The sequence below is a fragment of the Veillonella sp. 3627 genome, from assembly GCF_003992195.1.
GTDB lineage: Bacteria > Bacillota > Negativicutes > Veillonellales > Veillonellaceae > F0422.
Genome location: NZ_RQVG01000001.1, coordinates 57,672 through 173,014, shown reverse-complemented (window position 1 = coordinate 173,014; position 115,343 = coordinate 57,672). Strand labels below are relative to the sequence as shown.

The 115,343-nt window shown below is 37.5% G+C and carries 114 protein-coding genes, 1 other RNA gene and 1 riboswitch (2 of these 116 cut by a window edge); of the genes, 72 read left to right on the top strand and 43 right to left on the bottom strand.

Features of this window, described 5'->3' with window-relative positions; genetic code table 11:
* The 30 genes from EO114_RS00785 to EO114_RS00645 form a co-directional block, all read left to right on the top strand.
* Nucleotides 1-213 carry the 3' portion of a hypothetical protein gene (locus EO114_RS00785; RefSeq protein WP_127060932.1) on the top strand. Its footprint begins 411 nt before the window's first position, so 213 of the gene's 624 nt are visible here — the last part of the coding sequence; the start codon falls outside the window, past its left edge; the stop codon is at nt 211-213.
* A 14-nt stretch (nt 214-227) separates the two neighbouring features.
* On the top strand, nt 228-1,250 hold the full coding sequence (locus EO114_RS00780; protein WP_127060930.1) for a major capsid protein: 1,023 nt from the start codon (nt 228-230) through the stop codon (nt 1,248-1,250).
* 17 nt (nt 1,251-1,267) lie between these two features.
* Entirely contained in the window at nt 1,268-1,690 is a 423-nt protein-coding gene (locus tag EO114_RS00775; RefSeq protein ID WP_127060928.1) for a hypothetical protein, read from the top strand.
* Nucleotides 1,691-1,747: 57 nt separating this feature from the next.
* A complete protein-coding gene (locus EO114_RS00770; RefSeq protein WP_127060926.1) occupies nt 1,748-2,371 on the top strand; it encodes a hypothetical protein in 624 nt (207 codons plus the stop codon).
* Nucleotides 2,368-4,722 carry a hypothetical protein gene (locus EO114_RS00765; RefSeq protein WP_127060924.1) on the top strand — a complete coding sequence of 785 codons (2,355 nt, stop codon included), beginning with the start codon at nt 2,368-2,370 and terminating at the stop codon, nt 4,720-4,722. The genes EO114_RS00770 and EO114_RS00765 overlap by 4 nt, the downstream gene beginning before the upstream one ends.
* A complete protein-coding gene (locus tag EO114_RS00760; protein ID WP_127060922.1) occupies nt 4,691-5,194 on the top strand; it encodes a hypothetical protein in 504 nt (167 codons plus the stop codon). Before EO114_RS00765 ends, EO114_RS00760 begins: the two co-directional genes overlap by 32 nt.
* A gap of 7 nt (nt 5,195-5,201) precedes the next feature.
* Nucleotides 5,202-5,912, top strand: coding sequence for a hypothetical protein (locus EO114_RS00755; protein WP_127060920.1), 711 nt, complete (start codon nt 5,202-5,204; stop codon nt 5,910-5,912).
* A 2-nt stretch (nt 5,913-5,914) separates the two neighbouring features.
* A complete protein-coding gene (locus tag EO114_RS00750) occupies nt 5,915-8,047 on the top strand; it encodes a lytic transglycosylase domain-containing protein (RefSeq protein ID WP_127060918.1) in 2,133 nt (710 codons plus the stop codon).
* Between the two features lie 29 nt (nt 8,048-8,076).
* Nucleotides 8,077-16,017 carry a RapH N-terminal domain-containing protein gene (locus EO114_RS00745; RefSeq protein WP_127060916.1) on the top strand — a complete coding sequence of 2,647 codons (7,941 nt, stop codon included), beginning with the start codon at nt 8,077-8,079 and terminating at the stop codon, nt 16,015-16,017.
* Between the two features lie 67 nt (nt 16,018-16,084).
* On the top strand, nt 16,085-18,364 hold the full coding sequence (locus tag EO114_RS00740) for a pyocin knob domain-containing protein (RefSeq protein WP_127060914.1): 2,280 nt from the start codon (nt 16,085-16,087) through the stop codon (nt 18,362-18,364).
* Nucleotides 18,365-18,375: 11 nt separating this feature from the next.
* On the top strand, nt 18,376-18,774 hold the full coding sequence (locus EO114_RS00735; RefSeq protein WP_127060912.1) for a hypothetical protein: 399 nt from the start codon (nt 18,376-18,378) through the stop codon (nt 18,772-18,774).
* A complete protein-coding gene (locus EO114_RS07825; protein ID WP_164723729.1) occupies nt 18,775-18,921 on the top strand; it encodes a hypothetical protein in 147 nt (48 codons plus the stop codon). It begins immediately after the preceding gene.
* 95 nt (nt 18,922-19,016) lie between these two features.
* Nucleotides 19,017-19,553 carry a hypothetical protein gene (locus EO114_RS00730; RefSeq protein WP_240629043.1) on the top strand — a complete coding sequence of 179 codons (537 nt, stop codon included), beginning with the start codon at nt 19,017-19,019 and terminating at the stop codon, nt 19,551-19,553.
* Nucleotides 19,554-19,563: 10 nt separating this feature from the next.
* Nucleotides 19,564-19,947: a D-Ala-D-Ala carboxypeptidase family metallohydrolase gene (locus EO114_RS00725; protein WP_127010610.1), complete on the top strand. Its 384-nt coding sequence runs from the start codon at nt 19,564-19,566 to the stop codon at nt 19,945-19,947.
* Between the two features lie 9 nt (nt 19,948-19,956).
* Entirely contained in the window at nt 19,957-20,376 is a 420-nt protein-coding gene (locus EO114_RS00720; protein WP_127060910.1) for a hypothetical protein, read from the top strand.
* Nucleotides 20,377-20,652: 276 nt separating this feature from the next.
* Nucleotides 20,653-20,761: riboswitch (TPP riboswitch) on the top strand.
* A gap of 77 nt (nt 20,762-20,838) precedes the next feature.
* Complete coding sequence (gene thiC / locus EO114_RS00715) at nt 20,839-22,143, top strand: phosphomethylpyrimidine synthase ThiC (RefSeq protein WP_127060908.1); 1,305 nt, start codon at nt 20,839-20,841, stop codon at nt 22,141-22,143.
* 176 nt (nt 22,144-22,319) lie between these two features.
* The gene (locus EO114_RS00710; protein ID WP_164723728.1) at nt 22,320-23,027 is read left to right on the top strand and encodes a hypothetical protein; all 708 of its coding nucleotides are present in this window, start codon (nt 22,320-22,322) and stop codon (nt 23,025-23,027) included.
* A 4-nt stretch (nt 23,028-23,031) separates the two neighbouring features.
* Nucleotides 23,032-23,724: a hypothetical protein gene (locus tag EO114_RS00705; protein ID WP_127060905.1), complete on the top strand. Its 693-nt coding sequence runs from the start codon at nt 23,032-23,034 to the stop codon at nt 23,722-23,724.
* 120 nt (nt 23,725-23,844) lie between these two features.
* On the top strand, nt 23,845-24,432 hold the full coding sequence (locus EO114_RS00700; RefSeq protein ID WP_127060903.1) for a hypothetical protein: 588 nt from the start codon (nt 23,845-23,847) through the stop codon (nt 24,430-24,432).
* Nucleotides 24,433-24,639: 207 nt separating this feature from the next.
* Nucleotides 24,640-25,365, top strand: a complete 726-nt coding sequence (gene rpsB, locus EO114_RS00695; RefSeq protein ID WP_062402636.1) for a 30S ribosomal protein S2 — start codon at nt 24,640-24,642, stop codon at nt 25,363-25,365.
* Nucleotides 25,366-25,486: 121 nt separating this feature from the next.
* Nucleotides 25,487-26,170: a translation elongation factor Ts gene (gene tsf / locus EO114_RS00690; RefSeq protein WP_009352758.1), complete on the top strand. Its 684-nt coding sequence runs from the start codon at nt 25,487-25,489 to the stop codon at nt 26,168-26,170.
* Between the two features lie 76 nt (nt 26,171-26,246).
* Entirely contained in the window at nt 26,247-26,966 is a 720-nt protein-coding gene (gene pyrH / locus EO114_RS00685; RefSeq protein WP_127010600.1) for a UMP kinase, read from the top strand.
* Nucleotides 26,967-26,978: 12 nt separating this feature from the next.
* Entirely contained in the window at nt 26,979-27,539 is a 561-nt protein-coding gene (gene frr / locus EO114_RS00680; protein WP_009352764.1) for a ribosome recycling factor, read from the top strand.
* Nucleotides 27,539-27,796, top strand: coding sequence for a hypothetical protein (locus EO114_RS00675; RefSeq protein ID WP_009352768.1), 258 nt, complete (start codon nt 27,539-27,541; stop codon nt 27,794-27,796). Before frr ends, EO114_RS00675 begins: the two co-directional genes overlap by 1 nt.
* Nucleotides 27,768-28,535: an isoprenyl transferase gene (locus EO114_RS00670; RefSeq protein ID WP_126940338.1), complete on the top strand. Its 768-nt coding sequence runs from the start codon at nt 27,768-27,770 to the stop codon at nt 28,533-28,535. Before EO114_RS00675 ends, EO114_RS00670 begins: the two co-directional genes overlap by 29 nt.
* Before the next feature lies 1 nt (nt 28,536).
* Nucleotides 28,537-29,355, top strand: coding sequence for a phosphatidate cytidylyltransferase (locus EO114_RS00665; RefSeq protein WP_127060901.1), 819 nt, complete (start codon nt 28,537-28,539; stop codon nt 29,353-29,355).
* Nucleotides 29,356-29,379: 24 nt separating this feature from the next.
* Nucleotides 29,380-30,540 (top strand): 1-deoxy-D-xylulose-5-phosphate reductoisomerase, encoded by a 1,161-nt coding sequence (locus EO114_RS00660; protein ID WP_126940336.1) that lies wholly within the window; start codon nt 29,380-29,382, stop codon nt 30,538-30,540.
* A complete protein-coding gene (gene rseP, locus EO114_RS00655; RefSeq protein ID WP_127060899.1) occupies nt 30,534-31,553 on the top strand; it encodes an RIP metalloprotease RseP in 1,020 nt (339 codons plus the stop codon). The genes EO114_RS00660 and rseP overlap by 7 nt, the downstream gene beginning before the upstream one ends.
* Before the next feature lie 9 nt (nt 31,554-31,562).
* Nucleotides 31,563-32,639, top strand: coding sequence for a flavodoxin-dependent (E)-4-hydroxy-3-methylbut-2-enyl-diphosphate synthase (gene ispG, locus EO114_RS00650; RefSeq protein ID WP_127060897.1), 1,077 nt, complete (start codon nt 31,563-31,565; stop codon nt 32,637-32,639).
* A gap of 35 nt (nt 32,640-32,674) precedes the next feature.
* Entirely contained in the window at nt 32,675-34,411 is a 1,737-nt protein-coding gene (locus tag EO114_RS00645; RefSeq protein ID WP_127060895.1) for a proline--tRNA ligase, read from the top strand.
* 148 nt (nt 34,412-34,559) lie between these two features.
* Here EO114_RS00645 and ssrA read toward each other — a convergent pair.
* Nucleotides 34,560-34,901: a transfer-messenger RNA gene (gene ssrA / locus EO114_RS00640) on the bottom strand.
* A gap of 128 nt (nt 34,902-35,029) precedes the next feature.
* Here ssrA and sigH point away from each other — a divergent pair.
* The 16 genes from sigH to EO114_RS00570 all read left to right on the top strand — a co-directional run bounded on the left by sigH (nt 35,030) and on the right by EO114_RS00570 (nt 51,126).
* Nucleotides 35,030-35,674: an RNA polymerase sporulation sigma factor SigH gene (sigH, locus tag EO114_RS00635; RefSeq protein WP_062402655.1), complete on the top strand. Its 645-nt coding sequence runs from the start codon at nt 35,030-35,032 to the stop codon at nt 35,672-35,674.
* Nucleotides 35,675-35,693: 19 nt separating this feature from the next.
* Nucleotides 35,694-35,930 carry a preprotein translocase subunit SecG gene (gene secG / locus EO114_RS00630; protein WP_038144301.1) on the top strand — a complete coding sequence of 79 codons (237 nt, stop codon included), beginning with the start codon at nt 35,694-35,696 and terminating at the stop codon, nt 35,928-35,930.
* Between the two features lie 55 nt (nt 35,931-35,985).
* On the top strand, nt 35,986-38,358 hold the full coding sequence (gene rnr, locus EO114_RS00625) for a ribonuclease R (RefSeq protein WP_127060893.1): 2,373 nt from the start codon (nt 35,986-35,988) through the stop codon (nt 38,356-38,358).
* Nucleotides 38,358-38,822 (top strand): SsrA-binding protein SmpB, encoded by a 465-nt coding sequence (gene smpB / locus EO114_RS00620; protein WP_009352740.1) that lies wholly within the window; start codon nt 38,358-38,360, stop codon nt 38,820-38,822. The genes rnr and smpB overlap by 1 nt, the downstream gene beginning before the upstream one ends.
* Before the next feature lie 13 nt (nt 38,823-38,835).
* Nucleotides 38,836-39,663, top strand: coding sequence for a PHP domain-containing protein (locus tag EO114_RS00615; RefSeq protein ID WP_127060891.1), 828 nt, complete (start codon nt 38,836-38,838; stop codon nt 39,661-39,663).
* A 9-nt stretch (nt 39,664-39,672) separates the two neighbouring features.
* The gene (locus tag EO114_RS00610; protein ID WP_127060888.1) at nt 39,673-40,530 is read left to right on the top strand and encodes a hypothetical protein; all 858 of its coding nucleotides are present in this window, start codon (nt 39,673-39,675) and stop codon (nt 40,528-40,530) included.
* 1 nt (nt 40,531) lies between these two features.
* Entirely contained in the window at nt 40,532-41,842 is a 1,311-nt protein-coding gene (miaB, locus tag EO114_RS00605) for a tRNA (N6-isopentenyl adenosine(37)-C2)-methylthiotransferase MiaB (RefSeq protein ID WP_127060886.1), read from the top strand.
* Between the two features lie 15 nt (nt 41,843-41,857).
* Nucleotides 41,858-44,458 (top strand): DNA mismatch repair protein MutS, encoded by a 2,601-nt coding sequence (gene mutS / locus EO114_RS00600; RefSeq protein ID WP_127060883.1) that lies wholly within the window; start codon nt 41,858-41,860, stop codon nt 44,456-44,458.
* Nucleotides 44,458-46,476: a DNA mismatch repair endonuclease MutL gene (mutL, locus tag EO114_RS00595; protein ID WP_127060881.1), complete on the top strand. Its 2,019-nt coding sequence runs from the start codon at nt 44,458-44,460 to the stop codon at nt 46,474-46,476. The genes mutS and mutL overlap by 1 nt, the downstream gene beginning before the upstream one ends.
* A 1-nt stretch (nt 46,477) precedes the next feature.
* Nucleotides 46,478-47,257 (top strand): class I SAM-dependent methyltransferase, encoded by a 780-nt coding sequence (locus EO114_RS00590; protein WP_127060879.1) that lies wholly within the window; start codon nt 46,478-46,480, stop codon nt 47,255-47,257.
* A gap of 1 nt (nt 47,258) precedes the next feature.
* Nucleotides 47,259-48,206 carry a tRNA (adenosine(37)-N6)-dimethylallyltransferase MiaA gene (gene miaA, locus EO114_RS00585; RefSeq protein ID WP_127060877.1) on the top strand — a complete coding sequence of 316 codons (948 nt, stop codon included), beginning with the start codon at nt 47,259-47,261 and terminating at the stop codon, nt 48,204-48,206.
* Nucleotide 48,207: 1 nt separating this feature from the next.
* Nucleotides 48,208-49,449, top strand: a complete 1,242-nt coding sequence (locus EO114_RS00580; RefSeq protein WP_127060875.1) for a methionine gamma-lyase family protein — start codon at nt 48,208-48,210, stop codon at nt 49,447-49,449.
* A 141-nt stretch (nt 49,450-49,590) separates the two neighbouring features.
* Nucleotides 49,591-49,737 (top strand): hypothetical protein, encoded by a 147-nt coding sequence (locus EO114_RS07820; RefSeq protein WP_164723726.1) that lies wholly within the window; start codon nt 49,591-49,593, stop codon nt 49,735-49,737.
* Nucleotides 49,730-49,885 (top strand): hypothetical protein, encoded by a 156-nt coding sequence (locus EO114_RS07815; protein WP_164723725.1) that lies wholly within the window; start codon nt 49,730-49,732, stop codon nt 49,883-49,885. The genes EO114_RS07820 and EO114_RS07815 overlap by 8 nt, the downstream gene beginning before the upstream one ends.
* A 120-nt stretch (nt 49,886-50,005) precedes the next feature.
* Nucleotides 50,006-50,554 (top strand): ECF transporter S component, encoded by a 549-nt coding sequence (locus EO114_RS00575; RefSeq protein WP_127060873.1) that lies wholly within the window; start codon nt 50,006-50,008, stop codon nt 50,552-50,554.
* Nucleotides 50,551-51,126, top strand: a complete 576-nt coding sequence (locus tag EO114_RS00570; protein ID WP_206168639.1) for a shikimate kinase — start codon at nt 50,551-50,553, stop codon at nt 51,124-51,126. Before EO114_RS00575 ends, EO114_RS00570 begins: the two co-directional genes overlap by 4 nt.
* A gap of 202 nt (nt 51,127-51,328) precedes the next feature.
* On the opposite strand, the gene EO114_RS08035 is transcribed toward EO114_RS00570, so the two are convergent.
* The 3 genes from EO114_RS08035 to EO114_RS00555 form a co-directional block, all read right to left on the bottom strand.
* On the bottom strand, nt 51,329-51,646 hold the full coding sequence (locus EO114_RS08035; protein WP_370447298.1) for a transposase: 318 nt from the start codon (nt 51,644-51,646) through the stop codon (nt 51,329-51,331).
* A 336-nt stretch (nt 51,647-51,982) separates the two neighbouring features.
* On the bottom strand, nt 51,983-52,711 hold the full coding sequence (locus EO114_RS07955) for a transposase (protein WP_240629042.1): 729 nt from the start codon (nt 52,709-52,711) through the stop codon (nt 51,983-51,985).
* Nucleotides 52,712-52,785: 74 nt separating this feature from the next.
* A complete protein-coding gene (locus tag EO114_RS00555) occupies nt 52,786-54,543 on the bottom strand; it encodes an IS1634 family transposase (protein ID WP_127060867.1) in 1,758 nt (585 codons plus the stop codon).
* A gap of 351 nt (nt 54,544-54,894) precedes the next feature.
* On the opposite strand from EO114_RS00555, the gene EO114_RS00550 reads away from it, so the two are divergent.
* The 6 genes from EO114_RS00550 to EO114_RS00525 all read left to right on the top strand — a co-directional run bounded on the left by EO114_RS00550 (nt 54,895) and on the right by EO114_RS00525 (nt 60,447).
* Nucleotides 54,895-55,917 (top strand): iron ABC transporter permease, encoded by a 1,023-nt coding sequence (locus EO114_RS00550; protein WP_127060865.1) that lies wholly within the window; start codon nt 54,895-54,897, stop codon nt 55,915-55,917.
* A complete protein-coding gene (locus EO114_RS00545) occupies nt 55,914-56,708 on the top strand; it encodes an ABC transporter ATP-binding protein (protein ID WP_127060862.1) in 795 nt (264 codons plus the stop codon). Before EO114_RS00550 ends, EO114_RS00545 begins: the two co-directional genes overlap by 4 nt.
* A 15-nt stretch (nt 56,709-56,723) precedes the next feature.
* Nucleotides 56,724-57,671, top strand: a complete 948-nt coding sequence (locus EO114_RS00540; RefSeq protein WP_127060859.1) for an aldo/keto reductase — start codon at nt 56,724-56,726, stop codon at nt 57,669-57,671.
* Between the two features lie 17 nt (nt 57,672-57,688).
* Nucleotides 57,689-58,756, top strand: coding sequence for an ABC transporter substrate-binding protein (locus EO114_RS00535; protein ID WP_127060856.1), 1,068 nt, complete (start codon nt 57,689-57,691; stop codon nt 58,754-58,756).
* Nucleotides 58,757-58,774: 18 nt separating this feature from the next.
* A complete protein-coding gene (locus EO114_RS00530) occupies nt 58,775-59,287 on the top strand; it encodes a hypothetical protein (protein WP_127060854.1) in 513 nt (170 codons plus the stop codon).
* Nucleotides 59,288-59,481: 194 nt separating this feature from the next.
* Complete coding sequence (locus EO114_RS00525; protein WP_127060852.1) at nt 59,482-60,447, top strand: ISL3 family transposase; 966 nt, start codon at nt 59,482-59,484, stop codon at nt 60,445-60,447.
* Nucleotides 60,448-60,678: 231 nt separating this feature from the next.
* On the opposite strand, the gene EO114_RS00520 is transcribed toward EO114_RS00525, so the two are convergent.
* Entirely contained in the window at nt 60,679-61,326 is a 648-nt protein-coding gene (locus EO114_RS00520; RefSeq protein WP_127060849.1) for a DNA-binding transcriptional regulator, read from the bottom strand.
* A gap of 381 nt (nt 61,327-61,707) precedes the next feature.
* Between EO114_RS00520 and EO114_RS00515 the strand changes: the two genes are divergently transcribed.
* The 6 genes from EO114_RS00515 (at nt 61,708) to EO114_RS00495 (ending at nt 67,258) form a co-directional block, all read left to right on the top strand.
* Nucleotides 61,708-61,908: a hypothetical protein gene (locus tag EO114_RS00515; RefSeq protein WP_127060847.1), complete on the top strand. Its 201-nt coding sequence runs from the start codon at nt 61,708-61,710 to the stop codon at nt 61,906-61,908.
* 318 nt (nt 61,909-62,226) lie between these two features.
* The gene (locus EO114_RS07810) at nt 62,227-62,400 is read left to right on the top strand and encodes a hypothetical protein (protein ID WP_164723724.1); all 174 of its coding nucleotides are present in this window, start codon (nt 62,227-62,229) and stop codon (nt 62,398-62,400) included.
* A gap of 194 nt (nt 62,401-62,594) precedes the next feature.
* The gene (mnmA, locus tag EO114_RS00510; RefSeq protein ID WP_127060844.1) at nt 62,595-63,656 is read left to right on the top strand and encodes a tRNA 2-thiouridine(34) synthase MnmA; all 1,062 of its coding nucleotides are present in this window, start codon (nt 62,595-62,597) and stop codon (nt 63,654-63,656) included.
* A gap of 11 nt (nt 63,657-63,667) precedes the next feature.
* Nucleotides 63,668-65,467: a translation elongation factor 4 gene (lepA, locus tag EO114_RS00505; protein WP_062403449.1), complete on the top strand. Its 1,800-nt coding sequence runs from the start codon at nt 63,668-63,670 to the stop codon at nt 65,465-65,467.
* Nucleotides 65,467-66,627 carry a radical SAM family heme chaperone HemW gene (gene hemW, locus EO114_RS00500; RefSeq protein ID WP_164723723.1) on the top strand — a complete coding sequence of 387 codons (1,161 nt, stop codon included), beginning with the start codon at nt 65,467-65,469 and terminating at the stop codon, nt 66,625-66,627. The genes lepA and hemW overlap by 1 nt, the downstream gene beginning before the upstream one ends.
* A 40-nt stretch (nt 66,628-66,667) precedes the next feature.
* Nucleotides 66,668-67,258 (top strand): nitrite reductase, encoded by a 591-nt coding sequence (locus EO114_RS00495; protein WP_126940323.1) that lies wholly within the window; start codon nt 66,668-66,670, stop codon nt 67,256-67,258.
* A 415-nt stretch (nt 67,259-67,673) separates the two neighbouring features.
* On the opposite strand, the gene EO114_RS00490 is transcribed toward EO114_RS00495, so the two are convergent.
* Nucleotides 67,674-68,033, bottom strand: coding sequence for a hypothetical protein (locus EO114_RS00490; protein ID WP_127060842.1), 360 nt, complete (start codon nt 68,031-68,033; stop codon nt 67,674-67,676).
* A gap of 582 nt (nt 68,034-68,615) precedes the next feature.
* On the opposite strand from EO114_RS00490, the gene hrcA reads away from it, so the two are divergent.
* The 10 genes from hrcA (at nt 68,616) to EO114_RS00440 (ending at nt 79,369) form a co-directional block, all read left to right on the top strand.
* Nucleotides 68,616-69,629: a heat-inducible transcriptional repressor HrcA gene (gene hrcA, locus EO114_RS00485; RefSeq protein WP_127060839.1), complete on the top strand. Its 1,014-nt coding sequence runs from the start codon at nt 68,616-68,618 to the stop codon at nt 69,627-69,629.
* Between the two features lie 11 nt (nt 69,630-69,640).
* The gene (gene grpE, locus EO114_RS00480) at nt 69,641-70,144 is read left to right on the top strand and encodes a nucleotide exchange factor GrpE (RefSeq protein ID WP_126940320.1); all 504 of its coding nucleotides are present in this window, start codon (nt 69,641-69,643) and stop codon (nt 70,142-70,144) included.
* A 50-nt stretch (nt 70,145-70,194) separates the two neighbouring features.
* Nucleotides 70,195-72,021, top strand: a complete 1,827-nt coding sequence (gene dnaK / locus EO114_RS00475) for a molecular chaperone DnaK (RefSeq protein WP_127060836.1) — start codon at nt 70,195-70,197, stop codon at nt 72,019-72,021.
* A gap of 18 nt (nt 72,022-72,039) precedes the next feature.
* A complete protein-coding gene (gene dnaJ / locus EO114_RS00470; protein ID WP_127060833.1) occupies nt 72,040-73,227 on the top strand; it encodes a molecular chaperone DnaJ in 1,188 nt (395 codons plus the stop codon).
* 24 nt (nt 73,228-73,251) lie between these two features.
* Entirely contained in the window at nt 73,252-74,133 is an 882-nt protein-coding gene (locus EO114_RS00465; protein ID WP_127060831.1) for a 50S ribosomal protein L11 methyltransferase, read from the top strand.
* 12 nt (nt 74,134-74,145) lie between these two features.
* Nucleotides 74,146-74,886, top strand: coding sequence for a 16S rRNA (uracil(1498)-N(3))-methyltransferase (locus tag EO114_RS00460; protein WP_127060828.1), 741 nt, complete (start codon nt 74,146-74,148; stop codon nt 74,884-74,886).
* A 7-nt stretch (nt 74,887-74,893) separates the two neighbouring features.
* Nucleotides 74,894-76,195 carry a tRNA (N(6)-L-threonylcarbamoyladenosine(37)-C(2))-methylthiotransferase MtaB gene (gene mtaB, locus EO114_RS00455; RefSeq protein ID WP_127060826.1) on the top strand — a complete coding sequence of 434 codons (1,302 nt, stop codon included), beginning with the start codon at nt 74,894-74,896 and terminating at the stop codon, nt 76,193-76,195.
* A gap of 168 nt (nt 76,196-76,363) precedes the next feature.
* Nucleotides 76,364-76,714 (top strand): histidine triad nucleotide-binding protein, encoded by a 351-nt coding sequence (locus EO114_RS00450; protein WP_009352788.1) that lies wholly within the window; start codon nt 76,364-76,366, stop codon nt 76,712-76,714.
* A 14-nt stretch (nt 76,715-76,728) separates the two neighbouring features.
* Nucleotides 76,729-78,240 carry a beta-Ala-His dipeptidase gene (gene pepD, locus EO114_RS00445; protein WP_127060823.1) on the top strand — a complete coding sequence of 504 codons (1,512 nt, stop codon included), beginning with the start codon at nt 76,729-76,731 and terminating at the stop codon, nt 78,238-78,240.
* A 133-nt stretch (nt 78,241-78,373) separates the two neighbouring features.
* Nucleotides 78,374-79,369, top strand: a complete 996-nt coding sequence (locus EO114_RS00440; RefSeq protein WP_127060820.1) for a site-specific integrase — start codon at nt 78,374-78,376, stop codon at nt 79,367-79,369.
* 237 nt (nt 79,370-79,606) lie between these two features.
* Here the strand turns inward: EO114_RS00440 and EO114_RS00435 are convergent, their stop codons facing one another.
* A complete protein-coding gene (locus EO114_RS00435; protein ID WP_062402758.1) occupies nt 79,607-79,924 on the bottom strand; it encodes a LysM peptidoglycan-binding domain-containing protein in 318 nt (105 codons plus the stop codon).
* Nucleotides 79,925-80,121: 197 nt separating this feature from the next.
* Between EO114_RS00435 and lexA the strand changes: the two genes are divergently transcribed.
* Nucleotides 80,122-80,802, top strand: a complete 681-nt coding sequence (gene lexA / locus EO114_RS00430) for a transcriptional repressor LexA (protein WP_127060817.1) — start codon at nt 80,122-80,124, stop codon at nt 80,800-80,802.
* Between the two features lie 61 nt (nt 80,803-80,863).
* Here lexA and dapA read toward each other — a convergent pair whose 3' ends face one another.
* The 25 genes from dapA to cobU form a co-directional block, all read right to left on the bottom strand.
* Nucleotides 80,864-81,748 (bottom strand): 4-hydroxy-tetrahydrodipicolinate synthase, encoded by an 885-nt coding sequence (dapA, locus tag EO114_RS00425; protein ID WP_127060815.1) that lies wholly within the window; start codon nt 81,746-81,748, stop codon nt 80,864-80,866.
* Between the two features lie 26 nt (nt 81,749-81,774).
* Nucleotides 81,775-82,806 (bottom strand): aspartate-semialdehyde dehydrogenase, encoded by a 1,032-nt coding sequence (locus EO114_RS00420; protein WP_127060812.1) that lies wholly within the window; start codon nt 82,804-82,806, stop codon nt 81,775-81,777.
* A 91-nt stretch (nt 82,807-82,897) separates the two neighbouring features.
* Nucleotides 82,898-83,692, bottom strand: a complete 795-nt coding sequence (gene dapB, locus EO114_RS00415) for a 4-hydroxy-tetrahydrodipicolinate reductase (RefSeq protein WP_127060810.1) — start codon at nt 83,690-83,692, stop codon at nt 82,898-82,900.
* A gap of 8 nt (nt 83,693-83,700) precedes the next feature.
* On the bottom strand, nt 83,701-85,377 hold the full coding sequence (recN, locus tag EO114_RS00410; RefSeq protein ID WP_127060808.1) for a DNA repair protein RecN: 1,677 nt from the start codon (nt 85,375-85,377) through the stop codon (nt 83,701-83,703).
* Between the two features lies 1 nt (nt 85,378).
* A complete protein-coding gene (argR, locus tag EO114_RS00405; protein WP_009353250.1) occupies nt 85,379-85,834 on the bottom strand; it encodes an arginine repressor in 456 nt (151 codons plus the stop codon).
* Nucleotides 85,834-86,409, bottom strand: a complete 576-nt coding sequence (locus tag EO114_RS00400; RefSeq protein WP_127060806.1) for a class I SAM-dependent methyltransferase — start codon at nt 86,407-86,409, stop codon at nt 85,834-85,836. The genes argR and EO114_RS00400 overlap by 1 nt, the downstream gene beginning before the upstream one ends.
* The gene (locus EO114_RS00395) at nt 86,406-87,284 is read right to left on the bottom strand and encodes an NAD(+)/NADH kinase (protein WP_127060804.1); all 879 of its coding nucleotides are present in this window, start codon (nt 87,282-87,284) and stop codon (nt 86,406-86,408) included. The genes EO114_RS00400 and EO114_RS00395 overlap by 4 nt, the downstream gene beginning before the upstream one ends.
* An 8-nt stretch (nt 87,285-87,292) precedes the next feature.
* A complete protein-coding gene (locus EO114_RS00390) occupies nt 87,293-88,096 on the bottom strand; it encodes a TlyA family RNA methyltransferase (RefSeq protein ID WP_126940301.1) in 804 nt (267 codons plus the stop codon).
* A 9-nt stretch (nt 88,097-88,105) separates the two neighbouring features.
* Entirely contained in the window at nt 88,106-88,984 is an 879-nt protein-coding gene (locus EO114_RS00385) for a polyprenyl synthetase family protein (protein ID WP_127060802.1), read from the bottom strand.
* An 82-nt stretch (nt 88,985-89,066) separates the two neighbouring features.
* Entirely contained in the window at nt 89,067-89,276 is a 210-nt protein-coding gene (gene xseB / locus EO114_RS00380) for an exodeoxyribonuclease VII small subunit (RefSeq protein WP_062402788.1), read from the bottom strand.
* Nucleotides 89,269-90,474 (bottom strand): exodeoxyribonuclease VII large subunit, encoded by a 1,206-nt coding sequence (xseA, locus tag EO114_RS00375; RefSeq protein WP_127060800.1) that lies wholly within the window; start codon nt 90,472-90,474, stop codon nt 89,269-89,271. The genes xseB and xseA overlap by 8 nt, the downstream gene beginning before the upstream one ends.
* 1 nt (nt 90,475) lies before the next feature.
* Complete coding sequence (locus EO114_RS00370) at nt 90,476-91,468, bottom strand: metallohydrolase (RefSeq protein ID WP_127060797.1); 993 nt, start codon at nt 91,466-91,468, stop codon at nt 90,476-90,478.
* A gap of 1 nt (nt 91,469) precedes the next feature.
* Nucleotides 91,470-91,868, bottom strand: a complete 399-nt coding sequence (gene nusB, locus EO114_RS00365) for a transcription antitermination factor NusB (protein ID WP_126940296.1) — start codon at nt 91,866-91,868, stop codon at nt 91,470-91,472.
* On the bottom strand, nt 91,855-92,235 hold the full coding sequence (locus tag EO114_RS00360; protein ID WP_127060795.1) for an Asp23/Gls24 family envelope stress response protein: 381 nt from the start codon (nt 92,233-92,235) through the stop codon (nt 91,855-91,857). Before EO114_RS00360 ends, nusB begins: the two co-directional genes overlap by 14 nt.
* Before the next feature lie 9 nt (nt 92,236-92,244).
* Nucleotides 92,245-92,607 (bottom strand): Asp23/Gls24 family envelope stress response protein, encoded by a 363-nt coding sequence (locus tag EO114_RS00355; RefSeq protein ID WP_126940294.1) that lies wholly within the window; start codon nt 92,605-92,607, stop codon nt 92,245-92,247.
* A gap of 95 nt (nt 92,608-92,702) precedes the next feature.
* Nucleotides 92,703-93,260, bottom strand: a complete 558-nt coding sequence (efp, locus tag EO114_RS00350) for an elongation factor P (RefSeq protein ID WP_127060792.1) — start codon at nt 93,258-93,260, stop codon at nt 92,703-92,705.
* A gap of 14 nt (nt 93,261-93,274) precedes the next feature.
* Nucleotides 93,275-94,345 (bottom strand): Xaa-Pro peptidase family protein, encoded by a 1,071-nt coding sequence (locus EO114_RS00345; protein WP_127061091.1) that lies wholly within the window; start codon nt 94,343-94,345, stop codon nt 93,275-93,277.
* Between the two features lie 74 nt (nt 94,346-94,419).
* On the bottom strand, nt 94,420-95,145 hold the full coding sequence (locus EO114_RS00340; RefSeq protein ID WP_127060789.1) for a pseudouridine synthase: 726 nt from the start codon (nt 95,143-95,145) through the stop codon (nt 94,420-94,422).
* On the bottom strand, nt 95,135-95,779 hold the full coding sequence (locus tag EO114_RS00335) for a histidine phosphatase family protein (RefSeq protein ID WP_126940291.1): 645 nt from the start codon (nt 95,777-95,779) through the stop codon (nt 95,135-95,137). The genes EO114_RS00340 and EO114_RS00335 overlap by 11 nt, the downstream gene beginning before the upstream one ends.
* Before the next feature lie 11 nt (nt 95,780-95,790).
* The gene (gene cobD / locus EO114_RS00330) at nt 95,791-96,888 is read right to left on the bottom strand and encodes a threonine-phosphate decarboxylase CobD (RefSeq protein WP_127060787.1); all 1,098 of its coding nucleotides are present in this window, start codon (nt 96,886-96,888) and stop codon (nt 95,791-95,793) included.
* A gap of 8 nt (nt 96,889-96,896) precedes the next feature.
* Nucleotides 96,897-97,775 carry a GHMP kinase gene (locus EO114_RS00325; RefSeq protein ID WP_127060785.1) on the bottom strand — a complete coding sequence of 293 codons (879 nt, stop codon included), beginning with the start codon at nt 97,773-97,775 and terminating at the stop codon, nt 96,897-96,899.
* A 19-nt stretch (nt 97,776-97,794) separates the two neighbouring features.
* Nucleotides 97,795-98,532 (bottom strand): adenosylcobinamide-GDP ribazoletransferase, encoded by a 738-nt coding sequence (cobS, locus tag EO114_RS00320; protein WP_127060783.1) that lies wholly within the window; start codon nt 98,530-98,532, stop codon nt 97,795-97,797.
* A 9-nt stretch (nt 98,533-98,541) separates the two neighbouring features.
* A complete protein-coding gene (gene cbiB / locus EO114_RS00315; RefSeq protein ID WP_126940288.1) occupies nt 98,542-99,519 on the bottom strand; it encodes an adenosylcobinamide-phosphate synthase CbiB in 978 nt (325 codons plus the stop codon).
* A complete protein-coding gene (locus tag EO114_RS00310) occupies nt 99,519-101,039 on the bottom strand; it encodes a cobyric acid synthase (RefSeq protein WP_127010426.1) in 1,521 nt (506 codons plus the stop codon). Before EO114_RS00310 ends, cbiB begins: the two co-directional genes overlap by 1 nt.
* Complete coding sequence (gene cobU / locus EO114_RS00305; protein ID WP_009353781.1) at nt 101,032-101,619, bottom strand: bifunctional adenosylcobinamide kinase/adenosylcobinamide-phosphate guanylyltransferase; 588 nt, start codon at nt 101,617-101,619, stop codon at nt 101,032-101,034. Before cobU ends, EO114_RS00310 begins: the two co-directional genes overlap by 8 nt.
* 71 nt (nt 101,620-101,690) lie before the next feature.
* Here cobU and EO114_RS00300 point away from each other — a divergent pair, with 71 nt between their 5' ends.
* Nucleotides 101,691-102,041: a hypothetical protein gene (locus EO114_RS00300; protein ID WP_009353780.1), complete on the top strand. Its 351-nt coding sequence runs from the start codon at nt 101,691-101,693 to the stop codon at nt 102,039-102,041.
* Nucleotides 102,042-102,155: 114 nt separating this feature from the next.
* Here EO114_RS00300 and EO114_RS00295 read toward each other — a convergent pair whose 3' ends face one another.
* From EO114_RS00295 to EO114_RS00250, 10 genes are all read right to left on the bottom strand, one after another.
* A complete protein-coding gene (locus EO114_RS00295; RefSeq protein ID WP_009353784.1) occupies nt 102,156-102,659 on the bottom strand; it encodes a cob(I)yrinic acid a,c-diamide adenosyltransferase in 504 nt (167 codons plus the stop codon).
* 64 nt (nt 102,660-102,723) lie between these two features.
* Entirely contained in the window at nt 102,724-103,587 is an 864-nt protein-coding gene (gene htpX / locus EO114_RS00290) for a zinc metalloprotease HtpX (protein ID WP_127060781.1), read from the bottom strand.
* A 78-nt stretch (nt 103,588-103,665) separates the two neighbouring features.
* The gene (gene thrB / locus EO114_RS00285) at nt 103,666-104,595 is read right to left on the bottom strand and encodes a homoserine kinase (RefSeq protein ID WP_127060779.1); all 930 of its coding nucleotides are present in this window, start codon (nt 104,593-104,595) and stop codon (nt 103,666-103,668) included.
* 10 nt (nt 104,596-104,605) lie between these two features.
* Entirely contained in the window at nt 104,606-105,898 is a 1,293-nt protein-coding gene (locus tag EO114_RS00280; RefSeq protein WP_009353786.1) for a homoserine dehydrogenase, read from the bottom strand.
* A gap of 18 nt (nt 105,899-105,916) precedes the next feature.
* Nucleotides 105,917-106,369, bottom strand: a complete 453-nt coding sequence (locus EO114_RS00275; protein WP_062402832.1) for an ACT domain-containing protein — start codon at nt 106,367-106,369, stop codon at nt 105,917-105,919.
* 2 nt (nt 106,370-106,371) lie between these two features.
* Entirely contained in the window at nt 106,372-107,370 is a 999-nt protein-coding gene (locus EO114_RS00270) for a flippase-like domain-containing protein (RefSeq protein ID WP_127060777.1), read from the bottom strand.
* Complete coding sequence (locus tag EO114_RS00265) at nt 107,367-108,233, bottom strand: ChbG/HpnK family deacetylase (RefSeq protein ID WP_127060774.1); 867 nt, start codon at nt 108,231-108,233, stop codon at nt 107,367-107,369. The genes EO114_RS00270 and EO114_RS00265 overlap by 4 nt, the downstream gene beginning before the upstream one ends.
* A gap of 59 nt (nt 108,234-108,292) precedes the next feature.
* On the bottom strand, nt 108,293-109,099 hold the full coding sequence (locus EO114_RS00260) for an RNA methyltransferase (protein ID WP_127060771.1): 807 nt from the start codon (nt 109,097-109,099) through the stop codon (nt 108,293-108,295).
* Nucleotides 109,100-109,111: 12 nt separating this feature from the next.
* Nucleotides 109,112-110,845 (bottom strand): ABC transporter ATP-binding protein, encoded by a 1,734-nt coding sequence (locus EO114_RS00255; protein WP_127060769.1) that lies wholly within the window; start codon nt 110,843-110,845, stop codon nt 109,112-109,114.
* Nucleotides 110,835-112,571 carry an ABC transporter ATP-binding protein gene (locus tag EO114_RS00250; RefSeq protein WP_127060766.1) on the bottom strand — a complete coding sequence of 579 codons (1,737 nt, stop codon included), beginning with the start codon at nt 112,569-112,571 and terminating at the stop codon, nt 110,835-110,837. The genes EO114_RS00255 and EO114_RS00250 overlap by 11 nt, the downstream gene beginning before the upstream one ends.
* 124 nt (nt 112,572-112,695) lie before the next feature.
* Between EO114_RS00250 and tpx the strand changes: the two genes are divergently transcribed.
* Together tpx and EO114_RS00240 are read left to right on the top strand one after the other, a co-directional pair.
* Entirely contained in the window at nt 112,696-113,211 is a 516-nt protein-coding gene (tpx, locus tag EO114_RS00245) for a thiol peroxidase (RefSeq protein ID WP_126940278.1), read from the top strand.
* A 69-nt stretch (nt 113,212-113,280) separates the two neighbouring features.
* Nucleotides 113,281-113,700: a phosphate-starvation-inducible protein PsiE gene (locus EO114_RS00240; protein ID WP_038144480.1), complete on the top strand. Its 420-nt coding sequence runs from the start codon at nt 113,281-113,283 to the stop codon at nt 113,698-113,700.
* A 63-nt stretch (nt 113,701-113,763) separates the two neighbouring features.
* Here the strand turns inward: EO114_RS00240 and EO114_RS00235 are convergent, their stop codons facing one another.
* A protein-coding gene (locus tag EO114_RS00235) for a glutamine synthetase (RefSeq protein ID WP_126940277.1) crosses the window boundary here: on the bottom strand, nt 113,764-115,343 show its 3' portion. The gene runs 316 nt beyond the window's last position; 1,580 of the gene's 1,896 nt are visible here — the last part of the coding sequence; its start codon lies beyond the right edge, outside the window; it ends in the stop codon at nt 113,764-113,766.

The window sequence follows — 115,343 nt, the reverse complement described above, 5'->3', positions numbered from 1 at the left end:
GGAGCGGGTATTGAATACCTAGAAAAGGATATTCCCAATCTGCGAGAGGTGCTCATGGTGAATGGCATTGGGAATAATGTGGCCCTTGTAAAGGCATTTGCCATGATTGGCGATCTAGTAGCAGAAGATACAGGCCGTTTAAGTGGACAAGGAAGCGGATCTGGAGTTAATTTTTACGATAATACAAACTTTGATGTATATCGAATGAAGTAAAGGAGTGATGAAATATGCCAACATTTGGTACAGAAGCATTGACGTTAATGGATTTACATAAACGGTATAAAGGTTCTAAAGATGGAATTGATAGCATTATTGAGGTGTTAAACCAAGCTAATCCTATCATGCAAGATTTACGTTTCAAAGAGGGTAACTTACCTACTGGTAACTTAACAACACAACGCACAGCATTGCCAAACCCTCACGTACGTGCGATTAACCGTGGTGTGCCAAATACCAAATCTAGCACTAGACAAGTAACAGATACGGCCGCAATGCTTGAAGACCGTTCTAGTGTAGATGTAAAGTTGCTTATGTTATCTAATGATCCAATGCGTTTTCGACAAACAGAAGATGCAGCACATATTGAAGGCTTTGGTCAAACCGTGGCAAGTATGTTGTTCTACGGCGATACAGATATCAATGTGGGCGAGTTTAATGGGTTAGCTAAACGATATAATGTGTTATCTACAGATAAGACACACTATGGATACCAAAATGTTAATATGGGTGGTACTGTAGCTGGTAAGTGTGGCTCCGTTTGGATTGTATGTCATGGTGATGATGGTGTCATGGGGATTTATCCTAGAGGATCTAAAGCAGGATTAACTAAAAAAGATTTAGGTGAAACTGATGCGGTTGATTTTGAAGGAAATAAATTCCGAGTAGTAGAAACGTTATTTAGTTGGGATGTAGGGCTTACGGTAGCAGACCCACGCCGTGTAGCTGCTATTCGTAATATTGATGTTAGCCAATTGGCTAGTGCCACAGCATCTCAACGTCAAAAATTTATTGAATCCTTTATTTATGCGAAGGGTCGTCTTCGTAATTTAGATAGTGGACGTATTAAACCAGTGGCATATGTACCACAGGAGATTAAAACAGCATTAGAAATAGCATTAACGGATAAAAACAATATTCATGTAACACGTCAAGAGGTTATGGGTGAAATGCCAAAACTTTATGTAGCAGGTATTGAAGTAAAAGCTTGTGATGTACTTCGTACAGATGAAGACCCAATCGCCAATGTATAGGTCAAGGAGGTATTACAATGATTACAGATTTTGAAAATACATTTTTCCCTGGTGAAGAAAGCTATAATTCAACGGGAACAACCATTTATTCTGATGTAGTAGATACTGTGAAAACAGGTGATGCCTATAATCAGTTATATTTGGCAATGAATAATTTAAAAGGTACCTCTGGGCAATTGACGGTTGAATTACAAACGAGTGATTCTGCATCATCTACGTTGTTGAAGAAACGTGTGGCAGGTCAACAGCCGCCGAATGTAACGATTACAAGCCCAACAGTATTAGGAACGTATAAATTAGATGCTAAAAAGGGTTCTAAGTTGACGGTCTTATTGCCATATGGCTTGAAGCGGTATGTACAGTTGAAAGTAACGTCTAGTTCAACGATTAACTCTAATGTATTGTTTGCTACCTTAACACCAGATATTGATTTACGATAAGATAAACTACAGGGCTACCTTCGGGTAGTCCTTTTCATATATAGAAAGAGGTACAATATGACGGAAACAGACCTCTGTAATATGGCTCTTTCACATATAGGAGAGGGACTTATTACGAGTTTAGATGATGACAATGAAACGGCACGTATCTGCAATCAATACTATCATCATGCTAGAAGATTAGTGTTATCTCAATATATGTGGGGATTTGCAAGACGTGTGGAGCCATTGGCAAACATACAGGTTGAAACCTATACAGGTGGATATAGACACACATATTTATATCCAGAGCACGCTTTACGAATCTATCGAATTATACAAGATACTGAAATACGGAATGGACTGTATACGAGTTACAGTGTAAAAGATATACCTAACTACGAAGTGTTTAACCTAGACACCAGTACAAAGGCGATTGGAACTAATATACAAAGAGCCTATGTAGATTATGTATTTGATGTAAGTGATCCTGATATATTCCCACCTATTTTCGTTGAAGCGCTTACAAGATTCCTGGCAGCAAGTTTAGCACAATCTCTAGTAGGGAATATGGAAATGTATCGAGCGCAGTTCCAAATTTATCAAGGAGCCTTACTAGAAGCTAAAAATATTGTTGCCTCTGAACGCCAATTTGATTTAGAACTGCCAGTAGGATACATCGAGTCAAGGAGAGCAACATGAGTACAGGTAATATGTATGTAGTACAGCACTCTTTTACAACCGGAGAAATATCACCAGAGATAGAAAACCGAAGTGATTTAGATAAATACAGAAGTGCTGTATTGATGGCAAAAAACTGCATCATACGTCCTTATGGGAGTATTTGCAAGCGGAATGGAACAAGGTTTATTGGAGAAACAAAGTATCCTAATCGCAAAGTGAGGCTCATACGATTTGTATATCCTGAACCTATCTTTTTAGAAGTAGGACACTTATATATTCGTATATGGAAAAACGATATTTATACAGGCATAGAACTAACAACACCTTTTGAAGAATCGCTATTGAATGAGTTGGATTTTAATCAGTCAGCAGATACATTCTTTATTTGCAGTGGTTTCCATCCTATTTATGTGTTGCAAAAAATTGGTAATCAATGGGAATTTAAGCTATTTAATTTAGTAGCACCACCATTTGACGATATGAATACAGATAGAACTCATAAAATAAAATATATACCTTCTAGTAACAAAGTGATATCTACTAAGGCCATGTTTACAGAGGGCATGGTAGGACAAGTCATTAAGATTAAGCATCGAATGCCAGCTGAAATAAAAAAGATGACAGGTAGAACTGAGTATGTTAGTGAACGGCGTCTCTGGCATAGACATGAGTATGAAGTACCCGGATATGAATCTATGGATATTGGAAGTTATGCAGACGATACAGATAAAGAGTGGAAAATAGTCACTCATGGTACCTGGTACGGAACTATTACGATACAAAAGAAGGATGGTACGGAGAATACAGAGTGGGAAAGCTATCGTCAATATAGTTCTAATGGTGATTATAATGTTACTGAAACGGGTAGCTTTAATAGAGGTACACAATTACGAATACTGAGCGAAATTACTAGCGGCAATGTATCTATTGATTTTACAATAAAACCCTATGACCAAGATGGCATGGTAGTTATTAGTCGATTCATTTCACCTACAGAAGTGGAGGTGAAAGTATTAAAACCTGTAGGGAAAGAAACGGAAACATCAGAATGGCAGCTTTCATCTTGGGGAAAAGAAGTAGGTTATCCTAGAATGAGTACATTTTTCCAAGATAGACTGGTATTAGGTGGATCAAAATCAAATCCTTATAAGTTGTGGTTTAGTCGTACAGGTGATTACCCTAATTTCGAAGTAGAAAAAGCAGATGGGAATGTTACGGATGATAGTGCTATTACATTAGGACTTATAAGTCGTGCTGCGTTTAATATTGTACATATGATATCAGCACAAGATTTAATTGTACTAACTGATGGTAACGAATGGATTATCAGTGGTTCAGAAGCCATCAAACCATCCAAGGTAGTACCACGTTCACAGACTCAACATGGGGCATCAAACTGTGACCCACAATATATAGGGAATCGACTAATTTATGTGCAAAAGAGGTCTTCTTCTGTACGTGATATGGGATATACTTATGAATCAGATAACTATAACGGAATTGATTTAACATTATTGGCCAAACATTTAGTAAATCAGCATAGTTTATTAGATAGTACGTTTGCACAACAACCAGATAGTATTTTGTATTATGTACGTGACGATGGAAAGCTAATTGCTTTGACAATCATTAGAGAGCAAGATGTTACTGGCTGGGCTCACCATGAAACGAAAGGTGGATTATTTGAAACGATTTGTTCTGTAGCAAATGGTAATGAAGATAGTGTGTATGCCGTAGTGAAGCGGACCGTATTAGGACAAGAAAAACGATACATTGAACGATTAGATAGTCCAGTAGATAGTAAGGATGTATCTAGCTATACTACGTTAGATTGCGCACTTGCCATTACAAATAATACTCAAACTAGTATACATGTAGAACACCTCAAAGGAATGGATGTAGTTCTATTACTCAATTATTCTGATGTACACCAGGTGCAAGTACGTCAAGATGGCACGGTGATACTGCCTTATGTGGCAAAAGATATCACTATCGGTATTCCTATTGAGTGTAAAATTGTACTACCACAAGTGTACATGGATATGAAAGATGGTACACTCCAATCTAGGACGGTACGAACTAATAGTATGATATTACGCCTTCGAAATAGTAGAGGAGGAAAAGTGGGTGTTACATTTAACCGAGGAATGGATTTAATTGGGGATGCCAGTCTTATACAAAATGGTAACACTATGTATACAGGGGATGTAAATATTAATATCCCAACACAGGGGAAAGGATTTGCCACAGATGCGAGTGTATGTATCTTACATGATGATCCATTTCCTTTTAACTTATTATCTGTTGTAAGGGATGTTTCTATCGGAGGAGGTACACTTGCAAGGTACAATAATAAAACGCAGTGGTAAGGCGAATGATAAGAGACTCTTAGGTGACTTAGTAGAATTAGCGAAACGTTTACGAACAATTGATGTTATAGAATGCATGGCTATGGGAGCAGATAATGCTACTCATGGACTTTTATTATCTACAGCATGCAGTGCGCAATGGTGGATAGAATACGAATGTATAGATGGAGTAGAGTCGCCTATATGGGCCTATGGAATAGGAGATGAGTACCATACAGGGTTAGGATACTGTATATGGTTTTTAGGAAGTCACCGATTACAGGAAAGTAAATATTGCCAACGTTATTTCCTAGAGGAAAGTAAACGAATTATTAATGAATGGCAACAGCAAGGATCCTTGTGGAATTGTATCTCCAAGGATAATACAGGCTCTATACGTTGGTTACGGTGGCTAGGAGCTACATTTATAGAGGGAGTTAATTTGCCAGAAGGATTCCTATTGTTTACATTGCCAAAGAAAGGAAGTGAATGATATGTGCATGCATCCATTAGCAATGCTGGGGATACAAGCGATTAGTGGCATGATGGGGGCTAAAGCAGAAACTAAAGCACAAGTAGCTATGTACGAAAATCAAGCTAAATTAGCAGAATACAATACAAAGATGAGTGAACGAAAAGCAGAACAAATTGCTGATAATGCAGGACGTGAGCAAAAGAAACTTACGGAGAAAATGCGATTAGCATTAGGTCAAAATAGAAATGAAGCGGGTGCCTCTAGTCTCATGTCTACGGGATCTGTAAAGGATGTGATGGATAGTAGCCATGATTCGTATGTAGCGGATAGTTTACAACTTTTACAGAACCAAAGAAACGATGTAGATTCACAAGCATTACAAACATGGAATTATAGGAATCAAGCTGCTAATGCGTATGCAGGAATACAAAGTGCAAAGCAAGCAGGAAGAATGAAAATGCTAGGCACCCTATTGAGTACAGCTGCCTCAGTACAATCGTATTTAGGCGATTATGGAAGGGTAGAAAACCCAATAAGTAGGTATTTGAGTCCTACAAGAACATTTAGCCCAGGGGCAAGTGGCAATGCTAATCCTTATGGTTTTACATCGGCTGATAGTATGTTTAGTAACTTTACTACACCGAAAGGAATTATAAGCAATAAGGCGGTAGGTATGGGAGCAGTTAAGCCTAACTACTTAGACCATATCTCAAGCGTTAAGAATTGGTGGAGATAACTATGAGATTAGAATCATATAATGAGCAAGTTAAACCGAATACAGGTCCTAGTGGTGGATTGCAAGGAAGCGGAAGTATAGAAGCTTATGGTGGGCAAATTGCTAGTGGTCTACAAGCCTTTCAAAAAGGTGTGAATGATCTGTATAATGTGCAGTTAAAAAATATAGATACTGAAATGAAACTGCAACAAATGAATGCGGAAACCGATTATAATAACCGCATTGCTGACCTTATGTACAACGACAAAACAGGACTTGCCTATACGACATTACAAGATGCCGCTAATTCTGCAGAGCGCTTTCGTCAAGAGGAAGCAAAGATACGTGAGGACATATCTTCAAAATTACAGTTTAAACGTTCACAGCAAGGGTTTTTACAACATGCAGACCAATCGTGGTTACAGAATAATACAAAAATGGAGAGTCATGAGCGTGAACAAGGTGATAAGTATAGAGATGTATCTGTAGCAAACTTTATTACAAGTTCAGCAAAAGTGGCACAGTTAGGATATACCAAGATGGATATTGTTAAAAGCCAATTAGATAACGTTTATAAAAAGATTGATGAGATGTATGGCTATGAAGGTGAAGAAGCAGTACGTGCTAGAAAGGATAAAGCTACAGAAGAGCTTTTACAAGGCGTATTACATGTAGCAGGCACTGAAAAGAACAATCAAGCAATCGATGGAATTATTGAAGTGGCAAAAGATGCAGGAATGATGCCGGAAAAGTATAAAAAGTTTGAAGAAGCGGCGAAAGAGTTTAAGGTTAATGCTGTACTAGAAGATGAAGTTCATCTAAGAGATGTTCTAGCAAAAAATAACAATGATCCAAAAAAAGCAGCTTCGTATATGCTGGAAAAAGAAAACCCATTGAGAACAGGTAATATGAGTTTAGATTCATTCTTAAATGCAGTACAAGGGCAAGAAAGTGGAGGAGATCCCACCGCAGTTAATAATAAATCAGGTGCATATGGTTTGTTCCAAATTATGCCAGAGAATTGGCCAGAATGGTCAAAACAAGCAGGAGTTGGAGACAAACCAATTACAGACCAAGATGCTTACATGAAAGTGGTACGTCATGTACTAGGTGGGTATTTTAATAAATATGGTGCGGAAGGCGCATTGGTGGCGTGGTTCGCAGGAGAACAAAATGCCATACGTTGGGTGAATGGAGAACCAGATGCCATCGATGGCAATGGAAATCACTACTCTTGGGATAAAGAGGATAATGGCGGAGGCACATCAATTCGAAATTATGTAAAATCTACAATAGCTAGAATTACAAATAGTCACACCATGACAGACGGCGAAAAGGCAGATTTTCTTGCAAAAGCAGAGCAAAGGTTTACACAAATACAAGCTAAAATAAAACGAGAACATGAAGAAGAGGTACGAAAGAAAGTTAAAGATTTAAGACTAATGGCGCATCAAATGGAACAAACTGGTTACTCACCAGGTGAGATAGCGAATATACTTGAGTCACAAACTAATGATTCACCTGATGTTAAGGTTGCATTGATAAGTACTATAGAAGGCTATAGTAATGAACAAAAAAGAAGAGATGCAGCTGCATTAAGGGCGGGACCAGCTAATGAAGCTATGATAATGGAGGCAATATATCAAGGTCAAAGCTCTCAAGAAGTCATGAATTTAATAAAAAACTCAGGGGTATCTTTTAGCAATGAATTTTATCATAAAGCGTATTCTGCATTAGAAGATCGTTCAAAAGGGACAGGAAGATTTAGTGCAGCCGTAGGGCAATATAAGTCCGTAGTTCAAGATAGGCTAGGGTATTCAAACAAAGATATGAATGCTTTATGGATAGGGGCTTCTGAAGTAGGAGCTGCATATAGAACTAAAGTTTATTCTGAAACTGGACATTATCCGTCAGATGAGGAAATGGTAGATACTTTAGTAGAGGCAGTTCGTAAGAGGACATTTACAATACAGAGAAATTGGTGGGTTAATACTACTGGAACAATATCACAAACACTGGCTAGACAATATGGAGGTGATAGCATAAATATTGGACCAGGTGATGATGGTGGACAATATGTAAGCATTATGAAAGATGGACAAATTATACGTTCCATTGATGTTGATACATGGAAACGAGAACATGATTTCAATTGAGAATCTAATAGCTATGAGGGAGAGGTATAATGACAGAAAACAAACGTATAACAGCTGAAGATGTCAGAAAAGGTGGTTTCATAATATATGATAACCCTAAATATGTAAAAGACTTTGTTCATGTAGATGATGAAAAAGAAAGGAATATGTCTTTTGGAGATCGTCTAGATAGTTTATTTGAAAACTCTAATAGCACATTATCCAAGGCATATAGAAAGATAGCCTATAATGATGCGGACTGGTCACAAGATGCCATAGAGATAGGTAAAACATTAGACATCTCACCTAATGTGCTTATTAATGGTGGACATGATGTCATTGAACGAGCTAGGGAAATGAGTATTAGAAAAAATACTTTAAATGATATGGAAGCTTTTAAAGCTGAGTATCCAGAGTTTTCTAATATTCAATACAGTAGTGAAGCAGAAGCTATAGAGCTATTAAAGAATACAGAAAATGTTCGTCAAACACGAGGCATATGGGATTCTATCCAACAAGGCATATGGAGTGGTAATGACCAATTATTACTAGCCAAACAAGGTAGAGATTTGGCTTACGAAACAGATCCTAACAAAATTGTGGAAATTAACCATGAGATTGAACGATTACAAAATAACCTTAGTCAATATAGAACAGAAGGAAGTAATTGGATAGAATCCATTGCAGGCGCCACAGCGCAACAAGGCGTAATTATGGGGCGACAAATTGCGTCTGCTGCCATGATAGAGGGGACAGCAGGGGCTACATTAGGGGCTACTGCAGGTGCTATGGCTGGTGGAGCAGGGGCTATTCCAGGGGCTATTAGTGGATTTGGTCTTGGGTTTAGGTTGGGACTGGGTAGCGAAATTCAAAAAATGTCATTTGGTCAGAAATATTTAGATTTAATGGATAAAAAAGATGCCAATGGTAATCAAATTTATAGTAATGAGGAAGCTAAGATTCGTGCATCGGTATTTTCTCTTCCTGATGCAGCGATTGAGATGGTAGGACTAGGATTGGCTGTAAAGTCAATCAAAGCAGTTAAGCCTGGTGTATCTGTATTGACTAAGATGATAGAAAACCAAAGTAAAACTGCCATTATGAAAGAGGGTGCTATTACCACTGCCAAAGAATCTTTCAAAGCTGGATTAAAATCTGGTGCTAGTGAGTTACTAGAAGAAGGCTTACAGGATATCAATGATAAGGTACAGACCAATCTGTGGGGCAAACAAGGGGATGTGCATTATAGTTTAGCAGATATCGGTATAGGATCTATTAATGCCATGATAGATGCAGTGCCAGCCGTTGTTGGTCTTGGTGTATTAGGTGGACTTGGTGGTACAGCACACACCATACATCAGTTTAGAGCCTTTCATAGGTTGAGTCCTGAGCAACAAGACATGGTGGTACAGTCTGATATCAATCAGAGAGGTAATCAAGTAGTCAGTGCGCTAATTAAAGAAAGTCAAGTGAACCCATTGGCAAAAAAGAACCCTGAGTTATTTGCTAAGACTATTCAAGCTACAGCAGATAAGCAAGGAATTGGTACTGTATATATTAATGCTCACGAGTTAGTAGATACCCAGCAGGGGCAAGAAGCGATTCAAAGTTTAATTAATTCTGGAATTGTGACACGAGAAGAAGCTACAAAAGCCATTGAACATGAAGCAGCTTTACCAGTACCTATTAGCCAATTTGCACAGCTTAACACAGAAATAACAGAGGATACAGTTAAAGCTTTGGAAAAGGCTACATTTTATACAGAAGGTGGCATGTCTGTAGCAAGTATAGAGCAAGCGGTCAAAGGGGCGAAAGCCTATCAAGAACATTTTGCAGGAGAGCATGCTAAAAAGATGGAAGCCGTAAAGGAAGATATCATGAAGGAGTTCTCAAATCATAGTGATAGAGAAAGAACCCTAGCTGAAATGGTTGTATCGAGTGATCCGTATCATATTAAACAGGCCTTTAATGATATGTATAACCAAATGGAAGAAACCTATCGAGAGACCTATCATGATGAGCACAAGGCATTGGAGTATGATAAGGAAGGTCCTAAACCTAAGTGGTATGATGACCATGTAGCTATGCACCATCGAGCACCCAGCTATAAGGACCGTAGACGGATTGCCTTTGAGCATGGTAAAAAACAACTATCCCAAGAGTATGCTGATGTCATAAGTGATAGTGCTATGGAAACCGCCATGAATCGTTATAAGGAAATGGAAGAAGCATTACAAGACCTAGAAGCTATGGATAGTATCAAAGATACTTTGTTCAAAATTGCAGATAGTGATGTCCATGTTCGCTCTAACTTATCTGACGAAGGATACCAAATCTATAAAGATTTAGTAGGAGAATTAAAAAAAGGCAACCCTGCTGTTGCTAGTCAAGCAAAAGAGGGTGCCTTAGTGATGGCAATGCATGCAGATGTCATGGCCAATATTATGAAGAAAGCTGGATACGGTCACTTTACAGCCAAAGATTATATGGAACGTATTCAAATAGAAGCTAATGCAAGAGAAGTGGCAGGAAGTGGATACGCACAACCTATAAATAATGATGTGGATGTAGACACTCCAATTAGAATTATCGACGTTACTCCACTCTTTAATAAGAATAATTTGAACCTCGATAAAAAGAGTATCATAGAGCAACTAAAGAATACGTTTAAAGAGGGAAAATTAAGTGCAGATAATAAAGCTGTATTAGGGATCCCTAATAGTCTCAAACGTCGCCATTTAGTGTGGAATCAAATTAAAGGAAATCAAATGAAAAAAGCATTTGATATAAGTCTACTTACACTTGATGAACTCGTTAAAAGTAGTGTTCTGATAGAATCTATTAAGAATCAGAAAAAGGATAAAAATATAGAAAAAGGTAAGGTAGAAAACTATCATTATTTTTATGTGCCTATGAGGGTTGGTAATTATGTATATACCATGAAAATTGTTGGGGAAGAACAACAAAATGAAATTACCCTTAATCCTACAAAGATAGATTTATATTCGATTATACCAACAAAAAAAGAGAGCACCCCTCACTTGCACGATGGCAAGATAAATGGAGCGAGCTCTCTTTTTAATACATTTACTATACGAGATATGCTGAAAGATGTCAAGGATTATGAGGGTAATAACTATATTGATGAGGAAGGTAATCCTAACTACTATGCACAAAAGGCAGATGATACTATGGGCGCTCTTAAGGATAGCCGACCTGAATGGGAAGTAAGACTAGAACAAGATAGTATTGCCTGGAACTCTGTAATGGATCACTATAAAGATGGGGAAATACAAAACAGAGACGTTAGACTCATGAGTACACCGATTGTGTTACAAATGTTAGGCTTTTCAGCGCATGATATAGAAATAACACCTTCTGTATTAGCGAAGGTGTTAAAGGGAAAACATGCAGATTCTATTGATACGGAAGTGTTAAAAGATTTACCTAGAGCCATTGCTAATCCTGTGGCAATATTTAGAAACTATGATGGAGAAAAACGAGAATACATTGACAATCAAGTTATTGTTGTAGTTGATATTGCGGATAAACAGGGGGAAATTATACAGATCCCTCTAGTATTTGATGTAGAGAAACGAAAAATAACAGTTAACCGAATCAAATCTATTTTTGGTAGAGGAACTTTAAGTTGGTATTCAAATAGTTTAAAATATCATTCATTGTTATATTATGGCAAAAAAAAGACCAACCTATCGGGCAACGGGGCAAGTTACGCCCCAACCAGGACAAGTTGGTCTATTTATGACTCAAGTATACAGCAGGATACAGAAAATAGCAAGGGAAATTTTGAAGAAGATGTACAAAAAAAGACCAACTTATCGGGCAACGGGGCAAGAAGGGCCCCAACCAGGACAAGTTGGTCTAACATAGCCCTTATTATAGAACAACATTTACAAAAAAGCAATGAAAAAGTGTTGACAAGTGAAGATTTAGATAAAGCACGTGCAGCGCAACAAAATAGATATTATCAAGCTGAGGAAAGTTCGAAATACAGAGGATTAACCACAGTATATCCAGAAGAACTTGGTAGTAAACGGCTCATACAATTATTCGATGCCGCTAATTTTTCTACCTTTATCCATGAAAGTGGTCATCTCTTTTTAGAAGACTTGCGTATGCTTGCCACAATGGATGATGCCCCTAAACAAGTGGTAGAGGATTGGAATACCATTAAAGAGTGGAGTGGATGGTCAGATACAGAAAGCGCTAATAATACGGCTGCACATGAGAAATTCGCTACAGGTTTTGAGGCCTATATTCGTGAAGGAAAAGCACCAACAAAAGTATTGGAACGTATATTCCGTCGTTTTAAAGAATGGCTCAGTGCTTTATATAAAAGTGTAACACTCCTAGGTGGATTACCACCTAAAGAGGTGCAAGATGTCATGGCACGTATGCTTGCAACAGAAGAGGATATCAATTCCTATATCACACAGCAGGGATTAGATAGCTTTGAAAGAACGGGGCTATATCAATCTTTTACAGAAGAAAAGCAAGTAGAATGGCAAGAAAAACTCGATCGCATTCGAGAAAAAGCAAAAGAAAAAGTGCTGACTACGTATATGAAAGAATTGTCCAATACAAAATTAGAAGAGTTTGAAGCATCTATTCCTGAGTTGGAAGAAATGTTACAGCGACAATTAGTAGAACAATATCCAGTGTATCAAGCAAGAGTACGTTTTGATGCCTTTGGTGTAGCTGGATTAGAAGGGACACCGTACCATAGCGAACAGGCTCTTATAGACGGGGAACTTAACGATGGTATAGGATCTATGAAGGAAGTGGTTGCTAAGGAGATACAATCTAAGCGTGAAGAAGTAGAGCGATTTACACATGATTATGAAGCGGTTAAAAAGATTGCAGAAGAGTATTTGCTTACCACAGAGGGAATGCAACGAATTACTGCATATGAAGCGGAAGCCATTCGTAAAGATACTAATAAAGCAGTAGCAAAACATTTTGAGCTTATTAGCGCTTTAGGAGATATCGATGTCAATGATCCATCCTCTATTGAACGTGTAGCATCTGCTATAAAGGATGATAAGGTACAAAAGAAAGTTTGGAAATTACAAGGAAGAGATTCAGCACAGCAAAGTCAAGAAATAAAAAAACTGCAAGAAGAATTACAAACAGGGATTAGTAATATGAGAGCCTTACGTGGGTTATCCTTATGGAGTACAGAAGATATGATGGAGAAAGCCCATAATGCCTTGCGAACTATGACAATCCCACAGGCTACTTCATTTAAAACGTACCAAAATAAAAGTGCTAGCTCTGCAAGAAAGGCAGATATTGCTATTTCAAAGGGGCAAATGGATGAAGCCTTTCATCATAAGCAACAGCAGTTATATTATCAAGCCATGGCACGTGCAGCCTATGATAATTTACGTGAGGTGGAAACGTTAGAAAGGGATTTAAAGAAAAAGTACCAAAGCATTTCACGACCTAAATCACCTAAACGGATTCACTCTTCTGCTAGATACTTTATTCAACATATGATGTATCAATTAAATTTAGTCAATCGTGATGGCATAGAACCATCTAAAGGGTTTAATATCGGAGACGTACTATTGTTGCTAGATCCTGATGCGGAGTTCCAGGATAAAGCGGAAACCAAGATGACGTTAGACCCATGGATTATGGAGCTACTAGAAAAGCCAAAATCATGGAAACAGTTAACGTTTGACCAATTACTAGATATGGGGCAATTACTAAAAGCAGTTTACACACAAGGTGCACAACAGTATGAAGGTGTAAGTATCCTAAATGAACAAGGCGAAAGTATCTCTTTTGAAGATGCAGGAGCAGAACTCATCATTGAAGGCAGTAAGCGATTACAATCAAATACTAAGGATTTACTAACGCAAGCCAATCAACAAGGATTCTTTGGACGGTTACAAGATACATTCTCTGGGTATATGTTAAGCCTGGTAAAAGTAGAAACTATACTTCGTCGCTACGATGATGATAAGGCTGGTGTATGGAATCGATATATCTACGAACCAATTAATAGAGCCACTGTAAAAGGCAAGGAGATGTTAGAAGATGCCACTCGTAATTTACAACAAGTAATGAAAGTATACGGGAAAAAAGAACTATTTCATATCAGAACAGAACGTATGTATAACATTGGTACTGTGTATAGCATGACTAAAGAGCAGGTATTAGCCTTGGCTTTAAACTGGGGAACAAAAAATAATCGGCAACGTGTTATTGAAACGGTAGGGTTAAGTGACCAGGAAGAAGCAGAAGTTCTAATAGATAAAGCATTTAGTGAGTTTCTAGATGCCAAGGATTGGGATTTTGTAGAGAAAACTTGGGAACTCATTAATTCTTATTATGCAGAACGTAGCGCCGTTCAAGAGCGATTATATGGTTCACCTATGCATAAAGAAAGAGGTGTGACTTTCACCATTAATGGACGTAAGATTCGTGGACAATATTATCCTATCGTATATGATCCGACTGTAGATGGCGCTGCTAAGGATTATGAAGTAGAAGATATTATAAAATCGCAAATGTCATCTAGCGCTGTATGGGGTATGGGTATGAGTGCCACCAAAAGTCGTGTACAGTTAGTGAAAGGGAAAAAGCTACTACTATCCTTTGATGTAATTCCTCGTGCTATTGATGAAGCGATTAACCATATTAGCATGCGTGAAGCGGCTACGGATGTGAATCGTTTATTAAATAATCGGGCACTCAGTGACTATATTGTTCGTACTACAGGTGTAGAAACATTACAAATGTTGAAGACTTGGGTACGAGATAATTGGCAGAGTGAGATTAGTAAATCTTCACGGTTAGATAGAGTATTGCAAGATTTAAGACGAAATACATCTATGGCTATTATGTCCTATAGGACGAGTACAGCCTTACTTAATGTATTGAACGTGATTCCGATGACAAAAGAAATTGGCTTACTAAATACAATCCGAGCTCTTACAGAGTTTATGGGATACCCATTGTCCGATAGGTATGTATCAAACCGAAAATTTGTTATGGAGCGAAGTATCTTTTTACGTGAGCGTATACATACGCTAGATCATGATTTACATGAAGGGTTAAGCATTGGCGGTAAAGGTATGACCTTCTTTCCTAATAGTGACATTGGGCGAAGAATATCTGAAACCAAGCACATGACAAAAGAGGTGCGAGATACGATTAGTCGGTATGGATATGTATTTATCACTGAAACAGATTTAATGTTGTCTATGCCGTTATGGAAGTTTGCGTATGAACAGAAAGTAGCAGAGTTATTGCCTAAGGGACTGGATCAAGAATATATTGAAGCGGAAGCTATTTCAGCTGCGGATAGACAGGTTCGTAGAGTGTTTGGTTCAGGGGATACGAAAGACTCTGTAGAGTTACAACGAAAGAAAAATAGCCTAGTAGCTCTTTTTACACCGTTTTATACGTATGCCAATACAGTTTTAAATGCATTGGTAGAAGGTGGTTATGCAGCTGTGGACAAACAAGACTATATGAAACTGTTTAACCATATCTTATTTTGGGTAGTATTACAGAATATGTCGGAGGCTTTGTTACGGTCTACCTGGTCTGGTGATGACGATGATGCAGAAAGCCTTTTAAAGAAAATGTTATCGTCTGTTGTGACTGGATCATTTGTAGGTTTTCCAATACTTAGAGATGGAGTTTCCTTGGCTATGGATATGGCTATGGGAAAACCGAGTATGAGCAAAGGAAATGAAACTGTTGCACTTAGTCTAATGCCAAAATTATTAGAGTTGTATAGAAATGTGAAAAGCAGTAAAAAATCTTGGATTGATGTGATGCGGTCAACAAGCCAGGTGAGCAATCGACTCACAGGGTTTAGTGATACCTTTACCGATGGTTTTTGGACACTGGCAAAATGGTCATTTTCTAATACAGAAGCTACACTAAGGGATTTAATCACTGCCATTGCATTTGATAAGAATCTTCGAAGTCGTGAGGAAAAAAGAAAATAGTAATTAGGAGCTATCTATCGTGGGTAGCTCCTTTTATATTCAAAGGTACAGTAGAAAGGAGACACATATGGTTAATGATGAAAGAGTGAGTATCATGTACGAAGGGGATGGTCAGAATAAGACCTTTGCATACCCGTACTCGTTCACAAGGAAAGAGGACATTGTAGGTTACGTAATTAGTAATGGGAAAACAAAACGAATTTCTACAAATTTTGAGTTTAATTCTACTACTAAGCAATATACATATCCAAAGAATGGTACTCCACTGGCAAGGAATGAAAGTGTATTGCTTACTAGGGAAACTCCACGGAATAATACATTACAGTTGCCTAATGAACCAATTTATACAGCATTACAAGGGCAATTAGATAAGATTGTTCGTATGATACAGGAATTAGGTAGTCATCATAAAGGTATTCCACTACAAGTGTTATCAGAACAGTTTGATACTGTAATTCCGACACAAATAGGAAACGCCTATTTACGTATCAACCGTGAAAGAAATGCAATTGAACTTGTAGAGAATCCATTTGATGGAGTGGAACGTATTACAAGTGAAGTCACATCTACTAAAGCTAATATTGATAGAATTAAAGAGCAAATAGATGGGATTCATAGAGAATCACTGACGATGCATGGGGAAATTAAAGAAAAACTTAGTCGTTTAGAAAGAGATACTGAAACACTAAAGGAGAGAGCAAAGCAAGAAATACGATCTACAGAGCAGACAGTGTTACAAAGCTTAGAACAAGTAGAAAGTGACATTACAAAGCGACTTAAAAATAGTGATATCTTACAAGGTGTAGGAGCTGTAGAAACTAAAGCACGAGAAATAAAGGGTTATGTCGGAACTATGGAAAACTCCATAGCAGAATTACGTAATATACAATCCTCTACTATAGCTACTAAAGAAGAGATTAATCAATTAAAAGCAAGTGTTATTGAAAAGGCAAGTGCTGCAGAAGGTCATGCACACAATTTAGAACAAGCTATAGAAGAAGTAAAGGGTATATCTAATGGGATTCAAAGCATGCAACAATCGATTCTGGATAAGAATAGAGAAGCTGAATCAATGAGAGATACTGTGAATCAGCTATTACAGGAATATAAAAGTTATGCTGCCACTATTGTAAGAGATATGCAAGGATATGTGTCTAGTGCTACATCAGAGGTGCAGAAAGCCAAGGAATGGGCCAACAAAGCTGGAGCCGCCAAAACTGGTAACTGGGTAACGCAAGAAGATCTACAAAGTAAAATTAATAATTGGGTAACAAAAGAAGAATTTCAAAGTAAAATTGGAAATTGTGTAACACAAACAGATCTACAAAGCAAAACAACTAACTGGGTGACAAAAGGTGAGCTACAAACGATTCAAACGAATATAAAAAATGATATAAATCGTGAATTGATTGCACCCTTAAAAGGAGCTATTAAAAACGATATTGGGCGTGAATTAATTTATCCATTACAAACATCTATTGAAGAGGAGAAGAGAAAGGTAAGTGATATAAATAATTCTATTGCCACTAAAATTAGTGAACATAATATAGACTCCACTGCACATAATCTTAACAAATACATGAGTATGAAGCCTATGCCTACGGGTATCAACGATTGGAATAATCTCACAGATACTGGTATGTATGAAGCAACCGCAAGCATGTGGGGGTGGAGAAATGCACCTAATGCTACACGGGTTTACTATTACGGTGTAGTACAGGTTATTAAAAGTGATACTAATAAGATTACGCAATTATTCTACTCCTATGGTGCGAATAACAAACCTTGTAATATCTGCTATCGAACGTTCTATAACGCATGGGGTGCATGGCATTATCATGGCGATTATGATGCAACCGTTACCGATATAACAAGACATAATGAAGGCTTAAATATTACAAAAGGCGATGTGACAACAGTTTTAAAGCTTTTAACAACAAATAAGGCAGATACAAATACAAGCCTTGCTCCTACACTAGCAGTGGTAAAAGAATTATTAAGTGATGTAGGTGGAAGCACAGGGCAAACGTTAAATGTACAAGTAAAATATACCGGAGATGATGAAGGATATATCTTAATTGGTCAAGGGGAAAATACAGTAATCATACAATTTGGATATATACGCATAACACATTCAACGGGAGAAGCACAATATACAGCAACCTTCCCAATTGCATTTAGAAAAAAATGTTTTGGAATATTTTACAGCCACATTAATCCACGTTCCGATAAGTGGCTAGCAAGTGTTCAAACAAAAAAGCTAGATATAACATCAGTCACAATTTCTGAAGTCATTGGAACACAAAATTCACGGCGTACTGTTATATATATGGCGATAGGTGTTTAAAGGAGGTTTATATGGAGAATAAATATATTTTTGTCTTAGATGAAAAAGGTCTCCGAGTAACTACCTACTTAGTAGGATTACATGGAGACACAGAAGAATCAGTATTAAATTTTGCTAAAATGCAATATCCGAACCATACATATCTAGTAGGTAATCAAGATATACAAAATGAATTTTATAACAATAAATGCTACATCAACAGTAACTTTATTGACTATGTACCCGAACCCGTAGTACCTACTAAAGCAGAACATATTGCAGAAATTAAAGCCTACTATGACAAACGTTTTGAAACATTAGAACAAACGCTAGCAAGACGTACATTAAGTGGTGCTAGTGTAGCTGATTTACAAGAGCAGTATAAAAAACTTACACAAGAAATGATTGCAAAGATTAAGGAGGTAAAGTAAATGGATAATTACGAAGTACACTCAGATATTCCCGTAATGCATTTTTGTGAATGGTGTTATGCTACACTCAATCAAGACGGTACTTGCCCTACTGAGGGATGCATTCACAACGATTTAATGAATATGGAAGACAAAAAAGAGGAATAATATTGTTCAAGAGAGATGGTAGGAGTGATTATGAACAGAGCTAGAGATAAACCAGATCTGATAAGTTTTATTGTTTAGGTGTATTAAAAGGTAAAATGGTATTCGATATGGGATTTTTAGAATCTCTACGAGATATTCTAGTAGAGTCGTGGATTATAAAGGTGGGACTATCCCTTATAGGTAGTGCCGCTATATGGCTAATGAATTTAAAGCACGTTCAAGTACTGGGCGTGTTTATTTTATTAGTTTTATTTGATTTGCTGACTAGATGGGGAGCGATTGCCTATCAGATGTTAGTAGAAGCGGGAGCAGACAAAGAAAGTATATCTGCTTGGGATAAGTATATAGCAATCATTCCTGCGTTTGAAAAGGGATTAATTTCATCTAAACATATGAGAAAACCCTTTGTGACAAAGGTAATGACATATGTATTTGCTACAGCCATAGGTTGGTGCTTTGATTTTATGGCAGGGAAAGAAGCCTTTGTAGTTAATTTAGTTTGGTTATATTTAGCCTCAGCAGAATTTTTGAGTGTACTAGAAAATATGCGTGATGGTGGAAATGTAATGATGGGAAAGTTTTTAGATACCATCAGAGACATGATTGAAAGTAAGTTCAAATTTAAGTTATAAGGAGACATATATGAAAATTGGAAATTATTTTGAGGATTATGAGTTTGCCTGCAAATGTCATCGACATAATGTAGTAGATGGGAAAAATGTGTTGGATCATATTATTGACAAACGTTTAGTAGATGTATTGGATAAAATCCGAGAACGTGTAGGACGACCAGTATATATCGAAAGTGGATACCGTTGTGAAGACCACAATCGTGAGGTAGGTGGAGTGCCTAACTCTCAACATGTATTAGGAACAGCTGCTGACATTACAGTGGACGATATTAGTGTTGATGAATTAGCAGATATTGCAAAAGAGTGTGGTGCAGATGGTGTTGGCAGATATTATGGACTACAATTTGTACACATTGATGTCCGAGGTTATGATGCGGAATGGGAGCAATATTAGGAGGTTGAAATGTATGGAACTATTCTTTCATGGATTAAGAAACACACGATTATGCTTGCTAGTGGCTTTGGTACTATTATCTGTGCCCTGCTATACATTTGCGGAACAGGGAGTGACATTAACACAAAGCGAATACAAGATGCTCAGCAAGAACTTAGACGAGCTCAATACAATCAACAAGAAGCAAGCAAACTCAATCGAGAGGTTAGAGATGCAGTTGAACGTAGCGAAGTTATCAACGAACGAATCGAAAGTAGCATTACTAGAAGCGAAGCAGCTACTAGAAGAACAGAGGGAGCAGTTGAGAGCATCCAAGGAGAAATTAAATCTACAAGAGCAGAAATTGACAGAGCAGCAAATCTCATTGGAGAAAGCCAATCTATACTTAGAAGAGCAGAAGGAAGAAATAAAGAAGTACAAGAAAAATAGTCAAAAGCACCGATTTATTGAGGTGCTTTTATTAGGTGGACTAGCCTATAAAATGTTTCGGTAACGTATAAAAAACAATTTATAACGTTATCAATAAAAACTGTTTTTGGGAACGGTTGCACAACCGTTGCACAACCTTTTTTACAAGAATGGCTTAATACCAAAGGTTTATAGCAATATATGCGTTATGTGTATCATAATGCCATCATGGATGAGGAAGAATAATTTTCTATAAAAATCCACCATTTCATGATATACTATAAGCAAGTAAATATTTTAGATTTGCAAGGGAGCCTATGTAATAGGCTGAGAAAGGACTATGAAGTACCTGACCTTTTGACCTGATCGGGATCATGCCCGCGTAGGAAGCACGCTGACATATGTGGGTATCGATGTAATGTCGATACCTTTTTGTGTATAGAGCACCCAAAATAGGCTCCTTTGTAATGAAAGGAGCTTTTTATGTTTTACACACAAATGCAAGCAGCCCAAAAAGGCATTGTTACCGACGCGATTAAAGTGGTAGCAGAAAAAGAAAACATGGATGTTGAAGTATTACGAGACTTAGTGGCAAAAGGACATGTAACAATTCCGTGCAACAAGCATCATACATCTTTACAACCAGAAGGAATCGGTCAGAAGTTACGCACAAAAATTAATGTAAACTTAGGCACATCCAAGGATTGTACAGACTACGAAGAAGAGATGAAAAAAGTCCATCATGCAGTGGCATTAGGGGCTGAATCGATTATGGACTTGTCTACACATGGTGATACAAAAGTATTCCGCCGTCTACTCACAAAAGAATGTCCCGTTATGATTGGTACCGTGCCTATCTATGATAGCGTTATCCATCACCAAAAAGATTTAGGCGAATTGACAGCTGAAGACTTTATTTCTACGATCCGTCTCCATGCAGAAGATGGGGTAGATTTTGTTACCTTACATTGTGGAATTACGCAACATACAGTGGAGCAAATTAAACGTCACAACCGAAAATTAAACATTGTGAGCCGTGGCGGTAGTTTAGTCTTTGCCTGGATGTCCATGACTGGTCAAGAGAATCCGTTCTATGAATACTATGATGAAATCTTGGATATTTGTGCAGAATATGACATGACAATTTCCCTTGGCGACGCCTGCCGTCCTGGTTGCTTGGCAGATGCTACAGATATCTGTCAAATCGAAGAACTTGTTCGACTTGGGGAGTTAACAAAACGAGCTCGCGAACGTGGTGTACAAGTGTTAGTGGAAGGTCCTGGTCATGTACCATTGAATCAAGTGCAAGCTAACATGGAAGTACAACAAACAATCTGCGATGGGGCGCCGTTCTATGTATTAGGACCATTAGTAACAGACATTGCACCAGGCTATGACCATATTACAGCTGCCATCGGTGGTGCAGTGGCAGCCATGCATGGGGCAGCCTTCCTTTGCTATGTAACACCAGCGGAACACTTAGCCTTACCTGACGAAAATGATGTGAAAGAAGGCATTATGGCTTTCAAAATCGCAGCTCATGCCGCAGACATTGCAAAAGGTATTCCGAATGCACGAGATCGCGATGACCGGATGGCAGAGGCACGCCAAAAACTCGATTGGGAAGCACAATATGCAGTAGCACTAGATCCTGAAAAAGCACGTCGCATCCGTGAAAGTCGTGCCCCAGAAGAAGGACATAAAGAAGCTTGCAGTATGTGCGGAAAATTCTGCGCCGTACGGAGCATCAATAAAGCCTTAGAGGGAGAGAAAATAGATATATTATAAATGAGAAACGAAACAGCCAACTCTTGGATAGGAGTTGGTTGTTTTGTTGTATAGATAAATTGATTATAGCAATACGATTGATGTATTATATAGATAGTAAATATGTTTTTGTGTAATGCAACTAGTGAATTTACATGAGAGTAACATTTGAGAAAATTGTTTTTTTGAGGTGCATGATGAAACAATGGAAACTATTGGCACTGGGATGCGCACTATTAGCGCTAACTGGTTGTGCAAGTATGGACTCTACTATACAAGTAGATAGTGACTTTAGCGGGAAATGGGAAGCGCAATTGCATACTCCTGAACCTTTAAGTAAAACGGATTTAGAAGCTGGGTTTGACGACAGTGTAAATAAAATTATTTATGACCGTAAGCATATAGGTGATGAAACATTTGAGGAAAAACAAAATAAGGAGAAAGAGACTTTAAAACAGTTTAGTGCAAAACATATTAATGTAGAGGCTGTTGATGAAGCTGGTAAGGCTTTGAATAATCAAACAGATGCTAAATCTGAATATTGGAAAATTACAGCTTCTTTTTCAGATGAAAGTGAATTAACTAACAGTTACAGAATTATTTATGGTGCCATAGATAAACCTGAAGCGCTACATGTTATCTATCCTTATGGTGAAGAAAATAATGCATATATGTTTTTTATGGGAAAATCCTATGGAACAACAACTATCACAGTAGATGGGGATATTAAAACTGATTTCAAAACAGATGGTGTAGTGAATGGTAACACAATAACTTTTGAAAAAGATCAAAATATCCGATTTGTGTTTCTAAAAGCATCTCATACTGTTAGAAATGTAATGATTGGTGTAGTAGTATTTGGTGTGGTAGTAGGCGCCTATATTCTGTGGCGAAAACGAGGTTAGTAGTATGAACATGAAGAAATATATGCTAATTATATTAGGTATAATCATGATGGGGCTGGATTTCACAGGATGCACATCTGATACATCAGTCGGTGATAATCCCGATTTGTCGGGTACATGGTATCATTACAACCCTCCTTATGAAGACAACGGCTATAATGGTGGGATTGTTTATAAAATAACATTTGAAAAGGTAAGTGACCATGTATATAAAATGACTGAATCTAAGTTTTATATGCGTAATGTATATGCGAAACATCAGTTGGTAAACGAAAAAGAATATGGTACTGATCATGCAAGAATTACGAAATTAGATATTGCGAAGGGACCAAATAAAAATGGAGTGGTACCTATCTATGACGACGCTTATGAATGGGTGCCTTATTATGATGAAATAAAAGAAGATACATTAATGACAGTCAGAGATGGTAAGGCTTATGATGCGGCGTTTGGTGCTACCCACACAATTAAGAAAGAAAATGGTAAGTTAATACTTGTCAGCGGTAAAGATGATAACTCTATTATGTATAAAACTGATGACTCTTTCTTTACATTTGCTAACGAACAAGAGGCAGCTAACATCAAAAAGAAAGTAGACATCGATAATGCTAATAGTCCCAATGAAGCATATCAAATACGCAATATCACTTTCACTGTGAAAGAAAGTGATAAAAAGGTCTATGCTCATTCTAATTAGAAGTACAATAAGTATGATATATCTATATGTTTAAATGTCTACAATGCTTGATATTGCATATATTTATGGAGTATGATAGTGGTGTCATTATAGTTATTTTTTATAAGTGTGAGGTGTGCTATGAGAAAAAGAACAGCAATCGCTCTTATCTTGGCCAGTGTATTTGCAGTTAATGCAGGGACTGCTACAGTAGAAGCTAGTTGGTTAAGTAAAACATTAAAGAAATTAGATAATGCTTTGGGGGTTCCTGATGGTGATACGCAGGTGACAAAACAGAGTGATGGATATTTACATTTACCACAAGTCGGGGAACGCTGGATTCCAGTAGCTGAAAATCAGTATTACAAAACATATTTAGACCGTAGAACGGCTATAGCAGGTGGTGAAGCACAAAATAGGTTTGTAGCAGGTAACTTTAAAAGAGAATTCACGCCTATAGGCTCGCATTGGCTTGGAGAGGTAAACAATGACATTAAGCCTGATGTTATTACGGTAGGATATAGCTACATGATATATAGTGTAGATGAGTATTCGGTTCGAAATGATCCTACTCCAGCGTATTATGATATACATGGGAACTTAATTTATAAAAGTAGAGCTATAAGGATGTTAGAATTAGATAGAACTTTTAGCGTTACTTATACACCTGAATCAGAACAAGAGCGTATTAAAGATAGAGTGTTCCACCTATTCGGCTGGGATTACTAATCGTATGTTATCGCAGTATTTTTGTATATAATCAACTAATATACGAACATATTGATATAAAGCAAGGTACCCCTTGCTTTCACCCAACAGTTTGTGCTATACTAACCAAGTATGAATACACACGCAACTAGACTATCAGTTCTGTGCGCAATTTCGCGTTTGCTGAGGGATGAGGGTTGCGGAGGTTTTTTAACAGGAGGTGCCAACATGGCAGTAGTATCACTTAAACAATTATTAGAAGCTGGTGTTCACTTTGGACATCAAACAAGAAGATGGAATCCTAAAATGGCTAAATTCATCTTCACTGAACGTAATGGTATTTATATCATTGACCTTCAAAAAACTGTAAAAAAAGTAGAAGAAGCGTATGATTTCTTACGTGAAGTAGCTCAAGAAGGCAAAACAATCCTTTTCGTAGGTACTAAAAAACAAGCTCAAGAAGCTGTAAAAGAAGAAGCTCTTCGTGCTAATATGTACTTCGTTAACGAACGTTGGTTAGGCGGTATGTTGACTAACTTCAAAACTATCGAAGCTCGTATTAAACGCTTAAAACAATTAGAAAAAATGGCTGAAGATGGAACATTCGAAGTTCTTCCAAAAAAAGAAGTAATTCGTCTTCGTCATGAATGGGAAAAATTGGAAAAATATCTTGGCGGCATCAAAGATATGCCAGAAATGCCAGGCGCACTTTTCGTAATTGACCCTAAAAAAGAAAAAATCGCTATCGCAGAAGCTAAAAAATTAGGTATTCCTGTAGTAGCTACTGTGGACACTAACTGTGATCCAGACGAAGTTGATTTCCCTATCCCAGCAAATGATGACGCTATTCGCGCAGTTAAATTATTAGCTGGTAAAATGGCTGACGCTATTTTAGAAGGTCGTCAAGGTGAACAAGACGCTTTCGGTACAGAAACTGCTTCCGAAGAAGCTTAAGAATCTGTAAGATTATTTAACAATATATACAGACATAGTCTTAATTGATAAATAAGTAATAACGATGTAAAATTAAGGTAAGGCTAAGGTCTTACCTTAATTATTTATAGGAGGAAAAATCATGGCTCAAATTACAGCAGCTTTAGTAAAAGAATTACGCGACATGACTGGCGCAGGTATGATGGATGCTAAAAAAGCATTGGTAGAAGTTGATGGCGATATCCAAAAAGCAGTTGACTTCCTTCGTGAAAAAGGCTTAGCAGCGGCAGCTAAAAAAGCTGGTCGTATTGCAGCTGAAGGTGTAGTAGCATCTTACATTCATGGTGGTGGACGTATCGGCGTACTAGTAGAAGTAAACTGTGAAACAGACTTCGTTGCTAAAACTGATGATTTCCAAGCTCTTTGTAAAGATGTAGCAATGCAAATTGCAGCAGCTAACCCAACATACTTAAAACGTGAAGATGTTCCAGCTAATATAATCGAACACGAAAAAGCTGTATTGATGGAACAAGCTAAAGTAGAAGCTGAAGAAGACGTTAAAGCTGGCCGTAAACCAAAACCAGAAGCAGTTCTTGAAAAAATGGTAGCTGGCCGCGTTGAAAAATTCTATAAAGAAAACTGCCTATTAGAACAAGTTTTCATTAAAGACGGTGAAAAAACTGTACAAGCTATGATCAATGAAGCAATCGCTAAAATCGGTGAAAACATTAACGTACGTCGTTATGTTCGCTATGCTTTAGGCGAAGGTATCGAAAAGAAACAAGACGATTTCGTTGCAGAAGTTATGGCTACTGTAGGTAAATAAGTACGGAGATAAGAGAACACCGCAAGTGTTCTCTTATTTTTGAATTATTTGTTAGAAACGTCATAAGGAGAAGGACATGAGTGAACGTAAATTTAAACGTATCGTATTAAAACTTAGCGGTGAAGCCTTAGCAGGTGATCAAGGATTTGGCATTAACCCACAAGTGGTAGAACCATTGGCACAAGAGATTGCATCACTTTCCAAAGAAAGTGGTATTGAAATTGCTATCGTTGTAGGTGGTGGAAATATTTGGCGTGGTCTATCCGGTAGTGCTAAAGGTATGGATCGTGCATCTGCTGATTATATGGGTATGATTGCAACAGTGATGAATGCTATTGCATTACAAGATGCTCTTGAAAATGCAGGCGTAGCAACTCGTGTTCAAACAGCGATTGAAATGCAAGAAGTAGCAGAACCATACATTCGTCGTCGTGCTATTCGTCACTTAGAAAAAGGTCGTATTGTTATCTTTGCAGCAGGTACGGGTAATCCATACTTCTCTACAGATACAACAGCTGCTTTGCGTGCTGCTGAAATCGAAGCAGATGCTATTTTAATGGCGAAAAAATTTGCTGATGGCGTATACGATTCCGACCCTAAAACAAATCCAAATGCTGTAAAATTCGATGAATTAACATACATGGATGTAATCAGCAAAGAATTGAAAGTAATGGATGCTACATCAACTACATTATGTAAAGATAATCATATTCCTATCGTTGTATTTAGCATGGATATTCCTGGTAACATCACACGTGCTGCTAAGGGAGAAGCCATCGGTACTATCGTAAAATAAAAGGTGAACACTATGGAAATTAAAGAAATTATTAGCCGCGAAGAAGCGCGCATGGATAAAACAATTGAATCCTTAAAACATGAATTTGCTAATGTTCGCACAGGTCGTGCGCATACATCTTTGTTGGATTCCGTTATGGTAGATTACTATGGTGCCCCAACACCTGTTAATCAAGTGGCAAACGTATCTGCTCCAGATCCTCGCATGATTTTAATCGCTCCATGGGATAAAACTATGATTGGTGCTATTGAAAAAGCTATTTTAACATCTGATTTAGGATTAAACCCTAATAATGATGGTGAGGCTATTCGTTTGGCTATCCCTCAATTGACAGAAGAACGTCGTAAAGAATTAGTAAAAGTAGTAAGCAAAAAAGCAGAAGATGCTAAAGTTGCAGTCCGTAACATTCGTCGTGATGCTAATGATGCAATCAAAAAAGAAGAAAAAGCGAAAACAATTACTGAAGATGTGTCAAAAGATGGACAAGAACAAGTTCAAAAATTGACTGACAAAAAAATTAAATTAATTGATGAACTTCGCGATATAAAAGAAAAGGATGTTATGTCTGTCTAATGGAACATACATCTATTTTGGGATTTCCATGGCAGCTTGCACAGTCTCTTTTGCAGGCTGCCTCTATCCCTTTTACTACAAAAATAGAAAAGAACTATAATCGGTTCTTTTCCATTTCTTCCGAAGAATGTTATGTAGGCCGTGTCATAGTAAAAGAAGGCGCATGGGAGATAGTTCTCTTTCATCCTATGGTAGCCAGTCATGTGGCGCAGTCGAATGAGGTACAGTATGCTAAAAAACTTATGGAAGAAAAGTAAACATCAAGAGAGACCGACTATAGATCCAACGAATATTCCAGAACATATTGCCATTATCATGGACGGTAACGGTAGATGGGCAAAGCGTAAAGGCATGCCACGGAGTATGGGTCATCGCGCAGGTGCGGAAGTATTAAAGGATATTGTGAAAGCAGCCCAAGGATTTGGTGTGAAAGCATTGACTGTCTATGGTTTTTCCACTGAAAACTGGAAACGACCAGAAGAAGAAGTCAGCCTGTTAATGGGTCTTATTAAAGAGTATTTACTTTCAAATGTAAAACGTATGCATGCGGAAGGTGTGCGCATTCGTTTTGTGGGAGATATAACCAAGTTATCTGAAGAGTTACAAGGAATCATCAAAGAATCTGAGGAATTAACAAAAGATAATAAGGGAATCACACTGCAATTAGCAATTAATTATGGGGGACGTGATGAACTCACAAGAGCTACAAAACGGATTGTCCAAGATGTGGCAAAGGGTGCTATCACTGAGGAAGATATTACAGAAACATTGATTTCTTCCTACTTAGATACAAAAGAATTTGACCGTGTGGATTTACTGATTCGACCAAGTAATGATGCACGAATTAGTAATTTCTTGTTATGGCAAATTGCTTATGCAGAGTTCTGGTTTACCCCTTTGCATTGGCCAGATTTTACACCGCAAGTGTTGGAAGAAGCCATCTTGGCATACCAACAACGTGAGCGTAGATTTGGTGGTTTAAAAGAGGAGAAATAATATGTTAAAAACCCGTCTCATCACAGCTTTGATTGGCGTTGTCTTGCTGGCGGTTGCCATCACCTATGGGGGCCTGTTTTTTAATCTTGTGATGTCCGTGTTAGCTGTCATCGGTTGGGTAGAATGTGTTAGCTTATTTCGTCATATGAAACGGCGTCTATTACCACTGTGGGGTCTAATTTATATTGCCCTTGTATGCGGTTCCTTACTATTTGGTAGCTACCCATTAGCTTTATTCTTAGGAATTTTGGTGATGTTAGCTATGGTCATTGAATACACCTTCTGTAACGGGAAAAGAACTCTTTCAACAGTGCAATCTACGATTAGTAGTTTGTTGTATGTTACCAGTGGGTTTATCGCATTGATGGTGTTGCGTGATAATAGTATCTATGAAAATACAACGTATTATGCTGGTCAAGAAGGCTTTGGTACGGCTGTCATTTGGCTTGTGTTGATAGCTATTTGGGCTAGTGATACATTTGCTTATTTTGTAGGCCGTTCTTTTGGAAAACGAAACATTGTACCAACTATTAGTCCTAATAAAACATTGGAAGGTTTTATTGGTGGTTTCATCGGCTGTATTTTAACAGGGTGGATTGGATCTCTTTCCTTAGGATTACCGCTGAATTTTGGCGTTGGTATAGGTGTCATTGTTGGGATATTAGCACCGCTAGGAGATTTATTTGAATCAAAATTAAAACGTGAGGCAAATAAAAAAGATTCTGGCACATTATTACCTGGCCACGGTGGCGTATTAGATCGTTTTGATAGTCTATTATTTGCTGCACCATTAGTGTTGGCATACATTCTTATGCTGTAATGATTTAATTGTAGGGAGACCTTTATGAAAGCTATAAGTATCTTAGGCTCCACGGGGTCTATAGGAACACAAACTTTAGATGTGATTCGTCAACATTCAGATCAATTCCAGGCAGTAGCGTTAGTAACACATAGAAATATTGATTTACTAGAGCAACAAATTACCGAATTTAAGCCAATTATGGCGGGTGTTGTAGATGAAAAGGCATATATACAATTAAGAGAACGCTATGATGGACCCACAGAAATTATTGGTGGTAAAGAAGCCTTATCAGTAGCGGCAACCTTGCCTGAAGCTACGATGGTTGTCACTGCCGTAGTTGGTGCTGCAGGCATTGAACCTACCATGGCTGCGATTCGTGCACAAAAAACGATTGGCCTTGCTAATAAAGAAACTTTAGTGGCTTGTGGATCTTTAATTACAAAAGCTGCCCAAGACAATGGTGTTTCAATTTTACCAATTGATAGTGAACATAGTGCTATCTTTCAATGTTTGGAAGGGCAAGATAGAAGTAACGTAGAAAAATTAATCATCACAGCTTCAGGTGGTGCCTTACGTCACTGGAAGTCAAACGATTTATATGGGGCAACAGCAAAAGATTGTTTAGCGCACCCAACATGGAATATGGGAAATAAAATTACTATTGATTCCGCCACTTTATTTAATAAAGGCCTAGAGGTTATTGAAGCCCATTGGCTTTTTGACTTTGATTACAATCATATTGATGTAGTGGTACATCCGCAAAGTATTGTACACTCTATGATTCAAATGAAAGATGGTGCTATTTTGGCACAATTAGGGAATCCAGATATGCGTGAGCCTATCCAATATGCGATGACCTATCCGAAACGATATCCATTACAAATGGAACATTTAGATTTTACCAAGGGATTAGATCTTCAGTTTATGGCACCTCGGTGGGATGATTTTCCTGCCTTACGACTAGCTTTCACAGTGGGAAAAGAAGGCGGTTATGCACCTGCTGTATTTAATGCAGCCAATGAAATGGCTGTGTATGCCTTACTGCATGAACGAATTACCTATGGACATATATATGAAGTAGTTTCTACCGTTCTTGAACGCATGATAAATGGCGTACCTACATCCATAGAAGAAGTACTTGCTATGGATGCCTGGGCTAGACAAGAAGCTACCAAAGAAATACAAAGGAGAAGTGCATGTTAATTACAATTTTAGGAGCTGTCTTCGTATTCGGCGTTATAGTTATGATTCACGAATTGGGGCACTTTCTAACTGCGAAAGCCTGTGGCATGCGTGTTGATGAATTTGCTATCGGTATTGGCCCTAATGTCGTTCAAAAGCAAAAAGGAGAAACACTATACTCCTTGCGTTTATTACCACTAGGTGGATTCAACAAAATTGCTGGTATGGATCCATCGGAAGATGCTGGCGAACGTGGTTTTAATAGTAAACCTGTATGGCAACGATTTATCGTTATCGCTGCAGGTGCTACATTTAACTTTTTATTGGCTATTGTGATATACTTTTTTGTATTTGCGTTCCATGGAACCACAATACCATCTCAGGAACCGATTATTGGAGATATATTAGCAGGAAATCCAGCGGCTACCGCTGGTATCCAAAAAGGAGACAAAATTGTATCCATTAATGGTCAATCCATTAAAGAATGGAAAGATATTACAGAGTCTTTAAAAGGTCATAGCAATCATGTAGTATCAGTTACCTTAGATAGAAATGGTGAGACTATATCTACGACAGTGATTCCTCGTGAATCTGGTGATAGAGCCGTTATCGGAATCAATCCAGTATTGGAAGTAAAAGAGTATAGTATTGGCGAATCTGCGGTGCATGCTGTATCCCACACTGGATCTACCCTTACTGATATGGTACAAGGATTGTGGAATATTGTAACAGGACATAGTAAAGGCGATGTAGCGGGTCCTATCGGTGTAGCACAAATGGCAGGGCAAGTAGCACAACATGGTTTTATCAGTTTGCTACTATTTACTGCATTATTGAGCTTAAACCTTGGAGTTATCAACCTATTGCCAATTCCCGTCCTAGATGGTGGCCACTTGGTGTTATTAATTCTAGAAGGAATTACAGGCCGTAAACTACCAGAGAAGGCATTACAATACATCCAAATGACTGGTGTAGGCCTATTATTATTAGTGTTTGTATATTCTACATTCCAAGATATTCTACGATTATTTTAGAGGTATCCTATGATAGAACGTAAACCGACAAAAGGTATTCAAGTGGGTACCGTCCATATTGGTGATAACGCACCTGTCAGTATCCAATCTATGATTACTACAAATCCTGTGAAAGTAGAACAATCTATTGAGGAAATCAATCGCCTAGCTACTGCTGGTTGTGAATTGGTTCGTTTAGCTGTTCCTGATATGGCTGCAGCAAAAGCAATTAAAGATATCAAAGAGCGTGCGATGATTCCATTAATTGCGGATATCCATTTTGACTATCGGTTAGCACTGCAAGCTATTGACAGTGGGATTGATGGGCTTCGCATTAATCCAGGAAATATAGGTAGTATCGATAATGTGATAAAAGTTGTGGAAAAAGCGAAACCAAAATTGATTCCTATTCGTATAGGTGTCAATGCTGGTTCTTTACCACAGCATGTATTAGATGCCCATGGTGGACATCCTACAGCGGATGGTATGGTGGATACTGCCTTAGAACATATTCGTATTTTAGAATCTTTAGAATATGACCAAATAAAAGTTTCTATTAAAGCTACAGATGTACCTTTAATGATTGAAGCATACCGCAAATTATCTAGTAAAATACCATATCCATTGCATTTAGGTGTAACGGAAGCAGGCACTATCAAACAAGGAACGATTAAATCGGCTATCGGTATTGGAACACTCTTAGCAGATGGTATCGGTGATACCATTCGTGTGTCCTTAACGGGCGATCCAATCCATGAGGTAGAAGTAGCAAAAACTATTTTAAGTTCTTTGGAACTTCGTACCTTTGGAGCGACTATGATTTCTTGTCCTACCTGTGGCAGATGTCAAGTCAATTTATTCAATATGGCAGACATTGTTGAAGAACGTTTGAAGGCTATAAAAGCCCCAATCCGTGTAGCTGTTATGGGATGTGTAGTAAATGGACCTGGAGAAGCACGAGAAGCTGATTTTGGTATTGCAGGAGGTAAAGGACAAGGTATTATTTTCCGTAAAGGAAAAGTATTAAAAACTGTACCAGAACAAGAGTTGGTAGATACCTTATTTGCTGAAATCGATCACTATCTTTTAATGTTAGAAGATAATTAAGAGTATGAATCATATAGAATATAAAGGAGTATGTTATGTTAGCAAGTCGCTTATATGCACCGACATTACGTGAAATGCCTTCCGATGCTGATGTAATCAGCCAACAGTTAATGTTGCGTGCAGGTTTTGTTCGTAAAGTAGCAGGTGGATTATATACTTATTTACCATTGGCTTGGCGTAGTATTCATAAAATTAATGAAATTATTCGTGAAGAAATGGAAGCTATCAATAGCCAAGAAATCATGATGCCGATCTTACAACCTAGTGAACTATGGGAAGAATCTGGTCGTTGGGCTGCGTATGGCGCAGAAATGATGCGTATTTCTGATCGTCATGGCCGTGAATATTGCTTAGGACCAACTCATGAAGAAATGGTAACTAATCTAGTGCGTGGAGAAGTCAATTCCTATCGTCAATTACCGTTAAGTTTATATCAAATTCAAAATAAATATCGCGATGAACGTCGTCCACGCTATGGACTGATGCGTAGCCGTGAGTTCATCATGAAAGATGCCTATTCCTTTGACATCGATGAAGAAGGTATGAGCAAGTCTTTTTGGGATATGTATGAGGCATATAGTAAAATTTTCAAACGTTGTGGCTTAACATGTAAAGCAGTAGAAGCAGATAATGGTGCCATTGGTGGTTCCGGTAGCTTTGAGTTCATGGCTTTGGCGGAATCTGGTGAGGCAGATGTTATCCACTGCACAAAATGTGATTATGCTGCAAACATTGAAATTGGCCAACCAAAAGCATTGGAAGTGGATACAGAAGAAGCTAAGGCATTGAAAACAGTATCTACACCAGATGCTAAATCAATTCAAGCGGTAGCCGATATGTTACAATTGCCATTGGAAAAAACAATTAAAGCAGTAGTCTACAACATTGAAGGTAAAGTTATTCTTGCCATTGTTCGTGGTGACCATGAAGTGAATGAAATCGCTGTACAACGTGCTGTAGAAGGCGGTATTGAACCAGAAATGGCAACCCCAGAAGATTTAGCACGTGTAGGATTAACAGCTGGATTTATTAGCCCAGTGGGACTTTCACAATCTGAAGAGTTTGCCATTGTAGTGGATGAAACAGTGATGAACTTACATAATGTATGTGGTGGTGCTAATACAGCAGATGCGCATTATATCAATATCAATCCTAACCGTGATTTCAATGTAGATGATATCATTGTGGCACCAATTCGTTTGATTACTCTCGATGATCCATGCCCTAAATGCAGTGGTCAACTTCGCATCGATAAAGGTATCGAAGTAGGTCAAGTATTTAAATTGGGTACGAAATACTCTGAATCAATGAATGCCACAGTATTGAACCAAGGTGGCCGTCCAACTCCATTCCAAATGGGTTGCTATGGTATCGGTGTAGGACGTACATTGGCGGCTGCTATTGAACAAAGCTATGATGAAAATGGTATCATCTGGCCAGTAGCAATTGCTCCATTCGAGGTTGTTATTGTTCCAATTAATGCGAAAGATGATGCTTTGATGGAAGTGAGCGAACGCTTGTATAAAGAGATGAAACAAGCTGGTGTTGATGTACTATTGGATGATCGTAAGGACCGTGCAGGTGTTAAATTTAAAGACGCAGATTTGATTGGCTATCCTGTACGCATCACGGTAAGTAAAAATACTATCGAATCTGGCGAAGTAGAATTACGTATTCGTAAAGATGGTTCTACAAGCACTCTTAAAATTGATGAGGTAAGTACCTCTGTACAAGGATTACTTCGTCTGTTGAAAGATGGATATAGCATTTAATTGCACACATTGAACTGCATAGAATTAGAGAGAACGACTCATCGAGGATACCTTGATGAGTCGTTTTAATTACAAAAAACCGCTTATTCATCGTATTCGTGAACACTTACGAACACTTATGAATAAGCGGTTATTTCATTTGGTATTGTGGTGGAGACGAGGGGAGTCGAACCCCTGTCCAAACATGTTGCCCCCTAGACCTCTCCGAGCGCAGTTGATGTTTTAAACTTCGAATAGTGTTTGGACATCAACAACCTAAGCTATTCTAGCTCATGAGATTTAACTAGCTCTAATTGAGCGGATAGAACTAGCTAGCCCGTAGTTTGACGCCACATCCCTCTCCACGGGCGAGAGAAGGTGTGACGTAGCTTATGCAGCTAATGCAAAATTTTCTTCTGCGTTTAATTTAAGTTTCACTGTTTTATGGTCAAGTGAGACACCAGCTCGCTTTCTAAGATACATCCATACCTGTCGAAACCTTTACGTCCCCATATGTAATTATTGTCTTATAATTATATAGATATATCTTGTGAAAGTCAAATGTAATATGTACTTTTTTTTAAAGATAGTGTATACTATTAAATATCATTCCTAGTACAGAGTCACAGGAGGAATCCTATGTCATATGAAACAGAAACAGTAGCTGAGTTTGAAAGGTTTTCATCATTATCTGATGAAGAGATTGTTGATATCTATCAACGTGAAAACAATCATTTTGCTACTGATTATATTGTTCAACGATATAAAAATTTTGTACGCTCTAAAGCTAGGTCCTATTTTTTAATGGGTGCTGATAAAGAAGATATTATTCAAGAAGGTATGATTGGTTTGTATAAAGCAACAAGAGACTATAATCGAGACCGTGAGGTCAGTTTTAAATCATTTGCTGAATTATGTATTACAAGACAAATCATTTCTGCTATCAAAGGGGCTAGTCGTCAAAAGCACATTCCTTTGAATTCCTATATCTCTTTAAATAAACCAGCCTATGATGATTCAGAGCGAACTTTAATAGAAGTACTGGAAACAGAAAAAAATTTAGACCCAGAGGAAGTAGTTATTAATAGAGAGCAATACGCTCTTATTAAAGAAGTGATGGAGGCTGTTCTGAGCCCTCTAGAATGGGATGTATTACGTGGATATATGGATGCCAAATCCTACCAAGAAATGGCAGAAGAACATCATCGTTCTATAAAATCTATTGATAATGCATTGCAACGAGTAAAGAAAAAAATGGAAGTTTACTTCGGGCATAACCGTTAATACAGAAAGGAAGAGATTCATGAGAGATTTTCTAATGGTTGTTGAAATTATTATTTCTATTCTTTTAATTGTGGTAGTAGTAGCACAGACCGGTAAAAGTGCAGGTATGGGTGGTGCTGTTTCTGGCGCAGCTGATTCCGTATTCGGTGGGAAAGAACGTGGTGTAGATGGATTCTTATCACGGTGTACAGTTGTGTTAGCGACACTATTCATTTTGGTTAGCTTAGCATTAGATTTAGTGTTAAGTTCTTATTAATACACAAAAAACCCTACCCTATGGTAGGTTTTTTTTATAGATATATTGAGGTACTATGAGAGACGAAATCTTACAATTTTTTAGAGATATATGGCCTGAATCTTATCATATAGAAGATGTTCCTTTCATTTTGGGCTATAAAGATGAGGAAATTAAAGCATATTTTTCTATTTTACATGATTTAGAAACTGCAGGCTCTATTTGCATTAAAGATGGTGAATATGCAACCTATCAAAAAACAGAAAATAGGAAATTACTAGGTATCTATAAAGCTAGTAAAAAAGGGTTTGGATTTGTTATACCTACAGAGGGAAACTTACCAGATATATTCATTCCCAATGGTTGCTCAGGCACAGCCATGCATGATGATGAAGTAGAATATATAATCAAACGGAAAGGAACTAGTGAGCGAAAAGCTGAAGGTATTATCCATCGTATTATGACTCGAAATACGAATCGTGTAGTAGGTGTTTTTGAGCGTCTAAAAATAAGTGGATTTGTTACACCTCATAATGAACGATTAGGTGAGGATATTTATATTCCTTTAGAAGCTACTTTAGATGCTAGAAGTGGTGCTACCGTAGTGGTAGAATTAACTGCTTGGCCAGAAGAAAATCGTAAAGCAGAAGGAAAAATTGTAGAAATTGTAGGGGATAGTTCTACCCCAGATTTAGATGTCTTGTCAGTGATGGCTACCTTTAATTTGCCAAAAGAGTTTCCAAAAGACGTGCAAGAAGAGGCCCGGAAGATTTCTTTCACAGTTACTGATGAAGCAGACCGCTTAGATTTGCGACACCAAGAAATGATCACCATCGATGGAGAAGATGCGAAAGATTTAGATGATGCTGTGCATGCGAAAGTATTGGATAATGGCAATATTGAATTGGGGGTTCATATTGCAGACGTCAGCCATTACGTGCCAGCTGGATCAATCATTGACCAAGAGGCATACCGCCGTGGCACTAGTGTGTATTTGGTGGATCGTGTGATCCCTATGTTACCAGTGGAACTATCAAACGGTATTTGTTCCTTACAAGCCAAGGAAGATCGCTATGCCATGTCCTGTATTATGGAAGTAAGTCCTCAAGGTAAAGTGTTGCGATATTCCATAAAGCCATCCATTATTCATATCACTCGTCGTTGTAGCTATAAGGAAATCTACTTAGCCTTAGAAGAGAATATCATTCCTGATGATTTGGTACCACTTATGGCAATGGTGAAAATCCTAGAAACATTGGCATACCAATTAATGAAGATGCGTCAACAAGCAGGGGCCATAAGTTTTGAGTTTCCAGAATATAAGGTTCTCTTAGATGGTATGGGAACACCACAACGAATCGTACGAAAAGATAGAACCATTGCAGAAAAATTAATCGAACAATGTATGTTATTAGCCAATGAAACCGTAGCTACATTTCTTAGTGAACGGTTAGATACTTCTGTGTATCGTATTCATGAAGAACCAAAAGATACGAAGTTAGAACAACTTATTACAGTATTACACCATGCAGGGTATCCTGTAAAACTACCGACCAAGGTTGAGCCTAAACATATTGAAGAGTTATTACAATCTGTGGCTGGTACAGAGATTGAACCTGTGGTACAAATCATGGTCCTTCGTTCTATGCAACAAGCAAAATATAGTTCTGATAATATGGGACACTTTGGTCTGGCATCTTCTACGTACACCCATTTTACATCACCTATCCGTCGCTATCCAGATTTGATGATTCATCGACTATTGCGCTATGTCCTAGAAGGCAAACCAAAACGACTCTCGCCGATTGCTGATGAGTCCTATTTAACACATAGTGCCAGTCATTGCTCAGAGCGTGAACAAATCGCTACAGAAGCAGAACGGGAAACTTTGGATATGAAAAAGGTTCAGTATATGGCGCAATATGTTGGTGAAAGTTTCGAGGGACATGTAAGTTCAATTACTGCCTTTGGTTTATTTATTGAACTTAATAATGGGGTAGATGGTTTAGTACCGTATAATTTGATGGATGATGACCATTATGTCTTTGACGAACCACATTATATGGCCTATGGTAGACGAAGTGGAAAGGAATATCACTTAGGTACATCGGTGACAGTAACATTGATTAAAGCTGATACAGAGCTTCGGCAAATCGATTTTGTCATTGGTGAAGTCGAATACATCGATAGATACTTACGGCGAGGACAAGGTCGTGAAGAATCACTTTCAAAACCAAAACGGGGAAATAGAAAATCCTATAAGAAGCAAAAAGAAGAGAAACGAAAAAGTCGAGATAGACAAACTCATGATATAATAGAAACGACAGGTACCACGAAAGCGGTAGAGCAAATGCTACGCAAGTTGGATTCAAAAAAGAAAACAGCGTTTTATGAAACGATACACAAAAAAAGTAATCATAAAAAAGGAAAGAAACAGAGGAAACGGTAATGGCGAAAGATAACAATGCATTAATTGTAGATAATCGCAAAGCTAGGCATGACTTTCACATTCATGAAACCTATGAAGCAGGGATTGCCCTTACGGGAACGGAAGTGAAATCCATTCGAGCTGGTCGCATCAATTTAAAAGATAGTTTTTGCCGTATTGAACATGGTGAACTTTTCTTATACCAAGTACATATCAGTAAATACGAGCAAGGCAATCAATTTAATCATGAGCCAGAACGGACACGTAAATTGCTTATGCATAAACGGGAGATTCATAAATTATTAGGGCAAGTAAAAGAAAAAGGTTACTCTTTGATCCCCTTGAACTTTCACTATAGTCATGGGTATGTAAAAGTTACCATTGGCCTTGTGACGGGTAAGAAAAATTACGATAAACGACAAGATATGGCGGAGCGAGATGCAAAACGAGATATTCAACGCCGTATGAAAGAACAAAATCGTTAGGAAAGGAGGGTCTATGTTAGTCGATTTCCACATGCATACAAATGTATCAGACGGTACGTATATGCCAAGGGATTTAGTGGCATTAGCAAAAGAGAAACAAATACAAGCGATATCTATTACAGATCATGATGAAGTTGGTGCCTACGGTCAATTAACAAATGAGGATAGAACAGGGATTCAAATCTATCATGGCTGTGAGTTTAGTACCTATTACAATGAGAAAGAAGTGCACGTATTGGGATATCAATTTTCCTTAGACCATCCAGAACTACAGGATTATATTTCTCACTTTAAAGAAGTGCGTCGTTCTAGAATCCATAAAATGGTGGATAAATGTGCTGAGGCAGGTTATGATATTTCCTACGAGGAATTAGTAAATACATTCACTGATGCAGTGTCCTTTGGGCGCCCTCATATTGCGCAATTACTCATTGCTCACGGCTATGTGAAAACCGTAGGGGAAGCCTTTGATACTATGTTAAACCCCAATGGTCCTTGCTTTGTGCCGAAGGAAAAGTATGCCCCACAACAGGCTATCGATTTGATTCATCGTGCGGGAGGTATCGCTGTGTTAGCCCATCCTAAATTAGTGGAAAATGACACCTATGTGCATGAATTACTAGCACTTCCTTTTGATGGCGTAGAGGTCTATCATTCTAGTCATTCCACCAAGGATAGTACTAAATATCGAAAGATTGCAGAGACTCGTGGATTGTTAATATCTGGTGGATCCGACTTTCATGGTATTCAAGATCGTTTCCCTGAAAGTATCGGTCTTGGAGAATACGAAATACAACATGAGTGGGTAGCTAATTTTATGAAAGCCTTACAAGGAGCATAGAGGTGTAATATGGATGTGATCGCATTTATTGGCCCTAGCGGAACAGGTAAAAGTCATAGAGCATTGGTGGTGGCACATGAACATCATGCATCTTGTATCATTGATGATGGAATTTTAATTCATAATAATCGTATTGTAGGTGGTTTTTCTGCAAAAAAAGAAGAAAATCGCATTAAAGCAGTTCGACGTGCTATCTTTCAGGATAAAAGACAGGTAGAAAGCGTAAGAAAAGCGCTAGATGAAATTCAACCAGAACGCCTTATGATATTAGGTACGTCGGAAAATATGATTGGAAAAATCACGAAAGCCCTCGGCATCCCTGGGCCGTCCTATTATATCTATATTGAAGATGTAGCCACCCCAAAAGATATTGAAAAAGCACAACACGCTAGATTAAAGGAAGGAAAGCATATTATTCCTGTTCCAACTGTTGAATTGAAGCCTCATTTTAAAGGCTTTTTAATCGACCCTATTAAATCTTTCTGGCGAAGAACTAGATTATCTTCGAAACAAGATGAAGGATGGGAAAAATCTGTTATCCGTCCAGCTTTTAGCTATTATGGAAAACTAGTTTTTGAAGATGCAGTGATTCAAGCACTCATCAGGAATAGCATTGAAAAATCTCCAGGTGTGACAGATGTACGCAGTATGGACATTAAGAAAAGTAAAGAAGTCACTAATGGTTTAATCTTACAAATTGACGTTACCGTTATGCTAGGATTCGTGGTAAAGGAAATCATGGATACCTTGCAAAAAACGATACGTCAAGAAATTGAATATATTACAGGCATGTCTATCGAAAGGCTTGCCATTAAGGTAGGTGGCACCATTGAGCCATCAAAAGTAAAATACAAGCATAAGGAGTAATATGAAGTCATACTATATTTATACATATGGTTGCCAAATGAATGAAAGTGATTCAGAACGATTGGCACATCAATTAGAGTCTGTTGGATATGTACCTACAGAAGATGTAGATTCTTCGGATTTGATTATTTTAAATACTTGTTGCGTTCGTGAAACAGCGGAAAATAAAATTTATGGCCGTATTGGCGAGTTAAAGCATTTGAAAGAAAAGAATAAAAACTTAATCATTGCCATCACTGGCTGTATGGCACAAAAGAACCAAGCGGATATGTTCAAACGAGCACCTCATATTGATATTGTATTGGGTACGCATAATATCCAACATATCAATGAAATGGTAAAAGAAGTGCAACGTACGAAAAAACGCCAAGTCAATGTAGAAATGGATAACACTGTATTACCAGAACTGGCGGCGAAACCAAATGGTACTTTCTTTGCGTGGGTACCAATTATGAATGGTTGTAATAAGTTCTGTACATACTGTATCGTCCCCCATGTGCGGGGCCGTGAAATTAGCCGTCCTGTAGAGTCCATTGTGAAGGATGTGCGTGAACTAGGTGAAAAGGGCTTTAAAGAAATCACTTTGTTGGGACAAAACGTAAACTCCTATGGTTTGGATTTTAAAGATGGTACAGACTTTGGTACTTTAGTAGATGCCTTAGATGGCATTCCAGGTATCGAGCGTATTCGCTATATGACAAGCCATCCCCAAGATATGACAAAAGGAATGGTAGATGCCTTAGGTCGTTCTTCTAATATTGTGACACAATTGCATTTACCAGTGCAGTCTGGATCTGATAATATTTTGAAACGAATGAATCGTCATTATTCTGTGGAACAATATAAAGATTTGTTACAATATTGCCGTGAAAAAATCGATGGAGTTACTATCACTACAGATATTATTGTGGGTTTCCCTGGAGAAACAGAGGAAGATTTCCAACAAACATTACAATTATTGAAAGATGTACGCTATGATATGGCATTTACTTTCATCTATTCCAAACGCTCCGGTACACCAGCAGCGGAATTTGAAGAGCAAGTGCCTGAGGAAGTGAAACGTGTTCGTTTACAAGCCTTGATGGATGTGCAAAATGAGATTTCTCTCGAGTTGAATCAGGCCATGGAAGGCAAGGTGTACGATATCATCGTAGAAGGACCGAGCCGTACTGATGAAAACATGTGGTTTGGACGTACATCGGGCAATAAAATGGTCCTATTCCCTAAACAAGAGACCTTAAAAATTGGGGATACTATCGATGTACGTATCGATAAAGGACAAACGTGGGTATTATACGGCACTGTACTATAGAAAGGAGTTAGCAGGATGGGCAAGAAACAAACGCCTATGATGGAGCAGTATTTTAGTATTAAAGCTCGCTATGAGAAGGAACTATTATTTTTTCGGTTAGGTGACTTTTACGAGCTTTTTTACGACGATGCTATCACCGCATCACGAGAATTGAATATCACCTTAACAGGTCGCAATGCGGGTGAAGAAGATAAAGCTCCTATGTGTGGCGTTCCTTTCCATTCTGCAGAATCCTATATTGAAAAACTCATCAGTAAAGGCTACAAGGTAGCCATCTGTGAACAAGTGGAAGATCCTAAAGAAGCAAAAGGCATTGTAAAGCGTGATGTCATCCGTGTCATCACACCAGGCACAGTACTCAGTGAAAATGGTACGAAAGATGGAGAAAATAACTTTTTAGCCTTGACCTATGAAACAGGGGGGCAGCGCATTGTGTTGTTCACAGATATCACTACTGGTGAAGTGATTTGGGAGCGTATGGATAGTTCTAGTGAAAGTTCTTTATTTGATGCTTTCACTATGTACCAACCAAAAGAGCTTATCCTAGCTGGTAGTAGTGAATTACCTACTAGTATCCAAGATTTTTTGACACGTCAAATGTCAGGCATAGCCTTGTCTCCGTTCACGCCTACAGAAACTATAGACAGTATTCGTCTAAAAGGTCGTGAACATTTTTCTGACGCCGGCTTGCTAGAAGAAGATGTATTAGAAGCCTTAGGTTATGTAATTCTCTATTTACAAGAAATTATTAAAACAGATACATCTCACATTAATTATGTGCACCAACTATCTGTGGGAGACCGCATGATATTGGACACATCTTGTTTGCGCCATTTGGAGATTACAAGAAATGTTCGAGATGGATCTAAAAAAGGTACGCTCCTAGATGTACTAGATAAAACATTAACCCCTATGGGAGCTCGCATGTTGAAACAGTGGATTGAACATCCTTTAATGGATATCCATCGCATCGTGCGCCGTCAAATGGGCATAGGTGAATCTATTGATAATCCAACCATGCGCAGTCAACTGCGTTCTTTACTGACATCAGTTTATGATTTTGAACGTATTCTAAGCCGTGTAGAAACGGGGAGTGTGTCTCCTAGAGATTTTGCCTCCTTGCGAGAATCTTTGCGGGTCTTACCGATGATTCAAGAGGTAATACAACATTGTACCTCTAATATTCTTCAAGACTGTCATAGTATGATTCACACCCATGATGACCTATGTGACCTATTAACACGTGCTATCGTGGATCAGCCGTCGTTGGCGTTGAAAGATGGTCATGTTATCCATGATGGATACAGTGCAGAATTAGATGAATTGCGCTCCTTGGCTACCAATAGTCAAGAGTGGCTACATCGCTTAGAAGAAGAGGCGAAACAAGCTACAGGAATTCGTCTTAAAACAGGATACAATAAAGTATTCGGATACTATTTTGAAGTGTCCCAAGGGCAAGTGGGTCTCGTGCCAGATTATTTCATTCGTAAGCAAACCTTAACCAATGCAGAGCGCTATATTACGCCAGAGCTAAAAGAGTTTGAAATAAAAATGCTCAATGCAAAAGAACAGATTCAAAAGTTGGAATATTCTTTGTACCAAGACTTGCGTTTGATTGCTAAAGCACATATTAAAGAGATTCAAGAAACGGCTCGTGGCATTGCACAGTTAGACGTGATTTTGAGCTTAGGGGAAGTGGCCTTTACTAATAAATATGTATGTCCTACTATTGTTACAAATGGGGCGATTTCCATCAAAGACGGTCGTCATCCAGTGATTGAAACCTTGCTGAAACAAGAATTATTCATTCCTAATGATGTGGTGTTGAACCATTCCGAAGAAGAATTTATTCTCATCACAGGTCCTAACATGGCAGGTAAATCTACCTACATGCGTCAAGTGGCTTTGCTCATGATTATGGCGCAAATTGGCTCATTTATTCCTGCTAGAGAGGCCACCATTGCTCCTGTGGACAGAATTTTTACCCGCGTCGGTGCCAGCGATGATATTTCCACAGGCCAAAGTACTTTCATGGTGGAAATGAAAGAAGTATCCTATATCCTAGAACATGCAACGTGCAACAGTCTAGTCATCCTCGATGAAATCGGCCGTGGTACGTCTACCTTTGATGGTCTTAGTATTGCTCGTGCCGTGGTGGAGCACATTTGTGAAACTATTCACTGTAAAAGTTTGTTCGCTACTCACTATCACGAGTTAATCGAACTAGAAGATCAATATAGTAAGCTAAAAAATTATACAGTAGCAGTTAAAGATAAAGGCAATGATGTACTATTTCTGCGCCGCATTGTAAAAGGTGGAGCAGACCGTAGTTATGGTATCCATGTAGCTAAATTGGCAGGATTACCCAAAGCTGTACTAGATAGAGCGAACACTATATTAGCTCACTTAGAAGATGGAAGAGTGGTATCGGAACCAGCGCCTAAGAAAAAAGAAAAACCAAGCGTTACAGGACCTCTATTTGGGAGCGGTGATTTATTCACGCAACCTGTCCTCGATCAATTGCTGAAATTAGACATTATGAGTATGACGCCTATCGAGGCCATCAGTGAATTATATCGTTTACAAGAAGAGGCGAAACAAGGAGGTGGCAAATAATGCCAACCATTCATGTTTTAGATGAAACGACAATCAATCAGATTGCAGCAGGAGAAGTGGTAGAAGGCCCTGCCTCTGTAATCAAAGAATTAGTAGAAAATGCTATCGATGCAGGGGCTACTTCTATTGAAGTAGAAATTGCAGAAGGTGGCATCGAATACATGCGCATTACCGACAATGGGTGCGGTATGTCTGAAGTAGATGCACGGCTAGCCGTATTGCGTCACGCTACTAGTAAAATTCGCAGTGCCGACGATTTATACGATATTGCCTCTTTAGGTTTTCGTGGTGAAGCGATTGCCAGCATTGCTTCTGTATCTAAGTTTACCTTACGGACTCGTCAGGAAACGGATACTATGGGCACACGGATTTATATCGAAGGTGGTCATATGGTAGATTGCGATCCATGTGGCACATCAGTGGGCACCTCCATTGAGGTGAAAGATTTATTCTATAACACCCCGGCTCGTAGAAAGTTCTTAAAATCAACTCGTACAGAAGCGAATAAGATTCAGGATATGATTGGCAAACTGGCACTGAGTCACACCCATATTGCTTTCAAATGCATTGTGGATACCCGTGTGACCATCATGACACCAGGGAATCATAAGATGGTGGATACTATCGCCGCTCTCTATGGATTTAAAGTCAGTGAAGACGTATTTCCCATTGCTTATGAGGCGGAAGGTATTTATGTGGAAGGTGTGGTCAGCAAGCCAACGGTACTAAAAAGTAGCCGTCAATGGCAGACGACCATCGTAAACCAACGTGTTATTTCCGACAAAGCTATCTATAAAGCAATTGATACAGCATACCATGCACTATTGCCAAAAGGTGGCTATCCTTTAGTGGTATTACAAATTGTTGTACCTCCTGGGACTGTCGATATCAATGTACATCCACGGAAAAGTGAAGTGAAATTCTCAGATGATAAACCGGTTTTTAAAGCCGTGTATAACAGTATTTTGCAAGCTTTAGAAAACCCTACGCATCACATAACAACCAATCAAGAAGAAACCATTGCTACAGCCATCGACTACGATAAAGTATTCACTGGACGTTCTCAAGGATTTACGGTAATGCGTGAAAAAACAGAGGCTCTCGTGGATACAATTCGTCAAAAAGGATATATAGCTCCACAACGTATTGTGTACGAACAAAGTAACTTTAATGAATCACTGGATGTGAATGAAAACTTTGTGCCTAAAAGTTATACACAGGAAGATAAAGATCGATTCAGAGCTATCCGTGAATCACGGCCTAATTTAGTACCAAGTTCTGTAGAGCCATATATAAACCATGCTGGAAATGAATCCGTATCGATATATTTAAGTACAGTACAAGGTCTAGCAGGTGATTCTCGTACTGGAGATGCTCTTGGTATAGATAGTTCCTATGATACTGATCATGGTAATTCATATAATACTAATGCTAGTAAAACAGTAGCTAATCACGGATTACTTCCTATGGGCCAAGTAGCCTCTTGCTATATTTTGGCAAAAAAAGGCGATGATTTATACATTATCGACCAACATGCAGCGCACGAACGTGTGCGGTATGACAAACTATGCAAATCATCCGAGTCCATTCCTATGCAGGAATTATTAATGCCTATGTACATGGATGTTAGCGAGGAAGAATTAACATTGGCGGAAGAACAGAGAGATGCATTGTTAGACTTAGGATTCCAAGTAGACCAAGGAGGACCCACTTCCTTACGTATTGATGGTCATCCTGTGGATATTATTGAAAGTAAAGTTCCAGAGATTTTACAATACGTATTTTCCTATATGCATGATCATCAAAGTCCAAGTGCAGCGCAATTACGACATGAAATGTTGGCCTATGCTTCCTGTCGTGGTGCCATTAAAGCGGGGCATAATCTAAACTTGGTACAAATTGATGCTTTACTGCAAGACCTATTCAGCACAGAAAAGCCCTATGTGTGTCCTCACGGACGACCTACGATCATTAAATTTACACCAGACGAATTAGGAAAATTATTTTTACGGAGTTAATATGTATCTTATTAGCACAAGTTCAAAGACAAATGCATATCTCATTGAACAGGCTAAGGATCTAAGTCAACTCCTGCAAATGCCCTATGTGCCGCGTAAGCATCAGTCCGTGGAAGAATTATTAGATGCACATCATTGTGCGGGTGCCTTAGTAGTGACCAAGGAAGGTCCTTCTTTTGTAACAAAAGAGGGAATACCTCATCAATTTCATCTATCTATGGCACATTTGCGCTTGTTAGAAATCGACCGTGGACATACAGACCATCTTCTGCGAGCTATCGGCTATGAAACGGCCACATCTGTTTTAGATTGTACTGCCGGCTTAGGAGCCGATAGTGCTATTATCAGCTATGGTTGTCCACAGTTAACACGTCATACGGCTATTGAAGGACATCCTATCTTGGGGTATATCACCAATTATGGATTTCGACACTTTCAACATAAGAATCCAAGTGTATCAGAGGCATTGCGTCGTATTCAATTAGTTATTTGCAATTATCAGGATTATTTAAAACAGATAAAACCTAATCAGTATGATGTTATCTATTTGGACCCTATGTTTGAAAATCCGGTTTATGAAAGTCCTCAATTTATACAATGGCGTGGTCATTTACTAAAATCTAAGATACGTCCAGGCATTGTAGAAATCGGCTTGGAAAAATCGAAACGTTTGGTCATTAAAGAGCGCAAAGGCAGTCGTCTATTCAAAGACATACCCCCCATAGAAATGGTGGGTGGTAAATATAGTTCCATTGCCTATGGTATCTATGAAAGGAGGTAAGATGAACCAGTTAATCACTATTTTGGGTCCTACCGCAGTAGGGAAAACAGTCCTTACCCTGCGGATGGCGGAAACATTACAGTCCCCTGTATTATCTGGGGATGCATACCAAATCTATAAAGGGTTGACCATTGGCACTGCCAAACCTACCCTTGAAGAATTGAACAGAGTGCCTCATTATTTCATCGATACCCATGAGCCTAATGAGTCGTACAGTGTAGCCGAGTTCAATACACAAGCTAACACTGTCATAGATGTCGTTAACAAGGACGGTAAGATTCCTATCTTATCTGGTGGTACTGGCCTGTATGTACAATCCTTACTAGAGGGCTATGACTTTTTAGATGTACCTCGCAATGACAGTTTGCGCCTTGAATTAGATAAAATTTTTGATACCTCTGGATTAGAAGGTTTGCAAGCCTATGCTAATGAATTGGCTGAAAAAGAAGGTCTTACCTTACCATTTCAAGATAAACATCGCCTATACCGTGCGATCGAGTGTGTCTTAGCTGGTGAGGGACATGCCTTATTAACGCCATCAAAAGAAGGATTAGTCTTTCATGGACCTGTAATCGGCTTAGAACGGTCTAGAGAAGAACTATACGAGCGGATTAACCTTCGAGTAGAGTATATGGTTCGAGATGGCTTATTTGAGGAAGTAGAACAGCTGTTGGAATCGGGTGTAAAATCAGATTCACAGGCTTTCAAAGGCATTGGGTATAAAGAGATTATTCCTTACTTTCACGGGGAATATTCAAAAGAACGGGCTATTGAATTAGTCCAACAACATACACGACAATTTGCAAAGCGGCAAATTACGTGGTATAAACGGATGCCGTATATTCAGTGGATTTCTATCACTCCGAATCGCAGTGAAGAAAGCATTTATGAGGAATCTATGGAACTGGTTAAAACTAGTTTTGAGTTTTCTATACATAGAAAGGAATAGAATGACTGTAGAAGAAATCCGTCAACAGGCTCTTGAGTTAGCTGAAAAAGAGTTCAAAAAATTTGAGCCTGTGGCGTTATATAATACAAAAAAAGTACTGGAAGCATTTAAAGAGTGCCAGCTTTCAGATTATCATTTTAATGGCACCAGTGGCTATGGTTACAATGATGTGGGTCGTGAGAAACTAGACGAGGTGTTCGCTCACGTATTTAAAGGAGAGCGTGCTATCGTGCGCCCTCATTTCGTGTCCGGCACCCATGCATTAGCCACAACCTTGCAAGCTATCTTAGGAAACGGGGCGAAAGGAAAAGTGTTTGTCTATGCTGTAGGGCAACCATATGATACGATGCAATCCGTCATTGGTGCGTCACGTCATGTACCAGGATCCTTAACAGAGCAAGGTTTCATCTATAAAGAAGTTCCTTTGGTGAATAACACCTACGATTTAGAGGGCATTCGCCAAGCTGTTACAAAAGATACTCGCGTGGTAGTAATTCAACGTTCTAGAGGATATAGCACACGAGAACCTTTATCTGTGGAAGATATTGGTATCATTGTGAAAGCTATAAAAGAAGTAAACCCTGAGACCATAACCTTTGTGGATAATTGTTATGGTGAATTTACAGAAACTAGAGAGCCTCTAGAAGTAGGGGCAGATATTATGGCAGGCTCTCTCATTAAAAATGCTGGCGGCGGTATTACTCCTACCGGTGGTTACGTAGTAGGTCGAGATGACCTAGTAGAACAAGTGGGATATCAGTTAACGGCTCCAGGATTGGGTGACCATATGGGATCCTACGCACCGGGATATCGTCTATTCTTCCAAGGATTATTCTTAGCACCTCATGTGGTATTACAAGCCTTGAAAGGAGCTGTCTATACAGCAGCGGTGGGAACCTTATTGGGATATGAAGTATTCCCAAAAGTCGATGCACCACGCTTTGACTTGATCCAAGCTATCAATCTACATGGACCAGAAGAAATGGAATACTTCTGCCGTGGCATGCAAGCCTATAGCCCTGTAGATGCTCATGTTCACCCTATTCCAGGAGATATGCCTGGCTACGAAGATAAAATCATCATGGCTGGCGGAACTTTCGTACAAGGATCTTCCATTGAACTAAGTGCAGACGGACCAGTACGACCACCGTATACCATCTTTATGCAAGGCGGGCTTGTGTTTGAACACTCCATGTTAGGTATCTTGGGTGCTGCGGAAGAAATATTAAAACATAGAGGGTAGAATATTTTTTTACTAGTATGGAAAGGGGGACGATGTGAAAGAAAGAATGGATGGAGATTGTCGGTTCGATAGTAGCCTTACTGCTAGAAGAAATCTCTCAATATATATCCGTTGTGACACGTGAAAAGTATGAAAACAATATTGAAAGTGTACGTAGTATTAGCAATTGTTGTGTTTATCGCCAAAATTTACACAGGGTTAGATTGGAATTCATGGATTAATGGCTTTGTTGTTAGCTATGCAATTACAATTATAGCTAAATTCATGGGTGGTGATAAGGATGCCTAGAGGTGGAGCACGAGAAGGTGCAGGCCGTAAAGTTGGGTGGCGTAAAGGATATAGCGAGGCTAAACAAGGTCATCAAATCCGATTGCACGAAGATGAATGGGAAGTCGTTAAAGCATTTGCCAACTTAGTAAAACAAGATATTTCTTAGTTATATAATGAAAATGGACACCCATTAAAATTAAAAATCCCAATACTCACATTATAAATTACATCTGTTTATTTTGAAATATTATATATTTAATATGCTATAATCTTATAAGAGGTAATTATGAATAAAAATAATATACAAAAACTGTCAATAAGTGCATTGCTACTGTCTATAGGGCTTTTTCTTCCATTTCTTACCGGACAAATACCTGCTATTGGCAGTATGCTTTTGCCGATGCATATACCGGTGTTGCTGTGCGGATTTATTTGCGGACGGAAGTACGGTTTTGCACTGGGCTTTATCCTTCCTTTATTTCGTTCCTTCCTTTTTGGGATGCCGCCCGTCTATCCTGTTGCAATATCAATGGCATTTGAAATGGCAGCCTATGGCAGTGTATCAGGACATCTGTTTTTTAAATCCTCTCTAAAGGGATTATATAAAATTTATTATGCACTTATTAACGCAATGATTGCAGGAAGGGTGATATGGGGATTATCACAGCTTGTTTTACTTAATGTAAAGGGAACAGGTTTTACCCTGTCGGCATTCCTTGCGGGTGCATTTGTTAATGCAATACCCGGTATAATAATTCAATTAATACTTATTCCGCTGATAATCACTGCACTTTCCGGAGCAAAATTATTAAAATTCAGGAATACCGGTATATGATTATGCTTATAAAAGATATTTATTCGGTTATAGATACAATGATTCTAAAAAAATCCGATTTAATTATCGGTATAGACGGAAGATGCGGAGCCGGTAAAACCACTCTTGCAGATATACTTGAAGAAAAATATAATGCCACAGTTTTTCATACTGACGATTTTTATCTTCAAAAACATCAAAGGACAGAGGGAAGGCTTCTTGAAATCGGAGGAAATATAGATTATGAACGCTTTGAAAATGAGGTTATTAATAAACTGATTTTCAAGGAAAATATTTTATACCGTCCCTTTGATTGTAAAATAATGGACTTTCCAAAATCCGGAGAATGTATAAAGCGGTATTCAAATATCAGTGTGATAGAAGGAAGCTATTCTCTGCATCCAAGATTTGTTAAAATCTATGATCTTAAAATCTTTTTGGATATCACAGTGGAAAGGCAGCAAACCCGACTTTTCATTAGGGAGGGAGCCGATAAACTGCAGGAATATAATAAAAAATGGATTCCTAAAGAAAAGGCATATTTTAATAAATTTAAGATAAAAGAGAATTCAGATATTATCGCTATTATTTAGAATTAAATTCCGGCCGCAAAAATCAGATTTTCTTATCATGATCTTTTATGCTGATTAAAAAAAGCCTAAAGATATATTTTGGTTAGGGTGTCAAAAGCAGATATTTATACGCCCACTTTCCTCTCCTAAATTATTTTCGAGTGAAAATTTATTGTATTATTTATGATATTGCTTTATATGCAGGGGTATCTTCCACTATTTTCTAGGCTATTGCCAGATTTTGGGCAGACTGTCCCCCTATGCGTCGGTTATGTCTTAACAGCTTGTTAAAATTATATGTCCCGATCTTGAGCAGAACGAATTGCCTAGACCTCAGGTATCCGAATGTCGGTATATCATCTATACGAAAACGTCTGCGCAGTACGGATGGAATTCCTTCTACTGCGTTCCGCTTTTTCGTCAATTGTATATATTTGTCTGTGGATAATTTTTCCATGTATCGAGCTCTTTCTGCCATGGTGGCCGAAACATGAACTGCGTAGTTTTTCCTTTGAGGTTTGCATCTGCAGGTTTCCGCCATAAGCTCCATCGGTAATCATGATTTCGGGTTCGGCATCTTCTGCACGACGTTCAAGATATTCCTTGAAAAAGGCACTGTCACTGTGTATGTTTTGCTCATACCCAGTCATGGTAATGAGGCTGTCACCATTTTCGCCAACCGTTTCAACAAGATTACAGACATAGCCTTTATGATTTTTGCCCGCTTTACTCCGATAGGTTGCATCCGGATCCGATGGATTCTGAAGACTGGATGCAGTAATTTCATTTTTGTTTTTGGGCAGAGTTTTCCGTCCACATCGCTCTTGCTCTGTTCAGCAAGAACAGGTATGAGCAGCTGATACTCAGAAAATTCATACTAGGATTCATCTGACATGAGTTCTTTGACTTTTTCGGCCTCTTGAAGTGCTTTCTCTAAACGGGGCATGACATCGTCACTCTTGCAATAGTAAATGGCCCGGTTGTAGTCATCTTCATTCAGGTAATGCATAAGGTCAGCAGCGATCAATTCCTCGTTACCAAGTCTGTGGATCAGACGAATGGCATTGGAAGTGCTTTGATATATGATTTCAAGCCGAGACATACGTTTGCATCTGGATGCGATCATCAGACTGTCCATGCGCTTGATATTGGAATTGAGGTTCATATATTTATCATATACATCTGCCAGATGCATCATTTCCTCTTCAAGGAGGTTACGGCCTGTTTCCATTTCATAGTTGTAAAGTCGTTCGCGGAAACGGCTGAACGTCCTGTCACTGACAGGCTGTTCCTTTAAATGTGTGGTGTGAAGTGCATACTGATAGCGGACGTCACAACAGATAGATTCAACAAGTTCATCATCAGTAAGGCCGTTATTTTCTTTGAGTATCAGACTACCAACCGTAAAATTAACAGGTGTATTTGGCCTTGATGCGCTATTGCAACTATAAAGTACAGAAAAACGTTCTTCATTAATTGCCGGAAAGACAATATCGGCAAAATCTTTACACCAGGAATTCATGATCATCTTTTGTGTTCTTGGCGTTTGGTTTATAAAACTGTCATGCAGGGTAATCTGCTGATTTTGATTTGGCTTAAAAGACATATCGGAACACCTCTCATTTGATATGTCTCTATTATACTACCTGACTTCCGTCGTTTCTCTCAAAACCTAGTACTCTAGTTATCCAAGAGCATGCAGTTTTGAAAGAAATTGTCGACTTCAGCTTTTGTTAAATAGAGGGCATCAAGGTTACTAAAACCAACCAGTTTTTTAATCTTTTCGTTAATAGCCTGATCTCTTGATATATTGATATATGTATTATCACCTTTATTTACCACCCTAAAATCACGCATAAAGTTGATCAAGTCATAAGAGTTTATTTTATTCTTGAAGCACTTGATTTCTAATACTCTTAAAAGAAACAAGCTAAGGTAGCATATCAAAAAATGCCCATAGATTGTTTCTTTTTTCTGTAAATAAACAGGTCTTGCATCCAGGTATGATTTTGTAAGTCTAAAAGATTCCTCGATCTTCCATAGGCTATGGTATGTTTTATATACCTGTAAAGGCTCCATATCTATCTCGGATGTCACTAAAAGATTATATCCTGCATATTTAAGGTCTTCATCAATCTTAGATTTATTTAAATCTATTATAGGCTTTATTGTCTTGCCTGCACTATCTTTAGTTATAATATCTACATATTTAGCACAATCTCCAAGTTCATCTTTTGCTATATTTTTGTATGTAGAAAACTTTGAAGCTTTATCAACCATCTTCATTATTTCAAGCCTTTGTTTCTTTGCAAGGTTAGGATTATAAGAGACGATACGCTTTTCCTTTACAGAGAACCTTGTAACACTTTCTTTTCCTGTTTCCGGATCAATCTCTTTAAAACTGTAATCAAAGCTGTCAATACATGATTTAAGACGAAAAGATATATTACCTTTTTCATCAGTGTAGTTAGAAAAGACATTTGCGTCATTTTCAAGTAGAATCCATTTCTTTTCCTTTTCACTTAGATTCTTACCATGTATTGATTTTGAGAATATATAGCCGTCATTAGCTTCTTTAGCGGCAGTATAAATATTTCTTGCACAATTAAGGCCTTTATCAGCCACCTGTATGGTCTTACCTGATACGTTATGTCGTTGCTTCATTTCTTCAATAACTTTTCTGATATATGGTTTTTCCGATTCATTTCCGGGATACATTTGCATGGAGACAGGTACCAGATCAGTGTCTAAAAGTAAAGCTTGCCCTATTATCGGAGAGTGCCTATTCTCTTTTGAAGGTCCCTTTTGCTTGTCATCGCTAGGAAGATCAATTTCAAAGTAATAATTAGTACAATCGAAAAATACATTGCTTAAATCTCTTTTAAAATATTTTTCATAAGAGTGATTAAATAAATCAATGTACTTTTTATAAGACTCTCCTATGAAAGAACACCCGTCATATACTTGGTCTTCAGAGATTGTTGAGCTGCCATAAAGGTATGGAAAGACATGAGAGGCTGCCTTTGACTTAGAGCATGGTGATATAACCCTTGCATAAATAAGTTGAGTAATTAAGTCAAATACAGAGAACTGAAAACGCATTTGAGAAGCAATTATATCAATAGTTTCCTTAACATCAAGCTCATCAATTAATGAGTAGAGCAAGAAGTGTCCTATATTAAGTTCAACAGGGGTAAAAAATGCACGAGGACGTGATTCTTCAGAAAGAGCTTTTGTTCTATTTTCATTTTGATCTTTTACATAGTCGCTGTAAAATTTAACAGGATCCGGAATCTCACCTGAAATCAAATCCTCAACATAACCAAAAGATTTTACATTTTTTGTTCTCGGTTGCTTTTTATCCTTATCCCAAAATGATTCATACATCTGAAGATAAGTCCCTTTTTTCTTCTTTTCTTTTCTCAAAAAATAAGCCATAACCACCTCTAAAATAAAAGTACTATGAAGTACTATGGTTATAACATACTTTAAAAATTTAATCAAATTTTTTGAAATATTTTTTGTGCAAGAAAAGCCTTTAAAATAAAGGGTTTAAAAAAATTGCGTAAAATTAAATAGGCTATTAGAAATTTAAAACGTCGGAACTTTCATAGTACTTCGACGGAAGACGGGAGTGAAATTTGGCTTGACAATACAGGGCATAGGAAATATAATTGATATAGATTATCACATACAAATTTAAAGTAAATCAGTTCTTAACTTTATTTTGATGTTAAAAGGTTTTATGATATCAAAAGATGTTTACTATTAATTAGAAAGGCTGGATAAATGGGAAAAGGCATCTTTAAAAATAAAAAATTATGCATATTGGTTCTCTCTGTATTGTTATTGCTTTTAATACTAACTTTTATTTGTTTAGGAAGATATCCAGTTAGCCCCCATGAAGTATTTATGATTATATACAAAACAATAACTGGAGATGTTAGTGGCTTAGATGCACATGTAGCAAGCGTAGTGATTGACATAAGACTACCTAGAATACTTATGGGAGTTTTAGTAGGCGCTGGGCTATCGCTGGCAGGGGCAGCATATCAAACTGTTTTTTCAAACCCATTAGTTAGCCCAGACTTACTAGGAGTGTCTTCAGGAGCAGGTTTTGGGGCAGCTTTATCTATATTATTATCTCAAGACATGATAGTAACCCAGCAGGTTTCTTTGTTTTTGGGGCTTTTAGCAGTCTATATAGTTTTAAACCTATCTAGGGTAAAAAAACGAACAGATTTGTATGTATTAGTTTTATCTGGAGTAATTGTAAAGTCACTATTTGATGCTTTAATATCATTTACTAAATATATAGCAGATCCAGAAGACAAGCTTCCAACTATTACTATGTGGTTGATGGGAAGTTTAGCAAGTGTATCCTATAGAGATGTTGCTATTTGTTCAATAATAATAATACCCTGTATTTTCGGCTTCTTCCTCTTAAGGTGGAAATTGAATCTTTTATCTCTAGATTCTGACGAGGCTAGGTCTTTAGGAATTAATGTAAAAAAATTACGTATTGGGGTTATCTTATTATCAACATTGATAACTGCAACTACAGTTTCTGTATGTGGAATTATAGGATGGATAGGTTTAGTAATTCCCCATATGGCAAGAATGGTTATTGGAAATGATAATAGGTACCTTATTCCAACTTGTTGTGTTATGGGTGCAATTTATTTATTGTTGATAGATACCCTTGCAAGAGCAGTTACAAGCAATGAAATTCCTATTTCGATATTAACAGCTATTATAGGAGCGCCATTATTCGCTACTATACTTAGAAAAAATTCAGGTGAGAGAAGATGATACTACAAGTTAAAAATGGTACTTTTTCATATGGTAAGAAAAAAATTTTAAAAGATATTTCATTTGATTTAAGAGAAGAGGAAGTAATGTCCATTCTTGGGCCCAATGGGGTGGGCAAAACTACTTTGTTAAGGTGTCTTATGGGATTTTTAAAATGGGACACGGGAAAAGCCTTGCTTTTTGGCAAAGATGTAAATGAATATGGTGAAAAAGAATTATGGGAAAACTTAAGCTACGTTCCTCAAGCTAAGAAGAGTGTCTTTAGTTATGGGGTTTTAGAAATGGTTGTGATGGGCCTAGACAAGGAAAACAGCTTTTTCCATATACCCACGAAGGAAGATTATGAAAAAGCTTATGAAGCTTTAAAAGAATTAGGAGTTGAAAAGCTATCAAATAGATACTGTGATGAGTTATCCGGGGGAGAGCTTCAAATGGTTATGATTGCGAGAGCTCTTGTTTCTAATCCAAAACTGCTTATTTTAGATGAACCCGAGTCAAATCTGGATATGAAGAATCAAATTAGAATATTAGAAGCAATTAAACATATAAATGTAAATAAAAAATCTGCTTGCATAATAAACACTCATTTTCCCGGTCATGCATTGCAGATATCTGACAAAACCTTGTTTATCGGTAGTGACTACAAAAAAACCTTTGATGAAAGTTCAAAAACAATTACTGAAAGCAACTTACAAAAGTATTTTGAGGTTAAAGTTAAAATTTTAAATTTTCAAGCAGAAGAAATTGAATACAAAACAATAGCACCATATAAAACTATTGAGAACCAATAAAAGGATGTTAATGATTTGGAATATAGAAAATTAGGATCTACAGACATACAAATTTCAAGGATATCTATGGGAAGTCATCACTTAAAGAATCCAGAAGATATAGATAAACATGCAGAAAATTTCTTTTATGCATATGAACAAGGAATAAATTTTTTTGAAACCAGCGATACTTATGGAAATAATTGTTCAGAACTTATATTAGGTACAGCAATAAAAGAAATGAAGAAGCAAAAAAAACCATTTTATATTATGTCAAAGACGCATGCTGGAGACTCTAAAACATTTCGAAAAAACCTTGAAAATTCTTTGAAGAATTTAGGAATAAGTTGTATTGACTCTTTTACTTGTCTTTGGGGTGTAAAATCTTTTGAAGAATGGAGAGGAGCTAAAAGCTATGGAGCCATAAGAGAGATGGAAAAAGCAAGAGAAGAAGGGCTTATTAAGCATATTACTTTTTCTTCACACTTAAAAAATAAAGAACTAATTAAGATGATAGAGGAGTATAAATTTGATTATAGCTTACAGGGTTTTAATATAATTAATTCCAAATACAGATTAAAAGGAATAATGAAGACTTATGAAAAAAAGATAGGTACAATAGCTATGAACCCGCTGGCAACAGGAGACTTGTTGTTTTATAAAGATATTTTTAACGCTATTCGTATAAAAGAAGACCAAACTTTGGTTCAGGCGGCATATGCATATGTTTTGTCCTTTCCTTTTATAGATTCTGTACTTGGAACCTTTAATTCAAGAGATGAAATTAATGAAGCAATTAAAACCCTATATCAAAAACCATACTCTGCAAAAGAAAGGGGTGAACAAGAAAGCAAATTAAAAGAAAGAATTAATCAGGTTGATTTAGAAAGAAAGATAGAAGTTGGTAAAGCTCTTAGACAAAGACCTCATATATTAAGAGAAGAAGTTGCAGATTTGTTTAGAGTTTATCCACTAAGTATATAATTTTCAAAGGAAGAAGAATGAAAAAAAGTATTAGTTTATTATTCATTTTAGCTTTAGTCTTAATTTTAAATGCTTGCTTCGGCAACTCTCAAAGCAATAAAAATGAAACCAGTGAAAACAATCAAAGCGGATATTCGGTTACTGATGTTAGAGGAAAAACGATTAAATTTGAAAAAGCACCGGAAAGAATTGCAACGGTAGATAAGCCTTTTCCGTCTATAATATATGCAATTGATGGAAGGACAGATAAAATTGTAGGAAGTAACCCATCTTCTATTAAGGCCCTTGAGGAAAGTGTTTTAAAAAACATGTATCCAGAACTAGCTAATGCGAATACTAAATGGGTTTCAAAAGACTCAGTTGTTAACGTGGAAGAGTTATTGAAGCTAAAGCCAGATGTTGTGTTTATTTATTCAAATGGTAAAAAAGAAATTGAAAAAATGGAAGCGGCAGGACTTAAGGTAGTAGCTTTAAAGAGGGCAGAATTTGACAGTATAAAAGAAAATATAAAAATAATATCTGAAGTACTTAAAAAGAAAGAACGTGGCGACTTATTAGTTGAATATATGGACAAAGGAATTAATGAAGTAGCATCAAAGTTAGCTGAAATAAAAGATGAAGATAAACCAAAAGTTGTAGAGTTTTATAGTGACATGAAAATAGCTGTAAATCAATACAACCATTGGATGAACCCAAGTGGAGCTTATAATCCGGCCCACAAGCTTGAAGGTAAATTAGCTGAAGTGGACATGGAGCAGATGCTACTATGGAACCCTGATATCATTTATTTAGGAAATCAGTCAGACTTAATGCCGGAAGACTTTATTGAAAATAAGCAGGAAGGTAGAGATTGGTCAATAATTAATGCTGTAGCTAATAAACAAGTATATAAAATTCCTATAGGTGTTTATAGGTGGGATCCACCCGGGGTTGAAACTCCGCTTATGGTTAAATGGGCTGCAAAAATCCAGTATCCACAATTATTTTCAGACATGGACATGGAAGTAGAGTTAAAGAAATATTTTGAATATGTATATGATTACACATTATCAGATGATGAAGTTGCTACAATATTGCGTAAGTAGTTAAATGGAGGAGAAAGAATGAATAAAATAAAAGTATTAGAAAAGGGACAAGAATTAGAATATAGCTTTGATGATTTACTAAACTATCATGGCGTAGGTTATCCTGGGGGAGTAGCTCATGCATTTCAGGTCATGAGCAGAGCATTTCCACTTTTAAATGATGGGAAATTATTAGAAAGAAGAGAGATATATCTGATTACAGCATTTCCGGGACCAGGAGGGATAGATGCTTTTGAAATGGTAACAAGATGCGTAACAGATGGTAGAATTTCTGTTGACATTAACTTAAAAGAAGCTGAAGGAATCTTAGAAAGTCCTCATGGAAGATATTATTTTAAATTCAAATATAGAGATAAAACAGTTGTTATAACCATAAAACCAGGCTTTGTATTAAAAGAATTTGTTGAATTAGCAAGAAAAGAAGATAGAAGTGAAGAAGAAGAGGCTACTTTGGTTCAGATGAAAAAAGATATGGCAGCAAGACTATTAGCCGCCAAGCCCGAAGAAGTATATGACGCAAAAGTTCTATAAAAGAAAAAGGGGCTGTTGCAAAAGTCCCATCATAGAAAAAGACGAGGAAATATAAAAATCGGCTCTATAATAAATGTTGGGGCTACTCATATAAGAGTAATCGCCAACTTGTTTTATTGCAATAAAATAGACATATACAAACTCATACCGTATCATTAAAAGCAACCAAACCATTAAGAAAGGATGAGTCATATATGTCTAACGTCAATTATACAGAAATTGTCTTTAAAATTAAAGAGGAACATATTAAATATATAAAAGTTAATGAAGATGGTTCTATTCACTATACACTTGAGATGCCGGTAGCTGAGCAAGTATGTCCACATTGTGGAGCAAGCACTAGAAAGTCTAAAGGTAAACGTCCGAGAGATGTTAAGTTTGGTGCTGCACAGCATCACAAAGTGACTGCAACCTACTTACAGAGACGTTACAAGTGCCAAGAATGTAATCATACTTTCATAGAAAAGAACCCTTTTGTTTGCCGTTATTTGCGACTTAGTAAAACTAATATGGAATATCTATTTAGACAACTCGGCGAAAAAGGATCCTACACCGAGATGGCTAAACGCAGTGGCGTCTCTGTATCTACAGCTATTCGGTATTGCTCTAAATTAGCCATTGCAAAGCCTACACAATTGCCTACTGTGCTAGGTATTGACGAATATAAAGGAAATGCCGAAGGTCAGATGTATCAAGTTATCATAACCGATTTAAACAATCATTCTATCGTAGACATTTTACCTAAACGAGATACGCGAGCTCTTATCCAATATTTCAGAACCTTTACTAAAGAAGCTAGAGAACAGGTTAAATACATCGTTATGGATATGTCTCCATTATTTAGGTTAGTGATGCAAACGGTGTTCCCTCACGCGCATATTGTAGCAGATCGTTATCATGTGTGTCGCTTGGTCGATTGGGCTCTTGAGCGTGTACGCAAGCGTGAGCAAAAGAGGCTAGTGGCACATTCTAGAACACTCAAATATAACCGAAGGGTTCTTATGAAGAACCCAGGTAAATTAACTGAAAGCGAGCGAATAAAGCTGTTAGAAATATTACGTATATCCGATGACCTACGGCGTGCATATGGGCTTAGATTAGCCTTTAGAAAGATATTTAAGATATACAGCATACCTAACATAGAAAGATATATACAATAAGCCAAAAGAATAGCACTAGCTATTTAGATAGCTAGCGCTAAGAACTTTTTATATGAGTAGCCCCCATATTTGACAAAGCATCTATAAAAACAATTTCAGCTTTCGTTGACTTATTTTTATTTCTATTTTTTATCTGTACTGATTCTATGACAGTACATGCCTAAAGTGGACAGAGAGAGCGCGCGATTCAAGAAATTACTAATCATTGCAAATCGGTATTCTTATTATAGATTACGCATTTGCAAGTTTTCTCGACAAGAATGGCACAATAGAGCCTTTATTTTCGATATACTCTTCTATGTCTTCTGGCGTCATTAATAATAATCTAATTGACCATTTATGCATAAGGTCCAAATCGAAGCTGAATTGCCACAGTTCACGCATTCGACACATTCTTTCAATTCTATAAAGAAGAGTTTTAAAGATATATCTTTCTACATAGAGTGGCGGTGTACTTCTTCCGTATTCCCAATTCTCAAAACTTCTGCTAGGAATCATAAGGAAGGAGGCAGCCGTCTTTCTTGTTAAACATAATGATTCCCGAAGATCCTGAATAGTAGGTAATCCAATAATATACTTATACAACCACCAACAAAATTCAACAGCTTTAAATTCGACATATTTGTCTTTGTCTTTTCCTTCCTTTTCAATAAATGACTCATATGTGTCATAATCTTTGAATACTAAATTAGACATACAGTCAAAATAATGGTCTACGATTCGACCACCTTCAGCACAGATATATAAACTACTAGATTCATTCAAATACTCTTTTAATAAACTATCTTCAATTTCATTATGTAACTCTAACAATTCTTTTTTATATTTTAAATCTTCTACAGGCTCGAGACTTTCAAAAAACTCTTTGATTAACTTCATAGACATTACCTCTTTCTTTAAAATATTACGCTATCTAAGTAATTTATTTATCTATAATATACTGCTATCTAATATAGATGTCAAACTAATCACTTGTTTTTCTCATCTCAGATGGTATGTACAAAAACATTGTATAACTATCTAGGATTAGGTCTCATCAATGTGAAAGGGCTAGACCTGGTGCTATTACTAAAGAGATCCACTAAGAAGTTACATACTAGAAAAGATAAACGTGCATTAGGAAGATCGATTGGTTAACGAGTAGCTAGTGTAGATGAACGGACTGAGTTCGGTCATTAGGAACTAGACAGTGTTCGTGGTATCAAAGATAAAGAAGGTAATATTTTACTTACCTTTGAAAAACGAAAAAGCCGTTTATATGTGGTTTTACGATGTACTTCAGCAAAAGCTGATGATGGGAAAGAAAACTTGAAAGAATGGTTGCTTTCAGTCCAAAGCAAATTACCATTGCTCAAAGTATGTCATACAATTTCTGCAGATAACGGTCGAAAATTTGCTAGTATTTCAAAGTTGGCAGCATTGGGCATACAGGTATATTATTCCCATTCTAACTCTGCCTAGGATCGTGGCTCTAATGAACTCCATAATGGATTACTGCGACGATGCATTCTTAAAGGGACTCCCATAAAAAGTGTTCCCGAAAGTGTCCTAAACAATTCTGTAGCTTAGTGAAATACATTACCCAGAAAGATTTTGGGATATGAGTCTCCAGTGGATGCTTTCAAGAGGAATTTAAGTTTTAAAAAAATTTTGAACAATTTTATATATGTGTTCAATTTTTAATTTCAATTTAAGAAAACAAGATATTAATAAAGCGAGAGAAAAGTTAAAAGAATTAGAATTTTAAGTACATTTTCTAAAAAATGGAGGGATGATACTATGATGGATATGCCGTATTTCTTAGAAAATGAAGAATGGTATACGGAATATAGAGATGGAAGAGGGCGATTGAAGTTTAAACTAACAGACAAAGCTCCTAAAGAAGCGATAGAATCATATTATAAATATTATAAAACTTTAAAGTACGCAGAAAAACATAATATTAATCTCTAAACCACTTTTCTATATAAGTGGTTTTTCTATTAGTTATCATAACCAATTTGAGCTATCATACGTTTAAGTGATTGTCACACTCCCATAGAATACGGTATAATATAGTGATATGTATAAGTATAATTTTTTGTTCAATTATACATCTTCAGACTTTCAATCTGTTTTGATGTATCAATTTGATGGTAGGAGATAATATGGACAAAGTATATGCAGTAGCTATGAGCGGTGGCGTAGATAGTTCTTTAACCGCTTCAATGTTATTAGAACAAGGGTATAAGGTATTTGGTATTACCTTGCGTTTGTGGGTAAGCGATACAGAGGAAGACGAAATTCCACAAGCTGTGGTGGATGCGAAGAAGATGTGCGATTTTCTTGGTATTGAACATCATGTGGTGGATGCGAAAGATATTTTCAAAGACAATGTGGTAGATTATTTCATCACGGAATATTCCAACGGTCGTACACCGAATCCATGCGTGTTCTGTAATCGCAATATTAAGTTCGATTTATTATTACAACGTGCATTATCCTTAGGGGCTACCCACATGGTGACAGGTCATTATGCGCAGGTTATGTACAATGAAGCAGCACAACGTTATGAATTACATAAAGGTGACGATCCAACGAAAGATCAAAGCTATGTGTTGTACACACTAACCCAAGATATTTTGAAGCATTTGGTCTTTCCTTTGGGTAATCAACCAAAAACGAAAACTCGCGAAATGGCTCATGAAAAAGAATTGCCTGTATGGGATAAACCAGATAGCTTAGATATCTGTTTCTTGCCGAATCACAATTACCAAGGGTTCATCGAAAAAACAGCAAAATCGAAACCTAAATCAGGGCGTATTGTCCATGAAAATGGTGAGGTTTTAGGTACGCATAATGGATTATACAATTATACAATTGGACAACGTAAGGGCTTGGGCATTGCATATGCATACCCTCTCTATGTTGTGAAATTAGATGGCGAAACGAATGAGGTTATCGTAGGTCCTAATGAAAGTTTATTCTCTCGCACCATGTTGTGTAAAAACTATAACTTCCTAGATGGAGTTGTGCCCACATCATTGCAAGCAGAAGGTAAGATTCGGTATGCTGCGAAACCATCACCATGTACTGTTACTTTCACAGAGGACGGTACTATGAAAGTTGAATTTACGGAACCACAACGCGCCATTACACCGGGGCAATCTGTCGTATTCTACGAAGGAAGTCGAGTTCTCGGTGGTGGTGTAATAGATATTGTTTGTTAGAAAGGGAAGTCATGAGTACATCACATATTCGTAATTTTTGTATCATTGCTCATATTGACCATGGTAAGTCCACGCTAGCGGATCGTTTAATCGAAGAAACTGGGTCTTTGACGAAACGGGAAATGCAAGCCCAAGTCTTGGACTCCATGGACCTAGAACGGGAACGGGGCATTACAATTAAAGCCCAATCCGTTCGTTTATTGCACACTGCAAAAGATGGACAAGAATATACATTAAATTTAATCGACACACCAGGTCACGTGGACTTCAGCTATGAAGTATCCCGTTCCTTGGCAGCTTGCGAAGGAGCCTTGTTGGTGGTTGATGCTGCACAAGGTGTAGAGGCGCAAACTTTGGCCAATGTCTATTTAGCATTGGAACATGATTTGGAAATCATTCCTGTCATTAATAAAATTGATTTGCCAAGTGCAGATCCTGAGCGTGTGAAACGTGAAATCGAAGACGTTATTGGATTAGATGCATCTGACGCAATTTTGGCCAGTGCGAAGTCTGGTATTGGTATCCAAGATATTTTAGAGGCTATTGTAGAGAAAATTCCTGCGCCACCAGATCATTCTGATAAACCAGCACGTGCTTTAATTTTCGACTCTCGCTTTGACTCCTACAAAGGTGCCATTGCTTACGTACGTGTGCAAGAAGGTTCTTTGAAAGTAAAAGATACCATCCGTATGATGCACAGTTCTAAGGATTTTGAGGTCACTGAGTTAGGCGTATTTACACCGCATTTATTACCAGTGCAAGAGCTACCATGTGGCTCTGTAGGCTGTGTAGCGGCAAGTATTAAAAACGTTCGTGACTGTCGTGTAGGGGATACGATCACAAAAGCAGATAATCCAGCTGAAGAACCATTACCAGGATACCGTAAAGCCGTGTCCATGGTATATTGTGGTCTATACCCAACAGATTCCAAAGATTATGAAAACTTACGGGATGCCTTAGAAAAACTAAATCTAAACGATGCTGCTTTAGAATACGAAGCAGAAACATCCTTGGCACTAGGTTTTGGATTCCGTTGTGGTTTCCTTGGACTATTACACATGGATGTCATCCAAGAACGATTGGAACGGGAGTATAATCTATCCTTGATTACGACTGCTCCAAGCGTAAACTATAAGGTATACAAAACTAATGGGGAAGTCATCGAAGTGGACAACCCTGCTAAATTACCACCGCCAACTGAAATCGACTATGTAGAGGAGCCATATGTAAAGGCTACCACTATCGTCCCTAAAGATTATGTAGGGGCCATTATGGAACTTTCACAGGACAAACGTGGGGAATACATCAGCATGGAATACATTGATGAAAGCCGTGTATCCATTGTTTATCATTTGCCACTAGGGGAAATTATTTACGATTACTTTGATAAATTGAAATCTGCTACGAAAGGCTATGCATCATTGGACTACGAATTGATTGGCTACCAACAATCTCCAATGGTGAAAATGGATATCTTGCTAAACGGAGATCCTGTTGATGCCTTGAGTATTATTGTTCACAAAGATCGCGCTCAATTACGTGGCCGTGCCCTCGCTGAGAAATTGAAAGAATTGATTCCACGTCAAAACTTTGAAATTCCAATCCAAGCGGCAGTAGGAACAAAAATTGTGGCTCGTGAAACGGTAAAAGCATGGCGTAAAGACGTATTGGCAAAATGTTACGGTGGCGATATTTCCCGTAAACGTAAATTGCTAGAAAAACAAAAAGAAGGTAAAAAACGTATGAAAGCTGTAGGGTCTGTAGAGATTCCACAAGAGGCGTTCATGGCGATTTTGAAAGTAGAAAACTAATGAATACAACTCGTATTCCAGTAGGTCACAGGGGAATGTATATCCACATTCCCTTTTGCCGTCAAAAGTGTACCTACTGTGATTTCCCTTCGTACCAAGGTTTAGAAGACTATTTTGATGTGTACGCCTATGCGTTGCGACAAGAGATTGAATCTAGTCAATCCCTGTTGGGGACAAAGCCCTTCGATACGATTTACTTCGGCGGTGGAACACCGACTGTGTTGTCCATTAAGGAATTGAATCGTATATTAGAGACAGTGTACAAACAGTACACCATCAACAGCGATGTGGAAATTACTATAGAGGCAAATCCAGGTGAAGTAGACACACAATACTTGCGACATTTATATGAGCTTGGCATCAACCGCATCAGCTTTGGTGTGCAAACGTTCCGTGATGACCATTTACGTATATTGCACCGAACTCATACGGCAAAGATGGCACAACAAGCTGTCCTAGATGCCCATAAGGTAGGGTTCCGGAATATTAGCATTGATCAGATCTATGGATTACCCGGGCAAACATTGGAAGACATTTCTTATAATCTAGATATCATTCAATCTTTGCCCATAAATCATATCTCTATCTATGGCCTACAAGTGGAACCTAGTACCTTATTACATCGCCAAGTCATGGATCATTCGGTCATATTACCGTCTGAAGATATATGCGAACAGATGTACGACTACCTTGTAGAAGGGTTAGAAAAACAGATGTTCGATAGATATGAAATTGCTAGTTTTGGTAAAGATGGGGCTTTCAGTCGTCATAATATCAAATACTGGCATGGCACTGATTACATCGGCTTTGGTGCCGGCGCTCATTCTTTTGTGGGAAATCGGCGATTTCAGAATACTCCTTACGTGGTACCTTACATCCATAAGATTGAAATGGGTGAAAGTCCTTGCATAGAGGAAGAAATTATCACCAGCCCTCGTGACTATGAAGATTTTTGCTTTCTTGCATTGCGCACAAAGTGGGGGTTAGTACCTAGTTTATTTGAAAGTCGATTTAATCTAGACTTTCATAATATATATGGATCTGTCATTGCAGATCTAATGCGTAAACAATTGCTTGTTTATGAAGATGATGCATATCGGCTCACTAAGGAAGGGGCCAAGCATGGGAATTATGTGTTTAGTCAGTTCCTTACGTCCTAAGTAGGAATGTACGCCCATACAGTTAATTTAGGAGAGTTTTATGAAAACAGCAGTTATTTTACATGCCTTATTCAGTGAGTTCACATACGAACAAATGGAGGCAATTTTTAGCCTAGCGAAAGAACATAATGGAAAGTTCCGTATCGTTCCTACAGGCATTCAAATTTATGACATTACAAAAGAACAAAAGGAATCCATCTTGGAACACTTACCAGATGGAGTGGTGCAAGTACAACATAAATCGGTGAACTCCATCGTGGCATGCCGAGGTACAGATGGATGTAGCCATGCCTTTATGGAAACCATTCCGATGGCGACTATGGTAGACCAAAAACACTACGGCAAAGATATGCCGAACAAAATTCGCATCGGCATCAGCGGTTGCCCACGATGCTGCGCAGAGTCTATGATCAAAGACATCGGCCTAGTGGGAAAACCAAATGGCTTTACCTTAGTAGCAGGTGGCACAAGCGGCGCCTTACCTCGAAAAGCAATTACCTTGCTAGAAGGATTATCCCCGGAAGAAGCAGAGCAGAAAATCTCAGAGCTTTTAGAATGGTATAGCACTAATGCGAAGCCAAAAGAGAAGTTTGAGCATGTATTACAACGATTGGGGAATCCATTTCAGTAAAACGTCACTTGTGATGTTATGTAGCCTGTGGCTAACTAAACTAAATATATTAAAAGGAAGAGCACGGTATACTCCTCACAAACGGTATTTCATAATGTTTATGAAGGAGGACACCGCGCGCTTCTTGCATTAGAATAATATATGCAAAAAATCGCCACAAGGCTACTACACTTAATGGCGTTCTTTTGGGGGCGTGATTGAATTAATTATGCGTCGATGTAAAAATCCCCCTCCTCTATATAACAGAGGGGGGGATTTTTCGCACAGGTCCCCGTAGGGATTGTTGCACTAATCTTGCCTCTATTATACTGAATGAAGAAATAAATGTCAATTTTAATTAGGACTAATTCTTATAAATGGAAACATAGAGATTATTTATTATATTAAATACGATATCTTAGTTAATGAGAGTAAATTAACCAATAGTCTTATAGTACACCACAGCTTTTGGGTTCGTAATACGCAGTTTAAGTGGTTCTTCATCTTGTATGATGTATAATGTATCTTCTTTTAATCCAGTCCACTCAAGTGTAACTGAAGTTTCACCTGTAGTGATACCAAGTGCTTCCAATGGTGGGACATACAGCAGTCGTAGTCCTTTAGGTAGGAGTGTACTACTTTTTTTTATGAACTGTAATTGTTCTCCGTGTTTTGCATAGTCCAATATGTGTGCTAATTCGTTATGATGATCTTCGTTTATTAAATCATGAACCTGTGCATGCTCAATATGTATAAAATTTTCAATGTCATCACGTTGTAATACAATAAATTTCATATACTACCTTTCCTTTACAGAAATCATTAATCTAAAACAAGATTAAGCTAAGTCCTAGCATCTTACAAAGCCTAATATCTTAATAGTTTCCAATATTTAATCTTAATATCATTATACTATCATTTCAATGACGATACAATTTTAAAAGGGGGAATACATCGATTAAATCTCACACCGAGTAGATGCGTTAGTGAGGTATGTCTATATAATGCACTATGTAAGAGCTAACGTAGAGGATCACAGCAACGCTCGCCCTCAAACTTCCACCCAATTGGATGCGTTGGTGAGATATGTTAAGCTAATAGTCTAATTGATGACAACCCCAGAAGAGCAGGGCATGTTCCGGAGCAAACCTACCGTAGGATCAGTTTGTGGAGGAAAGTGCCGTGCTTTTCCCTTTGCCCAAATTAGTACTGACATATCTCACCAAACCAGACAATCAAAAAGTTTGTTTTTTTGACTAATACGGTATTTACTGAACTTTCACCAATTTTTCACTTGACATATGTTGTAAATGTGATACTATATATCTTGTAGTTAGCACTCAACCTTAGTGAGTGCTAATAATAACGAGGTGATACTATGGATGAAAGGAAAGAGCGCATTTTGCGTGCTATCATTCAAGATTACATTAAAACAGCGGAACCGGTTGGTTCTCGTACGATCGCAAAGAATTATGATTTAGGTATCAGTCCTGCGACGGTACGAAATGAAATGGCTGATTTAGAAGATCTTGGCTTTCTTGAACAACCTCATACATCAGCAGGTCGGATTCCTTCGGCAAAAGGCTACCAGTACTATGTAGACACTTTACAGGGGTTTGAAGACGATGCTGCTGAAGATATTCCTGTAATTCAAGAGTTATGGCAGACTCATCAACAAGAACTTGATGATTTTTTTGTAGAAATAGCAAAACTTATTTCTCGTATTAGTCATAATGTGAGTATGTTTTTAGCTCCCGCCCATGATTCATCTACTATAACCTATATCCATGTTCTTCCTATCGATGAACATAGAGCGGTCATGGTGGTGGTAACGAATACAGGTGCTTTGGATAATGAGCCAATTTATTTTACAGAACCTATTAATAAAGAAGAATTAGCTATGCATGCGCATCGCTTTAATAGTGTACTTCATGATGTATCCATCCAGGATATCACGCAAGAAAACTTAGACAAAATGCGGGTAACTTTAGATTTACAAGATACAACGTATGTAGTTTTTTGTGACACATTATATCGAGCCATTGCTAAGCGAAAACTATTCTATACAATAGGAACTACATCCTTATTAGAACAACCAGAGTTTAACGATATTAAACGGGCCCAACCACTGTTAGCCTTATTGGAGCAACAAGATGAGTTAACCCAATTATTAACGCCAAACTCTAGTAGTCCTATCGATGTAAAAATAGGTCACTCCAACGAACTGGTGAAAGATATCAGTGTTATCCAAGCAAGTTTCAATGTTCCTCATCAAGTAGGTACCCTCGCTATTGTAGGTCCTACACGAATGGAATATGGCCGTATTATGGGTATCCTAGCCTATATTAATAAGTGCATGGAAGAATTACAAGAACAGAAAAAGAAGCTGTAAAGAGGTGAAGTATGGAAGAAAATAAACAAGAAGAAACAGTCACTCCTGAAGTGGAAGTTTTGGAAGAAGAAGCTCCTGAAGCAGTAGACCCTACGAAAGAATGGGAGCAACGATACATGCGTTTGCAAGCAGATTTTGAAAACTTCAGACGTCGTACGAACCAAGAAAAAGAACAATTAGGGGTATTTGTTAAATCTCATGTTATTGAAGATTTACTCCCAGTATTAGATAATTTTGAAAGAGCACTTTCAGCACCTGAAACGCCAGAAACGAAGGCTTTCATGGAAGGATTTGTAATGATTCAACAAAGCTTGATGGCAAGCCTATCAAAACAAGGATTAGCGGTGATTGAAGCTGTGGGTCAACCATTTGATCCAAATTACCACCAAGCTATCATGCGTGTGCCAGCTGAAGATATGGAAGATGACACTGTGTGTGAAGTATTACAAACTGGCTATACTGTAGAAGGCCGCGTGGTACGTCCAGCCATGGTGAAAGTAGTCCATAACGGATAATTAATTATTATAATTAACATATTAGAAGAAGTATTAGGAGGTCATGTTAAATGGCAAAAGTAATTGGTATTGACTTAGGTACAACAAATTCTTGTTTCGCAGTAATGGAAGGCGGCGAACCAACTGTTATTACAAACCAAGAGGGAGCTAGAACGACTCCTTCCGTAGTAGGTTTTGCAAAAAATGGCGAACGTTTAGTAGGTCAATTAGCTAAACGTCAAGCAGTTTCTAACCCTGAAAACACAATCATTTCTATTAAACGTCATATGGGTACAGATTACAAAGTGAATGTAGAAGGTAAATCCTATACACCACAAGAAATCTCTGCTATGATTCTACAAAAAATTAAAGCTGATGCAGAAGCTCATTTAGGGGAACCAGTAAAACAAGCAGTTATCACTGTTCCTGCATACTTCACTGACTCTCAACGTCAAGCTACAAAAGACGCTGGTACAGTAGCAGGCTTAGAAGTATTACGTATCATCAACGAACCTACAGCAGCTGCTTTGGCATACGGTGTAGATAAAGGTGAAGACGGTAAAATCCTTGTATTCGACCTTGGTGGTGGTACATTCGACGTATCCATTCTTGAATTGGGTGAAGGCGTGTTCGAAGTATTGGCAACATCTGGTAACAACCATTTAGGTGGTGACGACTTTGACCAACGCATTATGGATTATTTAATCAGCGAATTCAAAAAAGAAACTGGTATTGATTTATCCAATGATAAATTAGCGGATCAACGTTTAAAAGAAGCTGCTGAAAAAGCTAAAATTGAGTTGTCTGGAGTGGCTAGCACACAAATCAACTTGCCATTCATCACAGCGGATGCAACAGGCCCTAAACATTTAGACGTAACATTAACTCGTGCTAAATTTGATGAATTAACTCGTGACTTAGTAGAAGCAACTATCGAGCCTACTCGTAAAGCAATGAAAGATGCTGGTTTATCTGCTTCTGAAATTGACAAAGTATTGTTAGTAGGCGGATCTACTCGTATTCCTGCAGTACAAGATGCGATCAAACGCGAATTAGGTAAAGAACCAACAAAAAACATCAACCCTGATGAATGTGTAGCTATCGGTGCTGCGATTCAAGGTGGTGTATTAGTAGGTGAAGTAAAAGACGTATTGTTACTTGACGTAACTCCATTGTCTTTAGGTATCGAAACTATGGGTGGTATTTTCACTCGTATTATCGACCGCAATACAACAATCCCTACATCTAAATCTCAAGTATTCTCCACAGCAGCAGATAACCAACCTTCCGTTGATATCCATGTATTACAAGGGGAACGTGACATGGCAGCAGCTAACAAAACATTGGGCCGTTTCGAATTGTCCGGTATCCCAGCAGCTCCTCGTGGAGTACCTAAAATCGAAGTTACATTCAACATCGATGCTAACGGTATCGTTAATGTAAAAGCAAAAGATCTTGGTACTGGTAAAGAGCAAGCAATCACAATTACATCGTCTTCCGGTTTAAGCGATGAAGAAATCGACCGCATGGTAAAAGAAGCTGAAACACATGCAGCTGAAGATAAAGCTAAAAAAGAAGAAGTAGAAGTGAAAAACAATGCTGATAACTTGGTATACCAAGCTGAAAAAGCAGTAAAAGACTTTGAAGGTAAAACTGATGCAGCACAATTAGAAGCTGTTAAAAAAGCGACAGAAACGTTAAAAGCATCTATTGAGTCTGGCGATATTGAAAAAATTAAAGCTGATAGCGAAGCATTGACAGCTCCTTTATACGAATTGTCATCTAAAATGTACGAACAAGCGCAAGCTCAAGGCGAACAAGGTGGACAAGAAGCTCCTAAACAAGATGATAATGTAGTAGACGCTGACTACACAGTAGTTGACGAAGACAAAAAATAATAAGAAGGGACATAGATAATGGCTCGTGATTATTATGACGTCCTTGGCGTCAACAAAAATGCATCCCAAGATGAAATTAAGAAAGCATTTCGTAAGAAAGCACGTCAATACCATCCAGACGTAAACCGTGATAATCCTGAAGAGGCAGAAAAGAACTTTAAAGAAGTGAATGAAGCCTACGAAGTATTATCTGATGACACGAAAAAAGCACAATATGACCAATACGGTCATGATGCCTTTACTGCTGGCGGAGGTAACTCCGCTGGCGGTTTTGGCGGTGGTTTTGGTGGCGGCGGATTTGGCGGTTTCGGCGGTGGCAGCGGATTTGAAGATATTTTTGGTAATATCTTTGACATGTTCGGCGGCGGTGGTGGCCGTGGTCAACGTGGTCCAGAGCGTGGTGCCGATTTACGCCAAGATGTACGCATTTCTTTCCGTGATGCTGTATTTGGAACAACGATGAAAGTCAATGTACAGCGCCATGAAGAGTGTGATCATTGTCATGGTACAGGTGGTGAGCCTGGTTCTAAAGTAGAAACATGTCCAAACTGTCATGGTTCCGGTCAAGAAGCTGTCATTCAAAATACACCATTTGGACGTATGCAAACGGTGCGCACATGTTCTCGATGCGGTGGACAAGGTAAAATTATTGAAAAACCTTGTAAAGTATGTCGTGGACAAGGACAAGCTATCAAACGTCGTGATATAGAAATCAAAATACCAGCTGGTGTCGACGATGGTGCACGCCTTCGTGTATCTGGAGAAGGGGAACCTGGTACATTAGGTGGCCCTAAAGGTGATTTATATGTGTATATCTCTGTAGCTCGTGACAAAGAGTTTGAACGCAGTGGCAACGATGTTGTATTACGTCAAACTATCTCTTTCTCACAAGCTGCACTAGGTGCTACTATACAAGTTCCTACTTTAGAAGGTAAAGTGGAGTTAAAAATCCCTGAAGGCACACAAACTGGTACTGCTTTCAGAATCAAAGGACAAGGTGTTCCGTATTTACGTCAACCAAGCCAACGTGGTGATCAACACGTAGTTGTCACCGTGGAAACACCTAAAAAATTGACAGATAAACAACGTCAATTATTAGTTGAGTTTGCTGCAGAAAACAAAGAAGATGTAAATACTTTGAAAGTGAACAAAAGCATATTAGAAAATTTAAGTGATAAGGTGAAACAGTTATTTTGCCAAGATTAAAACTTGGTAAGTAAGGAGTCATCTATGAAATGGATAGAAATATCCATTACTGTAGAAGTGGCAGTCATTGATGAAATGGCTGCCATTTTTAATGGTATAGAGAGTAATGGATACATAGAAGAAACAATAGAAAATAACCCCAACTTAAGCCGTGTGACCATCTATTTAAGCGTAGACAAAGATGAGAAGCAATGGAAACAGCTCATAGAAACAGCATTACAAGATGCTAATATTTCCTTTGAAGATATGGAATGTAAAACTGTAGACGATGAGCAATGGTATCATAGTTGGCAACAATATATTATGCCTACGAGATTGTTACCAGACTTGGTGATCTGTCCCTCTTGGCAAAGCTATGATGCCACTACAGATCCACTCGCTACAGAACAAGATGTGGTAATGACCATGGATACAAAGCTATCCTTTGGTACGGGAGATCATGAGACTACTAGGAACTGTGCCACTTTATTAGGCAAATATATACACCGTATTCCCACAGATTTGAGCCAACAGGTTTGCCTAGATATTGGTACTGGCACAGGTATTTTATTACTAGCAGCCCATCATTTAGGGATACCTAACCTAGTGGGCATCGACCTAGAAGAAGAAGCAGCTATACAGGCCAAGGAAAACTGTGAAAATAATGGTATTGAGGCCACCATCATTCATGGCAATTTAAGCGATGACTTTCACGGTAAAGCTCATCTTATACTAGCGAATTTAACAGTTGATCCTCTAAAAATTTTATTGCCTATGATTAGGGAAAAACTACACGATAATGGTATACTAATAATAAGTGGTATTGTGGACGATCGATATGATGAAATTATGCCGTATATTACTAACCACTGGACTATTATGGAAGAAATGGTAGAAGGCCCTTGGCATACCTTTACCTTGGCATAAGATAGGAAGTATATGAAAAAAATATTTATTGATGGCATTATAGATGAAAGTATCCAATTACCATTAGATACAGCACATCATCTCTTTCATGTATTGCGCCATTCTAAAGAGGAACCTTTTATTGTGAGCAATCATGAAGGGCATACAGGTGAATTTGTGCTAATATCTGAGGAATCAGATATATATATGGCGAAACGATTACGTACCATTGACGTGTCTACATCAGCTATGAAAGTAGTGTTAATTCAATCCTTTTTGAAAGGCGATAAGTTCGAGTTTTTATTGCAAAAGGCTACGGAATTAAATGTTCATCACATCTACGGTGTATCTTCGGTCCATTGTGTAGCTAAATATGATGCTAAAAAATTAAACGCCAAGAAAAGTAGATGGGAAAAAATTATCATAGAAGCAAGCCAACAATGTGGTCGCCCTGATGTACCTACATTAACAGTAGAACAGTCACTTTCAGAGGTACTGCAAACCTTACAATCTGATGAGGGAGTTCTCTTGTTAGGTGCCTATGAACGAGAAGATGACAAGACGATCAAAGATATTTTACAAACACAGTTACATACTAATTCATACCATACCATAGCCATTTGCATTGGTCCTGAAGGTGGTTATAGCCCTACTGAAATGGAACTATTGGAATCCTGTGGAGGCCATAAGGTTAGCCTAGGAGCCACTATATTGCGTGCTGAAACAGCGGCATTAAGTGCTGTGAGTATGATTCAATATGAATTACTAGATTAGGAGTCTCATGAAGACAGTTGCATTTACTACCTTAGGGTGTCGTGTCAATCAATATGATACGGATGCCATGAAAGGTTTATTTATAAAAGCAGGATATACTCCTGTTGGTTTCGACGAAGAAGCCTCTATTTACGTGATTAATACTTGTTCTGTAACAAATATGGGAGAGAAAAAATCACGCCAATTAATCCGACAAGCAAAGCGCCGTAATCCAGAAGCCTTTATTGTAGTCACAGGCTGTTATGCCCAATTGGCGCCAGAAGTGATTTCTGCTATCGATGGGGTTAACCTTGTCATCGGTACAGCGAATCGAAATAAAATTGTAGAATTAGTAGAAAACATTCCATCTACAGAAGAACAGATTTCCATCGTTCGTAATGTGATGGAAGAGTCTACCTTTGAAGAAATGCCTTTATTTGGCAATGAAATTGAAAAATGTCGGGCTTTCATGAAGATACAAGAAGGATGTAATAATTTCTGTTCCTTCTGTATCATTCCTTATACACGAGGAAAATTAAAGTCTAGAAAAATTGAAGACATTGTGGAAGAAGCAAAACGCCTGGTTGCCTATGGGTATAAAGAAGTAGTACTCACAGGTATACACCTCGGTAACTACGGTATTGAATTACCAGAGCGACCAACCTTAGGCCGTGTTGTGCGTGAATTATTGACCATTGATGGCTTAGAACGCATTCGCTTTGGTTCTATTGAATCTGTAGAAGTATCGGAAGAATTAATCGAGTTAATGGCAACGAACCCTCGTGTATGCCCTAATTTACATCTTCCTTTACAAGCTGGCTCAGATCCAGTGTTAAAAGCGATGAACCGTCACTATAATTTGCAACAATACAAGGATTTAGTGAAGTATTTACGTAGTCGGATTCCGAATTTATCCATTACGACAGATATTATCGCTGGTTTTCCTGGAGAAACAGACGAATTATTCGAGGAAACCATGCGTACAGTGAAAGAAGTTGGTTTTACGCATATCCATGCCTTCCCATATTCTATTCGAGAAGGTACGCCAGCTGCTAAGATGGAAGAGCAAGTTCCAGAAGCCGTGAAAAAGACACGTGTAGCCTTATTAAATCAACTTGGGAAGGAAGGCTTTAAAGCCTATGCTAACCGTTTCCTTAACCAACCTGTGAAGGTTCTCATCGAACAATGCGATGACTTTTACTATTATGGCTTAACCAATGAATACGTACATAGTAAAATACCTAAACAAGACCATACTTTTAATGTAGGGGATATTGTGACAGGCACAGTCACTGAAGTGCATAGTGATGTTGTGCTGGTGGAGATTTAGAATTAATTTGTTACGAGGTTCATCATCTAATGGAAAGAATTTTTTGAAGACATTTAATGATGAATTGATCGTATTTAAGAAATAAATAATAGACTATATAGAATATTTTTGATATAGTTAATATCATAGTATGTAAGTATCATACAGTAGATAAGAGAGGGGATTCCCATGAAAGAAGATTGCCTATTTTGTAAAATTATTAATAAAGAAATTCCAGCTAAGGTTGTATTAGAAAATGACAAGTTCTTGGCATTCCATGATATTGCTCCAGTAGCACCTGTGCATGTGTTGATCATTCCTAAGAACCATGTATCTAATATTGCTCATTTAAATGAAAATAATGAAGCCTATGTGGAAGGTATCTTGCCATTCGCTAAATTGGTAGCAAAAGAATTAGGTCTGGCCGCTGATGGATACCGTTTAACATTAAATACTGGCGCTAAAGCAGGTCAAACTGTATTCCATTTACATGCACATTTGTTGGGCGGTAAAGAATTAGGTTGGCCAAATATTGACTAATCTAGGAGGAACAAGTGTCAATAGAACAAACTATCATGAATCAATATAATGTAGATAATATTCTGCATTACTTTCAAGAAATTGCTAATATTCCTAGAAAATCTGGGAATGAACAAGCTATTTCTAATTATATTAAAAACTGGGCTCTAAACTTGGGCTTAGATGTGTTCCAAGATGAACAATATAATCTAATCATTAAAAAAGCTGGTACAGAGGGATATGAATCACATGAACCAGTGATTTTACAAGGTCATATGGACATGGTGTGCACTAAATTAGAGTCTGTAGAGCATGACTTTATTAACAGTCCTATCGCTTTGCATGTAGAGGATGGTATCTTACATGCCAATGGAACTACCTTAGGCGCAGATGATGGTTTTGCAGTGGCTTATGGTATGGCTATCTTAGGGTCTACAACGATTCCACACCCTCCGTTAGAGGTAGTATTCACAGTTGAGGAAGAAACTACTTTCAAAGGTGTGAAAACATTAGATTACAGCCATTTACAAGGTAAACGTCTCATCAATATGGATGGGGAAAGTATCAATGAGGTGACCATTGGCAGTGCTGGCGGCCATGGATCTACGGTGACATTACCGATTGTTCCCGTATCTGTGAATAATGAAATGACCAAGCGCAGAATTACCATTGAAGGCTTGAAAGGTGGTCATTCTGGTTGTGATATCCATTTAGGACGGGGTAATGCCATTTACATCCTATCTAAGGTATTAGAACGCATCACAGGGGAACATAACATTCGCATCACTGAAGTAAGCGGTGGCAGTGCACCGAATGCAATTCCATTACGTGCTTATGCTGATGTGTATCTACATTTACAGGATGTGCCGTATGTACAAGTTCTTTTACAAGAAGAACAAGATAAGTGGAATGCTCACTATGCATCGGCTGGTGAAAGTATGATAATATCTTTATCTGTTGTCCCTAAAGTAGATCGTGAAGATTTAGTGGAATTAGATTTAGATGCTATCACCATGGAACGAGCTTTCAGCGGTGACACTGTACAAAAACTATGTGCTCTTATTCAAGGAATTGAACAAGGCGTATTACAACATGCTCCTGGCAATCCGTATGAAGTATGGTACTCTAATAATATTGGTGTTTTGGGTATGGCAGATGATGCTGTTTACCTTAAAATGCAAGTACGCAGTACAGATACGAAGAACCTAGAGACTCATTATAAAGGCTTAGTGCAATTGGCAGAAACTCATGGTGCTACGACATCCCTTGAAAGCCCGTATCCAGGCTGGCTACCAACATTTGATAGTCCATTACAACAAGCCTATCATAAGGCATATGAATCTGTGACAGGTGCTACAGACTTACAGTTCAATGTGATCCATGCAGGTCTTGAAGTTGGCTACATGTTAGATAATTTACAAGGCCCTGTAGATGCTATTAACATTGGGCCAAACATTCATGACTTACATGCACCTACAGAACGTATGGAGTTAGAAAGTTTTGTTACTACTTGGAATGTATTGAAAGAGCTCTTAAAAAGCTTATAAAACAACATATTTGCCATTTATTTTGGCCTATGATATAATTACTTCCGATAACGATATATTATCGGAAGTAATTTTTTAGTTTAAAATAGCTATATAGGTAGCAACAGCTCTATATAGTACATTTGAGGTGCTTATGAGTCAATCTAATACACACTTCTATTTACGCAATTATAAAGAGATTATGAACAACTCCAAGCTTAGCGATAAGGCTAAGTCTAGTATTCTATTATCTAAAGCAGAAAATACTGTAGATGCCTACGAATCTGATTGGATGGATTTTGTGGATTGGTGTCAACATAAACAAGAATCTTTTTTTCCAAGCTCACCAGAAATCATCGTCAATTATATCAATGATTTAGCTGATTATGCTAAGGCTAATACTATATCACGTCGCATTAGCGCCTTATCGGAAAACTTTAATGCTTCTGGTATTGAAAGTAACCCTTGTAGCGCTCCTATCGTTAAACAAGCTATGCGAGGTATACGTCGGTCCTTAGGCACTTACCAACAAGGTAAAACGCCTGTACTATTGGATGATCTTATGGATATCATAGACTATATGGAAACTGCCGATATAGCACCTATACAAAAACTACGTGATAAAGCTATATTATTATTAGGTTTTATGGGAGCTTTTCGACGTAGCGAATTATCGGCATTAACCGTAGAATGTTTAAAGTTTTTGCCACAAGGATTAGAAATCTTCGTATCCAGTTCAAAAGCCGACCAAGAAGGGCAAGGTGCTATCATAGCCATACCATATATCGAAAATGAGTCATTATGCGCTGTAAAGGCTGTCAAAGCATGGCTAAGATATGTTCCTATTACTACAGGTCCAGTTTTTAGAGGTTTTACGAAAAGTATGGGGATACGAAAAACTGCTATCAGCGATAAAAGTATTGCTGATATTGTAAAATACTATATGGCAGCTATTGGTGCAGATCCATCCTTATATGGAGCTCATAGTCTACGTCATGGATTTGCTACCACAGCCGCCCATTATGGCGTAGAAGAACGTAATATAATGAAACAAACTCGACACCATAGTGTCAATATGGTACGTCGTTATATTAATGAAGCCAATAAATTTGTAGATAATCCTATATCTTCTATATTCAAGCCTAAATAGCACCATATTAACTACATATTACTTGAGTTAGATGATGTATATTGAATCTCTATATAATCGTACATAGACTATATAATACAGAAAATAATCAGATACAATTCTGTCTCCAAAACATGAGAAAGAACAGACAAAAAAGACTGCATACCCCTATGAATAATACATAGGATATACAGTCTTTTTATTCTATCATTCAATATATATATTTTAATATTTTACCGAACATACACATGCTATAATTTAATTATTTGCCCAAGCTGTAATAAAACCGAACATAGTTTTTTCTTTCAGTGTAGGAATCATTAAAGTTTCTCCAGCACGTAATGCCTTACCATGCTGTAAATGATTAATTTCTTCGATCGCTACGATATACTCACGGATATCAATATCTTCAGTTTGCGCCAATGCCTTTTGAGAGATACTCCATAAGGTATCCCCAGCGTCTACTTGTACAGCTTTAATATTTTGAGTATCCATCTCTAATGTTGTAGTATTAATCATACCATTTACTACAAATACCATAGCTACCATTACTAAAATAGAAAATAATTTATTCATAATATATACCTCTCTCTAATAATATCGAACAAAATAAATAGTACATCTGTTTGTTTATGTTCATATTCTAACACACATACAAATGTTCGGTCAAGCATAATTTTTTAGAACGCATATTTGACAATTTTCGATATTAAATTTATAATAGGTGTATATAAATTAAGTTCCATAATACTGTAGAATGAGAGGTTATTCCCTTGAGACGTCCTGCCACTGATATAAATAGCAAACAACAAAGAATATTAGATTTTATTATTGAAAGTTTACAACAGCGCTATCGCTGCCCAAGTGTTCGTGAAATTGGTGATCATATGGGCTTAAGCTCTACTTCTACTGTTCAAAGTCATTTAAATACATTAGAAAAATTTGGCTATATTACTCGTGATGCGAATAAAAATCGATCTATTACCGTTGTAAATATGCCTGATGTACCTGCTTTAGAAATGGATGAGGAAACACACGAAGTTACATCAAGTAATGAATTTAACTTTTTAGAAGCTGGGCTTCGTCGTGTTCCTTTAATTGGTACTGTACAAGCAGGTCTTCCTGTAACAGCTATTGAAAACCGTGAAGATGAATTCGTATTACCTACTGCTCTATTAGGTAGCTCTGAATGCTTCTTGTTACGTGTTCGTGGCGAATCCATGCGCGATATCGGTATGTATGAAGGTGACTTGCTAATAGTGCGCAATCAATCCACTGCCAACAATGGGGATATTGTAGTAGCTCGTATTGATGATGAAGCCACAGTTAAGCGTTTTTATAAAGAGTCTGACCATATCCGCTTAATGCCAGAAAACGAGGAGTTTGAGCCTATCATCACGCGAAATTGTGTAATTGAAGGTCGAGTGATTGGACTCATTCGTGACCATATATAATCTAAGATAATAAAAAAGATAGCAGTCTTTGATAAGACTACTATCTTTTTTTATTTAAGTTTTATTGTTTATATGATTTTATAGCTGCATCGATGATCTGTGCTTCTTCTACAGATGGATCACACAATGGCAATAATAAAGGCCCTGTACAAAAGCCTAATTGCTTCATTGCATATTTTACAGGAATAGGATTTGTAGTAATAAACATAGCTTTTAAGATAGGTACCAAGGATAACTCAATAGCTCTTGCCTCTTTTACTTTACCTTCTTTAAATAAGGCTATCATTTTTTGCATTTCTTTACCCACAATATGTGCGGCCACAGAAATAACACCGGCTCCCCCATTTTGTATCACATCTAATGTTAATGCATCATCACCAGAATAAATCATGAAATCATCACTTGGTAGTAATACACGAATTTGTTGAGTAATACTAATATCACCTGTAGCTTCTTTAATAGATGTAATATTAGGGCATTCTTTAGCTAATCTAGCTACTGTTTGTGGTTCTATACGACCACCTGTTCGACCCGGTACATTATATAGCATAACGGGTAAATCAGTACTGTCTGCAACCGCTTTAAAATGTAAATAACAACCTTCTTGATTGGGTTTGTTATAATATGGTACCACAGCCATCACGCCATGAACACCAGTATGGCTAGCAGCCTTCGTTAAAGCGATCGATTTTTTAGTAGAATTACTACCTGTATTCGCAATAATGGTAGCACGATGACCATACTCTTTAGCGATTAATGTAAATAGCTCAAGTTTATCACGATCATCAATATTTGGACCTTCACCAGTAGTGCCACATACAATTAAGCCATCAGATCCATTGTCCAATAAGTATCCGGCTAAACGTAGTGCTTCTTGAAAATTTACATGACCATCGTCAGTAAAAGGAGTGATCATTGCTGTTAAGATATTTCCAAATGTTGTCATCTTAGCACCCCCTGAAATGTATATAACTAGAATGATTGATGTTCTACTAAGTATTCTGCAATTTGTAATGCATTTAATGCAGCACCTTTACGAATTTGATCTCCTACAATCCAAAAATTCATAGCATGCTCATTAAATAAATCTTTACGAATGCGGCCGATTTCACAATCATTTTGATTCGATGTATATAAAGGCATTGGATATTCTTGTGCTGCTGGATTATCATTCACACGTAAACCAGGGAATTTTTCACAAGCAGCTTTGAAATCTTCTACAGATACTGGAGACTCTGTCTTTACTAATACAGATTCAGAATGAGAGCGATATACTGGTACACGTACAGTAGTCGGTACTACAGCAATAGTGTCATCATGGAAAATCTTTTGTGTTTCCAATACCATTTTCATTTCTTCTTTAGAGTATCCATTTTCCATGAATACATCAATTTGCGGAATTAAATTAAAAGCGATTGGATAATGTTTGTCCATAGAGCCTGTAGGTAATAAATTAGCTACCATATCTTCCCCTGCAACATGTTGAGCTACTTGGGAATCTAATTCTTCAATCCCCTCTTTGCCAGCGCCAGATACAGCTTGGTATGTGCTGACAACAACACGTTTAATAGGAGATAAGTCATGCAATGGCTTTAATCCTAAAGCCATGATAATAGTAGAACAATTAGGATTAGCAATAATACCTTTATGTGTATCAATATCCTCTGGGTTTACTTCAGGTACTACTAATGGAACGTCTGGATCCATACGGAAAGCGCTGGAGTTATCGATAACAATAGCACCACGTTTAGCAGCTTCTGGAGCCAATGTTTTAGAAATAGAACCTCCTGCAAATAAAGCAATATCAACACCTTCAAAAGATTCTGGTTTTGCCTCTTCCACCACATAGTCTTTCCCATCTACTGTCAAAACTTTGCCCGCAGAACGAGCAGATGCTAACAACTTAATGCTTTCATAAGGAAATTTACGTTCTTCAATTAATGTAATAAACTCTTGTCCTACTGCACCAGTAGCACCTAATATGGCTAAATGAGGTTTTCTCATAGTGACTCCTTAATATTAATAACTTAATGTATAGTTATATGTATTATACTATTTAAGTTTTTCTTTAGCAAGAATTATATAGAATATAGAATTATAAATAATGTTCTAATCCATAGGTTAAGCCTGCAAAATCTTTGATTTTTTTACAAGCTAATACCACACCAGGCATAAAGGATAAGCGACTTAATGAATCATGACGAATCACCAATGTTTCATCATATCCACCAAAAATAACTTCTTGATGCGCCACATAGCCTGGTAAACGGACACTGTGAATAGTCACATCATCGACCTTAGCACCTCGAGCACCTGGTAGACTCTCACGAGTTAAATCTTCAGCCGCTTTCACATTGGCTTTTTGTTTTGCGTCATTGATCAATTTAGCCGTTAATACAGCTGTACCAGAAGGTGCATCATATTTATGATTATGATGTAATTCAATAATCTCCACATCTGGAAAATACGGAGCTAGTTCCGCTGCCGTTTTCATCATCATCACCGCACCTAACGAGAAATTAGGAGCTACCAAACAATTCGCATAATGTGCTCTACCAATGGAATCTAATTCTTGGCGCTGTGCTTCTGTAAGACCAGTTGTACCAATCACAACGTGAATTCCTTTTGTTAGCATAAGTTTTGCATTTTCAAAAATAATGGCTGGCGTTGTAAAGTCCACAATCACATCTGGATGTACGGCTTCAATAGCTTCCTCTAATTGACTGTAGATTTTACAGTCTAAAGGACTAGTGCCCATAAATTCACTAACATCTTTACCTCCATGGCTAGGATCTACCCCACCCACTAAGGTTAACTCTGTATCATTATGAACAGCTTTTAGAACCTCACGGCCCATTTTGCCAGCTGCTCCATTTACTAAAACTTTCATTGTTCCTCCTAGAGTAATTCCTGTTGAAAGTATTGAATCATTTCTTTTGCTGTTTCTAAGGCTGTATCTGAGAAAGATTGGCCTGACATCATACGGGCAATTTGTGCAACATGTTCCTCTTCTGAAAGGATAGTAACTTTAGAAATAGTTCGACCTTCTTCTTCTACCTTATGTAGATGATAATGTTGTTTTGCCACGCTTGCTGTTTGTGGTAAGTGCGTAATACAGAATACCTGATTACCAGAACTTAACTGTAGAATTTGTTTAGCCACTTGTAAGGCTATATCACCGCTAATACCTACATCAATTTCGTCAAATACTAAAGTCTTACGAGTTGCTTTATTAAATACGGATTTTAAAGCTAAGGCGATACGCGCTAATTCACCGCCAGAGGCAACTTTATGTAGTGGTAATAAAGCTTCCCCTGCATTGGCAGAAAATAATAGCTCTATCCGGCTCGCTCCCAAGGGAGATAAAGTCTCAGTACCTTCTATGACAAATTCTAATTTGGCCTTTGGCATACCTAATTGAGTTAAGTTTTGCTGTAAGGCATCAGTAATCTCTTTATGATGAGCATAACGTATTTTTGTAAGCCTTTCTAACGCTTGTACCGCTTGTGTTTGTAAGGTTTCCACGCGTTCCACTAACTGCGATTCTTCACTTTCCTCTGATTCTAGTAATTCTAATCGCATTTGTGCCATTTCTTCAAAGGCTAATATTTTTTCAATTGTGTCTCCATATTTACGTTTTAAATTGTATATAAGCGTGTCTCTCTCTTGTAAGTAAAAATAGCGTTCTTCGTCATAGCTAATGGAATCACGGTATCTATCTAAAGCTTGTCCAGCTTCTTCTAATTGATAATACGCAGATCGCAATAACTCAGCTATTTCTTCCATATCCTTATCATATTTTACAAGATCAGTCACTTCATTAGTAATACTATTCAAGCCATCAATAAGAGGAGTTCTGCCCCCATAGATACCATCATAACAACTAGAAATTGTAGATTGAAGATGCTCATAGTTATCTAATCTCTCTAATTCTTCAGATACAGCTGTATCTTCATTAGTTTGTAATTGGGCTTCTTCAATTTCATCAATCTGAAAGCGCAACATATCTAATTCACGAATTCTTTGTGCCGACTCTTCACGCAATGTTTCTAATTGTCGCTTTGCACTGGCATAGTCAGTATAGGCTACTACGTAACTTTCATAAGCCTTCGTGGCATCATCATTATACGTATCTAAATAGATATGATGTGTATCCGGTAATAAGAGCTGTTGGTTACTATATTGACCATGAATATCTGCTAAATAGGTGCCAATTTCACGTAATGCTTTCAATGGAATCACTTGGTCATTAGCTAAAATTTGTGATTTACCGTTTCGATTAAAAGTTCTAGATAGAATTAAAGTATCTTCTTCTACTAAAATATTTTTATTTACTAATAGCTCTTGTAATGCTGTATCTCCTGCAATATCAAAAGCGCCTTCAATCAGAAAAGAATCCTTCTCATGACGAATAAATTCACTACTAGCTCTTTCTCCTAATAGAATAGAAAATGCATCCATCAATATAGATTTACCAGAACCTGTTTCTCCAGTAAAAATTGTGATGCCCTTGGCAAACTCTAGCTGCATATGTTCGATGAGGGCAAAATTTTTAATCCCCATGCGTACTAGCATATTAATCCCTCATTAAGTCTTGAATACGGTCCAATACCATTTCTACACTTTCTACAGAATTACATATCAATAAAATTGTATCATCTCCAGCAATCGTACCTATAACTTCATGCCATTTTGCATGGTCAATAGCAAAGGCTACTGATTGCGCAGAACCAGGTAATGTATGTAATACGACTTGATTCAACACGTGGTCAATACGCAAAATAGAATCTTGGAACAAGCGATTGATGCGTGTTCTAGATAACATAATATTTTCTTCTGGAGATAAGGCATATCGATATCGTCCATCCCCTGTAGGAACTTTTATTAACATCAATTCCTTAATATCACGTGATACTGTTGCTTGTGTAACGGTAATCCCTTCTTCTACCAAGGCTTGCGCTAATTCTTCTTGTGTTTCAATAGCCTTAGTTTGAATAATTTCTTTTATCTTATTATAACGAAAACGTTTCATTATTTCCTCCGACGAATAATATATAAAATAGGCGGTTGATTCGCTTGATTTAATGGTCGCCATGTACTGCAGTGAAAATCTTTTTGACTAATAGAAGCTATATAGTCTTCTAAATCTTCTGCCTCTTTACGACCAGTTTCTGTCCCAGGATACGCTACAATAGTACATAATCCATGTACTGAAAGTTTTTCTAATCCTTTTGATAAAGCTTTAATTGTTGATACAGATTGTGTCATAATTTGATGGTCTGCATTCGGTAAATACCCTAAATTAGCTACCATTAAATCAATAGTAGATACAGGAAGTGTTTCCAGTGCACTATCATGTGACCCCAATATGAAATCCACTTGTTTTATAGCCTGTGGAAGCTCTTTCAAAAGCTTTTCTTTCGTCCTTGTTAGTGCTACTTCTTGTATATCAATAGCATATACATGAGAATTTTTATGACAATGTGTCAATAGATATACCGTGTCATATCCATTGCCACAAGTAATATCTACAATAGTTCTAGCTGTAACTAGGGCGTCCAACCATAAGTGATGCTGAAAGTCTACACTATGGTGTAGAGGAATCATAGAACCTCCTTAGATCGTGCGGTCAACTTTTTAAACAAGGTAGCAAAGAATTTTTGATCTTTAAATCGCACATATTTACAATATTGTGGATGCGCTTCAATATGTAAAGAGTCAGTATTACTAAATTCGTAATCAAAAGTGCCATCCACAGAAATATGCAAGCTTTTCTGACGCTCTGGCATAGTAATATCAATTTTTGCACTTTCTTTTAGCACCAAAGATACGCCTTGCAATAAATGAGGGGCAATCGGTGTTACTATAAGAGAGCGATTATCTGGCGCCATAATAGGACCTCCAGCAGATAAGTTATACCCTGTAGACCCTGTGGAACACGCTACAATTAAACCGTCAGCAGGATACATTTGAGTATGTCCACCATTAATCGACAAATTAATACGAGCCATTTTACCCGGTTCTGAGCGGGATACCACAATATCATTAATAGCCGGACGTAGCACACGTTCTCCTTCTGGAGTATGTAAAGTTCCCACTAAATGAATGCGATCTTCCACATAAAAATCGCCTTTACTAATTCTTTCAATAGCCATCTCTAAGTTTTCAAGTTCTATTTGATTTAAGAAACCTAATTCCCCTAAATTAATACCACAAATTGGTACATTATATGAATAAATTTGACGTGCTAATTGAATAATCGTACCATCACCACCAAAGCTAAATGCCATATCCAAATGTTCAAATATTTCTGGTCGTGATAATAAGTGAGATTTCTCTATCCCCAACGCATATACATCATGATGTTCTAATTCTTTAGGCATATAGACTTCTATACCATATGTATGGCAATAGGTAATTGCTTGTGATAATATATCTCGAATATTCTCTTTTTTCATATTAGGAAAGAAACCGATTCTCATAGATCCTCCTATAATCGATGAGCCTCCTCTACCGTGGCTGTAATAAGCCCTTCAGTAATGTCTAAGGAACCCTCTGCTTGTTTTGTAAAATATCCTAAAAATTCAATATTTCCTTCCATTCCTTTAATGGGAGAATAGGTTAGTCCATGTAAATATAACCCACAATCTTTAGCAATGTGCAAGATACGATCTAACACCAATCTATGTGTGGATTTCTCACGTACTATTCCACCTTTACCGACTAGTTCTTTACCAGCCTCAAACTGAGGCTTGATTAAAGCTACTAAAGAACCAGTATCTTTAAGTAAAGTAGTCGCTACAGGTAACACTTTATCCAAAGAGATAAATGCTACATCTATGGAAATAAAATCGCTAAGTTCCCCTAATTGTACTGGAGTAACGGTGCGAATATTTTGTTTTTCCATATTAATGACTCTAGGATCTTGTCGTAACTTCCAGGCTAGTTGATTATACCCTACATCAATGGCGAACACTTTGGCTGCTCCATGCTGTAAGGCACAGTCTGTAAACCCTCCTGTGGAAGCACCAATATCTACCATTACGGCATTCGTTAGATCGATAGGATATAACTCGATGGCTTTTTCCAACTTTAAGCCACCACGGCTTACATATGGTAAGGTATTACCTTTTACCTCCAAATGTGTATCTACTGAAACTTTAGTACCAGCTTTATCCAATCTCTGTGTACCAGAAAAGATAAGCCCCGCCATAATAGCAGCCTTGGCTTTTTCTCTACTTTCAAATACACCACGTTGCACCAGTAGTATATCAAGACGTTCTTTTTGACTCATACGTGTCTCCTACTGTGTGCGATCCATTAAATATTGGACTAGACCTTCAAGAACAGGTGATGTGCAGTTGGAATCATGTAACGCTGTTAATGCTAGATTAGCCACCTCTTGAGCTCGTTCTTTAGCAGTATCTAATCCTAAAATAGATACATAGGTTGCTTTATGCTGACGTTCATCACTGCCAGGAGTTTTACCTAATTCTTCTTGTGTGCCTACTACATCTAAAATATCATCGGTAATTTGGAATAATAAACCTAAATGATCAGCATATCGTAGGTAGGCCTCTCTTACGGATGTTGTGGCCTCCATAATAATCAGACCAATTTCAACAGCTGCACTAAATAATGCTCCTGTTTTACCTTTGTGAAGAACTACTAATTCATCCAATGGTAGGAATTTTCCTTCTGATTGTAGGTCAAAAGCTTGTCCACCTACCATTCCGCTAGGCCCTGCACCTTTGGCTAAGACATGAATAATTTGCACTACTTGTTCTGCAGATAATGTTGTGTGTTTGCTAACTAATTCAAAGGCATAGGTTAATAATCCATCTCCTGCTAAAATAGCCATACCATCGCCATATACACGATGATTGGTTAGTTTTCCTCTACGATAATCATCATTATCCATAGCTGGTAAATCATCATGAATTAAAGAATAGGTATGAATCAATTCTATAGCACACACTACATCTTTATAAGCATCCCAAGATCCACCTAAAGATTCAATGACAGCTTTTGTAATAATAGGCCGAATTCTTTTACCACCCATCAATAAGCTATAATTCATGCTATCGTATAAACGAGCATATTCCGTATTAGGTGATTCTAATACAGAGGATAAATAACTTTCAATGTCTGCTTTGCTTTGTTGCAAGTACTCTTTTAACATAATATCCTCAATTCTTTGAAAGATAATAATTTTTGTATAAATATTCTAATTCTATTATACCTAAAAAAACGTACTTTGTCTTCTAATTCGTATCTACTTGTACAGTTTCAATTATTTGTTCAACTTCTTCTTCTACAAGTTGCAATAAATCAGAACATTCTTTGACTAATGTTAATCCTTCTTTGTAGGTTTTTAACAATTCATGCATAGATAAGCTTTCGTCATCTAATTTTTTTACTACTTCTTCTAAGGCTGTATATTTCTTTTCATAATTTTTTATAGATTTAGCCACGATATGTTACCTCCTGTACAGTCGCTTTCACAGATCCATCTTGAATATGTATATCTAATGTATCGCCAATTTGTACACTTTGAATCGTTTGTAATGGAGTACCATTAAGATCAACTTTTGCAAATCCCTTAATGACCTTAGCTAAAGGATTTTTGTTATCTAATTGAGTCGCTAATATAGCTAATTTACGTGATTCATCTTGGGATTTCTTTTGTATTGCACTATGTAATAGGTGTTCAAAACGTTGTAATATATTTCTCTGTTGATGCACCAAGTTCATGGCAGGTACAGTAATCTTGCGGTTGGCAATAGAAAATAACTGTTGCTTTTCTTTTTGAATACGATACTGCACTGTATTATGAATAAATTCTAATTTTTGCTGTACTTCTTCTTGTAAGTCCAGCAGTGGATAGATAGATAATTCTGCAGCATGACTTGGGGTTGCCCCTCTTACATCTGCGACAAAATCACATAGTGTATAATCTACTTCGTGACCTACTGCAGACACAACCGGTGTTGTACATTGGAATATAGCTTCTATTAAAGCTCTATCATTGAAGCACCATAAATCTTCCATAGAGCCACCACCACGACCAACAATAATTACATCTACATCTGGGTCAGCATCTGCCATAGCTACACCACGAGCAATAACAGGGCCCGCTGTAGGTCCTTGTACAGGTACATTAAATACTTTAAATGTTACTAATGGATTGCGATGGGATGCTACATGTAAAATATCGTGAATAACTGCTCCTGATGCAGAAGTAACAACACCAATACAACTCGGTACAGGTGGCAAAGGTTGTTTGTGCCGTTCGTCAAAATACCCTAACGCATATAGCTCTTGTTTTAATTTCTCATAAGCAATTTGATAGTCACTTTTGGCACCAATACGAATATCTTCGCAAATAAAACTTAAACGACCAGTTTTTTCGTAAAAACTAATGTTTCCTCGTACTTGTACTAACAAACCGTTTTCAAGGGCACCTTCCAAGCCACGTTGTTGCACTTTAGAACGCCACATAGCCATATCAATGGAGCCTGTATCATCGATGAGAGAAAAATAATAATGTCCTGTACTATGACGTTTTACATTAGAGATAACACCTTCAACAATACAGTTCTTTAAGAGAAATTCTCCCTCTACGGTTTGCTTAATAATTTTATTTAATTCTCCAACGGAGTAAGCATCCATTCTATTCTCCTTCAACAACCTTTGCTCCATAGGCATTACCTGAGGCATTATCTGCACTATATTTAGAGGATACACATAACACATCTAAATCATGATGGTGTCCCCAATGAACTAAACGATCTTGTAAGTAGGTATTAGCCATGACGCCACCGGCAGTAATTAAGGTTGTAATATTATGCTTTGTTAAAATATGAGATAAGGCTTTCTCTAGGGAACTTCCAATACAATGGAACACAGAGGCTGCCAAAATTTGTGCATTTTTTTCTGTACTAAATGATTCCCTATCAGTCCAATGTATAGGCCCATGTTGTAATGATTCCCACCAGCGTTGTCCAGCGCTATATGGCCCACCAAAGCTGATGGTAGATTCATTTACTGATACAGGGAGCACCGAGTCTACATTGTATTTAATACGCCTTCCCAATGTTTCCATACTTGGGCCCGCTGGAAACTTTAATCCCATTAAAACACCTAATCGGTCTACTAACTGGCCTCCTGCTATATCATCAGAGCCACCTACTATTTGCACTTTAAAACCACTTTTATAAATGCGTTCACAAAGAACAAATTCCGTGGTTCCTCCAGAAAGGTGTAAACTTAAAAAGGGCCCTTCTGGAATTTCACCAATTTCACGCAAGGCTGCCCATATATGATTCTCTTGATGAGAAAATACATGTACAGGAACTTGTAAACAATGTCCCAGTGATTTTGCTGTATTAAGACCTACTAAGAATGCCGGCATATAGGAATCTTCTTCTCGTCTTGGAAAACCGCTGACACCGATAGCTGAAATGGGGTGATCCAAATGTAAAGACTGAATAAGCTCTCCTAAAGCACGAGTATGTTGAAACACCATTTGTGACTGTTGCAACCCTCGTTTACCTTGCGGTACTTCTAAAAGCTTTCTAACTTCCTGTACTAATCTTCCTTCCTCATCAACAATTGCACAGGACGTAGTATAACAGCTTGTATCTATTCCTAAATAATAGGCCATTTTATTGTCTCGATTTAGCTAAATTATGAAGGATAGCATTAATGTACTTATAAGAAGTCTCTCCTCCAAACTCTTTCGCTAATAAAACAGCTTCATTAATAACAATCTTTGCTGGTGTATCCTCTTGTGGATGTAATAGCTCCCACGCTGCCATACGTAAAATAGTAAGTTCTACTTTAGGAAAACGTTCCATTTTACGTTTAGGAGAAAATTCTTGTAAAGCTGCATCTAATTGTTCTTTTTCACTACGCACACCTGCAATTAATTGTTTTGCAAATTGATTGGCTTTTCCTTGCATTTTAGTGGTATCTAAAACTGCCTCCTCAACTATTTCTTCTGAAAATGTATCTGCATAAATAGTTTCAAATGCAAACACTCTTGCTAACCTACGATGATTCATGATTAGGTTCCCTTCTTTCTAGACCGTCAATGTGTACATCTACACGAACACGATATAAGTCTAACATATTTCGTAAATCTTGCCGCACTTGTTGTTGTATTTGTCGTGCCACTTCTAATGGATGAGATCCACAATATAAACGAAGATATAAATTAATTTCTATAAAATCCTCTCCAAAGCTATCTCGTTTATGTTTAACATTCATTCCAGGCCAACTTTTTTGCCCTAGTTTTTGTGAGATACCATCTACAACACCATCAAAAAATCGTTTGCTCATGGAGTGTATTTCATCGAAAGATGACAATACTCTTGCAGTGACATCTAAAATAACGGCATCTGTAATTTCAATTTCTAAATGATCTGACATACAAATCCTCTATAATATGGTACTTTCAAAAATTATATCTTGCACATAAATATCCACACTATTCACAGTAGCATCTGCCATAGAAACAAGAGCACTTTTTACTCGCTCTTGTAAACGCAAGGCTATATCTGGGACGCGATATCCATAATACACTGCAATATGTAGAGATACTTGCAATGATCCATCTTCTAAAACTTGTACTTTTACACCTTCCATGGCATTTTTTCTGCCAAATATGCTACTGACCGTATCTCCAAATGTTGTACTCATACCCGCAACACCTTTAGTTTCCAATGCTGTCATGGTAGCAATCATTTCATAAACAGAATGGTCGAACTGTATCAGTCCTTCAAAAAAGCGATTATCTTCCATATATTTACCAAAAAAGCATTTGTCGTCCTACCACAGGCCAACAAATGCTTTTAATTACAATACTATACTAGTTGTTAAAAGATCAAATCTGTGGTTTAAGCACGTTCAATATATTGTCCAGTACGTGTATCTACACGCAATACATCGTCTACTTCGATGAATAAAGGTACTTTTACAACATAACCTGTTTCTAATGTAGCAGGTTTATTACCACCAGTTGCAGTATCACCACGGATACCAGGATCAGTTTCAACTACACGTAACTCAACAGCTACTGGTAAGTCGATACCGATTACGATACCTTGGAAGAACATAATGGATACTTCCATATTTTCTAACAAGAAGTTTTTAGCATCCCCTAATTGATCTACTGTTAATTCAATTTGGTCATATGTTTCATTATCCATGAAAGTATATGCTCCATCAGATTCATATAGGTATTGCATGCGACGACGGTCAACATGAGCTTTTGGCACTTTTTCACCAGCATTGAAAGTACGCTCTACCACAGCACCTGTTTGTAGGTTTTTCAATTTAGCACGTACGAAAGCTGCCCCTTTACCTGGTTTAACATGTTGAAAGTCAACTACTTGCCATACATTACCATCTAATTCGACAGTTACGCCTGGACGAAAATCATTACTGGAAATCATTATAAATCCCTCCATTACACATCTAGTTCTATTAAATCTTTAGGAGTCTTTGTGAGAACTTCACAACCCTCCTTAGTAACTATAACTGTATCTTCAATACGTAATCCCATATGCCCTGGTAGATATATACCTGGCTCTACTGTGACTACCATATTGGATCTTAATATATCTTTTGATTTTGGTGATACCACTGGTAATTCATGAATATCTAAACCTACCCCATGGCCTGTACCATGACGAAAGTTTGACCCATATCCTTGTTCTTTGATATAGTCTCTACAAATTGAATCTATCTCTAAAGCAGTTACACCTTCTTTTATAGATGCAACACCACGTTGTTGTGCTTCTAACACAATAGAGTACAACTCTTTTTGTTCATCACTAGCCTTACCTAATACGATAGTGCGTGTCATATCTGAATGATATCCTTTATACATAGCACCAAAGTCAAAGGTAACAAAATCGCCTCGCTCCATCACTTTATCACTAGCGACCCCATGAGGCATACTAGAACGATAACCAGAAGCAACAATAGTTGCAAACGATGGCTCTTTAGATCCACGTCGTAACATTTCTGTTTCTAGAATAATACGTGCCTCGTTTTCAGTCATCCCCACTTTTAGCTGCGGTAACATAGCTGCAAATGATTCATCTGCGATATTAAAGGCTTGCCGTAAATATTTCAGTTCATCTTCTCGTTTCACTATACGAAGGCTAGCAAAATCGAAGGATAAAAATTCTGTTTCATTCAATGTATCACAAACTTGCTGAAATACATCGACACTCATATAGTTTCCTTCAAAGCAACATGTAGTTAAACCAATACTTAAACGTTTTGGTAAGTCCCTAATTGTTTCATATACATCACCTGTATATTCTACTACTTCGTATCCTTCACATTGTTCTTTTGCCTGTTCTGTATAACGACTATCCGTTATCATATACGCTTTGTTAGGCGTTACAAGGGCAACCCCTGTAGTTCCTGTAAAGCCAGCAAAATAATGCAGATTAATAGGACTAATAAGAATAGCGCCCCCGTATGATTCTTCTTGTAGGAATCCTTGTAAAGTTGCTAATCCATTCATCATCTCGCCTCCTTAAAAAGCATCAACTAATGATACCATATAATGCATAGTTATGACAAATTGAATAGATTCGATTAAACAATTTCTTTTTCTTCTTCTGTTAAATCTATGAATGTGCCCACTTCTTCAATAGAATCAAGGGTAATTTTACCGATAGCAATGCGTTGTAAGTATGTTACCGTCCCACCACATGCTCCGATCATACGTTTCACTTGATGATATTTCCCTTCGTAAATAGTCAATTCACAGGAGTGAATGATTTCACCAGACTCATGCATCACTCCTTCATCATTGTGAAGCGATAATTCTGCCGACTTACACTCTGTACCATCCCCTAAAACCATACCAGCTTGTATACGTTGTATACCTTCATCTGATAAAGCCCCACTATATTCTACATAGTAAGTTTTACCAATATTTTTTTTGCCATGAATAATTTTATGAGCCCAAGGGCCATCATTGGTTAATAATAACAACCCTTCTGTATCTTTATCAAGTCGTCCCACAGGGAATACCTTTAAAGTTTGAAACTCTTCAGGAAGTAACTCCATAATAGTAGGATCTGTAGAATCTTCTACAGCTGTTACATATCCAGCTGGTTTGTGAAATTTAATATAATATTCTAATTGTGCTTGTACAACTTGATCTTGAACCGTAACCACATCTACATCAGGATGGATATGCACGTCTTTTTTCTTAACAATACTATCATTTACCTTTACAAAACCCTGTTTGATTAAATCATGTACTTCTTTTCTTGTACCAAAAGCCTTATGGGCTAAAAACTTATCAATCCTCACCGTAACCACCTTCTCTCACATGAGTATGAGATGTATCATTTAATATACAAATACGATTATAAGGAGACTGGTCACCCCAGAAATCCACCACACTAACGGCTGTATTCCCCTGTGCTAACCGCCATAAACAATTCAGTGGAATACCCGTTAATGCACATAATAATGTACGTATGGTTCCTCCGTGACAAACTACCAATAACCGTTCACCATCCTCCATACGCGCTAACTCTTCTAATAAACGAGTATAGGCACGTTCTTGCACCATTTCTACTGTCTCCCCATTAGGAATTGGTTTCTCTGATGGATCTTCATAAATAGCTTCGATTTGGCCAGGCCAGCGTTCATTAATTTCAGAATATGTTAAGCTTTCCCAGTCGCCAAAGTTAATTTCCCGTAATCCTTCTGTAAAAGTGGTAGGAATATAACGACCTTTTAGAATTTCTTCAGATGTAACCCTAGCTCTTACTAGGTCTGAAACGATAGCTCTATCAAAATGAACATCTCGTAAGGCATCACCCACATCTACAGCTTGGGCCATACCTTTTTCATTTAAAGGTATATCACTAAATCCTTGGTGCTTTCCTAGATGATTCCAATCCGTTTCACCATGGCGGACAAAGTAAATTTGTATCATAGTATCTCCTATTATAATGTAAAATATGCTCGTAAAGCTTGCAATAATTGTTCATTTTGCTCTCTTGTTTTGACAGCGATACGAAACCAATTGGGGCCTAGCCCAGTATAGTGAGAGCAGTCTCTAATTAATATAGATTGATGATACAAGTGCTGAATCATATCTTCTAAAGAATACTGATCATCTAGATGACAGAGAGTATAATTCACAGATGGTTCAATGCACTGTAATACATCCATCTGTACAATCTTCTTATATAGCCATTCTTTTTCTTGTTTTAGTACTGTCCGAGTCTCTTGTATATAATCTGTATCTTGTAAGGCTTTTTCACTATATATTTGCGCTAAATGATTTACAGTCCAAGATGGAATATGAGATTTAATGAAGTTAATAATCATAGGATTTGCTATCATCGCCCCAATACGTAGACCGGGAACTGCGTAAAACTTAGTTAAAGAATGTACAACTATCACATTGTCATACTCTTTCACATAGTTTCGCATAGAATAGTCATCCCCTAAAAAATCAACAAATGACTCATCAAACACTAGATAGTGACCATTTTTCTTGCAAACTTCAATTAATTCACGACTTTCATGTTTCCACAAGGTGCCACATGGATTATTGGGATTCCCAATAAATACTAAGCGATGCTTAGACTGATTTAAATCATGTAATATCGTTGTTAAAGGATAGGAAAAGCAAAATGAATCCGCATCAAATTGTAATTCATATTCTATGACTGGTAGGCCACACGAATGAGCACCATGGCTATACTCTGAAAATCCAGGAGCTGGCACATACACAGCTTCTATTTCTGGTAATCGGCATATGGCATAGATTAATTCAGCTGCACCATTACCGAAAGCAATGTATTCTTTTGGCATATCCCACAATTCGGACGTGATAGCAAAAAGGTTCGTCATGTCTGGATCTGGATAATGTATCACATGTTGAAATGCCTCATTCATAGCATCCATCCCCTTGGCGCTCATACCCAAAGGGTTAATATTGGCACTAAAATCTAAAATCTGATCTAAGGAAGTACCTAATAGTCGACTCGCTTTATGCACATTACCACCATGCACATTCATTGTTTTCACCATCATAACCTCCTTTATCGTTCCATGAAAGTAATTCCTTCATTCGTGGTTTCCACTATATCCATGAAGGTAAGATTTGGCAATTCCTGCTTTACTTGTTGCAAGCAGTGTACAATACTTGGTGAGTCTGGGGGAAATAGCAAACCCAGTACAGTTCCACTATGGGCAATAATCGTTCCTATGGCATTACACTCTACCCCAATTTGATGTAATGCATATAAGTTTGCCTTATGCAAAATACGTTGATTGCCGAAAGAACTAATGGTAGAGGCCTCACCAATAAGTTTCACATTATGCTTATGTATACCTTCTTTAAATTTTGCTAAAGCTTCTACCATCAACTCTTCTTTTTCATCAATTAAAACATCTAAATTTTGCTGATGATTAAATTGTACCGTATCAATCGTACCGCCTTCATCAAACATGACGATACGAATCGGTGGACATGTGCCTAATAATTCACAACATGTACCATTTAGATAATCGAACTGAACTATACCAGGGTAAAAGGGAGCATCTGTAGGTTCGATTGATAAGCAGATAGAGGATAATTGCTCCATAGAAAGATCGTAGCCATGACTTTTTGCTGTAGCCATAGCTACTACACTAATATCTGCACTACTAGAAGCCAATCCTTTTCCTTGTAAAATATCGGAATGTAAATATACAGGCTTCGCCGTAGATCGATCGATTCCCAATGTATCCAATACCGTGATGTAAGCTTGATAGGCCTTTGACTGTAAAGAAATCGATGAAAGAGGAAGTGGATATTGTACATCACCAATGGCATAAGAATAGCGATTAATAGGACAGGTTACTAGAAATCGTTGTCCTTTTATGGAGCCTTGAATAAATTCTCCACAAGTGCCTGGCGTTCTTACATAAAATGCCAACTCTACTTCCTCCTTTCATTTATATAACACTTACAATAATTGCGCCTAAAATGATAAAAATTTCTGATAATTCACATACAAATCCATACGTGTCCCCTGTAGTCCCTCCTAAATGTTTTGTCACATAGGAGTTAATGATAAGGTTAACTAAGAGGGCAATGACATATAGATACGCATAAAACCATTCATAGAAGAACAATGGTAATAATGCTAATAGGGTCGCTACTGGCAAAGCATACTTAGGAGCATTGTCTGCAAAAAATTTACCGATTCCTTCTGGTCTTGCATAAGGAAACTTTTGAATACTAATCACCATAGTATATCGACTTAACAGGGGCATACTGACCAAGACTAAAGGGACTACATAGATTGGTAAATTAACTAGTAGTTGCCATTTTAAGAGGGTTAAGAATACAAAGCCTACTACTCCATTACTCCCTACTCGACTATCTTTCATAATCTCTAATTTACGTTCTCGATCGCGCCCTGAAAATAAGCCGTCACAGGTATCCATAAATCCATCTGCATGAAGTCCACCAGTAAATAGAAATTCAAAGATAACTAACATAAGCATCAGTAAGGATATCGGAATATACGAATTTGCTAAGGCATAAAATGCCCACATAAAGACACCAATAACAAGTCCTACTAAAGGAAAATATGTAACGGATGCGCCAAAGTCTTCTACTTTCCACTCTGTTTGGTTTACAATTTTTAAGCGTGTTAAAAACTGAAGTCCTACAAAAAATCCTTTCATATGCCACCTCTACCATTGATTAATTACATATGTACTGACCATCGTTAACGCAACACCTAATATAGAAACAGTATACATCAAATATATAGTTTGATAAATGTGTTTCCCTACCATAGATGTTATAGGGTCTCCCATATAGGCCCGAAAGGTGACTTTGTCATGATACACATTTTGTCCACCTAACCGAATATGTAAAGCCCCTGCTACGGGAGCCTCTGCATAGCCCCCATTAGGACTAGGATGTTTATACGCATCACGAATGGCTATACGGATGGCATGTTTCCAATCTTTGCCACAGAGAAAAGAAGCTGTCACAAATAAAACACAAGTAATACGTGCAGGAATATAATTAACTACATCATCTAAGCGGGCTGCAAAACGACCAAAGTATAAATAGCGCTCATTTTTATAGCCTAACATGGAGTCCATCGTATTAATAGCTCGGTATCCAATAGCTCCCCATGGACCTAATAGGACAAACCAAAATAGAGGGGAAATAATGCCATCTACTGTATTTTCCGCTACTGTTTCAATGGTAGCACGAGTAATTTCGCTTTCATCAAGTTCACTAGTCTTACGACCTACAATCCATCCCACTTTACGGCGTGCTTCAGATATATCTTGTTTTCTCAACAAATTAGCAATTTCTATGCCTGCCTCTGCTAAACAACGAGGGCTAATAGCAATGTATAGGCACAATAAGGATACTATGAAATAGCCGATTGGATGTATGGTCCCTCCTATAAATAGGAGCCCTGTAACAATGACCATCACAGTCATTAAGACTAGTAGTACAGTAGATATCCCTAATAGTATTTGATTCCTTGGAATTGTATTCTTTTTATACAATAGATGTTCATAGAAAAAAATACAATTACCAATTAAAACAACAGGATGGTATTTACTTCTAGGGTCACCCACTAAAGTATCTAACAAAAGTGCCCCTAAAGGAATAAAATAAAGAAGATGGTGTATAAACCATTCCATTAGTCTTGCTCCCATAATGATTGAATATATTCCATATCTAAATGTTCTTCTACAATCTTAGCTAATCGATTATAGGCAGCTTCTTTATGTTCAAAGTAGCGGAATACAATATCTAATGGCTCTAATCCTTTTTTTGTACGCAATGCATTCAGGATTGAGCGACGTAATCCATCATTATCTAAAATGCCGTGAATATATGTGCCCATCACTTGACCATTACTAGTGACAAAACCATCGATCACATCTACCTTAGCATCACTACGCTTTTGAATATGGAAACAACGTTCTCCTGCTCCTACTGGCTGTGTATCTCCCATATGGATTTCATAGCCTACAAGATTTTCACCACTATAGTTAGTACCTAAGAAAGATAAATCCTTTACATCAAAACAAACTTGATGTGTTAATTTTTCAGTTTTCATAGTAGTAGCTGTTGGAAGCAAACCTAAGCCTTTTAATTCAGGAATATCCCCTTCAATCCCTTCTGGATCATAAAGCATTTCTCCCAGCATTTGATTACCACCGCAAATACCCAATACAGGTACCCCAGTATTTGCTAAGTCGTGGATATCTTTATCATAGCCATGCTCCTGTAAGTACGATAAGTCAGCTAATGTGTTTTTAGAGCCTGGTAAAATTACCATATCTGGATGACCAATTGGCTCCCCTTGTTTCACAAAACGAACAGATACATCTGGTTCATAGGCAAGAGCATCAAAGTCTGTAAAGTTAGAAATTTTAGGAGTTTGCATGACCGCAATCGTAATCTCCTTAGATACTCCTCTATATTTACTTTCTAATGCTACAGAATCTTCTTCATCAATATCAAGGTTTTCTATCGCCGGTACTACACCTACTACTTTTTTACCTGTTTTTTCTTCAATAAAATCCAATGCAGGTTGTAATAATGTGACATCACCTCTGAATTTATTAATGATAATACCTTTTACTAGGTCTCTTTCATCTGGTTCTAATAATTCTAAAGTACCCACCACAGATGCGATAGCACCACCACGATCAATATCTGCAATAAGCATTACAGGAGCCTTTGCTAACTTAGCAACACGCATGTTTACAATATCATTAGCTTTTAAATTGACTTCCGCAGGGCTACCGGCACCTTCAATGACAATCATATCAAAATTTTCATCAAGATATTGTAAACTTTCTTTTACTTTATCTAAGGCTGTTAAGGAGTATTTTGTATGGTATTCTCTAGCGCTATACACACCTACCGGTTTGCCCATTAACACAACTTGAGAGGACTGATTGCCTGTAGGTTTTAATAGGACGGGATTCATTTGTACAATAGGCTCTAAACCTGCTGCTTCCGCTTGTGCTACTTGGGCTCGCCCAATTTCATCCCCTGCTTTGGTAACATAGGAATTTAACGCCATATTTTGTGCTTTAAAAGGTACTGTTTTATATCCCTTATTATGTAAAATGCGACACATTGCTGTAGCTAAAATACTTTTACCTACATTAGAACTGGTACCTTGAAACATAATTTTTTTAGCCATGGTTGCTTACCTCCAATGCTTTTATATCTATTGTCATACCACTGATTGTCATATATGATTCATCAGCCTCTGCTGCTACCATTCGATTGACACGTCCCATAATATCTCTAAAAATACGAGCTAATTTATTCTCTGGAACAATACCTAAGCCAATTTCATTGGTCACAAAAATAACCGTCTTTTCATTGTTTCCCTTGTAGGATCGAATCACATCAAGTACAGCTTGTACTTCTGAAAGTATAGCTCTTTCACGGCAATTTATATCTTCCTGAGATGTAAATTCACCATCTTCTAATAATAGATTAGTAGTCCACATCGTTAGGCAATCTACTAATACCACAGAACATTCATCTAATATTTTTTGAATCTCTTTACTAATGGCACAAGGGATTTCATAATTGTTCCAAATCATTTTCCGTCGTTCTTGATGTAAATGAATACGATGCTTCATCTCTTCGTCATAAGCTTGCCCTGTAGCAATATATCCTTTTTGTCCTTCTTTAGATAAAGCTATTGTTTCTGCAAACTCACTTTTGCCACTACGGGCACCACCTGTACAAAATATTATACGATTTTTCATAGTATACCTATACAAAGTTGCCCTTTATCAGTTATCATATGTACTATACGTTCATTATAAAGGAGACAACTATGGAATTATTAAATTTAGACATCCAATTAATGGCCACTCTATGGGAAAATACCTATCGTGCAGCCATTAAAGATCAAAATGGAAATTATGTAGCCTCTGTACGCATTATCGTAAATGTTCCACTTTCACCAGACCGTTTACCACCCAATGCACCAAAAGCAGATCCACAATTATTTGTATTGGTAGAAGACGCTGTGATGGAATCGGAAGATATCATTCAGTTTGAAACTTTATTATCCGTACACATCCGAGAAAAATTTAAAAATGAAATCGATCAGATCTATTTCTTCTATCCAAGCCCTGAAGATGTGCTAAACAAAACTGTAGATGTACAAGAAGTACAACATTAATCACAGTAACTACATACATAGTATTATAGCACATCCAAGAAGATTTGATAGAAATAATCTAAGAGATACTAAAAGGAGGTACCCAACATGGAGTACCTCCTTTTATATCGTATACTATTTCACTTCATCTTCTACGCGCGCTAAGATAAATAGCAAGTCGGATAAACGATTCAAATAGCGAAGATTCGACATATGAATCTCTTCTGTTTCTCCTAACTTCCATAGGTCTCGTTCTGCACGGCGAACGATGGTACGACCTAAGTGCAAGAAACTGGATGTTTTACTATCACCAGGTAAAATAAATTTAGATAATGGCTCTAATTGTTCATCAAATTTGTCGATGATCTGTTCTAAATTAGTCACATGCTCATCTGTAATAGTAGCTTCTTGTCCTAAACTAGAGATATCAGCCATAATCATCCACAGTTCTTTCTCAAGTTGCAATAATGTGTCTTGTACTACCTTTTTGTCAGAGTACGCACGAGCTACTCCAAGAAAGGCTTGTGCCTCGTCAATTGTTCCATACGTACAAACACGTTGAGATGCTTTACTTACACGTTCACCAGTGTATAAACCAGTAGAACCTGCATCGCCTGTTTTCGTGTACACTTTTGCCATAGTATACCTCCTTAACAACTAGAAACCTTACGATCTCTGTAACATAAGATATGCATTGCTCCCTTTATATGCGACTCGCTATGTCACGCAAACGTTGAATACGACTTTCTGTAGATGGATGCGTGCTAAATAATTGAGTCATAGTGGAAGAAATTCCACTCAAAGGATTAATGATAAACATGTGTGCTGTAGATGATACGCGGCTTTCGCTTTGACCAGGAAGCACACCAAATTTAGCATAATGCTCAATTTTGGCTAATGCGGATGCTAAGGATAATGGCTTGCGACTCATCATCGCCCCTTCTTCATCTGCTAAATATTCACGAGAACGTGAAATAGCCATCTGAATTAAGCTAGCTGCCAATGGAGCTAAAATGATAGTGCCAATTAATGCTAAAGGATTAGAATTCTCCTCATCATCACGGCCTCCAAAAATAGCTGCCCATTGTAGCATATTCGCCACCATAGCAATAAATCCTGCCATGCTGGCTGCAATAGTACTAATTAATGTATCTCTATGTTTCACATGAGAGAGTTCATGAGCCAGTACACCTTCAATTTCATCGTCTGTTAATAGTTTCATAATACCTGTTGTCACAGCCACTGCTGCATGCTCAGGGTCGCGACCTGTAGCAAATGCATTAGGTACTTCCGATTCAATAATATACACCTTTGGCATCGGTAACCCTGCATTATGAACTAGTTTTTTTACAATATGGAAGATATTCGGATTGTTTTGTTCGGTAATTTCTTTTGCATCGTATGCACGTAGTACCATAGATGCACTATTCCAATAAGTATAGAAGTTGATACCTAAAGAAATAATAAACATCAGTATCATTCCTGAGTGACCACCGACCATTTGACCAATCACCATCAATAATCCTGATAATAATGCCAACAAGGCTGCTGTTTTTATGTTGTTCATGTATTCCTCCTACTTAGTTTTTTATAGAATGTATATACTTAGTATAGCATACAAAATGTAAAAGAATCATGAAGTGTTCTACTCATATTTAATTTTCACAACTTTAGCACCTTCACGGTCTGCATGAAGCACAAAGCGACGGCAGTCAATGTCGTGATTCATAAAGACAGAACTCATAGCATCTGCCACTGTCACTGCATGTTCCGGAGAACAATAGGCAATTAAGGTTGAGCCTGAACCACTAATAGTAGACCCATAGGCACCATGATTCTTAGCTGCAGTAAATACATCATCACAATAAGGAATCAAAGTTTTACGATACGGTACATGTAGATAATCCTGTAATGCTACAGACAAATTATCCATCCTATTTTGTATCATAGAGCCTACAAATAATGTGGCAAATCCTACATTGGCAACAGCTTCTTTATAGCTTAACTCTGTTGGCAATACGCTTCGCGCATACGATGTTTCTACAATCACTTCTGGTACCACTACAGCAAAGGTTAAATTACTTGGTACATCGATATGGGAATGGAATACTGTATCATTCCCACCAACAGCGCAGACTAAATTCCCCATAATAGCTGGTGCTACATTATCAGGATGCCCTTCCATATCATTGGCAATGAGCAATAATTGATCTTTATTTAAAGGTTCTTGTAAATAGGCATTGGCTAATAGCAACCCACCCACAATGGCAGTAGAACTACTGCCAAGACCTCTTGATGGTGGAATTTGTGTATTAGAATGAATACGACCATAAACAGGTGCAGCATTCACTTCTTTAAATACCCTTTCCATAGCAATACCCACTAGATTTTGGCTATGGTCTTCTTTCTCCAATAAGTCCGCCCCAAACCCTTCAAAGGTATATGTATTAGAAGTGGCCTCTTTGTCAGGTTCAAAGGTAAATACATTATATAAATTTAATGCTACTCCAAGACAATCAAACCCAGGACCGCAATTAGCACTCGTAGCCGGCACTTGCACCGTAATAGATTTCATGAACACTCCTTTATTCAACCATGATGCGGATGACACTCCCCACTTCTCTAACTACACGTAAATGGTTGAAAGAATCAATTAGATTTTGAATATACGCATGAGGACATTTAGAAGTAATTATCGCTAATGTAGCAGTATCATTATCTGCTTTACGTTGGATAACAGAATGAGCAGAGATGCGTTGTTCTGCTAATTTGGTAGCTACTTTTGCTAATACACCTGTTGAGTTATCCACAGTCATACGAATGTAGTAAGCAGATTCAATTTTACTAGAACTATACATTGTTTTTTGCGGATAATAGAACTGCTTCATTTCCCCTGTTTTTCCTTGTACTACATTACGAGCTACTTCCATCACGTCACTCACGATAGAACTACCTGTTGGTAAGCTACCAGCTCCACGACCGTAGAACATAGCCTCATCAAAACCATTACCACGTAAAAATACAGCATTAAAAGAACCCCGTACAGAGGCTAATGGATGGGTGTTTGCAATGAAGGCAGGATGTACATTTAAGGACAGACCTTTTTTCGTTTCTCTCGCAATACCTAACAACTTAATAGTATAGCCAAACTCTTTGCCAAATTGGATATCACTAGCATCAATTTGCGTAATCCCTTCACAACTTACATCTTCAAAGAAGATACGTTTATTAAAGGCAATAGAACCTAAGATGGCTAATTTACGCGCTGCATCATAGCCTTCCACATCAGATGTAGGATCTGCTTCTGCATAGCCAAGGTCTTGTGCTTCTTTTAGGACTTCTTCATAGCCTAATCCATCTTCACTCATCTTAGACAAAATAAAGTTAGTGGTTCCATTTAAAATACCCATAATTTCTGTAATTTGATTACCGCCGAAGGAATCATATAAGGCGCGGATAATTGGAATCGCCCCTGCCACACTCGCTTCAAAGCGTAAGTCCACATGATGCTTCGTAGCTAGCTCCATTAAATAGGGACCAGCTTCCGCTAATAAATCTTTATTGGCAGTCACCACATGTTTTCCAGCAATAATAGCTTCTTCAATGCAAGTACGGGCAAAGGTAGTCCCTCCCATCACTTCCACTACAATATCTACAGATGAATCCTGTAAAATTTCTTTATAATCTGTTACAAATGTAGCGGTTGCAGGTAGTGCAACATGACTATATTTATCTGGATTTCTCACATAAATTTTATCTATAGTCACAGGTACACTAATACGATTTTGTATGACATCTAAATTTTTAGTCAATAATTCTACTGTACCTTGTCCAACTGTACCAAAACCCAAGAGGGCAATCTTAACGCCTTGCTTCATTCTTTATCTCCTTAAGCACTAGGCTTGACCAATTAGTTCCACTTTAATAACTCCCTCTAATTGTCTTACTTCGTGCAATACATCTTCTACTGGTAATGTTAATTCTTTTGTTTCAAAAGAAATATTTACATGTGCTACACCTTGTAGCGGCAAATTCTGATTAATCGTTAATACACTACCATTATAATCTGCAATAATCCGTAAAATATTAGATAGCATACCAGACTCGTTAGAAATCAGTGCATTAATTGACACAATTTTACCTTGTGAAAGTTCATAAAATGGAAATACATAATCTTTGTATTTATAATAAGCAGAACGACTTAAGTCCATTTTTTCAACAGCTTCATTAATCGTTTTAGCCTCTCCTAGTTGTAAAATAGATTTTACTTTGATCGTTTTTTTAATCGCTTCTGGTAAGATTACTTCATTCACTAAATAAAATTTGTCTTTTTTGCCTTTCACAGCCATAACTACACCTCTTCACTACTAGTGGAAACGGAACTTGCGATGTGTTGTCCATATAGAGTAAATACGGAATACATACCGATAAAAAATGGAACATATTCTGCTACAATCCGCCACGCCACTGCAACTAGCCCCACCGTTCCAATTGGCACAAAAGAAGCAAATAAATACACAAATAATCCTTCTGCAACGCCTGTTCCACCTGGTGTAGGAGCAAAATATAAAATTAAATTTAATAAAATCATACAATTTAAGATTTCAACAATACTAATATCTGAAGTAAACGCATACATCAATGCTGGCGCAATAGCATATAAAAATAATAAGCTCAATGCAGACTCAATAAATACGATAAAGGATTGCATAGGGTTTGCATATAATAAACTAAGCCCCCCATTAAATTCATCCAGCTTAATGAGCCAACCTTTTGGGTTTCCTTTTTTTGTTATCTTACATATCCAAGTTACTAAGCATTTCATAAGTCGCGTTTGTAATAGATACATTCCCATAAATGTTGAAATCACAACAAAGATTGATATACCTATCAATTGAGAATTAGTAATATATGGTACATCGATAGGCTCTGTTACCAGAATAAACGGTAACATGATGATTAAAAATAAAATAGAAAATACAGTTCGCACTAACACGATAGGTGCTGCTTTACCGATAGGTACATGATAAGACCGTAAAATCAAAGCCTGTGCTACCGCACCACCACTAGCACCAGGTGTTAGCATAGCCATAAAATAATTACCAAATATAACTCGTAGAATAGCAATTAGGGATAAACTATATCCACCCATACGTACCAACCGTTGTAACCGCAAACCATCAAAGTACATACCTAAAGCAAGTGCTACCATTGCCAACAATAAAGATGTAAAGTTAAATGTACCTAATGTAGCTAATGAATCTAAATCAATTGTAAAATAAATTGTTATACCTGACACAATAAGGAGTAAAAATCCAATGAAGATTCCTCGCTTTGCCATGGTGCTCATGAACGTTCTCCTTCAGTCCATTGTCCATAATGGATGAGACTAATATCATGAGTAGCAATATATTCTTTTACTCTAGCAGATGTCATAGCCGCTCGTTCCTCATCCCAATGATAGCCCCAATCATACAAGGATCGGAGTGTATGATTATCTTTACCAGGATGTGTCATAATTTCATGGACCCCTTGTTTCTTAGCAACTTTTTTTAAAATTGCTAACAAAGATTCTTCCCTCAATTGACCACCATTCATCATACCCCAAAAATATAGGGGCGATGAAAATCCAAAATCACGAGATGTAGTGTAGGCTTGTTGTGTGATAACCGTTAGCCCTACTTTACCAATCCAACGACCTAGTGAAGACACACCATTCATTAAAAATGGAGTTTCATCGGGCATACGAATCTTAGTTAAACCATAGCGCTTCATTTGTTCTGCCACTATAGGCAACACTTGTGGTAGTACATGCATATGTTGATGTCCATCTACATGTGTTATAGGTAATCCTGTAGACATTACTTTTTGAAATTGTGCTTCAATTTCTTTTCGCAATTCAGAACCTTTTATACGTCCGGTATACAGCCGTTTTATAAATTCTGTGTGTGTCATAGGAAATTTACCATCTATCAGTAGACTTGGAACTTCTTTAGGATCACAGACTGGTGAAAGCCCACCGACCAAGCAAACATGTAATCCCACGCCTAGTGTGGGCATTGTCTTAGCTAATGATAAGGCATCCTCAAAATACTTTCCAGATGCCAATAAAGACGTACTTGTTACTATTCCTTGTTGATGACTTTCTAAGATTCCTTCATTAATAAGAGGATGTAAACCAAAGTCATCTGCATTCACAATTAGACGTTTCATAGTTACCTTCCTGTACGCACTAAATGGATAATTGTATTCTTATTCTACCAAAATTATTGCTATTTGGATAGACAAAGTTTTCTTTCTTGTACTTTATACATGCACAAAGCTCCAGCTATGGCAACATTCAGAGATTCCATAGGACCATACATGGGGATAGAAATTCGCTGTGTAACCAATTGTAATATATCCTCTGAAATACCATTTGCTTCATTTCCTAGAGCAATCATAGTGGCCCCTTCATAGCTTGGTTCTCCATAGTTAACACTATCTTCTAAAACAGTTCCATACAATTTGATTCCTTGCTCTTCTATAAGCTTTACTACACTATCTTGTGTGACATTTGTATAAATCGGTAATTTACACAATCCGCTCATAGTACTACGCACTGTTTTTTCATTGTATATATCTACCGTATTAGATGTTAAAAACATAGCTCTTACACCAGCACCAACAGCAGTTCGTATTAAAGTTCCTAAATTGCCTGGATCTTGTACTCCATCAATGAGTACATATAGACCATTCTCTTTTACACGAAAATCTTCTAGTCGATGTACTTTTTGACATACTACAGCAATTATCCCTTGTCCATGAACTGTTGTTTCAATCCCTTTCCATAGGTTATCTGAAATGGAAAATACCTGGACGTCATAGATGTCACATAAGGATAGCAATGGCTCTAACTGTTCCTGTTTTATGGATTCTATGTTGACAATGACATACCGTACTGTACCAGTAGGCAGCATATCCATTACAGTACGATATCCTTCAGCTACAAATTCCTGATGCGTAGTACGATATTTTCGTTTATATAATTGTACAATGTGCTTAATTTTTTTATTATCTCGTGAAATAATATCTTCCATAATACCCTTTCTTTATGCATTCCATAATTGATAAAACAAACCTTTTTGACCTAGCACTTTCTCTAAGGTACCTTGTTCTACAATTTTACCATCGGATATGACAATAATTTTTGTAGCATCACGTAACGTTGACAAACGATGTGCTATGGCAATCATCGTTTTATCACCTTTCATATCTGCAATCGATTGTTGCAATAATTCTTCTGTGTGACTATCTATATTGGAAGTAGCCTCATCAAATACTAATAATGATTTATTCTGTACCAAGGTTCTCGCCAAAGACAATAATTGGCGTTGCCCCTGTGAAAGTAAAGACCCTAAATATCCTACAGGTGTTTGATATCCCTCTTCCAAACGCTGTACAGAGCTATCTAAATGAGCCCGTTTAGCAGCTTCTTTTATCATTTCTTCTGTAATAGAACTATCAAACAAGGAAATATTCTCTTCAATAGAACCTTTAAACAAATGGGAGTCTTGGAATACGTAGCCCATTGATTGGCGTATGATCCTTGCGTCTAATGAACTCAAATCATGTCCATTTATACGAATACATCCTTTGGTAGGCTGTTCAAACCCAAGTAATAATTGCATCATCGTGGACTTACCCCCACCGGATGGACCTGCTATTCCTAAGAATTCCCCCTCCTGTAAGGACCAATTAATATCTTTCAATACGTAATTTTCTGTTCCATCATAAGAAAAATAGACATGATCAAACTCGATAGAATGAATAGAAGAGAATTCTTTTGGTATCACAATATTCTTTTGTACCTGCTTAGTTTCACTTTCCAACATAGGTAAAATACGTTCTGCTCCTGCTAAGGCAGACTGTAAGTTACCATATTTTTCAGCAATTTCTTTGATAGGTTCAAAAATCCGATTAATATATTGTAAAAATGCAAAAACAGTGCCTGCCTCCGTAATAGAATCAAAATATCCAGTCACAGTAAAAATAGCAATAAGAGCTACAAAGAATAATCCATCTACAATTGGCCTAAAAATAGCAAATGTTTTTACCTCAAATAGGCCTGCCTCTAGAAACTCTCGACTTACCTTATCGTAGCTTTTTTCCATGATAATTTCACCTACATAGGTCTTAATCATCAAAATAGCATTTAACATTTCTTGTACGGATGCATTGGATGCAGCCACTTTACTACGAACGCCTCTGAAAGCTTTTCTAGCATACTTACGATAGATAAAAATAACTCCAGCAAATACAGGCACTAATAGTAATACTATGGTAGCCAATGTAGTGTCTATAAGGAACATAAACGCTAAAATACCAATAATTTGAAAGATACTACTACTTATTTTTACGAGCACCTCTGTATATAAGGTGCGAATCGACTCTGTATCATTGGTAACTCTTGTCACTAAATTTCCTACAGGATACGTCGTAAACTCTTTAGGACTCATAGTTAATATATTTTCAAAAATTTTATTTCTAATATCATAGATGATACGTTGTCCAAAACTTTGCAAAGCATAGTTTTCAACACCTAATGCAATCATTCCAAACAAAATTAATCCAATATAAGCGACTGCATAATTCGTTATGAGACCCATATCTTTAGTCGCCACGCCTACATCGATAAATTCTTTCATAATAACTGGTCGTACTAATTGCACTCCTAGCACTAGAAGTAACATAGAAACACCAAGACACATATAGGCCATATACGGTTTTATAAATGTGCACAAATGTAATAGCACATGATAATCTGTTTTTTGTTTAGTTCTCATGGCTATCTCCTCGCTTTTGCAACATCACCAACTGATGATACATACCTTTTTGTTGTAATAATTCTGAATGCGTACCAGATTCAACGATATGACCTTCGTGGAACACATAAATACAATCTGCACCTTCTAAGGCCTCTAAGCGCTGTGAAATGCATATAATAGTTTGTTCTGTATTAGATCGCAATGTGTCTAAGATATGACATAAACTATGAGCATCTAACGCAGAGAAAGCATCATCTAAAAGCAAGTAGGGAGCATCTTTAAAGAATGCACGAGCCAAAGAAATTCGTTGTCGTTGTCCTCCAGATACATCGGTACCACCTTCTTCTAAGTGATCATACTTACGATTCCCTTCAATACGTTCCTCTAAATCTCTAAACAAACCCGCCCGTTGAGCAGCTTCTTCAATAGTCATTGACAAATCTTTTCCCTTTGTATAACCAAATTGAATATTCTCTCTAATGGATACACTTAGTAAAGAAGGCGTGGATGATGCATAGGCGATACTATGACGTAATGTACTAAGCGGAATATCTTGAATATCGGTAGAACCAAAATAGATACTATGTTTAGGGGCATGCTGAATATCCAATAATAATTTAAATAAAGTAGACTTTCCCGATCCAGGTCCACCAACGATACCAATAAAAGCTCCTTTGGGAATATGCATAGATACATCTTTTAAAATTGGTTCCTTGCTAGTAGCATAGGCGAAGTTTAACCCCTCTATATGTATATCTTCTAGTGGTAAGTGCCCTACTTGTTCTTGAATTTCTTCCTGAGGAAGTTCAAAAAACTCTTCCATTCGTTCCAAGGAGGCCAAGCCTTTTTGCAATACAGTTGTTAAAGAGCCAATCGCCATGATAGGTCCTATAACAAGCATGACATACCCATTAAGTGCCACAAATTCGCCTACTGTTAGTTCTCCATTGATGATAGCTTGACCACACACATACATATTAAGTGCATAGCAAACAAAGGGTGCCATATATGTTAATGGAGTCAGTAAGGAATCAATACGCACCACATCTAGATTATTTTCATAGTTCTTTTCATTCACTTTTATAAACCGTTTCCAGCTTGTATACTCCTTGTTGAATGCGCGAATAACTGCCATACCTAAAAATAACTCTTGAGCATATTCTGTCACATCACTGTAGGAACTTTGTGCTTTCTTTTGACGACTTCGTAAATGTTTTGAAAGCTTCAACATACCATACACAATAAATGGCATCGGCAATATAGTCACCACTGCTAACCATAGGGACATCTTTTGAACAAGGATACAAAACGCAATGACCCCAAAGAATAAGGCATCTACAAATAACATAACTCCTAATCCCAGCGACACACGTAGAGAGGTTACATCATTTGTCATCAAAGCCATAACTTTTCCTGGACCATGTTCATCATAATAAGATGTAGGGATGCGTAAGGCGTGACGAAATAACTCTCGACGCAAATAAAACTCAAAATTGCGGATAGAACCTAGAAGCATATGACGAGAGATAAATTTTAACACAGTAATAACAATGCCTAATACGATAAACCACCATACATACTGCCAGATTCCATCTTTGCCAACATATAATGTATTGATAGCTTCCCCCATCCAAGAAGGAACCAGTAAGAATAACCCATTTATGGTAAGTAGTAATATGATTCCAATAATATATTTATACGAATGATCTTTGAAAAAGTAACGGAATAAATGAAAACCTTTCATAAGTACCCCCATTCTATGATAATTTCGATTTTTTTCGATAAAGTTTATTTACTAATTTTATTGTACCATGTTATAATGTCATTATACAAAAGATAATATTCCGTATTTTAAGGAGGAACATACAATGGAAAAACGTACAGGTGTAGTAACATTTGCAGGTAACCCAATCGCTTTATTAGGTAAAGAAGTAAAAGTAGGTGATAAAGCTCCTGCATTCACACTATTAGACAATGGCTTAGGTGAAAAAACATTAGCGGATTATGCTGGTAAAGTTAAAGTTATTTCTGTAGTACCATCTTTGGATACTGGCGTATGTGATGCGCAAACTCGTTGGTTTAATCAAAACGTTTCTAAATTAGGTGAAAACGTTGTTGTATTGACTGTATCCGTAGACTTACCATTCGCTCAAAAACGTTGGTGTGGTGCTGCTGGTATCGACCAAGTTGAAACTTTATCTGACCACCGCGACCTTTCTTTCGGTGAAAATTATGGTTTCATTCTTGAAGGCTTACGCTTATTATCTCGTGGTATCGTTGTTATCGACAAAGACGACGTAGTTCGTTATGTAGAATACGTGCCAGAAGTAACATCTGCTGTTAACTTCGATGCAGCTGAAGCGGCAACTAAAGCGTTAGTTTAATTGTTACTAAGTAAATACATAAGGGTGCAGTGATTCGTCACTCCACCCTTTTTTATTGGAAAGGTCCAAATGAATTATTTTTTACAACAAATATCTACATTTTTTCAGTGGGTTCTAAACTTCACTCTATTCTCTATCGGCATTGTATTAACTGTAGCTGTTTTGAATACAGCATTTCATATTGTAACGCTCATACCAGGTTTATTTACAACCGAAGTGGCATATATTACATTTTTAGAAGAAATTATTAATTTCTTTCTATTTTTTGAATTCTTATCCTTAGTGGTAAAATATTTTAAAAACAACTTCCACTTCCCTCTTCGTTACTTTATCTACATCGGCATTACTGCCATCATTCGACTGATTATTGTATCTCATGAATCTGCTATAGATTTATTTCTTTGGTCTTCTGCTATCTTGGCCTTAGTCATCAGTTTAGTATTAGTCGTTCGATATGGTAAAGAGCCTAATACTGGAGAAAGATTATAGATTATCATAACAAAAGGACTGAACACAATGTTGTGGTCAGTCCTTTTTTATACTAAGTACCTATTATAGAATATTACGAGTATATTCTGCATATAACGCTTCTAATTCAAGCACTTTTTCATTCATTTCAACTTGCAATGTAGATGCTGTATCATAATCACCTTTTGCCAATGCATCAGTGATGCGCGTGAATAAAGATTTGCTATCTACACTATCTTTTGCCAAGTATAAACGTAATGTATTGACTTTATTCCAGTTTGCACTATCAAATGCATCTGCTGTATCATGAACAGCTTGTAAAGAGCGCACTAATTGAATATTAGCTGGCACAATGCGGTTTGCTAGTTCCAATGTCCAACGTTTTAAAATACCCGCCATAAAGGAATCCATTAAATCTTGTTCAAAAGCACCACCCAATGTTAAAGATGCTACTTTTTCTGGATTGTTTGTATAGCCTTGGATATTTTCCCATACAGTAGCAGGGGCTTTACCAAATTTACGATCACGCTCTTCTGCTGTAAAATCATCAAATACATCCACTTCTGAGCGATATTCACGGGATGTTTCTAGATAGTCAGCTGCTTCCCCTTCTTTTTTGGATAATTCAGCTAAAATCGTTTCTGGTGCCTTACCAGATGTGATGACATATTTCATGCCATCGAAAGCAGATAAATAAATCAATGCTAATGCAGTATATGTATTCGTATATGGGTTTGGTGAACGCAATTCAAAACGAGTTGCCATCGGTGTATCCACATCGCGAATCAAGCCACAAAGGATCGTACGATTACGACTTGGCAATGCAGGATCTGTACCCAAGGATGTTACGATACATACAGGTGCTTCAAAGCCTGGTTTTAAGCGATTCAAGGAGTCTGTTGTGGAGGAAATAAATGGGTTGATAGCTTCGTAGTGTTTTAATAGACCCATAATAGCACCATATGCCAATGGGCTAGCATGTTCTTTACGTAAATCCGCTGGGGAGAACAAATTGTGGACTTTGCCATTTTTCATTTTCACCATTACACCAAAATGTGTATGCTCCCCAGAACCTGCTACACCGATGATTGGTTTCGCATTAAAAGTAACATCTAAACCATTTTCACGGAACACTTCACGAACAATGATACGGGCTTGTAATTCATTATCTGCTGTTTGCAATGGATTATTTGTATATTTCCAGTCAATTTCTAATTGTTCTAATACCCAGTCCACATTACCTTCATCGTCAAGTTTGGCTTTTACCCCACCTACTTCTTTATGGCCCATTTCTGCATGTAAACCATATTTATCCAATAAGGATACTGCTTTTTCTAAAGCTGTACGCACGGAACCATGAGTACGTTGCCAGTATTGCTCTTGTAGTTTTTGAGATACGGATAACGCTTTTGCATCTACATTTCTGGACGGTGTTTTCACCCAAAATTCCAATTCTGTAGCAGATGTAAAGATAACGTCAGCGATTTCATTAGCATCGATAAATTCCATGCCTTTCACTTGGTTCGCTTGTAATAATTTCATCAATTCTTCTTTTACATATTCACAGCTACGTTTTAAGATAGAACGAGAATCTACATAACGATCACAGTGTTTTAAGAATGCTGGAATACGAAGTGTACCAGTTGGTTTACCTGTTTTTTCAT

Bases quoted from the DNA above. Each gene is read 5' to 3' on its own strand.
- EO114_RS00725 (WP_127010610.1), top strand. From the start codon at position 19,564: ATGAAAATTGGAAATTATTTTGAGGATTATGAGTTTGCCTGCAAATGT.
- EO114_RS00780 (WP_127060930.1), top strand. From the start codon at position 228: ATGCCAACATTTGGTACAGAAGCATTGACGTTAATGGATTTACATAAA.
- xseA (WP_127060800.1), bottom strand. From the start codon at position 90,474: ATGGATGCTTACTCCGTTGGAGAATTAAATAAAATTATTAAGCAAACC.
- EO114_RS08035 (WP_370447298.1), bottom strand. From the start codon at position 51,646: ATGGCGGAAACCTGCAGATGCAAACCTCAAAGGAAAAACTACGCAGTT.
- frr (WP_009352764.1), top strand. From the start codon at position 26,979: ATGGAAATTAAAGAAATTATTAGCCGCGAAGAAGCGCGCATGGATAAA.
- EO114_RS00530 (WP_127060854.1), top strand. From the start codon at position 58,775: ATGAATAAAATAAAAGTATTAGAAAAGGGACAAGAATTAGAATATAGC.
- EO114_RS00665 (WP_127060901.1), top strand. From the start codon at position 28,537: ATGTTAAAAACCCGTCTCATCACAGCTTTGATTGGCGTTGTCTTGCTG.
- EO114_RS00740 (WP_127060914.1), top strand. From the start codon at position 16,085: ATGGTTAATGATGAAAGAGTGAGTATCATGTACGAAGGGGATGGTCAG.
- miaA (WP_127060877.1), top strand. From the start codon at position 47,259: ATGAACCAGTTAATCACTATTTTGGGTCCTACCGCAGTAGGGAAAACA.
- EO114_RS00450 (WP_009352788.1), top strand. From the start codon at position 76,364: ATGAAAGAAGATTGCCTATTTTGTAAAATTATTAATAAAGAAATTCCA.
- cobD (WP_127060787.1), bottom strand. From the start codon at position 96,888: ATGATGGTGAAAACAATGAATGTGCATGGTGGTAATGTGCATAAAGCG.
- rpsB (WP_062402636.1), top strand. From the start codon at position 24,640: ATGGCAGTAGTATCACTTAAACAATTATTAGAAGCTGGTGTTCACTTT.
- EO114_RS00400 (WP_127060806.1), bottom strand. From the start codon at position 86,409: ATGATTCCTCTACACCATAGTGTAGACTTTCAGCATCACTTATGGTTG.
- tsf (WP_009352758.1), top strand. From the start codon at position 25,487: ATGGCTCAAATTACAGCAGCTTTAGTAAAAGAATTACGCGACATGACT.
- EO114_RS00270 (WP_127060777.1), bottom strand. From the start codon at position 107,370: ATGAGCACCATGGCAAAGCGAGGAATCTTCATTGGATTTTTACTCCTT.
- EO114_RS00705 (WP_127060905.1), top strand. From the start codon at position 23,032: ATGAACATGAAGAAATATATGCTAATTATATTAGGTATAATCATGATG.
- EO114_RS00750 (WP_127060918.1), top strand. From the start codon at position 5,915: ATGAGATTAGAATCATATAATGAGCAAGTTAAACCGAATACAGGTCCT.
- EO114_RS07810 (WP_164723724.1), top strand. From the start codon at position 62,227: ATGATGGATATGCCGTATTTCTTAGAAAATGAAGAATGGTATACGGAA.
- EO114_RS07815 (WP_164723725.1), top strand. From the start codon at position 49,730: ATGCCTAGAGGTGGAGCACGAGAAGGTGCAGGCCGTAAAGTTGGGTGG.
- dnaK (WP_127060836.1), top strand. From the start codon at position 70,195: ATGGCAAAAGTAATTGGTATTGACTTAGGTACAACAAATTCTTGTTTC.
- EO114_RS00265 (WP_127060774.1), bottom strand. From the start codon at position 108,233: ATGAAACGTCTAATTGTGAATGCAGATGACTTTGGTTTACATCCTCTT.
- EO114_RS00575 (WP_127060873.1), top strand. From the start codon at position 50,006: ATGAATAAAAATAATATACAAAAACTGTCAATAAGTGCATTGCTACTG.
- dapA (WP_127060815.1), bottom strand. From the start codon at position 81,748: ATGACAACATTTGGAAATATCTTAACAGCAATGATCACTCCTTTTACT.
- EO114_RS00570 (WP_206168639.1), top strand. From the start codon at position 50,551: ATGATTATGCTTATAAAAGATATTTATTCGGTTATAGATACAATGATT.
- mutS (WP_127060883.1), top strand. From the start codon at position 41,858: ATGGGCAAGAAACAAACGCCTATGATGGAGCAGTATTTTAGTATTAAA.
- recN (WP_127060808.1), bottom strand. From the start codon at position 85,377: ATGCTAGTACGCATGGGGATTAAAAATTTTGCCCTCATCGAACATATG.
- thrB (WP_127060779.1), bottom strand. From the start codon at position 104,595: ATGAAATCTATTACGGTGCAAGTGCCGGCTACGAGTGCTAATTGCGGT.
- EO114_RS00240 (WP_038144480.1), top strand. From the start codon at position 113,281: ATGAATTATTTTTTACAACAAATATCTACATTTTTTCAGTGGGTTCTA.
- EO114_RS00720 (WP_127060910.1), top strand. From the start codon at position 19,957: ATGTATGGAACTATTCTTTCATGGATTAAGAAACACACGATTATGCTT.
- EO114_RS00345 (WP_127061091.1), bottom strand. From the start codon at position 94,345: ATGAATGGATTAGCAACTTTACAAGGATTCCTACAAGAAGAATCATAC.
- EO114_RS00765 (WP_127060924.1), top strand. From the start codon at position 2,368: ATGAGTACAGGTAATATGTATGTAGTACAGCACTCTTTTACAACCGGA.
- smpB (WP_009352740.1), top strand. From the start codon at position 38,358: ATGGCGAAAGATAACAATGCATTAATTGTAGATAATCGCAAAGCTAGG.
- EO114_RS00275 (WP_062402832.1), bottom strand. From the start codon at position 106,369: ATGGCTGTGAAAGGCAAAAAAGACAAATTTTATTTAGTGAATGAAGTA.
- pyrH (WP_127010600.1), top strand. From the start codon at position 26,247: ATGAGTGAACGTAAATTTAAACGTATCGTATTAAAACTTAGCGGTGAA.
- hrcA (WP_127060839.1), top strand. From the start codon at position 68,616: ATGGATGAAAGGAAAGAGCGCATTTTGCGTGCTATCATTCAAGATTAC.
- EO114_RS00745 (WP_127060916.1), top strand. From the start codon at position 8,077: ATGACAGAAAACAAACGTATAACAGCTGAAGATGTCAGAAAAGGTGGT.
- EO114_RS00590 (WP_127060879.1), top strand. From the start codon at position 46,478: ATGTATCTTATTAGCACAAGTTCAAAGACAAATGCATATCTCATTGAA.
- EO114_RS00300 (WP_009353780.1), top strand. From the start codon at position 101,691: ATGGAATTATTAAATTTAGACATCCAATTAATGGCCACTCTATGGGAA.
- EO114_RS00390 (WP_126940301.1), bottom strand. From the start codon at position 88,096: ATGAGTCAAAAAGAACGTCTTGATATACTACTGGTGCAACGTGGTGTA.
- secG (WP_038144301.1), top strand. From the start codon at position 35,694: ATGAGAGATTTTCTAATGGTTGTTGAAATTATTATTTCTATTCTTTTA.
- EO114_RS00535 (WP_127060856.1), top strand. From the start codon at position 57,689: ATGAAAAAAAGTATTAGTTTATTATTCATTTTAGCTTTAGTCTTAATT.
- EO114_RS00735 (WP_127060912.1), top strand. From the start codon at position 18,376: ATGGAGAATAAATATATTTTTGTCTTAGATGAAAAAGGTCTCCGAGTA.
- EO114_RS00660 (WP_126940336.1), top strand. From the start codon at position 29,380: ATGAAAGCTATAAGTATCTTAGGCTCCACGGGGTCTATAGGAACACAA.
- EO114_RS00525 (WP_127060852.1), top strand. From the start codon at position 59,482: ATGTCTAACGTCAATTATACAGAAATTGTCTTTAAAATTAAAGAGGAA.
- EO114_RS00440 (WP_127060820.1), top strand. From the start codon at position 78,374: ATGAGTCAATCTAATACACACTTCTATTTACGCAATTATAAAGAGATT.
- nusB (WP_126940296.1), bottom strand. From the start codon at position 91,868: ATGAATCATCGTAGGTTAGCAAGAGTGTTTGCATTTGAAACTATTTAT.
- EO114_RS00580 (WP_127060875.1), top strand. From the start codon at position 48,208: ATGACTGTAGAAGAAATCCGTCAACAGGCTCTTGAGTTAGCTGAAAAA.
- EO114_RS00490 (WP_127060842.1), bottom strand. From the start codon at position 68,033: ATGAAATTTATTGTATTACAACGTGATGACATTGAAAATTTTATACAT.
- EO114_RS00495 (WP_126940323.1), top strand. From the start codon at position 66,668: ATGAAAACAGCAGTTATTTTACATGCCTTATTCAGTGAGTTCACATAC.
- EO114_RS00395 (WP_127060804.1), bottom strand. From the start codon at position 87,284: ATGAGAATCGGTTTCTTTCCTAATATGAAAAAAGAGAATATTCGAGAT.
- EO114_RS00460 (WP_127060828.1), top strand. From the start codon at position 74,146: ATGAAAAAAATATTTATTGATGGCATTATAGATGAAAGTATCCAATTA.
- EO114_RS07955 (WP_240629042.1), bottom strand. From the start codon at position 52,711: ATGTCTTTTAAGCCAAATCAAAATCAGCAGATTACCCTGCATGACAGT.
- EO114_RS00670 (WP_126940338.1), top strand. From the start codon at position 27,768: ATGCTAAAAAACTTATGGAAGAAAAGTAAACATCAAGAGAGACCGACT.
- miaB (WP_127060886.1), top strand. From the start codon at position 40,532: ATGAAGTCATACTATATTTATACATATGGTTGCCAAATGAATGAAAGT.
- cobU (WP_009353781.1), bottom strand. From the start codon at position 101,619: ATGAAAAATCGTATAATATTTTGTACAGGTGGTGCCCGTAGTGGCAAA.
- EO114_RS00335 (WP_126940291.1), bottom strand. From the start codon at position 95,779: ATGATACAAATTTACTTTGTCCGCCATGGTGAAACGGATTGGAATCAT.
- efp (WP_127060792.1), bottom strand. From the start codon at position 93,260: ATGATTTCCAGTAATGATTTTCGTCCAGGCGTAACTGTCGAATTAGAT.
- grpE (WP_126940320.1), top strand. From the start codon at position 69,641: ATGGAAGAAAATAAACAAGAAGAAACAGTCACTCCTGAAGTGGAAGTT.
- EO114_RS00280 (WP_009353786.1), bottom strand. From the start codon at position 105,898: ATGAAGCAAGGCGTTAAGATTGCCCTCTTGGGTTTTGGTACAGTTGGA.
- rnr (WP_127060893.1), top strand. From the start codon at position 35,986: ATGAGAGACGAAATCTTACAATTTTTTAGAGATATATGGCCTGAATCT.
- EO114_RS00250 (WP_127060766.1), bottom strand. From the start codon at position 112,571: ATGAAAGGTTTTCATTTATTCCGTTACTTTTTCAAAGATCATTCGTAT.
- ispG (WP_127060897.1), top strand. From the start codon at position 31,563: ATGATAGAACGTAAACCGACAAAAGGTATTCAAGTGGGTACCGTCCAT.
- EO114_RS00420 (WP_127060812.1), bottom strand. From the start codon at position 82,806: ATGAGAAAACCTCATTTAGCCATATTAGGTGCTACTGGTGCAGTAGGA.
- EO114_RS00260 (WP_127060771.1), bottom strand. From the start codon at position 109,099: ATGGAAGATATTATTTCACGAGATAATAAAAAAATTAAGCACATTGTA.
- lepA (WP_062403449.1), top strand. From the start codon at position 63,668: ATGAGTACATCACATATTCGTAATTTTTGTATCATTGCTCATATTGAC.
- thiC (WP_127060908.1), top strand. From the start codon at position 20,839: ATGTTTTACACACAAATGCAAGCAGCCCAAAAAGGCATTGTTACCGAC.
- EO114_RS00775 (WP_127060928.1), top strand. From the start codon at position 1,268: ATGATTACAGATTTTGAAAATACATTTTTCCCTGGTGAAGAAAGCTAT.
- EO114_RS00370 (WP_127060797.1), bottom strand. From the start codon at position 91,468: ATGGCCTATTATTTAGGAATAGATACAAGCTGTTATACTACGTCCTGT.
- EO114_RS00310 (WP_127010426.1), bottom strand. From the start codon at position 101,039: ATGGCTAAAAAAATTATGTTTCAAGGTACCAGTTCTAATGTAGGTAAA.
- EO114_RS00710 (WP_164723728.1), top strand. From the start codon at position 22,320: ATGAAACAATGGAAACTATTGGCACTGGGATGCGCACTATTAGCGCTA.
- dnaJ (WP_127060833.1), top strand. From the start codon at position 72,040: ATGGCTCGTGATTATTATGACGTCCTTGGCGTCAACAAAAATGCATCC.
- cbiB (WP_126940288.1), bottom strand. From the start codon at position 99,519: ATGGAATGGTTTATACACCATCTTCTTTATTTTATTCCTTTAGGGGCA.
- EO114_RS00550 (WP_127060865.1), top strand. From the start codon at position 54,895: ATGGGAAAAGGCATCTTTAAAAATAAAAAATTATGCATATTGGTTCTC.
- EO114_RS07825 (WP_164723729.1), top strand. From the start codon at position 18,775: ATGGATAATTACGAAGTACACTCAGATATTCCCGTAATGCATTTTTGT.
- mtaB (WP_127060826.1), top strand. From the start codon at position 74,894: ATGAAGACAGTTGCATTTACTACCTTAGGGTGTCGTGTCAATCAATAT.
- EO114_RS00355 (WP_126940294.1), bottom strand. From the start codon at position 92,607: ATGGAAGATAATCGCTTTTTTGAAGGACTGATACAGTTCGACCATTCT.
- EO114_RS00255 (WP_127060769.1), bottom strand. From the start codon at position 110,845: ATGAGAACTAAACAAAAAACAGATTATCATGTGCTATTACATTTGTGC.
- EO114_RS00295 (WP_009353784.1), bottom strand. From the start codon at position 102,659: ATGGCAAAAGTGTACACGAAAACAGGCGATGCAGGTTCTACTGGTTTA.
- hemW (WP_164723723.1), top strand. From the start codon at position 65,467: ATGAATACAACTCGTATTCCAGTAGGTCACAGGGGAATGTATATCCAC.
- rseP (WP_127060899.1), top strand. From the start codon at position 30,534: ATGTTAATTACAATTTTAGGAGCTGTCTTCGTATTCGGCGTTATAGTT.
- dapB (WP_127060810.1), bottom strand. From the start codon at position 83,692: ATGAAAGTTTTAGTAAATGGAGCAGCTGGCAAAATGGGCCGTGAGGTT.
- sigH (WP_062402655.1), top strand. From the start codon at position 35,030: ATGTCATATGAAACAGAAACAGTAGCTGAGTTTGAAAGGTTTTCATCA.
- EO114_RS00360 (WP_127060795.1), bottom strand. From the start codon at position 92,235: ATGTCAGATCATTTAGAAATTGAAATTACAGATGCCGTTATTTTAGAT.
- EO114_RS00755 (WP_127060920.1), top strand. From the start codon at position 5,202: ATGCATCCATTAGCAATGCTGGGGATACAAGCGATTAGTGGCATGATG.
- EO114_RS00675 (WP_009352768.1), top strand. From the start codon at position 27,539: ATGGAACATACATCTATTTTGGGATTTCCATGGCAGCTTGCACAGTCT.
- EO114_RS00555 (WP_127060867.1), bottom strand. From the start codon at position 54,543: ATGGCTTATTTTTTGAGAAAAGAAAAGAAGAAAAAAGGGACTTATCTT.
- mnmA (WP_127060844.1), top strand. From the start codon at position 62,595: ATGGACAAAGTATATGCAGTAGCTATGAGCGGTGGCGTAGATAGTTCT.
- EO114_RS00545 (WP_127060862.1), top strand. From the start codon at position 55,914: ATGATACTACAAGTTAAAAATGGTACTTTTTCATATGGTAAGAAAAAA.
- EO114_RS00435 (WP_062402758.1), bottom strand. From the start codon at position 79,924: ATGAATAAATTATTTTCTATTTTAGTAATGGTAGCTATGGTATTTGTA.
- EO114_RS00700 (WP_127060903.1), top strand. From the start codon at position 23,845: ATGAGAAAAAGAACAGCAATCGCTCTTATCTTGGCCAGTGTATTTGCA.
- EO114_RS00610 (WP_127060888.1), top strand. From the start codon at position 39,673: ATGGATGTGATCGCATTTATTGGCCCTAGCGGAACAGGTAAAAGTCAT.
- EO114_RS00520 (WP_127060849.1), bottom strand. From the start codon at position 61,326: ATGAAGTTAATCAAAGAGTTTTTTGAAAGTCTCGAGCCTGTAGAAGAT.
- EO114_RS00645 (WP_127060895.1), top strand. From the start codon at position 32,675: ATGTTAGCAAGTCGCTTATATGCACCGACATTACGTGAAATGCCTTCC.
- EO114_RS00465 (WP_127060831.1), top strand. From the start codon at position 73,252: ATGAAATGGATAGAAATATCCATTACTGTAGAAGTGGCAGTCATTGAT.
- htpX (WP_127060781.1), bottom strand. From the start codon at position 103,587: ATGAACAACATAAAAACAGCAGCCTTGTTGGCATTATTATCAGGATTA.
- EO114_RS00615 (WP_127060891.1), top strand. From the start codon at position 38,836: ATGTTAGTCGATTTCCACATGCATACAAATGTATCAGACGGTACGTAT.
- EO114_RS00385 (WP_127060802.1), bottom strand. From the start codon at position 88,984: ATGTTAAAAGAGTACTTGCAACAAAGCAAAGCAGACATTGAAAGTTAT.
- EO114_RS00770 (WP_127060926.1), top strand. From the start codon at position 1,748: ATGACGGAAACAGACCTCTGTAATATGGCTCTTTCACATATAGGAGAG.
- EO114_RS00730 (WP_240629043.1), top strand. From the start codon at position 19,017: ATGGTATTCGATATGGGATTTTTAGAATCTCTACGAGATATTCTAGTA.
- argR (WP_009353250.1), bottom strand. From the start codon at position 85,834: ATGAAACGTTTTCGTTATAATAAGATAAAAGAAATTATTCAAACTAAG.
- cobS (WP_127060783.1), bottom strand. From the start codon at position 98,532: ATGAAAGGATTTTTTGTAGGACTTCAGTTTTTAACACGCTTAAAAATT.
- tpx (WP_126940278.1), top strand. From the start codon at position 112,696: ATGGAAAAACGTACAGGTGTAGTAACATTTGCAGGTAACCCAATCGCT.
- mutL (WP_127060881.1), top strand. From the start codon at position 44,458: ATGCCAACCATTCATGTTTTAGATGAAACGACAATCAATCAGATTGCA.